This is a genomic window from Actinoplanes xinjiangensis (assembly GCF_003148685.1).
GTDB classification, from domain to species: Bacteria; Actinomycetota; Actinomycetes; order Mycobacteriales; family Micromonosporaceae; genus Actinoplanes; species Actinoplanes xinjiangensis.
In genome coordinates this window covers 1-115,343 of the sequence record NZ_QGGR01000016.1, presented here as the reverse complement: position 1 = coordinate 115,343, position 115,343 = coordinate 1, and the positions used below count along the sequence as shown (strand labels likewise).

Sequence of the window (115,343 nt, the reverse complement as noted above, 5' to 3'; positions counted from 1 at the left end):
TTCCAACGCGAGGCACGGATCAGCAGATTGCCCGCTGCCGGCCTGGCCGGCGCGCCGGTGCTCGGCGCCGTCTTCGCGATCTCCTGGACCCCGTGCATCGGCCCGACGCTCGGCGCGGTCAACATGCTCGCGATCACGACCGGGCAGACCGACCGGGCCGCCGTGCTGGCGCTCGCCTTCAGTCTCGGGCTGGGCCTGCCCTTCATCGCGTTCGGCCTCTTCTACCGCAAGCTGCTCGGCGTCTTCACCGCGATCCGGCGCAACAGCCGCTGGGTGACCCGGACCGGCGGAGTGCTGCTCATCGTGGTCGGGGTGGCCCTGGTCACCGGCGGCTGGGACCACTTCCTGATCTGGCTGCTCACCACCTTCAACTTCGGCCAGGAGACACTGCTGTGACCGTCGTCGAGGACCGGCCCACCACGGCCGGCGCGCCGCCGCCGAAGCGCCCCAACCCGGTCCTGGCCCTGCTGCGCAACTCGTGGCGGCAGCTCACCAGCATGCGGACCGCGTTGATCCTGCTCTTCCTGCTCGCGGTCGCGGCCGTGCCCGGCTCGATCTTCCCGCAGCGCGGCGTGAACCGGGAGAACGTCTCCGAGTACTTCGCGGCCAACCCGAAGCTGGCGCCGATCCTGGACCGGTTCTTCGCCTTCGACGTCTACGCGTCACCCTGGTTCGCGGCGATCTACCTGCTGCTGTTCACCTCGCTGATCGGGTGCGTCGTACCCCGCCTCCGTGATCATTTTCGGGCGCTCACGACCGTACCGCCGGATGCTCCGAAGCGTCTGGAGCGGCTGCCGCACCATGCCGACGGCGGGCGACGGCCGGAGGAACCCGCGGCCGTGGCCGCGGAGATCGCGAAACGACTGCGCCGCAGGCGGTTCCGGACCCGGGTGCGGGAGACGCCGGACGGCTGGACGGTCGCGGCCGAGAAGGGCTATCTGAAGGAGACCGGCAACCTGCTCTTCCACTTCGCCATGCTGGCGGTGCTGGTCGGGGTCGGTTTCGGTCAGTGGTACGGCTGGCACGCGAACCGTCTGCTGATCGCGGGCGAGGATCAGGGCTTCTGCAACGCCGTCACGCAGCACGACGAGTCGGTCCTCGGCCCCCGCGTGGACGCCTCCGACCTGCCGAACTTCTGCCTGTGGATGACCGGTTTCGACTCCACCTTCCAGGAGAACGGCATCCCCCGGTCGTTCCGGGCCAACGTGCGGGTCAGCGAGGACGGCGGCGCCTACCGGGCCACGTCGTTCTCGGTCAACGACCCGCTGCGGCTGTCCGGGGCGAACATCAACCTGATCGGCCAGGGGTACGCCCCGGTGCTGCGTTACACCGACCGGTTCGGCGCGACGCAGGAGAAGGTGGTCGCGTTCCTGCCCACCGACAACATGCTGACCAGCGAGGGCGTCGTCCAGTTCCCGGACGTCAACATCGACCCGGCCACCAACACCCGCGACCCGGAGCTCCAGATGGGATTCGAGGGCGTCTACCTGCCGACCGGCGGCGACGACGGCAGTGCCCTCTCGAAATACCCGGCCGAGGACAACCCGGTGCTCTACCTGGCCGCCTACCGCGGCGACCTGGGCCTGGACTCCGGAAAACCGGGCTCGGTGTACGCGCTGAACCGCGACCAGATCCAGGACGGCGACCTCGAGAAGATCAGCGGCGAGCGGCCCTACGTGCTGCGGCCGGGCGAGAAGTGGACCCTCGACGACGGCACCACGCTCGAGTTCGTCGGCACCCGCCGGTTCGCGACGATCTCCATCCGGTACGACCCGACCCAGTTCCTGATGCTGGTCGGAGCGGTTCTGGGCCTGGCCGGGCTGATGCTCTCGCTCTCCGTGCACCGGCGTAGGGTCTGGTTCCGGGTGGTCCCCGCCGACGGTGGCAGCGCGGTCGAGGCCGGCGGCCTGCCCCGCACCGACTATGCGGGTTTCGGCGATGAGTTCGCGGCGCTCACCCGGCACATCAAGGAAGGGACGCCCTGATGGCGGAGTTGTCCAATCAGCTTATGGCGCTGACCGTGCTGGCCTACCTGGCGGCCATGGTCTGCTACGCCGCGGAGTACGCGTTCGGCCGGAGCAGCCACATCGGCCGGGCCGCCACCCGCGAACTGGTCGGTGCCGGTGGGCCACCGATCAAGCAGCCGGCCCCGGCTCCGGTCGAGAAGAGCCGGTGGGTCGGCCGGTCCGCCGTCGTCCTCAACCTGATCGGTCTGGCCCTGCACCTGGGCACCACCGTCAGCCGGGGGATCGCCGCGGAGCGCATGCCCTGGGGCAACATGTACGAGTACATCCTCTCCGCGACCCTGGTCGGCGCCGCGGTCTGGGCCGGGGTGCTGATCCGTAAGCCCGCGGTCCGCCACCTGGGACTCTTGGTCTCGCTGATCCTCGTGGTGCTGCTCGGCGCGGCGGCCCTGGTCGCCTACACCCCGGTCGGCCCGCTGGTCCCGGCGCTGAACTCGTACTGGTTCATCTTCCACGTCTCGACGATCATCATCTCGTCCGGCATCTTCCTGCTCGGTGCGGTGCCGGCCGCGATGTTCCTGATCAAGGACGGGTGGGACTCCGGTAAGCGCGGCTTCCCGTACACGCTGGGTCGCCGGGTCGGTGACGCCGGCTCGCTGGAGCGGCTCACCTTCCGCCTGCACGCCTTCGCCTTCCCGCTGTTCACGTTCGGCGCGCTGATCGCCGGGCCGCTGTGGGCCGAGGCGTCCTGGGGCCGCTACTGGGGCTGGGACCCGAAGGAGGTGTGGGCGTTCATCTCGTGGATCGTCTACGCCGCCTACCTGCACGCCCGGGCCACCCCCAGCGTGAAGCGGACCACCGCGACCTGGATCGCGATCATCGGTTTCGTGACGATGCTGATGAACCTGTTCGGCGTGAACCTCTTCTTCGAGGGCCTGCACTCGTACGCCTAGTCACCGGCGCAGTCACCGGCGGTCCAGGTGTCGTAGCGGGTCTTCCAGTCCAGGCAGAAGCCACCACGCGAGGGCGCCGCGGTCTCGGTCGCGACGTCCTCGCGCCAGTACCGGACCGGACCGCCGCCGGCCGGCCGTAACTGCACGTTGTCCACGGTCACCGTCGGCACGTCGATCTTGGTCTGCCGGGTGGCGTCGACGTGCACCTCGACGTACTGCTCGATCCGGGCGCTCGGCCCCAGTGGCAGCCGCTGCTGGGTGAGCAGGTTCCACCGGTTGTTCCACCACAGCCAGGCCCGCCAGAGCCCGGTCCGGTCGGTGCTGATGTCCAGCCACACCTGACTGCCGGGGCGGACCGCGTACTGGTCGTAGAACTGCCACCGGTTGGTGTTCGTGTCGAACGTGTAGATGTGCTGGCGGCCGGGAGAGGCCCAGCCGGTCTCCGACCATCCCGCCTCCAGCCAGGCGATCCGCCCGCCACCCAGGTCACGTTTCGCCATGAAGCGGCCGACCACGAAGTCGTAGGTCTGCGGCCGGATCGAGCCGTCCACCACCGAGAACCGGCCGGACACCCCGCCCCACTCGCCGCGTGTCCCGGCGCCGAGGTGGTGATAGCCCGCCGGGGTGAAGGCGATCCTCTCCGACTCCAGGACCGGGCCGCCGACCCGGCAGGCGCGTGGGCTGTCCACGGTGGCCGGGCCGGTCGGGGGGCTGGTCGGGGCCGGTCCGGGCGTGCCGCATGCGGGCAGTCCCGCCGCGGTTCCGGAGATCGCCGGGGCGGCGACCGCGAGAGCCGCGGCCAGACCGGTCGGCAGGCACCATCGGGTCACGTTCCACAGCCTCATGAAAGCCCCAACGGGAGTCCCGGATCTCCAGTGACGGAACCTGGTGCCAGACTGGGGGTATGGCGCCGCGTGGATTCCCCTATGCCGATCTGCAGAGCTTCATCGCCGCCCTGGAGGCCGCGGGTGAGCTGCGCCGGGTCACCGTGCCGGTGGACCCGACCCTGGAGATCAGCGAGATCGTGACGCGGACCGTGCGGGCCGGCGGTCCGGCGCTGCTCTTCGAGCGCCCGACCCGGGGCGACATGCCGCTGCTGATCAACCTGTTCGGCACCGAGAAGCGGATGGCGATGGCCCTCGGCGTGGACCGGCTCGACGAGGTCGGCGAGCGGATCGGCGCGCTGGCCAGGCCGGAGCTGCCGGTGGGCTGGTCCGGCATCCGTGAGGGCATCGCCAAGGTGCTGCAGCTCAAGTCGGTGCCGCCGAAGAAGGTGAAGAACGCCGCCTGCCAGGAGGTCGTGCTCAAGGGCGACCAGGTCGACCTCGGCCTGCTCCCCGGCCTCCAGGTCTGGCCCGGCGACGGCGGCATCTTCCACAACTTCGGGCTCACCCACACCAAGCACCCGGAGACCGGTAAGCGCAACCTCGGCCTCTACCGCCTCCAGCAGCACTCGAAGAACACGCTCGGCATGCACTGGCAGATCCACAAGGACTCGACCGCGCATCACGCGGTGGCGGAGCGGCGGGGCGAGCGACTTCCGGTCGCCGTCGCCATCGGTTGCGACCCCGTGGTGTCGTACGCCGCGAGCGCCCCCCTGCCGGGCGACATCGACGAGTACCTGTTCGCCGGGTTCCTCAAGGGCGAGCGGATCGAGATGGTCGACTGCGTGACCGTCCCGCTCCAGGTCCCGGCCGAGGCGCAGATCGTCCTGGAGGGCTACCTGGAGCCCGGCGAGCGCCACCCGGAGGGCCCGTTCGGCGACCACACCGGCTACTACACCCCGGTCGAGCCGTTCCCGGTGCTGCACATCGAGTGCATGACCATGCGGAAGAAGCCGGTCTACCACTCGATCGTCACGTCGAAGCCTCCGCAGGAGGACCACGGCCTGGGCAAGGCCACCGAGCGGATCTTCCTCCCGCTGGCGAAGATCCTGATCCCGGACATCGTCGACTACGACATGCCGGCCGCCGGTGTCTTCCACAACTGCCTGATCGTGTCGATCCGCAAGCGCTACCCGAAGCACGCACAGAAGGTGATGAGCGCGATCTGGGGCGCCCACCTGCTGTCGCTGGTCAAGCTGATCGTGGTGGTCGACGAGGACTGTGACGTTCACGACTACAACGACGTGGCGTTCCGGGCTTTCGGCAACGTCGACTACGCCCGCGACCTGCTGCTCACCGAGGGCCCGGTGGACCACCTGGACCACTCGTCCTACCAGCAGTTCTGGGGTGGGAAGGCGGGCGTCGACGCCACCCGTAAGCTGCCGACCGAGGGCTACACCCGGGGCTGGCCGGAGGAGATGACCATGTCTCCCGAGGTGGTCAGCCTGGTCGACAAGCGGTGGAAGGAATACGGGCTGTGACAGCCATCGAGGAGAAGCCCGGCAAGGTCAAGGCCTTCCTCCGGCTGGTGATGATCGAGCACTCGATCTTCGCGCTGCCGTTCGCCTACCTGTCGTCGCTGATCGCGATGGCACAGCCGGTCGGTGACGTGAGCACCGACGGCCGGGTCATCCTCGACCTGCCGTCCGGCACGACGGTCAGCTCCGGCGTGCACTGGATGGACCTGCTGCTGGTCACGGTCGCCATGGTGTCCGGCCGGACCTTCGCGATGGCGGCCAACCGGATCCTCGACCGCAGGATCGACGCGCTGAACCCGCGCACCCAGAACCGGGAGCTGGTCACCGGCGCGGTCAGTCTGCGTACCGCCTGGACCGGCGCGGGCATCTCCCTGGTGCTCCTGATCGTCGCGGCCGGCCTGCTCAACCCGCTCTGCCTGCTGCTGTCGCCGCTGGCCGTGATTCCGCTGATCATCTACCCGTACGCGAAGCGGTTCACGAACTTCCCGCACTACGTGCTGGCGCTGGCCCAGGCGGTCGCCCCGGTCGGAGCGTGGCTCGCGGTCACCGGCACGTTCGCCGGTTCCGGCCCGGCCTGGGTGCTCGGCGTCGCGGTGGGCCTGTGGATCGGCGGGTTCGACATCATCTACGCCTGCCAGGACATCGAGGTGGACCGGCGGATCGGCGTGCACTCCACCCCGGCCCGGTTCGGGATCCGGACCGCGCTGCACATCTCCACGGTCACGCACGTGGTGTGTTTCGCGCTCTTCGTGTGGTTCGGTCACCTGGTCGGCCTCGGCCTCTTCTGGTGGATCGGCCTGCTGATCACCGGCGCCGGCCTGGTCTACCAGCACGTCGTGGTGACACCGAAGGATCTCTCCAAGATCAACCGGGCGTTCTTCACGGCGAACGGGTTCATCGCGATCGCCCTCTTCCTCCTCGCGCTCCTCGAGCTGATCGTCGACGGGCGCTTCGGGTCGCTGATGGTCGCCACATTGATGTAACCCGTACCGGCACCGTCTCCGTCTCGGGTAGATCGGTACCTCCGCGCGGCTCGCGGCGGGGTAGCGGCACACTTGACCACATGCGCGAACCCTGGATCGTCGGCGTCTCCGGAGCGTCGGGAACCCCCTATGCCAAGGCGGTTCTGACCGCCCTGATGGACGCCGGCGAGTCCGTCGACCTGGTCGTCTCCCGGGCCGCCCGGCTCACCCTGTTGGACGAGACCGGAGCGACGATCCGGGACGCGCACTGGAAGGACGACGTGGGGGCCTGGCTGGGTCGGGATCTCGGCGATCTGGCCTACTGGCCGGCCGGGGACCTGGCCGCCGGGCCGAGCTCCGGGTCGTACCCGGCGCGCGGCATGGCGGTGGTTCCGGCGAGCACCGCGGCGTGCGCCGGGATCGCTGTCGGGCTGTCGAAGGACCTGCTACAACGAGCGGCCGAAGTGAATCTGAAGGAGCGCCGTAGGACGGTGGTCGTACCCCGGGAAACCCCGGTCACCCGCAGTCACCTGGAACATCTGATCGGATTGCACGACGCCGGTGCCGTGGTGCTGCCGGCCAGCCCCGGATTCTATGGATCCGGGGCCGGCGCGACGGCACAACAACTGATCGACTTCGTGGCCGGAAAGGTGCTGGACGCTTTGGGCGTACCACACACGCTTTTTCGCAGATGGACCGGTGAATTGGGCGAGAGGAACGCTTAGCGCAACCCGTTCGGCGGGCCGAAGCCCGAACCCGGATTGCTCGGACCGTTGTTCCGCGGCTTGTTCGCGGCGTCGTCCTCGCGCATCTCCTCGATCACGCCATCGCCCTCGAGCAATGCGCGAACTTCTGACTCACGGAATCGGCGGTGTCCACCCGGAGTACGGATACTGCCGATGCGCCCGGCGGCGGCCCAACGTGTGACCGTCTTAGGGTCGACGCGGAACAACGCGGCCACCTCGCCCGGTGTCAGCAGACGATCTCCAGTGTCCACAACCCCCTCCTCGGTTTGGTTATCTGGAGCGGCCGTGGTCACGGTGAGTGTCGGCGTGCTCGATCGGGACGTAAAGTCATTAGAGCACCGCCCCTGAACCAAGTCCGTGAAATGCGGAAAAAGCCCCGATTGCGACAGTGGTCATTATCCTGCCGCCCATTCGCCGCTACCGGGCGTGAAGGCGGGAGCGCCACCCGATTAGGGTTTCAAGCATGGACTCCATCGACCTCCGGCTGATCGACCTGCTACGGGAGAACGCACGCTCGTCGTACGCCGAACTAGCCCGCAAGGTCGGGCTCTCGGCCCCCGCCGTACACGAGCGGGTGGGTAAGCTCGAGACCGCCGGGACCATCCGCGGGTACCGGGCCGACGTCGATCACGAGGCGATCGGGCTGGGCGTCACCGCACTCATCGGCATCATCGAGGACTCCGGCGCGGACACCGACGACGTCCTGACCGCGGTCCGGGCCATGCCCGAGGTGGAGAGCTGCTATTTCATGGCCGGTGTCGAGTCCTATCAGCTCACCGTGCGCGTCGGCACGATCGCGGAACTGGAGCAGCTGATCGTGCGAATAAATCGGACACCCGGCGTCGCCTCGACCCGGACCGCGATCGCCCTCTCCACCAAGTGGGAGAACCGTCCGCAGCCCGGCCTGGGCTGAGGCCGGAGATGGACATCACCCGATTCGACCGTTCGGACTGTGTGGCCCGTGACTGGGCCCGCGATGCGATCGCCCTGGTCGAGGCGGACGCCAACCGCTCCGCCGACACGCACCTGCTGCCGTTCCCGCTGCCGGTCTCCTGGGGCATCGACCTCTACCTCAAGGACGAGTCGTCGCATCCCACCGGCTCGCTCAAGCACCGGCTGGCCCGGTCGCTCTTCCTGTACGCGCTCTGCAACGGCTGGATCGGCCCGCAGAGCACCGTCGTCGAGGCGTCCTCCGGGTCGACCGCGGTGAGCGAGGCCTACTTCGCCCGCATGCTCGGCCTGCCGTTCATCGCCGTGATGCCGGCTGCCACGTCGCCGGAGAAGATCTCGCTCATCGAGTTCCAGGGCGGCCGCTGTCACCTCGTCGCCGATGCGACCCAGGCGGTCCCGGAGGCCCGGCGACTCGCCACCGAACTGGGCGGGCACTTCATGGACCAGTTCACCTACGCCGAGCGGGCGACCGACTGGCGTGGCAACAACAACATCGCCGAGTCCATCCACAGCCAGCTCGCCCTGGAGCGGCACCCGGTCCCGGCCTGGATCGTCGTCGGTGCCGGCACCGGCGGCACCAGTGCCACCATCGGCCGCTACGCGAGATACCGGCGGCTCGCCACCAGGGTCTGCGTTGTCGACCCTGAGGGGTCGGCGTTCTGGCAGGCTTACCTGGCCGGTGACTGGACCACCGTGACCGACCGGGGCTCGCGGATCGAAGGGATCGGCCGGCCCCGGGTGGAGCCGTCGTTCCTGCCGTCGGTCGTGGACCGCATGATCCACGTGCCGGACGCCGCGTCGCTCGCCGCCATGCGGGCCGGCTCGGCGACCCTCGGCCGGAGACTCGGCGGGTCGACCGGCACCAACCTGTGGGGCGCTTTCCGGCTGATCGCCGAGATGCGCGCCGCCGGGCGTACCGGATCGGTGGTGACGTTGATCTGTGACGGCGGCGAACGGTATGCCGACACCTACTACTCCGACGAGTGGGTGGCCGCGCAGGGGCTCGAATTGCCCCCTTACTCCCGGGTGATTGAGCGATTCATGGAGGACGGTGACTGGCCGGGCTGACATGCATCGACGGACCGTGATTAGATCCGGCTCGTGGAGGAGGATCATCGATCGGCTGCGGACTGGGTGGCTCGGGCGTTCGGTGCCTTCGGTGTGCTCCTGCTGGCCGTCTCCTCCGTCAGCGTGGTCTTCTGGCCTGAGCCCGACCACTTCAAGCCGGCGACCGCCGCCGTGCCCGACCTGCCCACCCGCCTCGAACTCCAGGTGCGGTCGATCCTCCGGGGCCAGATCGACGCGCTGCTCAGCGGCGACGAGAAGGGCTGGCTGGCGCCGGTCGACACGAAGGCGCGGAGCCGGTACCGGGCCATCTACCGCAACCTGCGCAACCTGGAGGTCAGCCGGGCCGACTACGGCGTCGAGATCCTCGGCCGCAGCACCGAGCGCACGATCAGCGCCCGGGTCATGCTCGGGTACTGCCTCGGCACCGCGACGTGCCCGGCCTGGGCGAACCGGGTCGACGAGGGCGCCCCGAAACTGCTCTACGAACTGACCCTGGCACAGCGCGACGGCGAGTATGTGGTCACCGGGCTCGCCGACGTCGAGGACGGGAACCATCTCCAGCCGACCCCGTGGGAGAACACCGAACTGCGGTTCGTCCGCGGCTCGCGGGTCATCGTCGCCGGCCCGCCCGGCCAGGCGAAGAACCTCAAGCGGGTGCTGGCCGCCGCGGAGAAGGCCGCCGGCATCACCGACCGCTTCACCACCGCGCCGCCGGTGCGCTACCGGATCTACCTCGCCGACGACAGATCATGGAAGCGCTGGTACGGCGGACAACTCTCGACATGGGCCGTCGGCTATCACCTCGCCCTGAACCAGACCGGTAGCGACATCGTCCTCAAGGCCGGTCACGTGCTCGACTCCGATCGCCAGCTGGCCCTCACCGTTCAGCACGAGATGGCGCACGCCGTCACCATGGTCCCGTCCCGGAACCGGGACCCGAACGAGGACCTGTGGCTGATCGAGGGCATCGCCGACTACATCGGGTTCTTCCCTGGCAAGCCGCAGAACACCGAGAGCCGGTACGCGTTGCGGGCCTGGTTCGACGAGCACGGTGCCATCACGTCGATCGTCCGGCCGCAACTCACCGAGAAATCCGACGATCTGGCGGTCAGCACCCTCTACGCCACCGGCCACTACGCGGTCGGCTGCCTGGTCGACCGCTATGGCCGGGCCCGGATGCTCGACTTCGCCAAGCGGGTCCTCCAGGACGGCCAGGACCTCGATCCCGCTGCCCGCGCCTCCTTCGGCAAACCCTTCAGGACGGTCGACAAGGCCTGCGTCAGCTGGATCACACAGCGGGTCTGACCACGGGCCGGAATCGGGATAGAGACCGGTCGAAACGCATGGTTAGATCCTCGGTCATGGATGAGTCGCCGGAGCCTGCACCGTCACCTTCGCCGGCGGCGCCGTTCCCCCCTCCCCCTCCCCCTCCGCCTTCGCCTTCGCCTTCGCCTTCGCCTCCGCAGGAGTCGTCGCCTTCGCCCGCGCCGTCGAAGCCGTCAGGTCTTGTCGCCGGACTGGTCGTTCTGGCGCTGGCCGTGGGTGCCGGCGCGGTGGTCCTCTGGCCGGAGGGGGAGGAGCCGGCCACCGCCACCCCGGCCCCGTCGGCCTCCGCCTCCGCGTCCCCCTCGGCCTCGCCGACGCCGGCGACTCCTCTGGAAAAGGTCGACGCCCTGATCGACGCCCAGGCCCAGGCTCTGATGAAGGGTGACGAGGCGGGCTGGCTCGCCCCGGTCGACCGGAAGCTGCAGACGCGTTACCGGGCGATCTTCCGGAACCTGCGAGGGCTCGACCTCACCGCTGCCGACCTGACCATCGACGGGCAGCCGAAGATGAACGGCGCCACGATGAAGGTCCGCGTCGACCTCAACTACTGCTTCAGCGGCGTCGACTGCCCCGCCCACCGGTCCGACCCGACGGCCGGGGCTCCTGTGATGATCAGCACACTCACCTGGACGCCTCGCAACGGCTCCTACGTGATCACCGGAATGGCCGCCTCCGGCGTCGAGAACTACCTGCAACCCGCCCCCTGGGAGTCGGCCGCTCTGACCATCGCCCAGGGACAACGGGTGATCGTGGCGGGCCCGGGATCGCAGGCGGCGAACGTGCGCCGGGTGCTGCCGCTGGCCGAGAAGGCCGCCGCCGTCGCTGACCGCTACGGCACACAGCTGCACAACGCGCAGAAGAAGTACCGGATCTACCTCGCCGACGACAAGGCATGGAAGACCTGGTACGAAGGCCTGGCCCCGAACTGGTCCGTCGCCTACCACCTACCGCTGAACGGGATCGGCAGTGACATCGTCGTGAAGGCGAGTAAGGCGATGTCCGGAAGCGACCGTGAGATTACCGAGATCGTCCAGCACGAGATGGGTCACGCCGTCACCCTGAACGACACCCGCAACTGGGACTCCGAAGACGATCTGTGGCTGATCGAGGGCGTCGCCGAGTACATCGGCTACCAGCCCAGCAAGCCGCAGAACAGCTACAGCCGTGACGCGCTCCGCTACGTCCAGTCCCGTCGGGGCGCCGTCAAGACGATCGCGTTGCCGAAGCTCACCGCGAAGTCCGACGACCTCACCGTCACCCGGCTCTACGCCACCGGGCATTTCGGGGTCGGCTGCATCGCCGAGAAGTTCGGCGAGGAGAAGATGTTCAACTTCGTCGCGCTGGTGCTGCGGGAGGGCCTGGAACTCGACGTCGCCTCCCAGGTCGCTCTCGGCCCACCGTTCAAGACCGTCGACAAGTCCTGCGTCAGCTGGATCAAGAAGCGACTGTGACCCGCCGGGCCAGTCCCGGCCGGTCCGTCACGAAGCCCTCGTCGTCACAGGTCAGGTCGACGCTGCTGGTCTCGTCGGCGACCCGCACCTGATCATGGGCCAGTGGCGTCCAGATCTGGTCCACCTGCACCACCTCCAGGCTGGGCACGAGTACCCACGCCACGCTCAGCCGGTGCGACACGCCCACCTCCGACCCGAGCAGGCCGAGCCGGCGAATCGGCAGGGTGGCGAACAGCGCCGACCCGCTCAGGCCGACGTCGAACGCGCCGTACAGCAGATCCGGATCGTCGCATCCGGGTAGACCCGCCCGTGCATGACCGTTTCTGGTCAGCTCAGCATCAAGATCACCCTGTTCAGAACCGGTCACTCGCCAGCGGCCAGCCGCCAACTCCAGCCGCACACCACGCGCCCAGCCGGCGCCCTCGGCCCGCACATCCAGCCGGGCGGTCGCCCAGTCCGGCCCGGTCCGCACCTCGTAATGGCAGGTGAACGGGACCGGGGCGGCGGCCAGCAGAGTGCCCTGCGCATACAGCCCGTCGCGCGGCTCCAGCAGGGCATGCTCGGCGCCCGGAACGTCACTGCGCTCCCAGAAAACCGCGATCGGCAACGGCATGCCGGTAACCTACCCGATTTTTATATTTTGTACGCCGTACTGAAGGCACCCTGACCACCCCGCGACGCAGGCGACACTTCCGCCCACCAGCGCGCCTCCCGGGCGGAGGCGGTCGGTCACCGCGCATTCTCCCCGGGGGGCGGCTCATTCCCTCGGAAAAGGCCGAAGCCCCGGTCGCAAGAACGCGACCGGGGCTTCGGAGTGGTTGATCAGTAGCTGCGAGCCGGGCGAGGGGTGCCGAAACGGCCGCCGCCCGGGCCCTCGCGGCGGTCACCGCGGTGGCTGTCGGTGCGGGGACCCTCGCGACGGGCAGCCGCCGGACGGTCACCGAAACGGTCACCAGCCGGGCGGTCGCCGAACGTGCGCTGCGGACGGTCGGCGGCCGGGCGGTCACCGAACGAACGCTGCGGACGGTCACCGAAAGAACGCTGCGGACGGTCACCCGACGGACGGTCGCCGTAGGGCCGGTCCGAACGCTGCCGGTCGCCGAAGCTACGGTCGCCGCCGGCCGGGCGGTCGCCGAAGCTACGGTCACGGTCACCGACCGGGCGGTCCGAGCGGGGCCGGTCACCGAACGAACGGTCGCCGCCGGCGGCCGGCCGGTCGCCGTAGGAACGCTGCGGGCGGTCCCCGAAGGTCCGCTCGTTGCGGTCGCCGAACGAACGCTGCGGGCGGTCGCCGTAGGAGCGCTGCGGGCGGTCGCCGCGGGGACGGTCGCCGAAGCGGCCACGCGAACCACCGGAACGCTCACGACGGGGCTCCGGCTCCTCGACCACCGGGATGCCGCTGGGCTCACGGGCACCGGTGATCTCAGCCAGCTTGTCGTCGCCCACACGGACGCGGGTCTCGGCGGGATTGACCCCGGCCTTCGACATCATCGCCTGGGTGGTGCGGCGCTGCTTCGGCAGAACCAGCGTGACGACCGCGCCGGACTCGCCGGCCCGGGCGGTGCGGCCGGCCCGGTGCAGGTAGTCCTTCGGGTCCTTCGGCGGGTCCACGTGCACGACCAGCGAGATGCCGTCGACGTGGATGCCACGGGCCGCCACGTCCGTCGCGACCAGGACGTTCGCCCGGCCTTCCTTGAACTCGGCAAGCGTACGGGTACGGACCCGCTGGGTCTTGCCACCGTGCAGGGCACCGGCCCGGACACCGACCGCCGCGAGCTGCTCGACCAGCCGGTCCACGCCCATCTGGGTGCGGGCGAAGACGATGGTCTTACCGGTCCGGTTCGCGATCCACGAGGTGATCGGGAACTTGTCGGCCGGCGGGATCAGCAGCAGGTGGTGCTCCATGGTGGACACGCTGGCCTCGGCCGGGGCGGTCGAGTGCGTGACCGGGTCGTGCATGAACCGCTTGACCAGCGCGTCGACGTCACCGTCGAGAGTCGCCGAGAAGAGCAGACGCTGCGCGTGCTCCGGAGTCTTCGCCAGCAGATCGGTGACCTCGGGCAGGAAGCCCATGTCAGCCATCTGGTCGGCCTCGTCCAGAACGGTCACTTCGATGTCGTCGAGCTTGCAGGCGCCCCGCTCGATCAGGTCGGCGAGCCGGCCCGGCGTGGCGACGATCACCTCGACGCCGCGGCGCAGCGCGTCCATCTGACGGTCGTACGGGACCCCGCCGACCGCGGTCTTCAGGAACACGCCGACCGACCGGCCCACCGGCATCAGCGAGTCGGCGACCTGCATCGCCAGCTCCCGGGTCGGGACCAGGATCAGGGCCTTCGGGTAGTGCGGGCGGGCCCGGCCGCTCTTCGCGACGCGGGTCAGCACCGGCAGACCGAACGCCAGGGTCTTGCCCGAGCCGGTCTGGCCACGGCCCAGGACATCCCGGCCGGCCAGCGCGTCCGGCACGGTCGCGGCCTGGATCTCGAACGGGGTGGTGATGCCCTCACGGGTCAGAACACGCACGATCTCGACCGGCAGGCCAAGGTCGGCGAAAGTCATGGTGGGGGCCTCCTCGGCCTCCACAGCCTCCGGAGCGACCTCGACGGTCTCCGGGGCGGCCTCGGTGGCCTCGACGGCCTCCGGGGTGGTCTCGGCGATCTCGGCGGCCTCAGGGGTGGCCGGGGTCTCGCTCTCGGTGCTGTTGTCGAAGACGGACGGGAACGTGCTGGGATCAGCGAAAGTGGTCAAGAGAACCTCTCTACGGGGGCGCATGCTCGCGAATGGCCCGCCGCGGTCACTGGAGACCGCCCGCTGAAATGCCCGCAAGAACGCCCGTGGCGTGCACCGGGTGGGCACGCCGCGTCAATAACTACCATCAGTGTACGGGTGAACGTCTGAACCGCCGCCCGCATTCCGGCCGGGTAGTGGGCATGCTCACCCTGAAGCGCAACCGCTCCAGCTTAAGTGCTGGCGGCCCAAGCGCCAAAACGACCGGGCCACGCACACTGTCGGACCTGCGTCAGTTGGTCATTTTCCGGTCAGATTTCCCACGAAATCCGTGAACGCGTCACCGGCTGTGAACACGAACACAAGGCTCACCGTCACCAGCAGGCCGAGCACGGCGAGCATGGCGATGACCACTTTCAGGTTGCTGCGGCGCTGGTCCACCGGCGCGTCGTGCCACCCCTGAGCCAGGATGTGGCCGGTCAGCGAACCCGAGTTCTCCACCGGATCGGAGACCGGCATCGTCATGTCGATCGCCGGATAGCCGCCGGTGCTGTACACCGTGCCCTGACCCTGACCCCGCTGCTGCGGCACACCGCCGGCGACCGGGCTGATCGGGGTGGTCGGAGGATTGCCGTACTGGGCGGGCTGCGGTGTCACGGCAGAGACCGGCTGTGTCATCTCGATGTTCTCCGGCGACGACGGGAAGCCCCGGTACGACGTCCCCCGGGGGACGCTCGGCGGAGCCGGTGGCAGGCCTGCCGAGGCGGCGGTGGGCGGCAGGGTGTAGCTGGGCAGACCGTTACCGATCATCGGAGCCGGAGGAACCGGGCCGGGCGGTACCGGTCCTGGGCCGGGCGGGATCGGGCTGGGTCCGGGACCCGGCGGGACGGGGCTGGGTCCGGGCCCTGGCGGGACGGGGCTGGGTCCGGGGCCTGGCGGGATCGGGCTAGGGCCTGGGCCGGGCGGGATCGGGCTGGGACCCGGGCCTGGGCCGGGAGCCGGTGGGATCGGGCTCGGCGGTACCGGCTTGGGCGGAATCGGGCCCGGGGGCACGGGTGTCGGCGGGGTCGGGCCCGGTGGCACCGGGCTCGGCGTGGGTGTCGGCACCGGGGGGACCGGGCCGGGCTTGGGCGCCGGTGGGGTCGGCTTCGGGGCCGGCGTGGGCGTCGGCAACGGTGTCGGCGGTTTGTCCGGTTCCGGCTCGGCCGGTTTCGGGGGTGCCGGCACCGGCTGCGGCTTGGCCGGCGAGGGGTCGGCCGGGTCCTTCGGGTCCGATTCCTTCTGCGGCTCGACGGTCTTCGGCTCGGTGGGCTTAGGTTCGGTCAGCTTCGGCTCGGTCGGCTTCGGCTCGGTCGAGCCCGACTCGGCCGGCTTGGGCTCGTGTGACGCCGGCGGGTCTTTCGGCTTGAGGTCCGCGGCCTTCGCATCTGCCGATTTCGGAGCCGCAAGCTGGGAATCAACCGTTTCGCCGGCTTTGGCCTGGTGTCGCACGGCAGCTGAGTCTTCGACGTCGGCGCTCGCGGGTCCGGCTGTGCTCTTCGCATCGGCGACCGACGCCGAGCCGGTTGGTCGCGGAGTCGATCCGTAGACCGTCGGCTGGGCCGCCGCACGGGCTGAGGCGGGCACCTCGTCGGCGGTCGGGTGAACCACCCCCGGCACGGAGACCCGGGCGGCACCGGACCCCGGCACCGCCGAGACCGGCCGCGCCGACGACTTGGCCGCCGACGGCGAGCCGGAGTTGCTGCCGAAAGCGGGCGTGCTGGATGCGGGTGATGCGGTGGCGGACTTGGGCGCGGGTGATGCCGTCGCGGGCCCGTTGGAGGCAGGTGCGACGGACGTCGGCGCGACGGACGCAGATGCCCGGGCGACGGGCGCGGCGGAGGCCGGGGTCACGGTTCCGGGCGCGGCGGAGGTCGGCTTTGCAGTCCCGGGCGTTGCGGAGGTCGGCTTTGCGGTTCCGGGCGTTGCGGAGGTCGGGGTCGCGGATCCGGGCGCGGCGGAGGCCGAGGTTTCCGACCCGGAAGCGACAGAGGTCGAGGCTGCCGATCCGGGCGCGCTGGCGGTTGGGGCTGCCGAAACGGGTGCCCCGATAACAGGGGCGGCCGAAACCTGGGCGGAGGCGCTGACCCGAGACGCCGGCGGTGTGGACACCGGAACCGCCGCGGATACCGTCACCGCCGGAGCCGCGGCCACCGGAACGGCTGCGGACGCAGGGGAGTCCGAGGCAGCGGAGTTCGGGATGGCGGAAACGGACGCGACGGGATCAGAGCCGGGGGCAGCCGTAGCCGTAGCGGCATCTGCAGCCGGAGCTGCTGCGGTCGAAGCGGAATCCCGAGCGCCGGGAGCAGCGTCGGCGGAGTCGCCGTCTGCGGAGAACGCGGAACCCGGAGCAGCCACGGAAGCGGCGGACAGTTCTGCGGAGTCCGGAATGGCTGTGGGCGTGGACGCCGAACCCGTAGCTGGTGCGGTGGAGTCGTCGCCCGCGGAATCCGGAGCAGCCGTCGAGGGTGCGGACGGGCTCACGGAGTCCAAGGAATCAGGCGCAGCGGATCCCGGAGCGGCGGAGTCAGCGACCGAGGGCGCCGCGGATACCGGAGCGTCGGCGGGCGCGGAGTCCGAGACGGTGGACGGGGCTGCGGATGCCGGAGCGGCGGAGTCAACAACCGAGTTGGCTGCGGACCCGGAAGCGTCGGCGGGCGCGGAGTCCGAGACGGGGGACGTGCCCGCAGATGCCGGAGCGGCGGAGTCGGTGGTTTCCGGGCCCGGAGGCGGAGACGGCCGCGGCGTAGAGGCAGGCTTCGGATCACCGGCCGGAGAGGCCCACAACGCGCCCGGTGCGGGCGGCGGCGGAGGAGCGTACTCCTCGGTGTCGTTCGCGGGCGGCCGGGCGGCGGACAGCGTTCCGATCTCGCCGTCCTTGGTCGCCTGCTGCTCGTCCATGGGTCCTCCAGACCACCGCTGCCGACGATGTCTCGGACGTCGGGCGCTGACCATAACCGTGCCACATCAGCCGGTGTGAACACACCCGGCGTCAGCGTCACTCGCCCGGCTATGACGGTCCGATGGCCGACTGGTCGTTTCGGGCCGTTGTGCCGGGCCCTCTCTGCCTGCTTACCGGATTAGTCGTCACCGGAACCGGCGCTGGACGAGGCGGACCTCGACGCCGATTCCGACGATGATGCCGAGCCGGACGTGGCGGCCTGTGAGGCGGTCACCGCCGCCGATCCCGTGCTGCTTCCGACGGACGAACTCGGGGTGTTCGTCGTGGGGGTCGGTGAGGACTCCTGCTTCGTCGGAGTGGGCAGCACCGACGGTGTCGTGCTCGTCGACGGCGTGGGAGAGGACGACGGTGAGGTCGAGGTCGAGGGTGACGTCGACGTGGGCGGCGAGGACGACGAGGTGCTGGGCTTCGGCGAGCCGCCGGTGCCGGGCTTGGTCGACGAGCTGGGGCTGGGGCTGGCCGGCGGCTTGGAGGTGGCGCTCGTGCCGGGGGTGGGCGACTTGGTGGGGGTGACCGGCTCGTCCGGGTCGGGGTTGCCGAGGTCGGGCGTCTCGGTCTCGCCCTCGATCGAGCCGTAGATCCGGGTGGCGGCGAAGAGGCGGGTCCAGCGGACCGGCGCGAGCCGCACGTTGAGGCCGCTACGCGGGGCCTCGACCATCATGCCCTCACCCGCATACATGGCGACGTGGTGAATGCCCGTCCAGCTGCTGGAGGAGCTGAAGAAGAGCAGATCGCCGGGGAGCAGCGAGTAGCGGGAGACCTGCCGCTCGCGGGTCTGGTAATACTGGTCGCGGGACACCCGGTTGAGCTGGAAGCCGACCGAGCGGTAGGCCGCCCACATCAGGCCGGAGCAGTCGTACTGATCCGGGCCCTCCTCGGACCACACATACGGGTCGCCGCGCTGGGCGAGCGCGAACTGGAGGGCCTGGACGGCCCGCGGGTCGGCGCCGCGGCCGGCGTCGGCGCCGGAGAGATACTCCTGGCCGAGCTGCTGGTCGGCTGCGCTCGCCCGGCTCTCGGCGGCGCTGATCTCGGCGCGGTTGTCATTCTCCAGCTTGGTCTGGGCGGCCTGCTTCTTGGTGAGGTTGGCGTTGAGCTGGGTCCACTGGGCGGCGAGCGCCGCATACCGGGTGTTGGTGGTGACCTGGTCGGTGGACGCGGCCCGGGCTGCCTCCTCGGCGGCGATCAGGCGGCGCGCGGCGGCTTCGTAGGACGACGTGGCGTCACCCCGCTGCATGCGGGACAGCGCGTCGAGCTCGGCCCAGTTGGAGTCGAGCGCGCCGGGCGGCATGGCGGCTGCCTGGTGCATGGCGGCGGCCGCGGAATCCTCGGCCAGGGTGCGGGCCTGGACCAGCGCCTGCTGGGTCTCGGTGACGCGGGCCGTCGCGGCGGTGAGCTGCGTCTGGGCGAGGTCACGGTCCTGGCCGACGCGGATCAGCTGGTCACCGAGGGTGGCGATCTCGGCGCGGCCCTTCTCCACCTTCTGGAGGATGGGGCTCGCGGGGACGCCGGGGGTGATCAGCGACGGCGTGGTCGGGGCGGGCGTGGTGGCCGGTGCGCCGGGCAGGACGAGGTTGCCGACAGCGACCGGCTGGGAGCCGGCGTCGGGCACGGAGGTGGCTGTCCCCGGGGCGGTGGCCGGGTCGGCCATCGCCGGGATCGGCTGCAACAGTGCTGCGATCGCGGCGGCCACGGCTGCCGAACAGACGAACGGGCGCAGACGAGGTAGCACGAAACGCATGCGATGCGTTGTGCCTCGCCGCACTGCCTTGGCCATGAGCTCCCCGTCCGCGACGGTTACGACCGTCGCTTGTCGTCCCTAAAGGTTCATACCGCAAGGGCCGTACCGGTGTCGATCGAATGAAGGTGAAAGCACGCTGAGAATTTTTCAGATGAGCGGTGCCGCAGGTCGTCGGTGGGGCGCGACGTACCCTCGTGCACATGGATGCGGGGTTGAAGCGGGAGCTGGAAGCAAAGGTCTACGCGGGTGAGCGTCTGTCCCGTGAGGACGGTGTCGCGCTCTACGCGAGTGACGACCTGGCCTGGCTCGGCCGACTGGCACATCACCGGCGGACCGTGATGAACGGTGACCGGGTGATGTTCAACGTCAACCGCCATCTCAACCTGACGAACGTCTGCTCCGCCAGCTGCGCGTACTGCTCCTTTCAGCGCAAACCGGGGGAGAAGGACGCCTACACGATGCGCATCGACGAGGCCGTCGCCAAGGCCAAGGAGATGGAGGACGAGCACCTCACCGAGTTGCACATCGTCAACGGCCTGCACCCGAGCCTGCCCTGGCGGTATTACCCCAAGGTGCTGCGGGAGCTGAAGGCGGCGCTGCCCAACGTGAAGCTCAAGTGCTTCACCGCGACCGAGGTGCAGTGGTTCGAGAAGATCAGCGGCCTGTCGGCGAGCGAGATCCTCGACGAGCTGATGGACGCCGGGCTGGAGTCGCTGACCGGCGGCGGGGCCGAGATCTTCGACTGGGAGGTCCGGCAGCACATCGTCGACCACGCCTGCCACTGGGAGGACTGGTCCCGCATCCACCGGCTGGCGCACGAGAAGGGCATGAAGACCCCCGCGACCATGCTGTACGGCCACATCGAGGAGCCGCGGCACCGGGTCGACCACGTGCTGCGGCTGCGTGAGCTCCAGGACGAGACCGGCGGTTTCGCGGTCTTCATCCCGCTGCGCTATCAGCACGACTTCCACGACTCACAGGACGGCAAGGTCCGTAACCGGATCCAGGAGCGCACCACGATGGCGGCGCCGGCCGAGTCGCTGAAGACGTTCGCGGTGTCCCGCCTGCTGTTCGACAACGTGCCGCACGTCAAGTGTTTCTGGGTGATGCACGGCCTGTCGGTGGCCCAGCTCTCCCTGAACTTCGGCGCCGACGACCTGGACGGCTCGGTGGTGGAGTACAAGATCACCCACGACGCCGACTCGTACGGCACGCCGAACACCATGCATCGTGACGATCTTCTGCACCTGATCTGGGACGCCGGTTTCCAGCCGGTGGAGCGGGACACTCGTTATCAGGTGGTGCGGGAGTACGACTCGGCCCCGTCGCTGGCCGAGCGCCGCAGTGAGCCCCAGAAGATCTGGGCCTGAGCGGGGGGATGATGTGCCGATGACCCAGCAGAAAGACGCCGGCGGCCGGCTGATCACGATCGGTGACCTGCTGGGCTCCGCGTTCGCCGGGCTGGCTGTCGGCACCGCGGTCCTGCTGGTCTTCGAGACGGTGATGGCGCTGACCGGCCTCGGCGAGTTCGGCGGGTCCAACGGATGGCTCGTGATCATTCTCCCCGTCTGGCTGTTCGTCGAGGAGTTCCGGGGCGAGGGCTTCGGCCCGAACCGGATCATGGTGGGTGCATTGGCCGCCGGGTTCGGGGTGGCGACCGGTATGACGGTGGCCGGTCTGGTGGCCGAGGTCGCTCCGCCCTTGGTCAGCGGCGGCGCCGGCGCGGTGACCGGTACGGTCGTGTATTGCCTGGTCTGGTTCTACGGCCTCCGGTGGCTCGGTCACCGGTCGGGCTGAGGGAGATAACGCATGAAGCCCGCCGTCAAGTACGCGCTCGGCCGCCTCGGCCTGTTTCTGGTCGTCTTCGCGGTGCTGATCCCGACGACCCCGCTGAACATCCTGGTCAAGGCGATGGTGGCCCTCGTCGCCGCGTCCGGCCTGTCGCTGATCCTGCTGCGTGGCTGGCGGGACCAGTCGGCGGAGCAGCTCGGTGAGATCGCCGCCCGTCGTGCGGCGGAGAAGGAGCGGCTGCGTTCGGCGCTGGCCGGTGACGAGGTGGCGGCCGCCGAGGGCGACCGGGTCACCGCCGCCGACATCGTGGAGCACGCGAAGCGCACCGGCGCCTGATCCCGGCGTCCATCGACGCCGGGCTCTTGACAACGCGTAAGTCGATATATGTAGAGTTTCGGCCATGCCGAGGACACCGCATACCTCGCCGCAGACCCTGCGGCTTTTCGAGGCGCTGATGAAGGACCCGACGACCTGGCGTTACGGATATGACCTGAGCCGGGAGACCGGCCTGGCGTCCGGGACGCTCTATCCGATCCTGATGCGCCTCACCGAGCAATCGCTCCTGGAGGCCGTCTGGGAGCCGTCCGACCAGCCCGGCCGCCCGCCGCGGCACACCTACCGGCTCACCGGTGACGGGGTGGCCCTGGCCAAGGTGCGCCTGTCCGAAGCGGTGGCGAAGGCGGACCGCCGCCCCACCGCGGTCAAGATCGTGAGGCCGGCATGAAGAGACTCGCCCACCGGGTGCTGACGGTCGCCGTGCGGGGCCGCCGAGAACGGGGAGGCCCGTGGGGTGAGGCGGTCCTGGCCGAGTTCGACCAGACGGCCGGGACCGCGGCGGCGCTGCGGTGGGCGGCGGGCGGCCTGCGCGTGGTGATCGCCGAGAGGTATGCCCACCGCCCCACCGCCTACCGGATCGCGATCGCCGGGCTGGCCGTGCTGCTGGCAGCCCCGTTCCTGGTCACCGTCAAGTACGTGCCGAGCGGCAGCATGGAACCGACGATGACCGTCGCGAGCAGCCATCTCGTCGACAAGGTCGGTTTTCGGCTGACCGGTCTGGATTACGGGGACGTCGTCATCCATCCGCTGCCCGACCATCCGGAGCAGGAGACCGAGCGCCGGGTCCTCGGGTTCGCCGGCGACCGCCTCGACTGCCGGGCCGGGCGGTTGTTTCGCAACGACGAGGCCGTCGACGAGCCCTATCTGCGGTCGGGCATGGTGACCGACTGTGAGCCGGTCACGGTACCGGACGGGACGCTCTACACGCTCGGTGACAGCCGGGACGTGGCGAACGATTCGCGGTTCTCCGGCTTCGTGTCGGCGGAAACGGTCACCGGCCGCGTCGTCCTGTTGGGCTGAGACGACGGGCCTGGCCGAAAAAGGACACTGCGGGCGGGGCGGACACGATTCGCACCGATGGCGGTTCCCGGCACGCCGTGGGTTAGCGTTTCAGGGACCGCACCGCAGCGAAGCCGGTGAGAAACCGGCGCTGTCCCGCAACTGTGATCCCTCTTCGGAGGTCTAGCCAGGTCGCCTGGGTGTCGGTCGCGATTCAGCGCTCTCGGGGAGGGGCGCCTCGCGGGCGGCGGCCAACGGCGGCCCCTGTCGGCGAAGCACCACACGCCCGGCCGACAGGAGGACCCATGAAACGCCTGATCACTGCCGCCACCGCGGCCTCCGCACTGCTCCTCGCGGGTTGCGGGAGTGGCGAACCCGCACCCACCGTCACCCCGGCTGCCTCCAGCGCCGCCGCGGCGTACCCCGTCACGGTCGGCACGGTGACCCTGACGGCGCGCCCGGAGAAGATCGTCTCGCTGAGCCCGACGGCCACCGAGATGCTCTTCGCGATCGGCGCCGGGCCCCAGGTCATCGCGGTCGACGACCAGTCCACCTACCCGGCCGAGGCGCCGAAGACCGATCTCTCCGGCTTCAAGCCGAACGTCGAGGCGATCGTGGCCAAGGACCCGGACCTCGTGGTGGTGTACGGCGACGCCGACGGCATCGTGGCGCAGCTCGGCAAGCTCGCCATCCCGGTCCTCGTGTCGCCGGCGGCGGCCACGCTCGACGGCACCTTCACCGAGATCACCGAGCTGGGCACGCTCACCGGCCACCGTGACGAGGCGACGGCACTGAACACGAAGATGGCGGCCGAGATCGACACGATCGTCAAATCGGTCCCGGCCCGGAGCAGGCCGCTCTCCTACTACTACGAGCTGAGCCCGGACCTCTACTCGGCGACATCCAAGACCTTCATCGGTTCGATCTTCGACCGGTTCGGCATGACCAACGTGGCCGACGCCGCCGACCCGGACGGCAAGCTCGGCGGTTACCCGAAGCTGTCCCAGGAGTCGCTGGTCAAGGCGAACCCGGACACGATCTTCCTGGCCGACACCAAGTGCTGCCAGCAGACCCCGGAGACGGTACGGGCGCGGGCCGGCTGGTCCTCGATGACCGCGGTCACGAAGGGACAGATCTACGCCCTCGACGACGACATCGCGTCGCGCTGGGGACCCCGTACCGTCGAACTGGTCGAAGCGGTCGCCGACGCGGTGGCCAAGGTTCCCGCGTGACCGTGCGCCGGCCTGCCGGGCTGCGCCCGGCGTGGCTGGCGGCGGGCGTTGTCGCGGTGCTGATCGCGACGATCCTCGGCCTTGCGTTCGGCTCGGTCCCGCTGCCGCCCGGCGGCGTCGCGGTGGAGATGCTCAACCTCCTTCCGGGGGTACGGCTGACCAGCGGCCTGTCCGAACGTGAGGTCGCCATCCTGACCCAGCTGAGGTTGCCGCGCGTGGTCCTCGGCCTGCTGGTCGGTGCCCTGCTGGCGCTGGCCGGCGCCGCCTACCAGGGCGCGTTCCGCAATCCACTGGCCGACCCGCACCTGCTGGGGGTGGCGTCCGGTGCCGGGCTCGGGGTGACCGCGGTGATCGTTCTCGGGGCGTCGGGATCCGAGGGCGGCCTGACCGGCCTGCCGATCGGGGTGCCGGCCGCCGCGTTCGCCGGTGCGGTCGGCGCGGTGGCCCTGACCTGGCTGCTCGGCGCGGCCGGCGGACGGGACCGCTCGCCGGCCACGCTGATTCTGGCCGGGGTCGCCGTCTCGGCCTTCCTGTCGGCGGCACAGACCTACCTGTTGCAGCGGCATCTGGAGTCGGTGCGGGACGTCTTCTCCTGGATGCTCGGGCGGCTGTCCACGGCCGGCTGGCACGACGTGCTCGTGGTCCTTCCGTACGCGGTGGTGACCTGCGCGATCGTCCTGTCCCAGCGCCGGGAGCTGGACGTCCTGACCGTCGGCGACGCCGAGGCGAAGAGTCTGGGCCTGCATCCGCAGCGCAGCCGGTACCTGCTGATCGTGGCGGCGTCGCTGGGCACCGCCGCCGCGGTCAGTGTGTCCGGGCTGATCGGTTTCGTCGGGATCATCGTGCCGCACACGCTGCGCCTGCTGGCCGGGCCGGGGAACCGGGCGCTGCTGCCGCTGTCGGTGCTGTTCGGGGCGGCGTTCCTGGCGCTCACCGACCTGCTGGCCCGCACCGCCGGCGGCGACGCGGAGATCCCGATCGGCGTGGTCACGGCGTTCCTGGGCGCGCCGTTCTTCGTCCTGGTGCTGCGCACGAGCCGGACGGCCCCGGAATGAGCACCGCGGACGAATCGGGCGGCGCGGCATGAGTGCGATCGAGGTCGAGAAGCTGACCGTGCGCCTGGACGGGACACTCATCGTCGACGGTGTGGACCTGGACGTCGCCGAGGGCGAGTGGGTGACGGTGATCGGGCCGAACGGAGCCGGGAAGTCGACGGCACTGCGGGCGATCGGCGGACTGCTGCCGTTCGGCGGGACGATCCGGTGGCACGGACGGGTGGTCGCCGGGATGCACCGGCGGGAACGGGCCAAAGCGGTGGCCATGGTTCTTCAGGCGCCGGTGGTGCCGCCCGGTATGCGCGTGTTCGACTATGTGCTGCTGGGGCGTACCCCGTACATCCCGCCTCTGGGTCGCGAAAGCGCCGCGGATCTGGCGGCGGCCGACGAGGCTCTCGTCGCGCTGGACCTCGTGCCGTTCGCCGGACGCCGCCTGGACACGCTCTCCGGCGGTGAGAAGCAGCGGGTCTTCCTGGCTCGCGCGCTGGCGCAGGGCGCCGGCATCCTGCTGCTCGACGAGCCGACCAGTGCTCTCGACATCGGGCACCAGCAGGAGGTCCTGGAGTTGGTCGACCGGTTGCGGGCGGAGCGCGGTCTGACCGTCCTCGCCACCATGCACGACCTTTCGACCGCCGGGGAGTACGCCGACCGGATCGTCCTGTTGTCGGCCGGCCGCGTCGTCGCCGCCGGTACGCCCTCGGCCGTGCTCACCGAGGCGAATCTGGCCGAGCATTACCGGGTGAAGGTCCGGATCATCCCCGGGGATCACGGTCCGCTCGTCGTCGCCGTCCGCACCGGACCATAAGTGACCACAGTGGTCCCCGGTGCGGCAGCGGGCGGGCGCACTTGAGCATTCCGGGGGCGCGAACCGAACGGCAACCGAGTGGCGACCGGTCTGCACTCCGCGGGTCCGGGATCCGCCCGAACTGAGGGGCATGACCGACGCGCTGGTAGTTGAGATCGCCCTGCAGGCCATGACCGTCGCCGCGAAGATGGCGGCGCCGGTCCTGCTCACCGCCCTCGCGGTCGGCTTCGCCATCTCCCTGTTCCAGTCGGTCACCCAGATCCAGGAGGCCACGCTCTCCTTCGTGCCGAAGGCGGTGGCGATCGGCGCGGCGCTGCTGCTCACCGGCAACTGGATGCTCCGCGAGATGATGACCTTCACGAACGAGCTGTTCGAGAAGCTGCCGGCGATGCTCGGCTGACGTTCCACCCGTGTCCGGCTGACGTTCCACCCGAAAAAGGCCGCCCGTCCGGGCGGCCTTTTCGCGTTCGACGGCTGTCATCGCCGATTGTTGAGGATGGCGAACGTTCCGCCCTGTGGGTCGGTGAGGATCGCATATCGCCCGACCGAGATGGTCGTCGGCGGATGCACGATCCGGCCGCCCAGGTGGTGCGCGTGCTCGGCGGCGGCATCACAGTTGCCGACCGCGAAGTAGACCAGCCAGTGCGGCGGCAGATCGTCCGGGAACCCGCTGCCCACCATCAGCTGCATACCGGCGACCGGTGCGCGCTCCCGGTCGCAGATCACGTAGGGCAGGCCGCTGACATGCGCCTCCCGGAACGTCCAGCCGAACACCGAGCCGTAGAACGCCATCGCGCCCTCCAGGTCCCGGGTGTTCAACTCGTTCCAGGTGAGGGCACCCGGGACGTCGAAGACCTCGGCCCCGCGCATCGTCCCCGGCTCCCAGACGCTGAACGGCGCCCCGGCCGGGTCCAGGAACGCCGCCATCCGCCCCTGATCCATCACGTCGAACGGCGGCACCAGCACCTTGCCCTGCGCGGCCTCCACCCGGGCGGCCACCACGTCGGCGTCGGCGGCCGCGATGTAGCTGCTCCAGGCGGTCGGCTGCTCCTGCCCCAGAAGCGGCCCGGCTCCGGCGACCGGCAGGCCGTTCAGCAGGAACGTGGTGTATCCGCCGAACTCGTCGCCGGAGATCTGGGCGGTCCAACCGAACAACTCCGTATAGAACCGGATCGCGTCATCGAGGTCGGAGGTGGCCAGGTCGACCCAGTTGGGCGCGCCCGGTGACGGTACGGTCATGCTGCGGATCGTCGCATTTCCATGCCGCCCACCGGATCGAACTGTCGGCTAGCCGAATCGGCGACCCTCGTCACGACGATGCGCCCAGACGGCCAGCGCCCCGAACAGAACGGTCCATCCGGCCAGGGCCAGAGTCGCCGTGGGATCGAACGGAAAGTCGGTGACCGTCGTCCACATCAGGCGGACCGCGCCGCCGGTCGGCAGGAACGGGGCGAGATCCTCGATGAACCCGGGTGCGCCGCCCGGCGGAGTGAGCAGCCCACCGCCGAACGCCAGCGGCAGGAACAGGATCTGCGCCACCACCAGCGCGGCCTTCTGCGGCAGCGCGTAGCCGATGGAGAGGCCCATCAGGATGAACGGGACCGCGATCGCGGCGCACACCGGGACGGCGGCCAAGAAGGCGAGCGGGCTCAGGGTGGCCTCGGTGAACAGCGCGGCGATCAGCACCACCGGAGCCAGCGAGACGACCATCATCAGCAGGCCGGTCAGGATCCGGCCGAGGAACCGGGGCGTCGCGCCGGCGGCCAGGGTCCGCACGAACGGATCCCACGGCTGCGCGCGATCCTCCGAGACGCCGATCCCGTACTGGAAGAGGTTGGTGTTCATGATCGCGAAGGTGATCATCGAGGCGGTCGCGTAGGTGGCCCCGACCGGATCGTCGCCGGCGAACGGCACCACGAACGCCAGCATCGACGCGGCCGGCCAGAACGCGCTGCCCACCACCGCGATCGGAATGCGGAAGAGTTCGAGGGTCTGGAACTTGGCGTGGGTCAGGACAAGGCTCGTCACTTCTGATCCTTTCCGGTCAGCACGAGAAATGCCTCTTCCAGTGAGGTGGGCCGGACCTCCAAGTCGCGGAACGGCACGTTCCGCTTGACCAGCTCGCGAACCATGCGATCCGCGTCGGGCGTCAGGAGATGCATGCGATCACCCGTCTGCTCCACGGCCATCAGCCCTTCAAGGTCAAAACCAGTCAGGGGTACGGGTGAAGTAAGGCTGACCCGGCTCACCTTGATCAGCCCGCGCACCGCCGCGACACTGTCGTCGGCCAGCACCCGCCCCTCGGCGATCACCACCACCCGCTCCGCCAGTGCCTCGATCTCCTCCAGGTAGTGGCTGGTCAGCACCACCGTCCCGCCGTCGGCGTGGAACGACCGCACCGCCTCCCACAGATCCCGTCGCGCCTCCACGTCGAGACCCGTCGTCGGCTCGTCGAGGAAGACGATCTCCGGCCGGCCGGCGAACGCGAGAGCCACCGCGAGACGGCGCTTCTGCCCACCGGAGAGACCACCGGTCTGCCGCCGAACCAGGTCGTTCAGGCCGAACCGGTCCAGCAGCTCGGCCTTCGGCAGGGGATTCGGGAAGTGTGCGCGTACAAAATCGACGACCTCGCCGACGCGAAGCGAGGCGGGCAGACCCGTCTCCTGCGGTGTGGCGCCCAGCGTGCGCCGGTTGCGCGGATCCCGCGGATCCCCGCCGCACAGCTCCACCCGGCCCGCGGTCGGCCGGCGGCCACCGGTGAAGAGACTGACCAGAGTGCTCTTGCCGGCCCCGTTCGGGCCCAGCAGGCCGACCAGCTCGCCGGCCCGGACCTCCAGATCGACCCGGTCGAGCGCGAGCGTCGACCCGAAACTCTTGGTGACACCCTCCGCACGGGCGTGGATCATGGTGGACTTTCCGGCCGCGACTTCCGCCGTCCGCTCGGTCATGACTGGTCCTCTCCCGGATCGATCAGGGTGCGCAGGGCGGTGACGTACTCCTCGAAGGCGAACCGTCCGCGCTGAGTCAGGTGCACGAGCGTGGCCGGGGTGCGGCCGCGGTGGGTCTTGGTGACCTCGACATACCCGGCCTCCTCGAGCTTGCGGAGGTGCACGGAGAGGTTGCCGGCGGTCATCCGCAGGATCTCCTGCAGCCGGGGGAACGTGATCCGGTCGCCACCGGGCAACTGGGACAGGGCGACCACCACCCGCAGTCGCGCCTGCGCGTGGATCACCGGATCCAGATCCGGCAGGGCGCCGTTGGGCCCGGCCGCCGGCGCCGGATCACCGGTGGGGCCGCCGGTCGACCGCGGGTCGTCGCCGGGACCGGCCCCCGACTGTGCATTGTTGTCGGGGCTGGTCGCCGACAACGCGTCGTTGTCAGGGTTGGTCGTCGACGGTGTGTCGTTGTCGGGGCTGGTTGTCGACGGTGTGTCGTTGTCGGGGCTGGTTGCCGGCGGTGCGTTGTTGTGGGGGCTGGCCGTCGACGGTGCATCGTTGTCGGGCCTTGTCATCGGCGGTGCATCCAGCCGATCAGGCCGGCGACCAGTAGGCCGCCGCCGCCCGCGACCGCCACCACGAGAGCGTGCCAGCCCGGCCCCCACAGGACGCCGATCACGTTGACCACGCTGATCCAGGCGCCCAGCACGAACATGTCGCGCGCGTCCCAGATCGCGCTGCCGGCCATGTAGAGCACGCCGACCAGGGCCACCATGCCGCCGCCCCAGAGCAGACCGAGCATCTCGTCCGGCAACTGCTCGCCGACCCGGCCGAAGATGACCGCCAGACTCGTGAAACCGGCCGACCAGGAGATGCCGTATGCCGCGCCCTGCCGGCTCGACGGCCCGGAGATGTGCCGGCTCGCGCGGGCACCGACGATGCCGGTGAAGACGCCCGCGGTGATCAGCAGGCCGGTCAGGGTGATCAGCGGCAGCCACTCCGGCATGTCCACGAGGGTCTTGCCGTCGGGCCCGAACCGCAGGAACGACAGGCCGAAACTGATCAGCCACGTGACGCCCCACGGCCAATACATGAGCCGGGGATCCGGGGTGACGTGGCGGATGGTGTTGACCCGCTCCCGCTCGATCAGGCGAAGAGCCTCACCGGGATCCTCGAAGGTCGATTCGTCGTCCGTCGATGTCATGGCTCGACTTTACAACGCAAAGTCAAAGAACTTTGTGCCACAAAGTTGACTAGGGTGTCGGCATGGGTGCATTGATCTTGCGGGCGGCGTCCCTTGAGGAGCTTCCGGCGGTGCTGGGGTTCTGGCAGCTCGCAGCCGAGAACGAGAGCCGGCCGCCGGACACCTCCGATGCGGTGGCTGCGATGTTCCGCCGCGACCCGGAAGCGCTGATCCTGGCCGTCGACGGGGCCGAGATCGTCGGAACGATCATCGCGGGCTGGGACGGCTGGCGATGCCACCTCTACCGGCTGGCGGTCGCACCGTGGCGTCGTCGGGAGGGCATCGGCGGGCTGCTGATCGCGGCGGCCGAGGAGCGGTTCCGGTCGTTCGGCGGCACCCGCGTGGACGCCATGGTCCTCGACGAGAACCCGGCCGCCCACGGCATCTGGGCCGCCCACGGTTACCGCCGCCAGCCCGACTGGTCCCGCTGGGTGAAGCCCCTACCGCGCTAACCCGGCTGGCTCCCACCGCTGTCTCATGGGTTGTGAGACAGCGGTGGGAGCCAGCCCGAAAGGCCTGGCTGGTTCTCACCGTCGTCTCGCGACTCCTAAGACAGCGGTGGGGCCCAGCCGGAAGGGGCTGGCTGGTTCTCAGCGTCGTCTCGCGGTGCGTGAGGCAGCGGTGGGGGCCCAGCCCGAAGGGGCTGGCTGGTTCTCACCGTCGTCTCGCGGCCCGTGAGACAGCGGTGGGGCCCAGCCCGAAGGGGGTGGCTGGTTCTCACCGTCGTCTCGCGACTCGTGAGGCAGCGGTGGGGGCCAGCCCGAAGGGGCTGGCTGGGCCTTGGCGTTGTCTCGCCGGGCGTGAGGCAGCGGTGGGGGCCAGCTGGACGGTCTTAAGATCGATCGTTATGGGGGCTCGTGAACTGCTGCGCGGTCTGGCCCACAACCCGGCGCTGCCGTCCACACTGGTCGACCGGCTGATCGCTCAGGCTGACGATGATCTGGCCGACGAACTGGCGCAACGGCCCGATCTGGACCGCGACCAGATTCGGGCGCTGGTGCACCGGTCCGAGTCGGCGCTTCTCGGGCTGGCCTGGGCGGGACGTCTCGATCCCGCGGACGTCGACCCGGTCCGGTGGCCGGAGGCGGCCCTCGCCCTGCTCGACCAGGGGCGTGGCCGCGCCGAGTGGGCGGAACTGCTCGCCGGGGACCCGGACCCGAAGCAGCGGGAACGGCTGGCGGCCTGCCCCGGCCTGCCGACGGCGGTGAGCGCCCGGCTCGCCGAGGACCCGGATCCGCGTGTCGTCGCCGAGCTGGCGATCTTCACCGCCGACCGCCACCTGCTGACCCGGCTGGCCGGGCACCCGCACGCCGAGGTCCGAGCCGGGGTCGCCGGAAATCCGGCCGCGCCACCGGAGGTCCTGGCCGGGCTCGTCACGGTCCTGGCCGGGCTGGTCGGGGCCGACCGGCGTGGGGAGGATGCCCCGCTCCCGGAGACGTGCGACGTCTGTGTGCGGGAGCCGATTCCGTTCGTGCACGACTCCGGGTGCCCGCGGCGAGACTGCGAGCTGCCACCCGGAGCGGCCCGCGACGGCACCCACGAATCGGTTATCCACAGCCTGCTGGCTCGGGCTGTGGATAACTTGGCGACCCCGGTTGTGGTGGCCGCTGAGCTGGTCGGACACGCGTCGGCGTACGTGCGCCGGCCGCTCGCCGCCCGGCCCGATCTGCCCGTCGAGGCGGCCGTGCGTCTCGCCGACGACCCGAATCCGGGAGTGCGCGCCGACCTGGCCGAGAACCCGGCCGTGCCGGAGGACGTGCTGCGCCGGCTGGCCGCGGACGAGAACCGGGAGGTGCGGCGACGCGTGATCCGCAACCCGAACGTCCCCCTCGACCTGCTCACCCGTACGACCGGAGGCGACCTCCTCCCGCGGATTGCCGCGGCGACGCCGGACGAGATCCGGCAGCTGGCCGGGAGCCCCGACCCACAGCTGCGGATGCCGGCGGCCGAACGCCGGGATCTGCCGCCGGAGATCCGGGACCGGCTGGCCGCGGACCAGGACGCCAAGGTCGCCAAGGCGGTCGCACCGCATCCCGGCATCACCGAGGATCTGCTGCGGACCATGGTGTCCGGCCACGGCGTGCAGGTGCTCGCGCGGGTCGCCGCCAACCCCGACGCCTCGCCGGCGCTGCTCCTCGACCTGGCCCGGCACGTGCCGCCGGCGCAGCGGGTGTTCCGGGAGATCGTCACCCGTACGGACGCGCCGGCCGGCGCCCTCGAACTCTGCCTCACCGACGGCCGGGCCCGGTTGATCGCCGCCGCCCACCCGTCGCTGCCGGTGAACCGGATCGTCGCGCTCCTCGGTGACGCCGACGGGCGGGTGGTGACGGCGGCCGCCACCAACCCGTCGTTGCCGTTGTCCGAAATGGAATGGATTATCGGCCCAGTGCCTTGAGCGCGGCCACCGCCTGGCCCAGATGGTCGTCGCCGAACGGCCGCAGGACCACCGTGTCCGCGCCGCCGTCGGTGAGAGTCCGGACGCCGGCGGGCACGTCCGACGCCGGGCCGATCAGGGCGAACACCTCGTCGACCGGTACGCCCAGGAAGCCGGCCTGACCGGTGAGCGCCGTCCCGCGGATCGCCGTGGCCCGCTCCGGATCGTCCTCGACGTGCAGGAACGCGAAGGAGATGATCTCGTGTTCGTCGCTCGCCCCGCCGCGGCGGATGTGCCCGATGGCGTCCTGGATCTGTGCCGGCTGAAGGCCCTCGACCAGGATCGTGCCGTCGGCGACCCGGCCGGACAGTTCCAGCGACCGCGGCCGGACCACGCCGGTGACGATCGGCGGCACCACCTCGGGCGGGTGCACCAGCTTGATGTTCTCCAGATGCACCTCGCGGCCGTCCAGGTTCACCGTCTCGCCGTTGAGCAGGCCGCGGATCGCCACGATGCTCTCCTCCAGCAGCGACAGCGGCGACTTCGGCGCATTGCCGATCCGGCGCATCCAGTCGCCCACGCCGTGACCGATTCCGGCCACGATGCGGCCGGGGTGGATCCGGGCCAGCGTGGCGATCTCCATGGCGTACACCGCCGGGTTGCGGAACGGCGCCGGGGCGATCCCGAGGCCGACCCGCAGCCGGGTGGTGGCGGCCAGGGCCAGCGCGGCGGCACTGACGCCACCGTTCCAGCCGAGGTCCTCCACCACCCACAGGTCGTCGGCGCCGGCCGCCTCGAGGGCGGCCGCGAACTCCGGGAGCTCCTCGGGGGCGCGGTTACAGTCGAACATCACTCCGATTCGCGACATCACGCGAGAGTAAGCGCCTCCGGCAGCGGCTTCGAGTGCAATACCGAAAGGCGGGTGACCGCCCGGGTGAGCACCACGTAGAGGCGGTTCAGGCCCTTAGGCTCGGCGGCCACGATGTCGGCGGGCTCGTGCACGATGACGTGGTCGTACTCCAGGCCCTTGACGATCGTGGCCGGCACCACCAGGACCCGCGCCGGGTTGTCGACGTCGTCGGGCGTCGCGTGCTCGATGCCGGCGGCGTCGAGACGGGCCCGGAGCCGCTCGACCGCGGTGTCCGCCGCGATCACCGCCACCGAACCCTCGTGCGCGCACGCGGCGGTCACCTCGGCCATCGTCCGCGCGTCCAGGTCGGCGGCCTCCGGCACGCCGATGACGCTGAGCTCACCGTCACGGCGCAACGACACCGCCTCCGGCACGTTCACCCCGAGCGCCGGCAGCAGGCGGTTGGCCAGGGTCACAACAGCCTCCGGTACGCGGAACCCGACCGTCAGCGGCACCACCGAGGCGTCCGGTTTGCCGAGATGACGCAGGATGTCCCGCCAGTCGGTCGTGGCCCACGGGGCGGTGCCCTGCGCCAGGTCACCGAGCAGCGTGATCGACCCGTGCTCGCTGCGCCGGGCGATGGCACGAGCCTGCATGGGGGACAGGTCCTGCGCCTCATCCACCACGACGTGCCCGAAACTGATCTCCCGCTCCAGCAGTCCCGCCGCCTCGTCGAGCAGTACCAGGTCGGCCGCACTGAACCGCGCCGACTTCACCGTCTTCGGCGGTTTCACCCAGCGGATCGCCTCCCGCTCCTGCTCGGTGAACACGTCACCGGCCAGTTCCGGCTCGGTCAGCAGCGCCACCACCAGCGACTCCGGGGTCACCGCCGGCCAGGCCGCGTCCAGGAACTCCGTCACCGGCGCGATTCTGCTCATTCTGCGCAGCCACGGCTCGTTCGGGGAGTTCCCGGTCCGGTACTCCGACTGGCGTTGGAGCAGGCCCACCACCCGGGCCCGGACGCGCTCGCGGCCCACCGCGTACGGCAGGCCCTCGCGGCGTGCCTCGTCGACGATCCGCCGGAGCGGCTCGACATCGATCCGCCAGCGGTAGGAACCGTCCGAAACCATGATCGGGACGGTGGGCGCGGTGATCCGGTTCCACAGAGTGCGGTGGAGCGCCTCTGCCATCCGTACATCATGTTTGAGAGCCGTGGCGGTGGCCGAATCGCCTGCCTTGACCGGCGCCCGGCCGACCAGCTCGTCCAGCGTGGACTGGAGCACCTCGACCTCGCCGAGAGTCGGCAGCACCGCCGAGATGTAGGAGAGGAACGCCGTGTTCGGGCCGACGATCAGCACCTTCGACTTGCGTAGCCGCTCCCGGTGCAGATAGAGCAGGTAGGCGGCCCGGTGCAGACCGACCGCCGTCTTACCGGTGCCCGGCGCGCCCTGCACGCAGATCGAGTCGGCCAGGTCGGCCCGGACCAGCTCGTCCTGCTCCGGCTGGATCGTCGCGACGATGTCGCGCATCGGCCCGACGCGCGGCCGCTCGATCTCGGCGGTCAGGATGCGACTGGTGGTGCCCAGTTCCTCCCCGCGGTCCAGATGCTCGTCCTCGAAGCTGGTCAGCTCGCCTTTGACGAACCCGAACCGGCGGCGTGTCGCCACCCCCTGCGGGTCGCGCACGCTGGCCCGGTAGAACGACCGCGACAGCGGCGCACGCCAGTCCAGCACCATCGGCTCCCCGGCGTCGTCGGTGACGTGCCGGCGCCCGATGTGGAACCGTTCGGCCTCGATCGCCAGCTTGCCGAAGAACAGCGGGGTGTCCGGGTCGTCGGCCAGTTCCTTGACCCGGCGGGCCATGTGCCGGCCGAGCTGCTCGGCGGTGTAGGAGTCACCGGCGACCTTGTCGCCGGTGGAGAAGAGTGCCTGGGCCCGATCCCGCATCCGGCGTAACGCGGCCCGGGACTCGGTGAGATGGGTACGTTCGGCGGCGAGTTCGGTGTCGAGCTGGTCAGTGGCTGTCACAGGTCGTCCTCGAAGGTTGAACGAGCTGCTCGCGTATCCGAAAGGACGGGTGGCCGCCCTCGGCGCGGGGACGTCCGGTGCGGTGCATGCTCACCCCGGCCGTCAAGCGGCCCTAAACGGTACGCGAACGACCGCCGCTGTCCACCGATTTCGGGGACGACCGGTTGGTGGCCGCCCTCGCCTGCCTGCCGCTGGTGCGATTTCAGCCACGCGCGGCCCCGGCGACCAGCATGCGGGACGAGATCGGGGATAACGTCGCAGCATGAGCGACAGCGTCCGTCGGCCCCGGGTCGGGCATATCCAGTTCCTCAACTGCCTGCCCATCTACTGGGGGCTGATGCGTTCCGGCGCTCTGCTCGACGTCGATCTGCACAAGGACACGCCGGAGCGGCTCAGTGCCGGCCTCGTCGCCGGTGATCTCGACATCGGGCCGATCACCCTGGTCGAGTATCTGCGGCATGCCGACGAGCTGCTTCTGCTGCCCGATCTGGCGGTCGGCAGCGACGGCCCGGTGCTGTCGGTCAACCTGATCTCCACCCGCCCGCCGGCCGAGCTGGACGGGCGGCCGGTGGCGCTGGGTTCCACGTCGCGGACCGGTGTCATGTTGGCGCAGATGCTGCTCTCCGAGAGGTATGGCGCGGAGCCCGAGTATTTCCGCTGCCCACCCGACCTGTCCCAGATGCTCATGGAGGCTGACGCCGGTGTGCTGATCGGCGACCCGGCGCTGCGGGCGATGTATGAGGCGCCCGGCAACGGCCTGCTGGTGATCGATCTGGCCGAGGCGTGGAAGGAGTGGACCGGCCTGCCCATGGTCTTCGCGGTCTGGGCGGTGCGCAGGGATTTCGCGGCTGCGCATCCGGGGCTGGTCAAGGGTGTCCACGACGCCTTCCAGCGGTCCCGTGACCTGTGCCTGGGCGAGCTGGACGCGGTGGCGGAGTCGGCGGCCCGGTGGGAGCCGTTCGACGCGGCGACGCTTGCCAACTATTTCCGGGCGCTCGACTTCTCGCTGGGGGAGCGGCAGATCGCCGGGGTGCGGGAGTTCGCCCGGCGCGCGGCCAATCGTGGTGAGGTGCCGGCCCTGCCCGCGGACGGCCCGGAATTCGCCGACGTTTGATCTCGGGTGACCGGCGGCTTTAGGATCCGCGGACTCGCCGGCCGAACACCTCGGGCCGGCTCGGGAACCGAAGTCGGTGACGATGCTGTTGCGCGCCCGTTATGCCCTGGTCGGGGCGGTCTCCGTACTGGCCGTCGGCAGCCTTGCCCTGCCCGCGCGGGCTGCCGAAGGGCCGGGGGAGTTCGCCTACGTCGGCATTCTCACCCCGGAGACGGTGACCGTCGTCAACGGCCAGACGAAGACGGTCAAGGTCGACGTCTACAACGTCGGTGACGGGGCGGTCGAGGACGTACGGCTCACGTTCGGCAGCGACGCGAGGCCGATCAGCGCGGACCTGGGATTCACCGCGCCGGCGGGCTGTGCCGCGAACGTCTGTGACATCGGTGACCTGAAGCCGGGGCAGCGCCGCAGCGTGCGGTTTACGGTGAAGCCGGCCGCGGCGGGGGCGGCGGATCCGGCCCGGACCGTCGCGCTGGCCACGTCGATCGGGGGGCAGCCCAGTGACCAGGCGTCGGTCACCGTGGTGGGTACCGACAAGGGTGGTGCCGACCTGGAGGTCGACGACATCGCCGACCTGGAGCTGCGCCCGGGTGGTTCGGCCGACGTGCCGGTCGCGATCCGCAACAGCGGCAACCGGGACGTCCCGGCGCTCGGCCTGGTGGTGATGGCTCCGCTCGGGGTCGACCCGGCGCTGGACTACCGCAACTGCGAGCAGGACGCGGAGATCGGCGGTTTCGTCTGCGTCTTCAACGACCCGCTGGTCGCCGGCGGTGTCTTCACGCTGCCGGAGAGCACGCCCCTGCGGGTGCGGGTCCCGGCCGGTGCGGCCGGGCCGTTCGACTACCCGGTCTTCGTGGCGGCGGTCGGTCTCACCGACGGGTACGTGTTCGACTTCGCGAAACGGACCGCCGGCGCGGCCGGCAGGGAACTGAAGCTGGAGGGCGTCGCGAGTCTGTCGGCCAAGGAACCGGAGGCCGCCGAGGACCTCAACGAAAACGACAACTTCGCCGAGTTCGCGGTGTCCGTGCCCCGGACCCTCGCCGACGGCACGGCGGTCGGCGGCGTCTTCAAGGGTGCCGTCGGCGACACCGCCACGGTGCAGGTCGGCGTGCACAACCTCGGCCCGTCCGCGACCATCCCGCTGTCGCTGACCTCGGTGCAGTACGCGCACGTCAAGCTGCCCACCGGGGTCGTGCTGACCGAGGCCGACCGACGGTGCCTGCCGGGCACCTCGCTCGACGACATCGACGAGTCGGCGGATCTGTCCGGGGTGACCGACCTGGTCTGCATCGTCCTGGACAGCGTGCCCGACAACGGCCGCCACCTGTTCGCCCTGACCGCCGAGATCCAGGAGGGCACGGGTTACCGGGCCGGATCCGTGCGGATCGACGGCAGTGTGCAGGACACGAAGAGCGGCAACGACAGGGCGGCCCTGACGGTCGAGTCGACCGCCGGCGGTGCGGGCGGCGGCCTGCCGATCACCGGCGCCCCGGCCGGCCTGCTCGCCGGTGGGGGCGCCGCCCTGCTGGCGGTGGGCCTGATCGCCTTCCGGCTGGCCCGCCGCCGCAGGATCGTCACGGTCGCCGAGTAGCTCCGGTCATCCGTTCAGCACGGTGTCGAGCGCGGCCACATCGGCCGCGCTCAGCCGCCAGGCGCCGGCCGCCGCGTTCGCCTGGACCTGCTCGGCCGTGGTGGCACCGGCGATCACGCTGGTCACGCCCGGCTGGGCGGCGAGACCGGCGACGGCCACCTCCAGCAGACTGCGGTCACGTTCGGCACCGAAGGCGGTCAGCGCCTCGATGGTGTCCCAGTCGGCCCGGGCCAGCCAGGACGCATACCGCTCGTTCGCCATCCGGGTGCCGGCGGGCGGCTGCTCGCCCCGCCGGTACTTACCGGTGAGCAGCCCGGATTCGAGCGGGAAGAACGGCAGCAGCCCGAGCCCGAACCGCTCACACGCCGGAATGACCTCGGTCTCGACACTCCGCTCGAGCAGGCTGTACTGGTTCTGCGCGCTGATGAACCGGGTCAGGCTGCCGCTGCGGGCGACCCAGTCGGCGTCGGCGATCTGCCAGCCGGAGAAGTTGGAGTTGCCGAGGTAGCGGACCTTGCCGGAGCGGACCAGGTCGTCGAGCGCGGTCAGGGTCTCGTCGATCGGGGTGGCCGGGTCGGGGGTGTGCATCTGGTAGAGGTCGATGTGGTCGGTCTCCAGCCGGCGCAGGGAGGCCTCGACCGCCCGCACGATGTAGCGCCGCGAGCCGCGGGCTCCGAAGTCACGCCCGTTGAGGCCCTCCATGTCCATGCCGAACTTGGTGGCCAGCACTACCTCGTCACGGCGGCCCTTGAGGGCGGCGCCGAGCAGTTGCTCGGACGATCCGTGCGGTGTGCCGTAGATGTCAGCGGTGTCGAACAGGTTGATCCCGGTGTCGAGGGCCGCGTCGACGACCTCACGGGTGCCGTCGAGGTCGAGCTTGCGCCCGAAGTTGTTGCAGCCGATCCCGACCACGGACACCACCAGGCCCGAGTCGCCGAGTCGGCGGTAGGTCATCTCGCTCATGATCCACTCCAACGTAGCTAGTTGTCGATGAACACGCCTGGTAACGTGACGTAACGCTGCGTCCATCGTGGACTTACCCACGATCGGTCCATGGTGGACGCAGCCCTTCGCTTCCCGACGGGTCACTCTTCCGTCGAAGGCAGGGCCAGGTCACGGTAATGCGGCCGGAGCACATCGGTGAGCGGCACGTGCCGCACCTTCACCGGCGGCGCGTCGAGGGCCCGCAGCAGCAGCTCCGGCGGGGTGATGCCGCGTGCCGGCCGCTCCCGGAGCCGGCCCAGACTGATCGCCGGCGACCAGAAATCGGCCAGCCGGGCGTCCAGCGGCTCCTCCTCGACCGCCAAGGGGTCGATCACCTCCGACGGCTCGGGGGTGCCGCGCAGCGCGTCGAGCAGTTCGTCGCGGCCACGACCGCGCCACGCCAGCACCAGGAACGGGTCGTCGTCGAAGGCCTCGGCCAGTACGTAGAGCACCGCCGACCCGTGTTTGCAGGGCACTCCCCAGTCCGGGCACGAGCAGTCGATGTCCAGCCGTTCGGGGAAGAGCGGCAGCCCCAGCTCGGTGAAGAGGTCGACGATCTCGTGCGGCATCTCGCCGGCCAGCAGGGCGGCCCGGTAGAGGGCCCGGGACGCGAGGGCGTCGATCACGTCCGTCCACCGGGCGTCGTCGTAGGCGGTGACGCGGATCGTCACCTCGTACGGCTTCGGCCGCGACCCCTGGACCCGGGCGAGCACCCGGCCGGGTGCGAGCGCGAAGTCCATCACCTGGCCCTTGCGTGCGTAGGCGCGGCCGCGGGACAGCCGGCCCGCGTCGCAGACCTCCTCCAGCACGTCCACGAAACGACGCGACCACCACTGCTCGCCGATCTTGCCGCGCCGGGAACGGACGGTGAGACCGCCGTCCACCTCGATCGGGCGGCCGTGCTCGAAGAAGGCCATCTCAGCGCACCGCCCCCGGGTCCAGCGAGAACAGCTCGCGCAGCTGGTCGGTGCTCAGGTCGGTGATCCACTCCTCACCGGTGCCGACGACCGAGGAGGCCAGGGCCTTCTTCCGCTCGATCATCACGTCGATCTTCTCCTCCAGCGTCCCGGTGCAGATGAACTTACGGACCTGCACGTCCCGCGACTGCCCGATCCGGAAGGCGCGGTCGGTGGCCTGGTCCTCGACCGCCGGATTCCACCACCGGTCGAAGTGGACGACGTGGTTGGCGGCGGTCAGGTTGAGGCCGGTGCCGGCCGCCTTGAGCGACAGCAGGAAGAGCATCGGCTCGGTGGACGTCTGGAACCGTTCGACCAGTTCGTCGCGGCGTGCCTTGTTGAGACCACCGTGCAGCCAGAGCACCGGGCGGTCGGTGTGCGCGGCCAGGTAGGGCTGTAGCAGTGAGCCCCACTCGGCGTACTGGGTGAAGATCAGGGCCTTGTCGCCGTCGGTGATGATCTCGTCGGCCAGCTCCTCCAGACGGGCCAGCTTGCCGGACCGGCCGGGCAGCCGGGAACCGTCCTTGAGCAGGTGGGCCGGGTGGTTGCAGACCTGCTTGAGTTTCATCATCGCGGCCAGCACGTTGCCACGCCGCTGAATGCCCTCGCTGCTCTCGATCTCGGCCATCATGTCCTCGACCACGGCCTGGTAGAGGGTGGCCTGCTCGGGGGTGAGCGAGCACCACACCTTCATCTCGTTCTTCTCCGGAAGGTCCGAGATGATGCTCTTGTCGGTCTTCAGGCGGCGCAGCACGAACGGCCCGGTGGCCCGTTTCAGGGCGGCGGTGGCGTCCTCGTCCTGCCGGCTCTCGATCGGCTCCTGGAACCGGCGGCGGAACCGTTTGGCCGGCCCCAGCAGCCCCGGATTGCAGAAATCCATGATCGACCACAGCTCGGCGAGATGGTTCTCCACCGGGGTGCCGGTCAGGGCCACCCGGGTGCGCGCCGGAATGGCCCGCACCGCCTGCGACTGCCGTGTCCCGCTGTTCTTGATCGCCTGGGCCTCGTCGCAGACCACCCGGCTCCACGTGACGCCGCGCAGCGTCTCCAGATCACGCAGCGCCGTCCCGTAGGTGGTGATCACCAGATCGGCCCCGGCGACCGCCTCGTCGAACTCCTCACCACGCATCCGGGTGCCGCCGTGGTGCACATAGACGCGCAGCCCCGGCGCGAACCGCGCGGCCTCCTTGAACCAGTTGCTGACCAGCGACATCGGGCAGATCAGCAGCGTCTTCGCGCCCTCGTCGGTGAGCAGCAGCGACAGCGTCTGGGCGGTCTTGCCCAGACCCATGTCGTCAGCGAGGATCCCCCCCAGCCCGAGACGACCGAGAAAGGTCAACCACGACAGACCCCTCTCCTGGTACGGCCGGAGGGCCCCCTGGAATCCGGCCGGTGTGGGCATCGGGCTCAGCCGCTCGGCGGCCTGCCCGGAGAGCAGGTCGCCCAGATCGCCGTCGGCGTCCACCTCCACCAGCGGCAGATCCTCGTCGCCGCCCTCGACCACCCGTTGCAGCAGTTCACCCGCGGTCAGTTCGCCTTCGCGCCGCTGCCCGACGGCCTTGAGTGCCGCCTTCAGCTGCCGGTCGTCGAGCTCCACCCACTGCCCGCGGACCCGGACCATCGGCACCTTGAGCCGGGCCAGCTCGGCCAGCTCCTCGGCGCTCACCACGCTGTCACCGATCACCAGGTCGAGGCGGAAGTCGACCAGCTGCTCCAGGCCGAACCCGGAGTCCGCCGCGGCCCGGCCCGCACTCGTCTTGGACCGGGTGCGGGTGGTCATCTTCAGGCCGACCGCCTTACGCCCGGCCCAAGCCGGCAACTGCACCCCGAACCCGGCGGCCTGGAGCAGCGGGGCGGCCTGGCGCAGGAACTCGTAGGCCTCGCCGGTGTTCAGCGTCATCGCGGCCGGGCGTTGCTCCAGCAGCGCCACGTGCAGCAGCGGGAACAGGCGCACGGCCCGGCCCAGCCCGGCGAGCAGGGTCTCGTCGGGCCGCCGGGGCAGCCCGGGGAACCGTGCGCCCGCCCACAGGTCCTCGGCGGGCAGGTAGAGGGCCGGGTCCTCGGCGGACTGGAGCGCGAACTCCATCGCCCACTCGTCGGTCTCCGGTGCCGGCTCGATCAGCCGGAAACTGACCCGGATCGGTCCGTGCGCCTCGTTGGCGGCCCGCATCCAGTCGTCGAGGGCGCGGCGCAGGTCACGGACGTCGGCGTCGGCGGCACCGGGCAGGGCCGGATCACCGGTGAGCGCGGCCAGCCACCGGTCGGGAAGGGCGGCCTTGGGCCCGGGGCGCTGGCCGACCATGAGCCGGTCCGGCAGGACGGAACGGGCCGCACTGTCGAGCATCCACTCCAGCGCGTCGCGCACCGTACGCCCCAGGGGCTGGCCCTCGCCCGCGGCCCGGACCACCGGCGGCATGCCGGCCGCGAAGTCCCGGAAGGAGGCCGTGTCGCCCCCGGTCAGCACCGGTCGCCAGCGAGCCGCCGGCACCCCGCCCTCGATCACCAGTTGCGGCAGCATCCGGCCGCGCCGGGCGAGGTCGCAGGCGTATCCGGCGAGCAGACTCAGATAGCGCAGCGACGACCCGGCGACCCACGAGCCGTCCGGGGCGGGATCGGCGAGCGCACCGAGGACGGCGAGCGCCCCGTCCCCGGGCACCGTCAGCGCCGGCACCGTCCAGGCGCCGAGCTTGACGCCCCGGGCCGTGGTGTCGAGCCCGGTCTCCGGCGACGGCAGCGGGCCACGACCGGTCCCGGGGAGGGTCAGCTGCACCGACCCGGCGACCGCCCCGGGAAGATCGGGGAGATCCGTGGTGGCGAACGGGTGTGGCCGGGATCTCGCCCGGGACGCCGTGTGCAACGGCAGACCGGGATCCTCGGCCCAGACGATCAGCCCGCGGCCGGGCACCCACCCACCGTGCACGACGAGCACATCCACCCCCTGAACGACGGGTCGAGCCTATCCGCCGACCGGGGCCGCCCCGGTGACCCTCGCCGCTGACGGTTGACGGCCGCTGGACGTACGCTTCAGATCGTGACCGCGAATCCGGAGATCGACAGCATCCTGCAGCGCGGCGCCGACGGCGGGCGGATCACGCCCGAGGAGGCGCTGCTGCTCTACACGCAGGCCCCGTTCCACGCACTGGGCGAGGCGGCCGACGCGGTCCGGCGCAGGCGTCATCCGGACAACATCGTCACCTACCTCATCGACCGGAACATCAACTACACGAACGTCTGCGTGACGGCGTGCAAGTTCTGTGCGTTCTTCCGGGCCCCCAAGCACCAGGAGGGCTGGGCGCACCCGACCGAGGAGATCCTGCGGCGGGCCGGCGAGGCGGTCGAGCTCGGCGCCACCCAGGTGATGCTCCAGGGTGGCCACCACCCCGACTTCGGCGTGGCGTATTACGAGAATCTCTTCTCCTCGGTCAAGCAGGCGTTCCCCCAGCTGGCGATCCACTCGATCGGCCCGAGCGAGATCCTGCACATGGCCAAGGTCGACGGTGTCTCCATCGAGGAGGCGGTGCTGCGGATCAAGGCGGCCGGGCTGGACTCGATCGCCGGCGCCGGCGCCGAGATGCTGCCGGAGCGTCCCCGCAAGGCGATCGCCCCGCTCAAGGAGAGCGGCGCCCGCTGGCTGGAGGTCATGACGATCGCGCACCGGCACGGTCTGTCCTCGACCGCGACCATGATGATGGGCACCGGCGAGACCAACGCGGAGCGCATCGAGCACATCCGCATGATCCGTGACGTGCAGGACCTGGCCGTGGCGAACGGCTACCAGGACGTGCCGGTCGAGCAGTCCCACGAGGTGGGTGGCTTCCGGGCGTTCATCCCGTGGACGTACCAGCCGGAGAACAACCATCTGAAGGGCCGTACCCAGGCCACCACCATGGAGTATCTGCGGTTCATCGCGGTCTCCCGGCTGTTCTTCGACAACGTGTCGCACCTGCAGGCGTCCTGGCTCACCACCGGTAAGGACATCGGCCAGCTCTCGCTGCACATGGGTGTCGACGACCTGGGCTCGATCATGCTGGAGGAGAACGTGATCTCCTCGGCCGGCGCGAAGCACCGGTCCAACCTCCAGGAGCTGATCTCCATGATCCGCACCGCGGACCGCATCCCGGCCTGGCGCGACACCTGGTACAGGCATCTCGCCGTGCATCACACCCCCGCCGACGACCCGACCGACGACCGGGTGGTCTCGCACTTCTCCTCGATCGCCCTGCCCGGCGGCGGCGCGCGTAAACAGCTCCCGCTGGTCGAGGCTTCCTGAGCTAAACCAGTCCCTTCGGGGGGTGGCGGTCGTCCGTTCGGCCAGGTTCGGGTCGTCGGACCGGTGATGCCGGGTTGCTCCTTCGTAACGAGCCCGCCGGTTGGCTGTACCGGGTCCTTTCCGCTGGTTACGTTGCCTCTTGTAAGGCACCGGTAACACTCATACGTCGCCTGCCGCGGTCAGCGTCGGTGACGAGCAGTCGGACCCGACCGATGGCGGTCGTATATATAACGCACAAGGCACGGGCGGGATGGGCAACCATCCCGCCCGTTCTGTTATCTGGCAGGCTTGCCTCGTGACGCGCGCAGATCTGGACAAGCAACCGCACGAGGTCGCCGAGATGTTCGACGGCGTGGCCGGTCGGTACGACCTCACCAACACCGTGATCTCGTTCGGCCAGGATCGTGGCTGGCGCCGGGCCACTCGGGCCGCTCTCGGGTTGCGGCCGGGGGAGCGGGTGCTGGACGTGGGCGCCGGGACCGGCGTCTCGACCGAGGAGTTGAGCCGGTCGGGAGCGTTCGCGGTGGGAGCGGACATCTCGGTGGGCATGCTGCGGGCCGGCCGCCGGGTGCGGGCGGAGGTGCCGCTGCTGGCCGGCGACGCGCTGCGGCTGCCGTTCGCGGACGGCGTCTTCGACGCGGTGACGATCTCCTTCGCGCTGCGTAACGTGGTGGACACCGGCGCCGCGTTGCGCGAGTTCGCCCGAGTGACCCGTCCGGGCGGTCGTCTGGTGGTGTGCGAGTTCAGCCACCCGGTCAACGGGGCCTTCCGGACCGTCTACCTGCAATACCTGATGCGTTCCCTGCCGGCGGTGGCGCGTGCGGTGGCGAGCAACCCGGAGGCGTATGTCTATCTCGCCGAGTCGATTCGCGCCTGGCCGGACCAGCAGGGCCTGGCGGCCCGGATCGCCGGGGCCGGCCCGTGGGACCGGGTGGGCTGGCGGAATCTGACCGGCGGCGTCGTGTCCCTGCACCGGGCCACCCGGGTGGAGGAAAAAACTGGAGTTACCCCAACAAACCGGTGAATGCGCTGCTTTGCTCGGTTTATGACTGATATCGGGCAACTTGATGACACCGACATCGACCTCCCCATCGACGAGGGTGAGGCGGGCGAGCGCCGTGCCACCGAACTGGCCACGCGGTTACGGGCGGTCGCGGCGGAGGACCCCGATCTTGCCCAGGATCTGGTCGAAGGGCTGATCGTGGCACTCGACCGGGCGATGGGCGGAACCATCCGCGAACACCTCGACGGTCCGGCTCTCGGCGTGGCCGAGCGGGTCCTTCAGGTGCCTGAGCAGGGACGTTAGTCCGGTCGGAACAATTAGGTAGACCTAAGCGCAAAGATCTTCGATTGTCGGCCTAGACTCCGATCGAGGCATGCTTGTGAACTAATTCACGAGCGTCCCGGGCGAGACGGAGGTTGGACCGTGAACGACCACGTAGCGAGTGGACCCGTCGCCGATGAGGCGGACGTCATCGTGGTCGGAGCAGGCCCGGGCGGTTCCGCGGCGGCGTACCATCTGGCTCGGCACGGCGTCCGGGTGCTGCTCTTGGAGAAGACCGAGTTCCCCCGCGAGAAGGTCTGCGGCGACGGTCTCACCCCGCGTGCGGTGCGTCAGCTGATCCGGATGGGCATCGACACCTCCGAGAAGGCCGGCTGGCTGCAGAACCGGGGCCTGCGGGTGATCGGCGGCGGCGTCCGGCTCGAACTGGACTGGCCCGAGTTGGCGAGTTTCCCCAACTACGGCCTCGTCCGTACCCGGATGGACTTCGACGACATGCTGGCCCGCCGCGCGGTCGAGGCCGGCGCGCTGCTGCGGACCGGGGTGAACGTCACCGGCCCGGTGCAGAACGACGACGGGTATGTGATCGGCGTCGAGGCCAAGGTCGGCCCGGGCCGGGAGCCGGCGCAGTTCCGCGCGCCGCTGGTGATCACCGCGGACGGCGTCTCCGGCAAGTTCCCGCTGGCGCTGGGCCTGACCAAGCGTGACGACCGGCCGCTCGGTGTGGCGGTCCGGCGGTATTACCACTCGGCCGTGAAGGCCGACGACGACTATCTGGAGTCCTGGCTGGAGCTGCGCAGCGCGCAGGACCCGGCCCGGCTCCTACCCGGGTACGGCTGGATCTTCGGCCTGGGCGACGGCCGGGTGAACGTGGGCCTCGGCATCCTCAACTCCTCCGACGCGTTCGGTAAGACGAACTACCGGCACCTGCTCACCGACTGGCTCGGCAGCACCCCGGCGGAGTGGGGTCTGCGCGACGAGGCCAACGCGGACGGCCCCACCCTGGGTGCGGCGCTGCCGATGGGCTTCAACCGGGTGCCGCACTACACGCGGGGCGTGCTGCTGGTCGGCGACTCCGGCGGCATGGTCAACCCGATGAACGGTGAGGGCATCGCCTACGCGATGGAGTCCGGCGAGATGGCGGCCGAGGTGGCGGTGCAGGCTCTGGCCCGCCCGTTCGGCCCCGAGCGTGAGCGGGCTCTCCAGGCGTACCCCGCCGAGTTGAGTCTCCGGTTCGGTGGTTACTACCGGATCGGCGGGATCTTCGTGAAGCTGATCGGCAATCCTCAGATCATGCGGCTGGCCACCAAGTACGGCATGCCGCAGCCGCTGCTCATGAAGTTCGTCCTCAAGCTCCTGGCCAACCTCACCGACCCCCGGGGTGGCGACGCCATGGACCGCATCATCAACGGTTTGACCAAGGTGGCGCCCTCCGCCTGACCTTAAAATCAGGCAAATCGGGCACCCCGACCAAAGGACAGCACAACCACAGTAACTAGTGTGAAGCGGCTAACAGTCGTACGGGAGTAGAAATGACGATCAACCCTTATGTCCCGATCGTCGGGTTGCTGATTCTAGGCGCCCTGTTCGCGTTGTTCTCGGTGTCCGTCGCCCCCATCGTCGGGCCCAAGCGCTTCAACCGCGCGAAACTCGACGCTTATGAGTGCGGCATCGAGCCGGCGCCACAGCCGATCGGTGGCGGGCGGTTCCCGGTGAAGTTCTACCTGACCGCCATGCTCTTCATCATCTTCGACATCGAGACCATCTTTCTGTACCCGTGGGCCGTCTCCTTCGACATGCTCGGCCTGTTCGGGTTCGTGGAGATGGTCCTGTTCATCCTCACCGTCTTCATCGCCTACGCGTATGTGTGGCGGCGTGGCGGCCTCAACTGGGACTGATGTGACATGGGAATCGAAGAGAAACTCCCGGCAGGCATCCTGCTGACGAGCGTCGAGAAACTGTCCAACTACGCTCGGAAGTCGTCGTTCTGGGGCGCCACGTTCGGCCTCGCCTGCTGCGCCATCGAGATGATGGCCTCCGGTGGTCCGCACTACGACCTCGGTCGCTGGGGGATGGAGGTCTTCCGGGCCTCGCCCCGTCAGGCCGACCTGATGATCGTGGCGGGCCGGGTCAGCCAGAAGATGGCCCCGGTGGTCCGGCAGATCTACGACCAGATGCCCGAGCCGCGATCGGTGATCTCGATGGGTGTCTGTGCGTCGTCCGGTGGGATGTTCAACAACTACGCGATCGTGCAGGGCGTCGACCACATCATCCCGGTGGACATCTACCTTCCGGGTTGCCCGCCGCGACCCGAGATGCTGATCGACGCGATCCTCAAGATGCGCGAAAAGGTCATGGCGCAGCCGCTCGGCCCCAATGGCCGCAAGATGCTCGAAGCTCGGCAGGCCGAGGGCCGAGTTCCGATCGTCGCCCCGGGAGCCATGCCGTCGTCCTACCGCGCGGACAAGGTTCGTCGCGAGGAATGGACCCAGGCCGTTAAAGAGGGACGCGAAGAGCAATTGCGGATCGAGAACTGGATGAAACTCCAGCCGCATTTGCGGGAGGTTCACAAATGAGTATTGAACCCGGAACACAGGGTAGTGTCCCGGCGGGCGCCGAATTGGGTGCCCCGGCACAAACGCCGCCCAGCCCGGATAAGGGCATGTTCGGAGTTCAGGGGACCGGAGACGTCTCCGGCTTCGGTCGCCTGGTCCGCTCCCGACCTGCTGTTTTTGACAGCCCACGGCCGTTCGGCGGGTATTTCGACGACGTCTATGACGCGTTGGAAGAAGCTTATCCGGCTCTCTCCGAAGCTATCGAGAAGGTGGTCGTAGATAGGGCCGAGCTCACACTTCACGTACGTGCCGAGCACATCCTCGAGGTGTGTCAGGTAATGCGGGACGACGCATCGCTGCGGTTCGAGCTCTGCTCTTCGGTCGACGCGGTGGACTATCTCGGGTCCGACGAGCGCCGATTCCATATCGCTTATCAATTGACTTCGATGACCTATCGCCGCCGGGTGCGGCTGGAGGTCGCGGTGGCCGACGGCGTCACCGTCCCGAGTGTCACGCGGGTCTATCCGACCGCCGACTGGCAGGAGCGGGAGGTCTACGACATGTTCGGCGTCGTCTTCGCCGGCCATCCGAACCTGACCCGCATCCTCATGCCGGACGACTGGGAGGGCCACCCCCAGCGCAAGGACTACCCGCTCGGCGGCGTGCCCGTCGAGTACAAGGGCGCCGAGATTCCGCCTCCCGACCAGCGGAGGGTCTACCAGTGACCACATCTGAGTACGCGACCGAGCGCGAGACCACCGAGGGCCGGGTCTTCACGGTCACCGGCGGCGACTGGGACAGCATCACGTCCAGCATCGACCCGCTCAGCAACGAGAAGATCGTCGTCAACATGGGTCCGCAGCACCCGTCGACGCACGGCGTGCTGCGGCTCGTGCTGGAGCTGGAGGGCGAGACGGTCACCGAGTGCCGTCCGGTCGTCGGCTACCTGCACACCGGGATCGAGAAGAACCTCGAGTACCGGAACTGGACCCAGGGCGTCACCTTCGTGACCCGCATGGACTACCTCGCGAACATGTCGAACGAGACGGCGTACTGCCTCGCGGTGGAGAAGCTGCTCGGCGTCACCGATCAGATCACCGAGCGGACCAACACGATCCGCGTCATGTTCATGGAGTTGCAGCGGATCGCCTCGCACCTGGTCTGGCTCGCGACCACGGGCATGGAGCTGGGCGCGATCTCGATGATGCTGTACGGGTTCCGTGAGCGGGAGTACATCCTCGACATCTTCGAGGAGACCTCCGGCCTGCGGATGAACAACGGCTACATCCGCCCCGGCGGCCTCGCGCAGGACGTGCCGGACTCCGCGATCCGCAAGATCCGCGACTTCCTCAAGTACCTGCCGAAGAAGCTCAAGGAATACGAGGACATGCTGTCCGGCCAGATCATCTGGCAGCAGCGGACACAGGGCGTCGCCGTGCTGGACGTGACCGGGTGCCTCGCGCTCGGCATCACCGGCCCGGTGCTCCGCTCGGCCGGCCTGCCGTGGGACCTGCGCAAGACCATGCCGTACTGCGGGTACGAGAGCTACGAGTTCGACGTGCCGACCGCGACGACCGCCGACGTCTGGGGCCGCTACCTGGTCCGGATGGCGGAGATCCGGGAATCGCTGAAGATCGTCGAGCAGGCGCTGGACCGTCTCCGCCCGGGGCCGATCTGGATCGAGGACAAGAAGATCGCCTGGCCGGCGCAGCTCGCGCTCGGCCTCGACGGTCTCGGGAACTCGCTCGAACACGTCGCCAAGATCATGGGTCAGTCGATGGAGTCGCTGATCCACCACTTCAAGCTCGTGACCGAGGGCTTCCGGGTCCCGCCCGGCCAAGTTTATGTCGCAGTCGAGCACCCGCGTGGCGAACTCGGCGTCCACGCGGTCTCCGACGGGGGCACCCATCCGTACCGGGTGCACTACCGCGAGCCGAGCTTCGTGAACCTCCAGGCCATCCCGGCGATGGCCGAGGGCGCCCTGCTGGCCGACGTGATCGCCGGCGGCGCCTCGCTGGATCCCGTGATGGGTGGGTGTGACCGATGACCACGGTGGAATTCTCGCCGGCCGCCGAACCACTGGCGGCGAAACTTCTCGAGCCGGCCAGGGAGATCCTGGCCCGCTACCCGGCCGGCCGGGAGCGCTCCGCGCTGCTGCCGCTGCTGCACCTGGTGCAGACCGAGGAGGGCCATGTCAGCCCCAGCGGGGTGGCGTTCTGTGCCGAGGTGCTCGGCATCAACAAGGCCCAGGTCGGTGCGGTCGCGACCTTCTACACCATGTACAAGCGCCGGCCCACCGGCGAATACCTGGTCAGCGTCTGCACCAACACGCTGTGCAACGTCATGGGCGGCCAGGAGGTGTACGACGGACTCGTCGAGCACCTCGGCGTCGGCCACGACGAGACCACGGCCGACGGCAAGATCACGCTGGAGCACGCCGAGTGCCTCGCGGCCTGCGACTACGCGCCGGTGGTGACGGTCAACTACGACTTCACCGTCGACCAGGCGACCCCGCAGAGCGCGGTCGAGCTGGTGGAGAACCTGCGCCAGGGCCGGGAGCAGACCCCGTCGCGCGGCGCACGGATCTGCTCGCTCAAGGAGATGCAGTACCAGCTGGCCGGCTTCGCCGATCCCCGCGACGGTGCGGTAGCGGACGGGGTGGCCGGAGCGCCGACCCTGCGCGGCGTGCGTCTCGCTCAGGAGCACGGCGTCGCGGTGGCCGGTTTCGACCCGGACAGCCCGATCACCAAGACCAAGCCGGCCCGGGCCGAGGGCGCGCTGCCGCCCCGGACCGACGCGGCCGACAAGCCGGTGGAGAGCAAGCCGTCCGGCAGCCGGATCGCCGCGGTCGCCAAGAAGGCGACCGAGACCGTCAAGGCGGCGGCCGGTGTGGTCGTGGAGAAGGTGGAGGAGCGGCGGCACGCCGGCAGGACCACCGACACCGGTGACCTCAAGGACCCGGAGGTACGCGCCGCCGAGTCCCGCAACCCCACCGCGGACACCCCCGGCGGTGCCGAGGTGGCGAGCCCCGCGCCGACCAACGCCGCGGAGAAGGCCGGCGTCGAGAGCAACGAGACGGCCGGTGACGGCAAGCCGGCCGGGGACTCCACCCGGGGCGAGCAGATCGTCAGCCGGGGCACCGCCGACCAGAAGCCGGCCACCGTCGACCCGAACCCCGGGTGGCAGAACGTCCCGCGCGGCACCGAGGAGGAGAAGTGACCCAGCCACGGCCGGAGGTCCTTCAGAAGCTCACCCCCGTACTGACCAAGCGCTGGCTCTCACCGGACGCCTGGCAGATCGGGGTCTACGAGCGGCTTGACGGCTACCTCGCGCTGCGCAAGGCGCTCGACGTGCACCCGGACGACCTGATCCAGCTGATCAAGGACTCCGGCCTGCGCGGTCGTGGCGGCGCCGGCTTCCCGACCGGTCTGAAGTGGGGGTTCATCCCGCAGGGCGACGGCAAGCCGCACTACCTCGTGATCAACGCGGACGAGGGCGAGCCGGGCACCTGCAAGGACCTGCCGCTGATGACCTACGACCCGCACTCGCTGATCGAGGGCGCGATCATCGCCTCCTACGCGATCCGGGCGAACCGGGCGTTCATCTACATTCGTGGCGAGGCGGTGCACGCCGCGCGGCGGCTGCGCAACGCGGTCCAGGAGGCGTACGCCAAGGGCTACCTCGGCACGAACATCATGGGCTCGGGATTCGACCTCGACCTGGTCGTCCACAGCGGTGCCGGCGCGTACATCTGTGGTGAGGAGACCGCCCTGCTGGACTCGCTCGAAGGGTTCCGTGGGCAGCCCCGTCTGCGCCCGCCGTTCCCGGCGATCGCCGGCCTCTACGCCAGCCCGACCGTGGTCAACAACGTCGGCACCATCGCCAGCGTGCCGTACATCGTGCTGGGCGGCGCCGACTGGTGGAAGAGCATGGGCACGGAGAAGTCGTCCGGCCCGATGATCTACTCGCTGTCCGGCCGGGTGGTCAATCCCGGTCAGTACGAGTGCGGCCTCGGCATCACCCTGCGTGAGCTGATCGAGCTGGCCGGCGGCATGCAGCCGGGCCACAACCTGAAGTTCTGGACGCCGGGCGGCTCGTCGACGCCGATCCTGACCGCCGAGCACATGGACACCCCGATGGACTTCGAGGGTGTCTCGGCGGCCGGATCGATCCTCGGCACCACGGCGATGCAGATCTTCTCGGACCAGGACTGCCCGGTCTACAACACGTGGCGGTGGCTGGAGTTCTACCACCACGAGTCGTGCGGCAAATGCACCCCGTGCCGGGAGGGCAACTACTGGATGGTGCGCACCTACCGGCGCATTCTGGCCGGTCAGGGCACCGTCGCCGACCTGGACACCCTCCAGGACACCGCGGACAACATCTTCGGCCGGTCCTTCTGCGGCCTCGGCGACGGCGCGGCGACGCCCGTCGTTTCGACGCTCAAGTGGTTCCGGGACGACTACCTCGGCTACATCGAGGGCCGCACCGCGCCGCGGCTCTCCGAGAAGTCCCTTGTAGGAGCGCACTGATGACCGATGTAGCCAAGAAGGCCGACCAGGTCACCCTCACCATCGACGGCGTCGAGGTGACGGCCGAGAAGGGTGAACTGGTCATCCGGGTCGCCGAGCGGATGGGTATCGCCATCCCGCGGTTCTGCGACCACCCCCTGCTCGCCCCGGCCGGCGCCTGCCGGCAGTGCCTGGTCGAGGTGGAGGGGCAGCGCAAGCCGATCGCCTCCTGCACCCAGACGGTGGCCGAGGGCATGGTGGTCAAGACCCAGCTCAGCTCGCCGGTCGCCGCGAAGGCGCAGGCCGGCGTCATGGAACTGCTCCTGATCAACCATCCGCTCGACTGCCCCACCTGCGACAAGGGCGGCGAATGCCCGCTGCAGAACCAGGCGATGAGCACCGGCCGGGCGGACTCGCGCTTCAAAGAGCAGAAGCGGGAGTACGAGAAGCCGATCCACATCTCCAGCCAGGTGCTCCTGGACCGCGAGCGCTGCGTGCTCTGCCAGCGCTGCACCCGGTTCTCCGAGGAGATCGCCGGCGACAAGTTCATCGACCTGATGGACCGGTCCTCCGGCGAGCAGATCAACGTCTACCGGGACGACTTCTTCGGGGGTACGGGCACCGGTGACGGGCAGGTCGGCGAGGGCGAGGGCGACGTCGCGTTCAACTCGTACTTCTCCGGCAACACCATCCAGATCTGCCCGGTCGGCGCGCTGACCGGCGAGCAGTACCGGTTCCGGGCCCGCCCGTTCGACCTGGTCTCCTCGCCGAGCGCCTGTGAGCACTGCGCCTCCGGCTGCGCCCAGCGCACCGACCACCGGCGTGGGAAGGTGCTGCGCCGCCTGGCCGGCGACGACCCGGCGGTGAACGAGGAGTGGAACTGCGACAAGGGCCGGTGGGGCTTCCGGTACGCCACGGCCACCGACCGCATCACCACCCCGCTGATCCGCGACGCGAAGACCGGTGAGCTGCGTGAGGCCGCCTGGAGCGAGGCCTTCCTCGCGGCGGCGGAGGGCCTCAAAGCGGCGCGGGAACGTGGCGTGGGGGTCCTGACGGGTGGCCGGCTCACGGTCGAGGACGCGTACGCCTACGCGAAGTTCGCGCGGGCCGTGCTCGGCACCAACGACGTGGACTTCCGGGCCCGGCCGATCCGCGCGACCGGCTCGGGACTCACCGTGGACGAGGAGGCCGAATTCCTGGCCGCCGCCGTCGCCGGGGTCACCGACGTGACCTACGAGCAGGTGGAGAACGCTCCGTCGGTGGTGATCGCCGGACTCGAACCGGAGGAGGAGTCACCGATCCTCTTCCTGCGCCTGCGCAAGGGCCACGTCAAGAAGAGGCTGCGGGTCACGGCGGTCTCGCCGTACCTCTCCCGGGGTCTGGAGAAGCTCGGCGCCGCGCTCGTCGCGGCGGTGCCCGGTGACGAGGCGCGCATCCTCGCGTCCGATCCGGCGGTGGCCGCGGCGCTCGGCACGCCCGGCGCCCTGCTGATCATCGGCGAGCGCCTGGCCACCGTGCCGGGTGCGCTGAGCGCGGCAGCGGCCCTGGCAGCCCGCACCGGTGCGAAGCTCGCGTGGGTGCCCCGCCGGGCCGGTGACCGCGGCGCCATCGACGCCGGCTGTCTGCCGAACCTGCTGCCCGGTGGCCGTCCGGTGACCGACGCCGCGGCCCGCGCCGAACTGGAGCTGGCCTGGAAGACCGGGGCGGGCGTGCTGTCCGGCACTCCGGGCCGGGACACCGACCAGATCATCGCGGCGGCCGCGGACGGCACCCTCGGTGCCCTGCTGGTCAGTGGCGTGGACCCGGCCGACCTGGCCGACCCGACGCTGGCCGAGAACGCGCTGGACACGGTTCCGTTCCTGGTCAGCCTGGAGATTCGGCAGAGCGCGGTGACCCGGCGGGCCGACGTCGTCCTGCCGATCGCGCCGGCCGTGGAGAAGGCCGGCACCTACATGGACTGGGAGGGCCGGCTCCGGTCGTTCGACGCGGTGCTGAAGAGCACCGCGATGACCGACGGTCGCGTCCTCGAGGCGATCGCCGCCCTCCTCGACGTCACCCTGAACACCGGGGACGTCATGGCGATCCGCCGTGATCTGGGCGGCCTGCCCGGCAGCGCGGTGGCCCGCCCGGCCGTGCCCGCCACCCGGGCCGCCGAGGTGGCCCGGCCCGGTGGGCACGAGGCGGTCCTCGCCACCTGGCACCAGCTGATCGACCTGGGTTCGCTGCTCGACGGCGACCAGGTGCTGGCCGGCACCGCCCGGCCGCCGGTGGCCCGGCTCGGCAAGGACCTGGCCGAGTCGCTGGGCCTCGCCGACGGTGACCTGGTCACGGTCGGTACCGACCGGGGCTCGATCACGCTCCCGGCCGCGATCACCGATCTGCCGCCGCGGGTGGTGTGGCTGCCGACGAACTCGCCGGGCTCGACGGTCCGGCGCAGTCTCGGGGTCACCGCCGGCGCGGTGGTCACCCTGACGGCCGGCGTCCCCGGCCCGATCCTCGCCGAGGGAGCGGCCCGATGACTTCGTTGGTGGTGGCGGCGACCGCCGTGGACCCGTCTCTCGAGAACTTCGAGAACGAGGTCTGGTGGATCGTCCTGATCAAGTTGCTGGGCGTCTTCGTCCTGCTCCTGCTCCTGACGCTCTTCACGATCGTCTACGAGCGCAAGGTCGTGGCCCGGATGGCCGTCCGGCCGGGCCCCAACCAGGTCGGCTGGTTCGGCAGTCTCCAGAGCCTGATGGACGGCCTGAAACTGCCGTTCAAGGAGGAGATCATCCCGAAGACCGCCGACAAGGTGGTCTACTTCATCGCCCCGGTGATCTCCGCGACGGTGGCGTTCACCGCCTTCGCGGTCATCCCGTTCGGCGGTGTCGTCAACATGTTCGGGCAGCAGACCCCGCTGCAACTCGCCGACGTGCCGGTCTCGGTACTGGTGCTGCTGGCCTGCTCGTCGATGGCGGTCTACGGCGTGGTGCTGGCCGGCTGGGCGTCCGGTTCGACCTATCCGCTGCTCGGCGGCCTGCGGTCGAGTGCCCAGATGATCTCTTACGAGGTCGCGATGGGGCTGTCGATCGTCGCGGTGTTCATGACCGCCGGCACGATGAGCACCTCGCAGATCGTCAAGGCGCAGGCCTCCGGCAACCCGGTCGAGCTCTTCGGCTTCGAGGTGACCGCGCCCGGCTGGTATGCGGTGCAGCTCCTGCCGAGCTTCATCATCTACCTGATCGCGGCGGTCGGTGAGACGAACCGGGCCCCGTTCGACCTGCCCGAGGCGGAGTCCGAGCTGGTCGGCGGTTTCCACACGGAGTACTCGTCGTTCAAGTTCGCGCTGTTCTTCCTCGCCGAGTACATCAACATGATCACCGTCTCGGCGTTCGCGACCACGCTCTTCCTGGGCGGTTGGCGGGCTCCGGCTCCGATCACCACGTTCTGGGAGGGCGCCAACTCCGGCTACTGGCCGTTGCTCTGGTTCTTCGGCAAGGTGCTGATCCTGCTCTTCGGCTTCATCTGGCTGCGGGCCACGCTGCCCCGGATGCGCTACGACCAGTTCATGCGGTTCGGCTGGAAGGTCCTGATCCCGGTCAACCTGGTGTGGATCCTCGCCCTGGCGTTCTTCAAGGTCGCCCGCAGCGGCGCGATCTCGGACACCGCGCGCTGGGTCACCACCGGTGTGGTCGCGGTGCTCGTCCTGGCCATCGCCTGGGGCTGGCCGTCACCGAAGAAACCGAAGCAGCTCTCCATCGAGGAGGAGCTGCATCAGCGGCCACCGGGGAGTTTCCCGGTCCCGCCGATGGACCTGCTGGTCCCGCCGAGCCCCCGCGCCCGCCGTGCTGTGGCCGAACGCGCCCCGGCCACCGTCCCCGCCTCGGCGGACGGCGACGAGCCTGAAACGAAGGAGGTGTGACGTGGGTACGTTCACCGGTTCCTTCAAAGGGTTCGGCGTGACCTTCGCGCACATGTTCCGCAAAGTGATCACTACCGACTACCCGTTCTCCCCGCCGAAGCCGGCGCCGCGCTACCACGGGCGGCACATCCTCAACCGGCACCCGGACGGCCTGGAGAAGTGCATCGGCTGCGAGTTGTGTGCCTGGGCCTGCCCGGCCGACGCGATCTACGTCGAGGGCGGCGACAACACCGACGAGCAGCGGTTCTCGCCGGGCGAGCGCTACGCGAAGATCTACCAGATCAACTACGCGCGGTGCATCTTCTGCGGTCTGTGCATCGAGGCCTGCCCGACCCGGTCGCTGACCATGAGCAACGAGTACGAGCTGGCCCGCGACAACCGCCAGGACCTGATCTTCACGAAGAAGGAACTCCTGGCCCCGCTCCTGGAGGGCATGGAGCAGCCGCCGCACCCGATGCGCCTGGGTGAGACCGACCGGGACTACTACGTCGGTGCACTCACGAACCCGGGCACGTCGGTCGGCGCCGAGCGGGCGCCGTGGTCGGATGCGGCCACGCACGACGCCTCCGAGCCCGACGAGCACGCCGCCCGGGCGGAGACGGCGGGCACGGTTCGCCGGGAGGGCGCGGCATGAACGCGGTGTCCACCGGCGAGCAGGTCGCCTTCTGGATCCTCGGCTCCCTCGCCGTGATCGGGGCACTCGGCATGGTGCTGGCCCGCAACGCGGTGCACTCCGCGCTCTGGCTGGTCGTCACGATGCTGAACCTCGGGTTCTTCTACGTGATCAACTCGGCGCCGTTCCTCGGCTTCGTGCAGATCATCGTCTACACCGGCGCGATCATGATGCTGTTCCTGTTCGTGCTGATGCTGGTCGGCCGGGACGCGTCGGACTCGCTGATCGAGACTTTGCGGGGCCAGCGGATCGCGGCGATCGTGCTGGGCGTCGCCTTCGCCGCCCTGATCGGCACCGGTCTGGCCCGCGCCCTCGGCTCCACCTTCACGGCCGGCCTGGACAAGGCCAACGCGAACGGCAACGTCGAGGGCCTGGCCTCGCTCCTGTTCACCAAGTACGTCTTCGCCTTCGAGGTCACCTCGGCCCTGCTGATCACGGCCGCGGTCGGCGCCATGGTTCTGGCGCACGTCGAGAAGGCCAAGGAGGACAAGCGTGACCAGGTGACCCGGATGAAGGAACGCTTCCGTCCCGGCAACTACCCGGGCCCGAAGCCCGGCCCCGGCATCTACGCGAACACCATGTCGGTGGCCGCGCCGGCCCGTCTGCCGGACGGCAACGGGGCCGAGCGGAGCATCTCGCCGATCCTCCCGATTCGTGAGTTGAGTCAGGCGGAGGCCGCGCCGAAGGGTACCGAAAAATGAGGGCTGCGAAGTGACTCCTGATTACTACCTGGTGTTGTCGGCCATCCTGTTCACCATCGGCGCTGCCGGGGTGCTGGTCCGCCGCAACGCGATCGTCCTGTTCATGTGCATCGAGTTGATGCTCAACGCCGCGAACCTCGCGCTGATCACCTTCAGCCGGATCAACGGCGGTCTGGACGGCCAGATCATCTCGTTCTTCGTGATGGTCGTCGCCGCTGCCGAGGTCGTGGTCGGCCTCGCCATCATCATGTCGATCTTCCGTACGCGACGCTCGGCGAGTGTCGACGACGCGAACCTCCTGAAGTACTGAAGGGGCATTTCGTGGAACACACATTCGCCCCGGCGACGGGAGTGCTGAGCAACATCTGGTTGCTCGTGGCCGTCCCGCTGGCCAGTGCGACGATCCTGCTGCTGCTCGGCAAGCGGTCCGACCGCTGGGGGCACTGGCTCGGCGTGGCCTCGGTCGCCGCGTCGTTCGTACTCGGGCTGATCTTCTTCGTCAACCTGTCCGGTCTGGACCCGGCCAGGCGATCCGCTGAGCTGAGTCTCTGGGACTTCATCGTGGTCGGCGACCTGAAGGTCGACTTCGGGCTGCTCTTCGACCCACTGGCCGGCGTCTTCGTCCTGCTGATCACCGGTGTCGGCTCCCTGATCCACCTGTACGCGGTGGGCTACATGGAGCACGACCCCGGACGGCGCAAGTTCTTCGCCTACTTCAACCTCTTCGTCTCGGCGATGCTGCTGCTGGTCCTGGGCAACAACTACGTGATGCTGTACTTCGGCTGGGAGGGCGTCGGTCTGGCGTCGTACCTGCTGATCTCGTTCTGGTACACCCGGCCGTCGGCGGCCACCGCCGGCAAGAAGGCGTTCCTGATGAACCGGGTCGGCGACGCCGGCCTGGCGATCGGCATCTTCCTGATGTTCACCGAGCTGGGCAGCACCCAGTACGACGACGTCTTCAACGGCGTCGACTCGATGGCCGCCGGAACCATCCTGGTGATGGGCATCCTGCTGCTGCTGGGTGCCTGCGGTAAGTCGGGTCAGTTCCCGTTGCAGGCCTGGCTCCCGGACGCGATGGAGGGCCCGACCCCGGTCTCCGCGCTCATCCACGCGGCGACCATGGTCACCGCCGGTGTCTACCTGATCGCCCGGTCCAACCCGATCTTCTCGGCGAACACCACGCTGCAGCTGGTCGTGGTCAGCATCGGTGCGATCACCCTGCTGATGGGCTGTCTCATCGGCGCGGCCAAGGACGACATCAAGCGGATCCTGGCCTGGTCGACGGTCTCCCAGATCGGCTACATGTTCCTCGGCGTCGGGCTCGGCGGCGGGGCGTACGCCCTGGCGATCATCCACCTGCTGGCGCACGGCTTCTTCAAGGCGAACATGTTCCTCGGGGCCGGCTCGGTCATGCACGGGATGCACGACCAGGTCGACATCCGGCGGTTCGGTGGCCTGTCGAAGCACATGAAGATCACCTGGTTGACCTTCGGCACCGGCTGGCTCGCCATCATCGGCATCCCGCCGCTGTCCGGTTACTTCTCGAAGGAGCCGATCATCGCGGCCGCCTTCGAGCGCGAGGTCGTCTGGGAGGCCTGGGTCTTCGGCGGCGCGGCGCTGCTCGGCGCCGGCCTGACCGCGTTCTACATGACCCGGCTCTTCGTGCTGACGTTCCACGGTCCGGCCCGCTGGACCGAGGACAACCAGCACCCGCACGAGTCTCCGGCGATCATGACGATCCCGCTGATCCTGCTGGCGGCGGGTTCGATCGGTGCCGGTTACCTGATGAGCACCAGCGTGCCGGACTGGCTGAACCCGGTCTTCGGCACCGCCGCGGCCGAGGGCGAGGCGCACGGTGTGCTCTCGCACGCCGTCATCACGATCCTGTCGCTGCTGGTCACGGTGATCGGTGCCGGCCTGGCCTGGGCGCTGTTCCGCAAGGGCACCGCGCTCGAACCGGAGCCGGCCGGCGTGCTGGTCACCGCGGCCCGGCGCAACCTCTACACCGACGCGTTCAACGAGGCGGTGTTCGAGCGGCCCGGCATCTACCTCACGCGGGCGCTCGTCTTCCTCGACAACAAGGGGATCGACGGTCTGGTCAACGGCATCGCGGCCGGCATCGGCGGTGGGTCCGGCAGGCTGCGCCGGCTACAGACCGGCTTCGTCCGCTCGTACGCGCTGTCGATGCTCACCGGCGCCATGCTCGTGGTCGGCGCCTTCCTCGCGATCCAGCTGGGGTGGTTGGCGTGAAAGACTTCCCGTTCCTTTCCGTCCTCACCCTCCTGCCCCTGGTGGGGGCACTGGTGGTGGCCTTCATTCCGCGCACCAAGGCGGAACTGGCCAAGATGGTGGCACTGGGCTGGTCCGTACTTGTCCTGGTGCTGAGCGTCTTCATGTGGGTCGCCTGGACCGTCAAGGGCGGCGAGCGGTTCCAGTTCCGGGAGTCCTACACGTGGATCCCGGCCTGGGGGGCGAACTTCACCTTCGCCGCCGACGGCATCGCGCTCGTCATGCTGATGCTGATCGCCATCCTGTTCCCGGTCGTCATCCTGGCGTCCTGGAACGACGTCGACCAGAGCACCCGGTCGGCCCCGGCCTACTTCGCGCTGCTGCTGTCCTTCGAGTTCACCATGATCGGCGTGTTCGCCGCGGCGGACATCTTCCTGTTCTACGTGTTCTTCGAGATCATGCTGATCCCGATGTACTTCATCATCGGGTCGTTCGGCAGCGGCCAGAAGCAGTACGCGGCGGTCAAGTTCTTCCTCTACAGCCTGGTCGGCGGCCTCTTCATGCTGGCCTCGGTGGTCGGCCTGTGGGTGCTCGGCGGGAAGACCTTCGACTTCACGGAGCTGGTCAAGGCGACCGCCTCGATCGACCAGAACACCGCGCGGTGGCTGTTCCTCGGCTTCTTCGTGGCGTTCGCGATCAAGGCACCGTTCTTCCCGTTCCACACCTGGCTGCCGGACTCCGGTGGGGCGGCCCCGGCCGGCGCGGCGGCACTGCTGGTCGGCGTGATGGACAAGGTCGGCACGTTCGGCATCCTGCGTTACTGCCTCTCGCTCTTCCCGGAGGCGTCGCGCTGGTTCGCTCCGACCGCCATGGCCCTCGCCGTGATCGGCATCATCTACGCGGCACTGCTCGCGGTCGGCCAGAACGACCTGAAGCGCCTGGTGTCGTACACGTCGATCGCGCACTTCGGTTTCATCGGCATCGGCATCTTCGCCTTCACCACCCAGGCCGGGACCGGTGCGGTGCTCTACATGGTCAACCACGGTCTGGCCACCGGCCTGCTGTTCATCGTGGTCGGCATGTTCGTGGCCCGGCGCGGGTCGTCGCTGGTCAGTGACTTCGGTGGGGTCGGCAAGCTGATGCCGGTGCTGGCGGGGGTGCTGTTCTTCGCCGGTCTCGCCTCCCTGGCGCTGCCCGGCACCGCCCCGTTCGTCAGTGAGTTCCTGGTCCTGATCGGCACGTTCAGCACCAACAAGGGGTACGCCGTGGTGGCCACCCTGGGCATCGTGCTGGCCGCGGCGTACGTGCTGTGGATGATCCAGCGGACCACCCAGGGCACCCTGAACCCGGCCCTCACCGAGGTACCGGCGATGTCGAAGGACATCACCCTCCGCGAGAAGGTGGTCGTCGCGCCGCTGATCGCGCTTCTCCTGGTGCTCGGTTTCTACCCGAAGCCGGTCACCGATGTGATCAACCCGGCGGTCGAGGCGACCATGCTGGACGTCGGTGTGAAGGACCCGGTTCCCACGGTGGAAGCCGGCGGAAAGGTGGGCGGCTGACATGGACCCGTTGAAACTGCCCCCGATCGACTACGGGGCCCTGCTCCCGATGCTGATCCTCTTCGGCGCGGCATGTCTCGGCGTGCTCGTCGAGGTGGCCGTCCCGCGCCGGGCGCGTAACGCGGTCCAGCTGTCGCTGGCGCTGATCGCCGTGGTCGCGGCGCTGGTCGCCGTGGTGCTGGAGCGCGGCACCCGGACCATCACCATCGGCGGCGCGGTCGCGGTGGACGGGCCGACCCTGTTCCTCCAGGGGGCGATCCTGGTGCTCGGCGGGGTCTCGCTGATGCTGATCGGTGAGCGTTCGGTCGAGCGGGGCGGCGCGTTCGTCTCGGAGGCCGCGGTCACCGTCGGCTCGCAGCGGGACATGCAGCAGACGAGCGGCCAGCCGGGTGCCACCGAGGTGTACCCGCTGAGCGTCTTCGCGCTCGGCGGCATGCTCCTCTTCGTGGCGGCCAACGACCTGCTCACCATGTTCGTGGCGCTGGAGGTCTTCTCGCTGCCGCTCTACCTGCTGTGCGCGCTGGCCCGTCGCCGGCGGCTGCTCAGCCAGGAGGCGGCGCTCAAGTACTTCCTGCTCGGCTCGTACGCCTCGGCGTTCTTCCTGTTCGGGGTGGCCTTCATCTACGGCTTCGCGGGCGGGATCCAGCTTGGCGAGGTGCACGAGGCGGTCGCCAACCCGCAGCGCAGCGAGGTGCTGCTCTACGTGGGTCTGGGCATGGTCGCGATCGGTCTGCTGTTCAAGGCCGCGCTCGCGCCGTTCCACGTGTGGACCCCGGACGTCTATCAGGGCGCGCCCACGCCGGTCACCGCGTTCATGGCGGCCTGCACCAAGGTCGCCGCCTTCGGGGCCCTGCTGCGGGTGCTCTACGTGGCGTTCGAGGGGGTGCGCTGGGACTTCCAGCCGGTCCTCGGCGGTATCGCGGTGCTCACCATGTTCATCGGTGCGGTCCTGGCGGTCACCCAGACCGACCTCAAGCGCCTGCTGGCCTACTCGTCGATCGCGAACGCCGGATACCTCATGGTGGGTGTCCTCGCGCTCAACGACGAGGGCCTCAGCAGCACGATGTTCTACCTCGTGGCGTACGGGTTCTCGGTGCTCGCCGCGTTCGCGATCATCAGCCTGGTGCGCGACCCCGACGGTGAGGCGACCCACCTGTCCAAGTGGGCCGGTATCGGCCGGAAGAGCCCGCTGCTCGCCGGCGTCTTCACCTTCATCCTGCTCGCCTTCGCCGGCATCCCGCTGACCAGTGGCTTCACCAGTAAGTTCGCGGTCTTCGGGGCGGCCGTCGAGGGTGGGCAGACCTGGCTGGTGATCTTCGGCGTGATCACGAGCATGCTGCTGGCGTTCCCGTACCTGCGGGTCGTCGTGCTGATGTGGCTGTCCGAGCCGGGGGAGTCCACCCCGGCGGTCTCCATCCCGGGCTTCCTCACCTCGGCGGTGCTGGCTCTGGGCGTCATCGTGACCGTGGCGCTCGGTGTCGTACCGGCTCCGCTGATCGAGTTGACCAGGGACGCGGCGGAGTTCGTCCGCTGATCCCGATCAGTGCGTGAAGGCCCCGGCGGATGCCGGGGCCTTCGTCGTCTCCGCGCGGCCGGCATCCCACGGGGGGTCCTACCTGGACCGGCTCAGGGGGACTATGACCGATTTCGGTCATATGCGGCCGCTGATCACGTCACCCGCGATGATCCCGCGGACCGACGGCCGGGCGATCCGGTCCGGGTCCGCAACGGGCGCTGACCGCCCGTACCCCGGCTGTCGGATTTTTGATCTTGTCGCGTGCCACCCTGGGACAGAAAGCGGTAGGGCGGTATGGCAAGGTGAATGCGTGGTGAGCACCGGTGATCTGACCCCGCGCGATCTCGCGCTGTCATCGCTGGGCCTCGACGTCGATCCCGCGATGGACGAGTCGGTGTCTGCGACGCTGGCCGCTGTGGAGGTTGCGCTGCGCGGCCATGTGGCCAGCGCCGATCCCCTGGTGGCCGAGGCCGCGCGTCATCTGGCCGACGCCGGTGGCAAGCGGTTCCGGCCGCTGCTCGTCGCCCTCGGGGCGCAGTTCGGCGATCCGGAGTCGCCACAGATCGTCGCCGCGGCGAATGTGGTGGAGCTGACCCACCTGGCCACGCTCTACCACGACGACGTGATGGACGAGGCGCTGGTGCGCCGTGGGGCGCCGAGCGCGAACGCGCGGTGGGGCAACTCGGTGGCCATCCTGGTCGGCGACTACCTCTTCGCTCAGGCCGCCGATCTGGCCGCCACTCTCGGTACCGAGGCGGTCCACCTCCAGGCGCAGACGTTCGCGCGGCTGGTGCACGGGCAGATCGCCGAGACGGTGGGCCCGCGCGGCACCGACCCGATCGAGCACCACCTGCACGTCATCACCGAGAAGACGGCGTCACTGATCGCCACGGCCGCCCGCTTCGGCGGGCTCTTCTCCGGCGCCCGGCCGGAGTTCGTGGAGGCGCTCGCCGGTTACGGCGAGACCATCGGTATCGCGTTCCAGCTCTCCGACGACCTGCTCGACATCACCAGCGAGTCGATCCAGTCCGGCAAGACGCCGGGCACCGATCTCCGCGAGGGTGTCCCGACCCTGCCGATGCTGTATGCGCTGGCCGGTGACGACACCGACGCGTCGGCGGTCCGGCTCCGGGAGCTGCTGTCGGCCGGCCCGATCACCGACGACGGGCTGCACGCCGAGGCGCTGACGCTGCTGCGCGACTCGGCGGCGATGAAACGGGCCCGCGAGACCGTGCGGTCCTACGCCGAGGAGGCGCGGGCCCGGCTGGCGCCACTGCCCACCGGTGAGGCGAAGCGGACGATGGAAGCGCTCTGCGACTTCATCGCCGACCGTACGAGCTGAGTCCTTCACCCCCGTTTGTGTGGGTCAAAGCGGGCATTCCGGAACTTCTCCACTGCGGACAGTTTCCTCGGTTGCACGCGCTGTGTAAATCGACCGTGATCCACTCCTGTTTGGCATTCCGTCCGAGGCCGATTGTTCATATGGTGTAAGTCCCTGGCCTCGGAGGTAGCTGTGCGTGACCCCCTAGCGGAGCCGTCAGATCTCATCCGGAGCGTTTCGCGTGCCCTGCGCGTGCTGGAGTCCGTGGGCCGGGCTCCGCGTGGACTCACCGTGAAACAGATCGCCCGGCGGTGCGAGCTGACCGTCGCGACGACCTACCACCTGGTCCGCACCCTCGCCTACGAGGGCTACGTGATCCGGCGTGAGGACGGGACGTACATCGTCGGGCTCGAGATCGCCGATCGGTACCGTGAGCTGGTCTCCGCCTTCCGCGGCCCGCCCGCCGTCGGTGAGGCGCTGCGCCGGGCCGCCGTCGACAGTGGATACAGCCACTACCTCGGCCGGTTCGTCGGCGGGCGGATAGCGGTCACCGCCTCCGCCGAGGGCGCCCGGTCCCCGTTCCTCGACGACGTGGCGCCCGGTTTCGACGAAGGCGGCCATGCCACCGCCCTCGGCAAGGCGCTGCTCGCCACCCTCACGCCCGACCAGCGCTCGCGCTATCTGCGTGACTACGGGATGCGGGCGTTCACCCCGGCCACCCTCACCACCGGAGAGGCGCTGGAGGCCGATCTGGCCGCCGGCGAGCGACGCGGCATGCAGATCGAGATGGGCCAGTTCCGGCAGGGACTCGCCTCCGCGGCCGTGGTCGTCGTCGCCGATCGGGACATGGAGCGACGGCTCGTCCTGGCCTGCTCGATGCCCGCCGCGGAGATGCTGACCTCGGCACGCGTGGTCCGGGCGAAGCTCACCGCGGCCGCGCGGAACGTGGCCGAAGCACTGTCCGGAGGCGAGTCCGCAACCGCCTGAACGGGCGGTCGCTCTCCGGATCCGGGCCGCCACGTTTTGAGGTGGTGGTTTAACGAATGGTTGAACCTTAGAGCCCGATGCCGCGTACCAGAGACCGGGAGAAGTACCCGGTTGGAGGCGGTAGGAATGCGATGCGAGGACGGGCACGACGACGCCGCCTATGTCCTTGGCGCGCTGTCGCCGATAGAACGGGCCGCCTACGAACGTCACCTGGCGACATGCTCGTTCTGCCGGGAGGCGGTCGCTGATCTGGCCCTCGTGCCGGACATGCTCGACCGGCTCGACGCGGATGAGTTCGCCAAGCTTCTCGACCCCAGCCTGTCGAACCTGTCCCGGCCCGCGCACGCGCCGTCGCTGAGGAAGGTCCGGGCCCGTCCGATCCGGATCGTCAGCTCGATCGCGGCACTCGTGCTGTTCCTGATCCTCGGCGGCGGGCTGACGTACTGGGGACTCAACGCCGGTGAGGCGGCCACTCCGGCACTCGGGCCGTCGCACGCCATGACGAAGGTGGACCCCACCTCCCCGATCGCGGCCACCGTCCGGATCAGCAGCACCGGCGCCGGTAGCCGGGTCGAGATGGAGTGCTCGTACAGCCAGTCGGCCCGGCCCTACACGTTCCGGCTCATCGCGTACGGGCCGGACGAGCAGACCGAGCAGCTCGGGTCGTGGCTGGCTCAGCCGGGCAAGAAGTTCCAGATGCCGGCCGCCACACACTTCACCGAGGGCAGCCTCTCCCGTCTCGAACTGGTCCGCTCCGACGACAAGGTGATGCTCGTCTACGAGCCGCAGAGTTAGACGGTCTCCGAGCCGCTACCGCCCCTTCTCAGGCCGCCACCGCCGCCGCACGGACCCGGGCCGCGGCCCGGGCGTTGCGGATGCCGTCCACGGTGAAGACGAGCAGCGCGAGCCAGACCAGGCCGAACCCGGCGAGCCGGGCCGGCGGCATCGGCTCGTGGTAGACGAGCACACCGACGGCGAGCTGCAGGATCGGCGCCACATATTGCAGGATGCCGAGGCCGGCCAGGGGCACCCGGTTCGTCGCGGCGGCGAACAGCAGCAGCGGGATCGCCGTGAGCACCCCGGCGACCAGCATCAGCACGGTGTGCTGGACCGACACGTGGCCGAACTGCGCCCCGCCGGACAGGTTGAGCCACGTCAGGAACGCCAGCGCCGGGAGCACCAGCACGGCCGACTCGACGAACAGGCCCTCCGCGGGCGGCAGCGACATGCGCTTCTTGATCAGGCCGTAGCAGCCGAACGAGGCGGCGAGCGTCAGAGCGATGTACGGCAGACGACCGTAGTCGACGGCCAGGATCGCCACCGCCAGACCGCCGACACCGACCGCGGCCCACTGCAACGGGCGCAGCCGCTCACCCATCACCGTGACACCGAGCAGCACCACGAGCAGGGGCGTGATGAAGTAGCCGAGCGCCGTCTCCACCACCCGGGACGAATTGACCCCGTAGATGTAGGTGCCCCAGTTGACGCCGATCAGCACGGCCGCCAGGGTGACCCCGCCGAGCAGCCGTGGTGTGCGCACCAGCCGGCCCAGGAACCGCCAGTTGCGCATCACGGTGAGCAGCAGGGCGACGAAGAGGACCGACCACACCACCCGGTGCGCCAGGATCTCCAGCGGCGGCGAGGGGCGCAGGAACTTGAAGTAGATGGGGAAGAAACCCCACATCGCGTACGCCGTGAGGCCGTACACGTATCCACGCCGCTCGTCGCTCATGCCCCCACCGTAAGGGCTGGGGCATGTTTCGGTCCTTGCGATTATGAAGCAGGTCACGAGGCCAATTCGGGCCTACTGGCCTGCCTTTATGTCGATCTCGCCGGGCCCGCTCAGTCGCCGTCCGGAACCAGCATGTTCAGCAGCCAGCTCACGACGCCGACCAGCAGCGCGCCGAGCACCGCCGGAAGGACGCCGTCCACGTGGAAGGCCAGGTCCAGCTTGTCGGCGATCCAGCTGGTGAGCAGCAGGAGCAGGCCGTTGACCAGGACGGCGACCAGGCCCAGGGTGAGGACGTAGAGCCCGCAGCCGATGGTCTTGATGATCGGCCGGAGAACCGCGTTGACCAGGCCGAAGATCACGGCGACGGCGAGCAGCGTGCCCGCCTTGTTGGCGGCGGAGTCGGTGTTCAGCTCGATGCCGTCGATCACCAGAGTCGCGATCCACAGCGATACGGCGGTGATCACCAGCCGAATGAGGATGCCCATGGCCGGGAATGGTGCCATGGCCCGTCCACCAGTGGAAACGACACCCCGCGATCTCTCTGAGATCTATGCCGGAGTTAAGGCTCGACTGCGGCGGGATCCACGCCGCGGGTGAGGCCCGCCCGTGGAGACCTACGCCGTGGTCAGTGCCGGGCTGCGCACCGGCTCGCCGATCAGGCTCTGCTCGATCGGGGTCTGGGCGAACACCGCCCAGCGCACCGCCCGCCGGTTGATCACCGCGACCATGTCGGTGCGCATCCGGGGGAAGTACGAAGCGGTCTCGCCCAGGCCCAGCGTGCCGCCGAGCAGGGTGGCCTCGGCCGGGGTCAGCCGCTGCAGCACCACCAGATCGGCCTCGCCGGCGTGCGCGACGTCCGGAGTCCCGAACTCGTCCCGCACCACCAGGGTGGTCTGCCAGCCCGCGTCCCGGGCCGGCTCCGGGCCGCCGGGGGCCGCACCGGTGTCGAGGACGGTCAGCGTCGGGTGCCGCACCGAACCGGCCGGGGCGTCGAACGGGCGGCCCTGCGGCAGGATCGTGATCGCCTCACCGGGAACGGCCGCGCCCCGTGCGAACGGCTCCCAGGCGTGCGGCCGGGTGGTCCGGACCAGGACCCGCGCCCCGGTCGCCATCGCCCGGAACGCCAGCAGCTGCGCGCCCGGCAGCCCACCCACCAGCAGCGCCCGGGTCGGCTCCGGCCGGAACAGGCGGATCAGCACCGCCGCGCCGGCCTGGTTGCGGCCGATCATCAGACCGGCCGGGCTGATCGGCAGCTCCGGCGCGTCGATCCGCTTGCCGTCCACCGCCTGACCGCCGAGCGGCAGGGTGGCGGCCAGACCCGGCAGCTGAGCACCCTCCAGGCGACGCAGCCGGACCCGGTCGGTGGAGAGCAGGGTGCGCAGGGCCCGGACCGCCGTGTCCAGCGCGGTGACGTCGGGAGCGGCGACCCGGACGAAGAGGCCGGTCGCGGTCATCGACACCGTGGTCGCGGCCGCCGGCAGATGCAGGATCCGGGTGATCAGGTTGCCGGTGAGGTCGGAACCGGAGGCCGGCCGGCACCGGAACGTCGCCTGCACCAGGCCGCCCAGGCGCAGCGACGACCAGCTCTCCCGGGCGCTGTCCGGCCCGCCGCCGGTCTCGGCGTTGGCCAGGTCCGCGATCGCCCGTAGCGCGGCCACCTCACCCAGCGGGCGGGCCAGGGACGGCCCCAGCCGGCGCGTCAGGCGGCGCGTCATGCCGGCCAGGCTCCGGCGCAGCTCGTCGTCGGACCAGCCGCCGGCGCGCGACACCCGCAGCGCCAGCACCGCCCGCAGGTAGCTGAGCGAGCTGCCCTCGGCGAGCGTCCGGTAGGAGCTCTGCGACGGGCCGGTGCCACCCCGGGCGGTCGGAGCCGAGACGGCGCTCAGCACCAGCTGGGCACGCACCCGAGGCTGGTCGCCGACGGCCTGGTCACGGCCGGTGGCGTGCAGCAGGGCGGCGAACGACGGGATCGCGGACGCCTCGTCGGCCGGGTCGCCCAGCTCGATCAGGACGGTGAGCCCGGAGTCGTCGGCGAGGACCGCGGCCGAGGCGCCCGGCAGATCCAGGCCGGTCAGGCGGACCCGGGGCGCCGCGTAGGCCAGCAGAGCGGTGCTGCTGTCGATCGAGGCGGACCGGCGACGACCCGAATAGCGGGCCAGGACACCGAGCCACTGGAACGCCCACCGGCCGCGCAGCCGCAGCCAGGTCAGCGCCAGCAGCCCGGCCGCGACGATCACCGCCGGCACCATGGCCAGGCCGCCGGCCACCAGACCGGCCAGCACCACGGCCACGGCGACCTGGGTGGCGACGATCTGCTCCGGCCGCGCACCGAGCAGGCGACCACCCCGGCGCGGCCGGATCAGGGACTCGGTCATCGGAACCGCGCTCTCGGTGCTCACGAACCGTCCCTCCCCGCCGTCCGGCATCCATTCACCCTTGTGCGCGGCTCATCGTAGGGCAGTTATCCACAGCTCGACTGCCCGACCGAGGGGTTATCCACAGGTTGGTGTCCGGGGCAGACGAGGCTCGTACCGGGCCGCTAACGTCGTCGATGTTGTTTCGCGGCGGGCGGCAGGCCCGATCGTGAGCGGTTAACCTGGTGGCCCACGTCGATGCGACCAGTGGTCCACATCGGATCAATTGCGAAAGGGGTGACGTCCAGATGGCGCAGACTGAGAGCCAGTCCGCACAGATGGCGAGTACCGCCAATGAGTTCGAGCGGATCAACGGTTCGCTCCAGAGCATGCTCAGCACGCTGATGCGGGAGCTGGAGATGCTCGGCGCGGGGTGGAAGGGGCAGGGCGCGGTCGCGTTCGACGGCGTCAAGAATCAGTACGCGAGCGATCTCAAGCGGCTCAACGACGCCCTCGCCGAGACCGCCGCGGGTATCCGCTCGTCCGGTGCCAGTTACGAGCGTTCCGACACCGAGGCCGCGTCCAGCATCGGCCGGACCGGTGGCCAGTTCACCCTGCCGCTCTGACCTACCGGAGGAAGTCATGAACGACGGTCACCTGCTCGTCAATTTCGACTCGCTGAACCAGGCTCGGTTGGACATCGCGAAGGCGGTGAACAAGCTCAACGCCGACCTGGAGTACCTCGAGACCGAGGGTAAGAAGCTGCTGGGGACCTGGTCCGGCACGGCCCAGGAGGCGTATGACCAGCGTCAGCGCACGTGGCAGTCGGCCTCCCAGGATCTGCAGACCATCCTGGCGCAGATCGGGTCGGCGCTGGAGCAGTCGAAGGACGATTACCAGCAGACCGAGCGGGCCGCGACCCAGCGGTTCCAGTGAGCCGGTGACCCGGCCGGGTCGCCCATTCGCGTAAATGGCGTGCCGGTTCCCGCGGTTACCATCGGTTGTTAGGTGCTCACACCGAGCCATTGGTGCATGCCCGCGGGGCCCGGACGGCCCATTTCTGGAGACGTCGTAGGCCCAACCTGACAGTCAGCATGCCGCCGCCCATTGTGATTGTGGCCTGACCTTGTAGGTTATACGCGTTGAGTTGGCTCGTTGACACGCGTGGGGAGAGGTGGACGTGTCCGAGTGGGAACCGGCTACGGACGCCGAGGCTGCGATGCGCGACGCGTTGCGCACCGACGACCAGGAGTCCTACTTCCGCATTCTCGCCGGTGTCGACCTTCTGTTACCGGTTTCCGCTGAGGTCCTGGCCGGCACTGCGCCGATGGGCTGGGGTACCTGGAGCACCGGCGGTCGCACCCACGTGCTGGCGTTCACGTCGAACGCCGCGCTGCAGTCCTGCCTGGCCGACTACACCGGCTCGGCACGGCGCGTGCCGTATTCGGAGTTGGCCAACACCTGGCCCAACCTCGAGTGGTGGCTCGCCGTGAACCCCGGCCTGCCGATCGAGGGTTACCTACCGGCCTGGTTCGTCGCCCAGCTCGCCCGTGGCGACCTGCGGCTGCCCACCCGGGGTCCCGGTCGTGAGGCGCACACCACCTCGAAGATCCAGGAGCTCGGCGCGGCGGCGCTGGCGGCCAGCCGGGTGGGTGGCGAGAGCGCGGTCGGTGGCCCGACCTACGAGCCCGAGCCGGTCGCCGCAGCGGCCGCCCCGTCGGCTGCGGGCGCCCCACCGGCGCCACCGGCCCCGGTCAGTGCTCCGCCGGGGTCTCCGGTCGCTCCCGCGGTGGCCCCGATCCCGCCGGTCGGCAACACGCCGCCGATGGGTCCGGGCGGTCTGCCGGTGCGCACCCCCAGCGGGACCTCACCGAGCGGTCTGCCGGTGCGGAGCCCGTCCTCGCCGGCCACACCCGCCGGATATCAGCCTCCGGTGACGCCCGCCGCCTACGCGTCGCCGATGATTCCCCCGGCCGCACCGGTGGCCCCGCCGGCCCCGGCCGCTCCTCCCGGTCTGCCGGTGCGGGGCGGTGCCGGTTCCGCGATGGCCACTCCGGGCTGGGAGAAACCGGTCATGCCGTTCCGTCCGGACGAGGACCCCCGCGGTCCCCTCCAGGACCTGGGCGCGCCGCTGCCGGTCCGCACCCCGATGGCGAACACGCCGCCGGTGCCCGAGCACGTCACCCCCTACAACCCGACTGAGGCGCTGGTCGACCCGGCCTGGTCCGGGAAGCAGAGCCCGCAGCCGGCCAGTGCGCCGCCCTTCGGTTCCGCGCCGGCGAGCGCACCACCCTCCGGTGGGCACACCGGTACGCCGCCGTTCGGTGCGCCTGCCGGGTCGTCCTCGTTCGGGGCGCCTGCCGGTGCACCTGCCGCTTCGCCGTCGTTCGGTGCGCCGGCGAGTGCGTCGCCGTCCAATGCCCCGCCGCCCAACGCGCCGGCCGGTCCGGTCTCCGCGGGATCCCTGCCCCGCCGGCAGCCCGGCCAGTCCACCGGTGGCGGCCCGATGACGAGCATGGCTGGATTCGTGCCGGCCTCGTCGAATGCCGCCAATGCCGGCAACAGCTCCGGTGGGGGGCCCGCGATCCGCCCGGCCTCCCCGGCGTCCGGCGCTCCCGCGTCGGCACCTCCCGCCTACGGGTCGCCGACCCCGGGTTACAGCGGCCCCGCGTCGCCTGCCTCCGGTGTTCCGGCGTCGCCCGGCCCCGGTTTCGGTGGTCCGGCGTCGTCTGCCCCCGCCTTCGGTGGTCCGGCGCCCGCCTCCGGTTTCGGTGGTCCGGCGTCCACGCCTGGTTTCGGTGGTCCGGCGTCGTCCGCTCCGGCTTCCGGTGGTCCGGGGGCACAGCAGCCGGGCAGCCCGGCCGTGCCTCAGGCGCCCGCCGCACTGCCCGCGGCCGCTTCCGGCACGGGTGGACCCGGTGGCCTTCCGCGACGTCAGGTCACCCCGCCGTCCGAGCGGCCGACCTCGATGGCCGCGGCGGCGCAGGCGCTCGGAGCCCGTACCCCCGCTGCGGAACCGCCCGCATGGGAGCGCCAGACCCCGCCGCCCGCCGCCGACCGTTTCGGGCCGTCCGGTCCGGCGCCGTCGATCGCACCGCGGCCGGAGGCCGAGTCGCCCGCGGCGACGACGATGACGAACCTGCTGCCCCCGGTGATCCCGGGGTCGTCCGGTGCCGACCGGGGGGCCTCCGCCTACCCGTCGTCCGGCCCCGGCTATCCGGCCTCGGCCGCGCCGCAGGCCTATACCCAGCCCACACCCGGTCCCGCCTACGGTCTTCCGCCGCAGGGCAGCCCGGCCTCGGCGTATGCCACGCAGTCGTTCTCCGGTCCGGCCTCCGCGACGCAGGCGCTGCCCGTCGCGTCCGGCGGCTACACCCCGCCCGCGGCCACCAACATGGGTGTCTCCGGGTCGGCGACCGGTTCGCGCGGTCCGTTCGGCACGGATTTCATGCCGGCCAACGAGGTCGAGCGGGAGTTGCAGGACGCCGCGGACACCGGCAACACCGATCTGTTCCTGTCGACGTTGCTGCTGGCGCAGGTGCTGGTGCCGGTCGCCAGCCACTCCCGTCCCGGCAGCGCGCCCGGTGAGTCCGGTTTCGCCTTCCTGCCGGAGGAGGTCGACGGTGAGCGCTATCTGATCGTGTTCACCAGCAAGGACCGGCTCTCCGAGCACTTCGGTGAGCCGACCCGGACGGTCGGGGTCCGCTTCTACGAGTTGATCCGCAACTGGCCGGATCCGGCGTGGTCGTTCGCGGTGAACCCGGGCACCCCGGTCGGCGCCAAATATCCCGGCGCGCAGGTCATCGCCCTGGCCAGCTGGGCCACCGAGGCCGGCCTCGGTGCCGAGCCCGCCGAGGCCCCGGTGACCGAGACGCAGCCCACCCCGGTGCCGGCTCCCCAGCCGGCCAGTGACGAGGCGCAGCAGGCGACCGTCATGCAGAAGACGATCGCCGCCGAGCAGGTCGACTACTACCTCGACCGGGGTTACGACCGGGTGGCCGGTTTCGTGCACCGGGCGTCCGAGGTCGAGCACCTGCGCACTCCCGGCGAGCTGTTCGGTGCCCTCGGGCTCTACTACGATTCGTCGCCGTTCCAGCCGGACGCCAAGGAGGCGTTCGTGCTGCGCTGGCCGGCGTACCGGCCGAGTCTGTACCGGATTCCCTACGGCGGGCAGAACGAGCAGGCTCTGCGGGCCATGGACGGCTGGGTGATCGAGCGCCCGCCGTTCCGGGGCAACGGATTCGCGCCCGGCGAGGGACGTGACGTCATCGCCGAGTTCAAGGTGGACAGTGTCCGCCTGCCGCACGGCGCGCAGCTGTGGCGTATAGACGCGGACGGCAACGAGCGGATGATGGCGATCTTCGACGCGGACGGCCCCCATTGGCGCCGGGTGGGTGAGTAGTGATGCGCGACGGTTATGTGGTCACCTGGCAGGGCCGGGAGTACGACGCGGCCCCCGACGGCGACGATGTCCGGATCTACAGCGCCACCCCGGCCGACGGGTTCGACGAGGCCAAGCCGGGCCGTTACGTCCGCGTCCTGAGACCACACGAGTACGACGAGATGGCTTACGTCCGTACCCTCTGCACCTGGCGCGGTGAGCCGTTCATCGTTCTCGCCGAGGCCGATTCCTGGCTGCGTCTTGAGTACACGGGCGGTCGCGCCCCAGTGGCACGTCAGCTCGGTCTCGAAGAGTTCGACTACGGCGTCTACCAGGGTTGGGCCCCGGCCCACGAGGTTCGCGACCGCTACGAACACCGGATCTGACAACCCCTCTCCGGTACGGCCCACGAGCCGCCCGACAGCATCCACGCGTACCGCGCAGATCCGCCCTGTGGATAACTCTGTGGAAAAGGTGGGGATCCCTGGTGGAAGCGACCCGGTCTCCGGAGATCGTGGCCGGCCCGGGTGGGGGACCGGGCCGGCCTGATCTGGTGGGGGTGGCTCAGCGGACGTGGATGGCGGGCTGGGCGGGGATGGTCATGCCGTCGCCGAGGAAGAAGCTGGGGTGGGGCGGCTGGTTGTAGGCGGTGTTCTGCCAGGCGATCGCCGATCGGTACTGGGAGTCGTGCATCAGGGTCGTGAGGCGGGTGCCGGTCGGGATCGGTGAGCTGTGGATACGCAGGGCCGAGCTGTCGGTCTTGCGCCAGATCACCTCTTCCCGCCAGTCGCCGAGGATGTCGCCGGACAGGGCCGGGGTGGCCTTGCTGCCGTTGTTGGAGCTCACCTCGGCGGCGGTCAGGAGCCGGGTGTCGGAGGCGGTGCCGTACTTACTGATCTTGTTGCTGTCGAGCAGTTCGCGGACCGGGTCGCCGTCCCACCAGACGAGGAAGTTGATGCCGGTGGGTTCGCGTCCGACGACCGTACCCGCGGCGTTGTACAGCCCGGTCTCCGTCGCCGACCAGGACTCGGCGCCGGGGCTGCCGGCGTAGACGTCACCGGCCACGCCGCGGCCGTTGTCACCGTTCGCCGCGGTCCTCCAGAGGATGGTGCCGGTCGCCGCGTCCGCCAGCCAGGAGCTGGGCTTCGACGAGTCCTCGTCGACCTTGAAGACCTCGAGGCCGGGGTTGCTCCGGTCGAAGTCGCCGACGTGCAGGGCGTCGCCGTGGCCGTTGCCGGTGTTCCACAGCCTGGTGCCGTCGTCGTTCAGCGCCATCGAGCCGTAGATGATCTCGTCCTTGCCGTCCGCGTCGACGTCGGCCACGGACAGCTGGTGGTTGCCCTGGCCGGCGTAGGCGCTGTTCCCGGACGTGTTGGTGTCGAACGTCCAGCGTCTGGTGAGCGCGCCGTCCCGGAAGTCCCAGGCGGTGATCACCGAGCGGGTGTAGTAGCCACGGGCCTCGATCAGGGACGGGCGGGTGCCGTCCAGGTAGGCGGTGCCGGCGAGGAAGCGGTCGACCCGGTTGCCGTAACCGTCGCCCCAGCCGCTGACCGTGCCCCGGGCCGGGACGTAGTCGACGGTGGAGAGCGCGGCGCCGGTCTGGCCGCTGAACACGGTCAGGAACTCGGGGCCGGTCAGGACGTAGCCGGAGGAGTTGCGGTAGTCGGCGGTCGAGGAACCGATCACCTTCCCGGTGCCGTCGACCGTACCGTCGGCGGTCTTCATCGCGACCTCGGCCTTGCCGTCGCCGTCGTAGTCGTACACCTGGAATTGGGTGTAATGCGCGCCCGCGCGGATGTTGCGGCCCAGGTCGATGCGCCAGAGACGCGCACCCTGGAGCGTGTAGGCGTCGACGAAGACGTTGCCGGTATAGCCGGACTGCGAGTTGTCCTTCGCGTTCGACGGATCCCATTTCACGACGATCTCGTAGTCGCCGTCACCGTCGACATCACCGACCGACGCGTCGTTCGCCGAGTAGGTGTAGGCGACGCCGTCCGGCGTCGTGCCGCCGGCCGGCACCGACAGCGGAACGTCGAGGAAGCCACCGCCGAAGGTGAGCGAAGCCGGCGAGGCCGCCTGCTCGACCCCGTTGATCAGAACCTTGACGGTGTACGACGCGGAAGCGGCCGCCCCGGCATCGAGGTAGTTCGTCGAACCGGTGATCGGCGAGGAATTGACCCGGGTGCCGCCGCGGTAGAGGTTGAACGACACGGTCGACGGGTCGGTGCCGAGCATCCGCCAGCTGACCAGGTTGCCGCTGCCGGCGCGGACGCTGATCACGCCCCGGTCCAGGTCCTCCATCTGCCGGCCGGTCCCGGTCGTGGCGGCGGTCGCCGGTGTCAGTGCCCACTGCTTGTTGGTGTTGGCGGTGCAGGTCTCCTGGATGATCGCGTTTCCGGCCGCGGTGCCGGCGTCCTTGTCGCTGAGGCACAGTCCCGAGTTGACGTTCCTGATCTGGTACCCGGAGCCGCTGGCGGTGAAGGTGAAGAGCTGGTTCGCCGCCGCGTTGCCGCAGGTGTACTGGATCAGCTGGACGCCGCCGGCCGTGCTCCGGGCGGGGACGTCGACGCATCTGCCGCTGTTGACGTTGACCAGGTGGAACTGTCCGGGCGTTCCCGCGGCGGTGAGCCTGAACTGCTGCCGGGCGGTGCCCGCGGCGCAGCCCGACTGCTGGAGCGCGGCTTTGTCGTCCAGGCTGCCGGCGGTGACGTCCAGGCACATGCCGCTCTTCGCGACCGCGAGGCTGTAGACGCCTCCGGCGGCGGGCACGGCACTGGTGGCGGCGTTCGAGGGAAGGACGAACCAGCCCACGGCGGCGGTGGCGAGCACGCCGGCGGCGCCGAAGACGGCGAGTTCCCGGGTGTGTCTCTTCGACATGGGACCTTTCCGATCTCAAGCCGTGTGCGCCCGCCGCCAGCCGAGCGCAAACGACTACATGGAGTTACGGTCTGGGAGCGGTACCACCGCAACCGACCGTGAGATTAGGGCAGATCGGCGCCCTATTTGATCGATTAATGATCACTTAAGGTGATCATAAGAGGAAGATCAGGCCGGCGTTTTCAGCCAGCGCAGGATCTCGCCGGTGACCACGTCCGGGGTCTCCTGGTGCAGGAAGTGCCCGACCTCGGGCAACAGCCGCCACTCGTACGGTGCGGTCACGTAGCGTCCCGAACCCTGAGCGGTGCGAGGGAGCACGGCCTTGTCCAGCTCACCGTGCAACTGCAACGTCGGCACATTCGACGGGCGCTGCATCAGCTTGACGAACCGGTATCCCTGCAGCCGCAGCGCGCTCCGGGCCACCCAGCGGTAGGCCTCCAGGGCGCAGAACGAGGCCTGCGGAATCTGCATGGCCTCCCGGCAGCGGGCGGCATACGCCGCGAACTCCGGTGTGGCCGCCCAGCGCGGGCTGCTCCACCGGGTCATCAGCTCACCGACCAGGGCCGCGTCGTCGCGGGTCAGCACGTGCTCGAAACGGGGCACCTGGAAGCGCACGACCGTTGCCGAGGCGGCGAACTGCCCCCGCGGATCGGCGAAGAGTGCGGCCCGCAACCGCAACGGATGCGCGGCCCCGAGCACCACGAGCCGGTTGACCAGTTTGGGATGGAAGGAGGCGGCGGCCCAGCCGATCATGCCGCCCGCACCGGCTCCGACCACCGTCGCGGACCGCTCGCCCAGAGCGCGGATCAGGCCGGTGACGTCGGCGGCCATCGTGTAACCGTCGTACCCCCGAGGGGGTTTGTCGCTCGCACCGTAACCGCGCAGGTCGATCGCGGCGGCCCGGAAGCCCGCGTCGGCGACCCGGACCATGATGTCGTTCCAGGCCCACCAGAACTCGGGGAAGCCGTGCAGGAAGAGCACGAGCGGGCCGGTGCCGACCTCGGCGACGTGGAACCGGGAGCCGTTGGCGCCGACGAAACGATGTCTCCACGGCCCCTCGGTCAGCACGCACGACTCGTCCACCCGACCGCCCATGTCGTCAGCCTAGGCGGCGCTGTCACGCATGACGTCGAGCCGTGCTGAAATGGAGCCGCACCGTGATCATTTGATGGTCTCGGCGTCGGTCATGGCCATCAGCGTGCCGGGCCCGCAGTAGATGCGCAGCATCGTGGTCTCGAGCTTCACCTTCACCCGGCTGCCCTGGGCCAGTTCGGTGCCGGCGGTGGAGTAGAGGGCATACCGCTGACCGTCGTCGGCGATCAATCCGTAGCACGGGCCCTTGCCTCCACGCGTGACCATCCCGGCCACCCAGCCGGTGTTCGGCTGCTTGTCGGTGGGCTCCTTGGGTGGCTTGTCGGTCAGCGTGATCGTGGGCAGCGGCTTGCCGGTGGGCGGTGTTGCCGACGGTGCCCCGATGCCCGGCGTGGTGCCCTCCGGGGAGGCCGGTGGCGGCGTGGGGGAGGAGGCGACCGACGGGGCCGGCGCACTGGCGGAGGGGGACGATGCGGGTGAGGCCCCCTCGTTCGCACAGCCGGCGATGATCGCTCCGGCCGCGACGGCCAGGCCGATCCGGATCGTTGCTTGAGTGCGCATGCAGCTCATCCTTCCCGCGTAAGGCGTAGAAGATAGGACGAATCGCGGGGTGACCCGGTTCCGTGAAACGCGGACGGCGCCCGGGTTGCCCCGGGCGCCGCCTGTCGTGCGTGGATCAGTAGACCGCCACCGTCATCGAGGTGCCGAGCTGGCTCAGCACGCCGATCTTGACACCGACCGCGGGGAGCTTGACGCCGTGGTTCGGCAGCTCCTCGTAGAAGTACTTGCCCTTGTCGTTGAAGACCGGGTTGCCCAGCTGCGGCTTGATGACCGACTTGGCGCCGTTGAGGTGCAGCGTCATGCCGTCGGTCGGCCAGAAGCCGAACGGGGCGTCGTACACCTGGACCCGGGACCGCCACGGAACACCGGTCGGGTTCAGGACCGGCTTCGGGTGGGCGTCGATGTACAGGTTGCGGCCCTCACCCGGGTGCTCGTTGGTGTTGTTGTCCACCTGCGAGGTGTCCCAGTACGAGATCAGCAGACCGGTCTGGTAGTTGTAGTGCTCCACCCAGTCCGGCTTGGTGTTCGCCCAACCGAAGTTGTACGGGCCGGTCGCCAGGTACTTGTCGTACGAGGTGTAGCTGCGGTACCCGGCGATGTAGTAGTGCGGGAAGAGCTTGGTGACGGTGGCGCCCACGATCGTGAACCCGCCCAGGGTCCAGGTCGAGGTGCCCTCGGCGCCCTCGGTCGAGACGACCGCGCCGTCGGCGGTGACGGTCAGGTCGTCACCGAAGAAGCCACCCTCCGACACACCACCGTCGGTCACGTAGTGCAGGCGGAAGTCGACCTTCTTGCCCGCGTACGCGTTGAGCGGCACGTTGATGTCGACCCAGGCGCCCGCGGAGGTGCCGCTGATCGCCGGGTTACCCGCGCCGTCCTTGACGAACGGAGCGCCGGCGGCGGTGCCGTCGAGCTTCGTCCAGTTGGCGCCGCCGTCGGTGGAGACCTCGGCGTACAGGTAGTCGTAGTCGGCCTCGATCGCGTACCGGCCCTTGAGCGAGACGCTCGCGGTGGTCTTACCGGTCAGGTCGACCGACTTCGAGAGCGCGACGTTCAGGTCGTCGGCGTTGCCGGAGAAGAACTGCTTGCTGCCGGCGAACGGCGCACCCAGGTCCTGGGTGACCTGCTTGTCCGGCAGGTTCACCACCAGAGCCTGCTTCTTCTTGGTGTTGTACTCCTCGGGACCGAGGTTGACGACCTTCTTGGTACCGGCCTTGACGGACTCGTAGTTCAGCCACCCGAGCTGCAGCTTGTTCCACGCGCCGAGGTCACCCGGACGCGTACCGATGCCCTCGTCGTTCTTGGCGCTGAGACGGCTCTGCGCCATCAGGGTCCAGTACTCGCTGTTGTTGTCGCCCAGACCACTGGTGTCGTAGTCGTCCGGCAGACCGAGGTCGTGGGCGTACTCGTGAACGAAGACGCTCAGGCCGCCGTTCTCGGGCTGGACGGTGTAGTCACCGACCCACAGGTTGCTGCTGCCGACCTTGGCGCCACCGAGCTTGTTGAACGCCGGGCCGCTCACACCGGCGCTGCTGGAGTACGCGTACCAGCGGTGGCTCCAGATCGCGTCCTCACCCTGGGACGGGTCACCGTCGGCCTGGTCGCCGCCGGAGTGGACGATCTGGAAGTGGTCCAGGTAACCGTCGGGCTCGTTGAAGTTACCGTTGCCGTTGTAGTCGTAACGGTCGTACTTGTCGTACTCGGCGAGCGCCGCGTTGATCTCGGCCTCGGTCTTGCCGGAGGCCTTCTGGTCCGCGTACCACTGGTTCACGCCGTCCTTGACCAGCTCCCACACGTTGGTGCAGTTGCTGCTCGCGCAGACGGCGGGGTCGTCGCCGTTGGCGTCGGTCGGGTTGTCGCTGGACCGGCCGTACCGGGCCTCGTTGTAGGGCACCTTCACCCAGTCGGAGACCTGGCCGTCGACGCTGTAACGACCCGAGGACTGCTCCTCGAAGTACGTCTTGACCGACTCGACGTTCTTGCCGGTGCCGAAGTACACCTTCTGGAAGTACTCGGGCGAGTAGTCAGCCTGCCAGATGGTGGAGTTGTCCACCTTGCGGTCCGGAGCCGGAATCGCGTTGTGCAGCGGGCCCTCGAAGGTCGAGGGGCCGGCGAACTGCGTCGTCGTGTCCTTGTCGGGGAACGACGGGTGCCGCTGGTTCCCGAACTCGGTCAGGATGACGAAGATCTTGTCCGTCTTCTCACGCTGGAGTTCGACGTACTGGTTCTTGCCCGGGTGCCCGAAGCCGCCGTTGCCATAGGTCTTGCCCAGGTTGACGACCCGGCTCCCATTCACCGTCTCGACCTTGGCCTTGCCGCTGACCACCTCGGAGACAGCCTGCTCGCGCAGAGCGCGGCGCTTCTCTTCGAGGGGGTTGGGCATGTCATGGTCGTCGAGGTGAGCCGATTCGCTAGCGGGCGCAGCCGGGGCTGAGTCCGAGGGTGGCGCCGCCACGGCCATCATCGGTGCCATGGCACCGACGCTGGACACGACCACGGCGCCGAGCAGTCCTGCGACCACCTTGCGCACTACGTTTACCTCCGCTTTCGCCAGCCGGATCACTGGGTACGGGCGTCCGGCGTGAAACGGTCCCGTCGTTCGGGACTCAGGTGAACGTATGCAAACCAAACGATGTTCGGGGAGTGCCAAGCATATTGATGACCAATGGTTACCCAATATGGTCCGGTCATAGCACGGGGACCGGCAAATACGACAAAAGGCTGGTGACACAGTTCTGTCACCAGCCTTTATTAATTGTCGTCAGTCTTCAGGTTTGGCCGTCTTCAGGCCCGAGGAGATCAGATCCATCACGGTGGAGTCCTGCAGAGTCGTGACGTCGCCGAGCGACCGGTTCTCCGCCACGTCACGCAGCAGCCGCCGCATGATCTTGCCGGACCGGGTCTTCGGCAGCTCGGTGACGAGCATGATCTGACGCGGCTTGGCGATCGGCCCGAGCGTCTTGGCCACGTGGTTACGCAGCTCCTTGATGAGCGCTTCGCCCGCATCGCCCGCGGTGTCCACATTGCCCCGCGGAATGGTGAACGCGACGATCGCCTGCCCGGTCGTCGGGTCGGTCGCGCCGACCACCGCCGCCTCGGCCACCGACGGGTGCGAGACCAGCGCCGACTCCACCTCGGTGGTCGAGATGTTGTGACCGGACACCAGCATCACGTCGTCGACCCGGCCGAGCAGCCAGAGCGAGCCGTCGTCGTCCTTCTTCGCGCCGTCACCGGCGAAGTAGATCCATTCGTCCGACGTGCCGGAATCCGAGCCGGCGCCGAAACGGGACCAGTACGTGTCCAGGAAACGCTTGTCGTCGCCCCAGATCGTGCGCAGCATCGACGGCCACGGGTCACGCAGCACCAGGAAGCCGCCACCGCCGTCCGGCACCGACCGGGCCTGGTCGTCGATCACGTCCGCGGTGATACCGGGCAGAGCGGTCATCGCCGAACCCGGCTTCGCGGCGGTCACACCGGGCAGCGGCGAGATCATGATCGCGCCGGTCTCAGTCTGCCACCAGGTGTCCACGATCGGGGTGCGCTCCCGGCCGACGTGCTCCCGGTACCAGATCCAGGCCTCCGGGTTGATCGGCTCACCAACGCTGCCCAGGACCCGCAGCGACGACAGGTCGTACTTGGCGGGGATGTCGTCGCCCCACTTCATCATGGTGCGGATCAGCGTCGGCGCGGTGTAGAGGATCGACACCTTGTACTTGTCGACGATCTGCCAGAACCGGCCGCGGTCCGGGGTGTCCGGGGTGCCCTCGTACATCACCTGGGTCGCGCCGTTGGAGAGCGGGCCGTACACGATGTACGAGTGCCCGGTCACCCAGCCGATGTCGGCGGTGCACCAGTAGACGTCCGTCTCCGGCTTCAGGTCGAAGACCGCGTGATGCGTGTACGACGTCTGCGTCAGGTAGCCACCGGTGGTGTGCAGGATGCCCTTCGGCTTACCGGTCGTACCCGAGGTGTAGAGGATGAAGAGCGGGTGCTCGGAGTCGAACGGCTGCGCGGTGTGTTCCGGGCTGGCCTGCTCGACCGTCTCGTGCCACCACTTGTCCTTGTCGGTCCAGGCGACGTCCTGGCCGGTCCGGCGGACCACCAGCACGTGCTCGATCCGGTTGGTACGCGCGACCGCCTCGTCCACGGTCGGCTTCAGCGCCGACGGCTTGCCCCGGCGGTAGCCACCGTCGGCGGTGATCACCACCTTGGCGTCGGCGTCGTCGATCCGGGTGGCCAGCGCGTCCACCGAGAAACCGCCGAACACGACGCTGTGGGTCGCCCCGATCCGGGCGCAGGCCAGCATCGCGACCGCGGCCTCCGGGATCATCGGCAGGTAGATCATCACCCGGTCGCCCGCGGTCACGCCGAGGTCGGTGAGGGTGTTGGCCGCCTGGCTGACGAGTTTCAGCAGCTCGGCGTAGGTGACGGTGCGGGTGTCGCCGGGTTCGCCCTCCCAGTGGATGGCGACGCGGTCGCCCAGTCCGGCCTCGACGTGCCGGTCCACACAGTTGTAGGCGAGGTTCAGCTCACCGCCGACGAACCACTTCGCAAACGGGGGGTTCGACCAGTCCAGGATCTGGTCCCACGGCTTGCTCCAGGCCAGACGGCCGGCCTGCTTCGCCCAGAAGGCGAGGCGGTCGGACGCGGCCTCCTCGTAGGCGTCGGCCTTCACGTTGGCGTTCGCCGCAAGGTCGGCGGGCGGCGGGAACTGCCGCGTCTCCGAGGACAAATTCTCCAGTGTCTCGCTCATGAGGGCGGCTCCTCTGCCGTGACCGGGGTCTCTATCACTGCACACTAGTTGCGCCGGTGTGCCCGGCGAAGGTTTGCACGCCAGCCCGCGCTCGGTGGTGTCGTACGCGCGCCGACTGGCGAATCGATGCTCACTACTGCGCGAATCTTGCCAGTTCCGCGCTCGTTTGTGCACCCCGTGTTTCCGCACTTTTACCGGTTACCGTGTTCACGTGGATCCACTTGCCCCGTTGCTCGACCTCGCCGAGGTCGCGCCCGCCTTCGCGAGCGCCCGTGAAGCCGTCGACGCCGCCCACCGACACCGCGCTCTGCGCCGGCACGGCGGCCAGGTCGCCGCGGAGGCCAGCCTCCGGGCCGCGGTCGCCAGCGCGGCTCTCGAAGGCAACACCTACGACCTCGACGAGGTACGCGGCGGAACCGTCACCGACCCGGTCGTGCAGGGCGCCCTCCGGGTCGCCGAGTCACTGCCCGGCCTGGTCGACCTCTGGCCCCGCGCACCCCGCCAGGTGCTCGCCAAACTCCACGTGCTCGCCGCCCGCGGCGTCGTCCACGACCACGACCTCGGGCGCCTGATCAGCGGCGCCGAGCGGATCGACGCGCTCGCCGGCCTCGTCGCCGGTAACGAGACCACCCCGCCGATGCTGCTCGCCGCCGTCGTCCACGCCGAGCTGATCACGCTGCGCCCGTTCGCCGGCCCGGCCGGAGTGGTGGCCCGCGCCGCCGCCCGCCTGACCCTCACCGCCCGCGGCTTCGACCCCCGCGGCCTGGTGATGGTCGAGGTCGGCCACCAGAACCGCGAACCGGAGTACCTCGGATCGGCCGGCGCCTACGCCACTGGCACCCCGGACGGCGTGCGCTCGTGGCTGCGGCACTATGCCGCGGCCGTCACCGTCGGTGCCGAGGAAATCGGCGTCATCGGAGACAGTGTGCTGGCATCCGTCTGAACGGCGGCATACTTTTCTGCGTGGGTTCGCACTGGGTCCGTCCCTATCCGCCAGGTGTCGGCCGCTGGCTCGTGATCATCTGGGAAGCGATTGCGCTCGCTCTGCTCACCTGGGCGTCGATCCGCCAGTTCGATCTGATGGGACACGGCATACGCGCGGTCGCCGTCGTGCTCGCCGCGCTCTGGGTGATCGGCGCCTGGCGGATCATCCAGCACGGGGTGTATGTCAGCAGCGACGGCGTGCTGATCCGCGGTCTGCTGCGGTCCCGCAGCATGCGCTGGCGCGACATCGCCGGCGTGCACCTGCACCAGGCCACCCACCGGGTCGGCCGCTGGGAGCTGCAGCGGGACACGACCGTGCTGATCGAGCGGCACGACGGCGCCACGGTGAACACCGAACTGTGGGCCCAGGGCGTCGACTTCCACGCCCGGCCCAACCTGTTCCGGGCGGTCTACCAGGAGATCCGGAACCGTCATCGGGCCGCGGCGGGCTGAGCGGCAGACGGCCCGGCAAGCTGAGCGTCAGACAGCCCGGGAGCTGAGCTGAGCGGGAGGTTGCCCGGGAGCTGAGCGGCAGACGGCCCGAAAGCCGTGCGGCGGACGGCCCTGGAAACCGAAGAGCCGGCGTCCCTCGCGGGGGCGCCGGCTGTGCGCGTCCGGACCGGGTTATCAAGCGTGCACCTGAGTCGTTGTCGACGGTCCATCACCCCGCGGGGTGGAGGTCCCGTCGCAACGTGCCTGCCGTGGCTGATCGCGCGTGGGTTCCCGGTGGCCGTGCACGGTGCCCGATGTTTCCGGGCCCGCGAGTCATTTCTACGCCGACCATCGCTTGATCGCCAGATTTCCAGCGGAAAAGCGGCCGAAAGGGAAATACTCAGACCAATGAACGACCCGTGTACGGCGGGCTCGCACCGCGTGTCCACGACCCGGGTCGGCCGGCTCTGACCGCGTGTCCATGGCCGGGTCGGCCGGCTGTCACCGCGTTGGGGGCGGCTGGTTCTCACCGCTGTCTCGGAGCGCTTGAGACGGCGGTGGGAACCAGCCGGGACCGGCGGATCAGCCCGGCGGTCGCGTTGCGGTCCGGTGTTGCGGCCGCCTCGCGCGGACAGCCACGGTCGTCCTACTGGCTCGTACCAGAAAGGTTTGCTCAGGCGACCGCGGCGGCGCGGGACCGCCGGTGGCGACCGTAGAGGGCGACGCCGATGGCCACGCCGACGCCGACGCCGAGTGCCGCGGCGACCGGCACCGCCGGGCGGTCGCGCAGGCGCCTCCCGAGCGGTACCGGATGACGGAACTCCAGGATCGGCCAGGAGCGGAGCGCGGCGACCCGGCGCAGGGCGCGATCGGGATTCACCGCGCTCGGGTGGCCGACCGCCTCCAGCAGCGGAAGATCACTGCTGGAATCCGAATAGGCGTAACACTCGGAGAGGTCGTAACCACGCTCCTCGGCCAGCCGCTGGACGCCGGTGACCTTGGCCGGCCCGGCCGAGTAGAACTCCACCGCCCCGCTGTAACGCCCGTCGACGATCGCCATCCGCGTCGCGATCACATCGGTGATGCCGAGCAGCGCGCCGATCGGGCGGACCATCTCGTCACCGGAAGCTGAGACGAGCACCACATCGCGGCCCGCCGCCTGATGCTCGGCGATCAGCGCGGCCGCCTCGGCGTAAACGTAGGGATTGATCAGAGTCCCGAGAGTCTCGGCGACGATCTGCTGCACCTGCTCCACCCGCCAGCCCTTGCACAGGGCGGCCATGTAGTCACGGGTGCGGGCCATCGACTGCTCGTCGGTGCCGCCACCCAGGCGGAACATCAGCTGGGCATAAGCGGTCTTCACCACGTCGCGCCGGCTGATCAGGCCATCCCGATAGAACGGCCGTCCGAAAGCCAGTGCACTGGACTTGGCGATGACGGTCTTGTCGAGGTCGAAAAAGGCGGCGCTGAGCCCCACGGGCCGAAAGTGTAGCCGCACCACGCCGCCGCCCGTTGTCCCGCACGACTGACGCGCCTGCGGTGACAGCCTGTGAAATCGGTCAGAGCGGTAGGAGCCGGGCCAGTTGGCAACATTCGGTACTCGACGTGGACCGTGATCCTGAGGCAAACTTATGTTTGCTACGAGGTGTGTGTTGTTCCCGCTTCACCCAGTTACCGAAGACAACCAGTTACCGAATACCTCGGAATCCAGGCCTCGGTGATCGCGCCCCCCGCGGTCACCGGGTGATTCGGCTCGACCCCCCCGGAGCCGAATCCCAGGACGGCCCCCGTCTCCCCCGACGGGGGTCGTTCCCTTTCAGGCCCCGGTCGCCTGTGACTGCTCGTCGGCCACCTCGATCAGCCCGAAGAAGTCGGAGAGGCCGGTCACCGTCAGCACCCGGCGGAACGTGTCGCTCGGATTGAGCACCCGGAAATCGGCACCCGCCGCGACCGCCGCACGGTAACCCTCGATCAGCGCGCCCAGCCCGGTCGAGTCGATGAACGTGGCATCCCGCAGATCCACCTCGATCGACGGCGGCGACCAGTCGGTCACCGCGTCCCGCAGCCCGCGCGCGACACCGTCCGAGTTCGAGAAATCGATCTCTCCCGACACGGTGACGGTCACCGTGCCGTCATCGGCGAGCGTCGTACGGATCGAGTTCCCCATGCCCACTCCATCGCTGTTACGAGCACACCAACATACCCAATCCCGTCGGGAGCATGCCCGCGCTTAGCAGATCATCCCGGCGGACGGCGGTTGTCCACGGCCCCCCTTCGTCCACAGTCGGACGGCACCGGCGTTTGTCGGGGTCGTACCGGCCCGGCGACGGTAGGCGCCCCAACCCGCCGTCCCCGCTGGAGGTCAGCGATGCCCGCCCCGCGCCGCCCCCTGATCGTGACCGCCGACCCGGACCTGCTCGACGAGTTGCTGCGCCTCGCCGCGGCGTGCGGCGTCGAGGCCGAGGTGTCACCCGACCCGGCTGGCGCCCGCGCCCGCTGGTCCGCGGCTCCACTAGTACTGATCGGCGCGGATCAGGCCGTGCCCTGCCTGCGTGCCCGCCTGCCCCGGCGGAAACGGCTGATCCTGATCGGCTTCGACGGTGTCACCGACCCGGCCTTCAACGTCGCCGACCTGATCGGCGCCGAGAACGTGGCGGTCCTGCCCGACGCCGAACCGTGGATCGTCGACCAGCTCACCGCCGGCGATCGCCCCGAACCCGCGGCCGACGGCCGCACCCTCGCGGTGATCGGCGGCCGCGGTGGTGCCGGGGCCAGCATCCTCGCCGCCGGGCTCGCCACCACCGCGGTGCGATCCGGCTACCGCACCCTGCTGATCGACGCCGATCCGCTCGGCGGCGGCCTCGACCTGGTCCTCGGCTGGGAGCAGGTCGGTGGCCTGCGCTGGCCGGCCCTCGCCGGCTCCGACGGGCGCGTCGACCCGCCCACCCTGCTCGGTGCCCTCCCGCACCGCGGAGATCTGGTGCTGCTCTCGTTCGACCGGGACGAGCTGCCCGGCGTGCCCATCGAGGCCATGGCGGTCGCCCTCGACGCCGCCCGCCGTGGACGTGACGCGATCGTCGCCGACCTGCCCCGGCAACTCGACGACGCGGCGATCCTCGCGCTCCAGGCCGCCGACCGGACCCTGCTCGTCGTCCCGGCGGAACTGCGGGCCACCGCATCGGCCGCCCGGACCGCGGCGACCGTCGCGGCCCACTGCGACGACATCGCCGTCGTCGTGCGCGGCCCGGCGCCCGGCCGGCTCAAGGCCCGCGAGATCGCCCGGGCCCTCGGCCTGCCGCTGGCCGGCACCCTCCGGCCGGAGACGTCGGTCTGCCAGGGCATCGAGCGCGGAACCGCGCCGACCGCCGACGGCAAGGGAGCTCTCGCCGTTCTCTGCCGGCAACTCGTCGACGACCTCATGCGTACGAGCCCGAAAGCGGCCGTGGCATGACGGTCGCCGATCGGGTGCGCAGGCGGTTCGCCTACGACGGGAAGGAGGCGACCCCGGCCGCCGTGGTGAACGCCGTCCGCCAGGAGAACGGGGTGCTCGGCGACATGGCGGTGCTGCGGATCGCCGGCCGGGTCCGGGACGACCTGATCGGCGCCGGGCCACTCGCCCCGCTGCTGGCAGATCCGGAGGTCACCGACGTACTCGTCAATGATCTTCAGGTCTGGGCCGACCGGGGCTCGGGGCTGGAACGCTCGTCGATCCGGTTCACCGACTCGGCCGAGGTGCGACGGCTCGCCCAGCGGCTCGTCGCGGCGTGCGGGCGGCGGCTCGACGACGGGCAGCCCTACGCCGACGCGCGGCTGCCCGACGGGACGCGCCTGCACGCCGTGCTGCCGCCGGTCGCGACCAACGGGCCGCACCTGTCCCTGCGGACCTTCCGGCAGCGGCCGTTCACCCTCGACGACCTGGTCCGGCACGGGACGGTCCCGGCAGACGCGGCCGCGGTGCTGGTGGCGGTCGTGGCGGCGCGGCTCGCCTACCTGGTCACCGGCGGGACGGGCAGCGGCAAGACGACGCTGCTCGCCACCCTGCTCGGGCTCGTGCCGGCGACCGAGCGGATCGTGCTCGTCGAGGACGCGGCCGAACTCCGGCCGGTGCACCCGCATGTGGTGGCGCTTCAGGCGCGCACCTCCAACGTGGAGGGTGCCGGCGCGATCGGCCTCAGCGACCTGGTCCGCCAGGCGCTGCGGATGCGGCCCGACCGTCTCGTGATCGGCGAATGCCGTGGCGCGGAGATCGTCGACCTGCTCGGCGCCCTCAACACCGGGCACGAGGGAGGGGCCGGCACGCTGCACGCCAACGCACCCGCCGACGTACCGGCCCGGCTCGAGGCGCTCGGCCTGCTCGGCGGACTGCCGCGAGCGGCGCTGCACGCCCAGGTCGTCGCCGCGCTCCAGGTGGTTCTCCAGGTCCGGCGTACGGCAGAGGGCCGTTTCCTGGAATCGATCAGCGTCCTCATCCCCACCGACACGGACCGGCTGGCCACCGTGGTCCCGGCGTGGCGGCGCGACGGCGGCCCCGGACCGGGCGCCCCGATGCTGGCCCGGCTGCTGGCCGACCGCGGCGAGACCGTGCCGGCCGCCCTCCTGCCCCCGGTACGGTCGTCGTGACCTGGTTGCTGGCGGGGCTCCTCATCGCCGGGGCGGTCCTCGTCGCCCGCCCAGCGGAACACGCCCGTGACCGGCTGCCCGGCCGACGGTCCCGGATCGACGTCGGCGCGTTCCGGCGTACCGTCCGCACGGTCCTCGACGGCCCGGCGTGGCAGTCCGTGCTCACCGCGTCCGCGCTGGCCGGCGCACCGGCCGGGCTGTACGGCGGCCCGGTCGCCGGAGTCGTCGCGGCCGTCTACGCAGCCCTGGCCGCGCACGAGTGGCGCCGGCGCTCGGGACGCGTACGGGCCGCCGGGCAGCGGGCCGCCCACCTCGACGATCTCGCGTCCCTCGTCGCGGACCTGCGAGCGGGCATCCCGCCGGCGGCCGTGGCCACGTCACCCACCGCATCCGGACGGATCGGGCGACTCACCGAAGCCGTGTGGCGACTCGCCGAACGTACCGGTGCACCCGCCGCCGATCTGCTCGAACGCATCGAGTCGGACGCCCGGGCCGCCGAGCGTTCGGCCAAGGCGGCCCACGCCCACGCGGCCGGCACCCAGACCACGGCGATCCTGCTCGCCGCCCTGCCGCTGGCCGGGATCGCCCTCGGCCACGCGATCGGCGCGGACCCGACCGGGGTGCTGCTGCACACGCCGCTGGGGGCGGCCTGCGCGACCGCGGCCCTGCTTCTGCAATGTGCGGGGCTGAAGTGGGCACAGCGCCTCACCGAGGGAGCTACCCGATGACCACGAATTGCGGGGTGGCGGCGTTGCTGCGGGCCGGCGGGCCGGTCCGGGTGCCGCTGCGCGAATGCTGCGTGGCCGCTCTCGTCGGGGCGGACGGGGCCGTCATGCGGTGCGCGGCGGCGCCCGCCTCGACCACTGCCTCGGCCCTTACCCGCGGCCCCGGTCCGGCTTCGGCTCCCACTGTTGCTCCCGCGCCGGCTCCGGGTCTTGCTGCCCCCTCTCGTACGGCAGTTGCCGCCCCTTCTCCTGTCGCGGCTGCTGCTGTCCCCTCTCGTGTCGCGGCTTCCGGCCTTGCTGCCGCTTCTTCGCGTGTCGCCGCTTCCGCGGCGGCTCCCGGCCTTGCTGCCGCACCTTCTCGTGTCGCGGCTTCCGGGATCGGTGCCGCTTCTTCTCGTGTCGCGGCTTCTGCGGCGGCTCCCGGCTTTGCCTCGATCCTTGCCGCGGCCTCTGCGGATGACGTCCGTCCGGAATCGGCCCCGCGGCCGCCGATCGAGGCCTCGCGATGAGCGGCATCGTCGTGGCCGTGTGCACGGTGACGGCCGCCGTGCTGTTGATGCTGCCGCGCGGCCGGCTCCGGCTGCCGCGGGCGGCGCAGCGACAACCGTCCCCGGAACGGACCCGCCTGCTTCTGTCGGTGCTGGCCGGACTCGCCGTCGCGGGCCTCATCGGCACCGGTTGGGGCCTCGCCGCAGGGGTGGCCGCCGGCGTCGGCACCGACCGGTTCCTGCGCGGACGCGAACCCGCCGAGGTTCGCCGCGAGCGCCAGGAGGCCCACGCCGACCTGTCGCTCGGAGCCGACCTGCTCGCCGCCGCACTCCGTGGCGGAACCGCGGTGGACCGGTCGATCGGCGCCGTTGCGGAGGCGATCGGCGGACCACTCGGCGACCGGCTCCAGCGCACCGCCCGGTCGCTGCGGCTCGGCGCCGAACCGGGCGAGGCGTGGGCCCACCTGACCGGTGTGCCGCAGGCCGAGCGGCTGATCGTGGCAGCCGTCCGATCCAGCGCCAGCGGCGGCGCACTGGCCGGAGCGCTGGAACGACTCGCCGGTGACCTGCGTGCCGACCGTGCGGTGGCGATCGAGGCCGCCGCCCAGCGGGCCGGTGTTCTGATCGTGCTGCCGCTCGGATTGTGCTTCCTGCCCGCGTTCCTGCTCACCGGCCTGATGCCCACCGTCATCGCCATCCTCGGCGACGTCCTGTGACCCGCTGGCTCCAATCCGGCATTCCCTGCCCGCCACCCGACACGGGGTCGCCCTGACGCGGCTCGTTGTGATGCGACCGCCGTATCGCGGCTCCGACCAGGCGGTCGCTGTGACGCGCGCGACCGCGCGACCGTGACCGCGCGACCGCGACCGCGACCGCGACCGCGACCGCGACCGCGACCACGGTCACGCGGCTACGGCCACGGCCCTGCCACGCGACCGCCGTGATGCGGCCTGCCTCGTCGCGGTCGTGATGTGAGACCTCGCCGCCCACTGGCGGCGTGTTGTGAAAGCCGGTGCGCCGCACCGGCAAGAAACAAGGAGGCCCTGTGTACAAACTCATCGCCCGCTACCGGCGGCTCCAGGCGGAAGCCGTGGACGCCGGGATGAGCACCGCCGAGTACGCCATCGGCACGCTCGCCGCAGTCGCCTTCGCCGGTGTCCTGCTCAAGGTCCTGACGAGCGGTTCCGTGCAAGCGGCGCTCAGCGGGGTCATCGGCCGGGCGCTGAAGTGAGACGGCGCCGGCAACCCGGCCGCGACCGGGGATCGTTCACCGCTGAACTCGCGGCCGGGCTGCCGGCGCTCATGCTGCTTCTGGGCTTCGGCATCACCGCGGTGTCCGCGATGGCGGCGAAGATGCAGTGCCTCGACGCGGCCCGGGAGGCGGCTCTCGCTGAAGCCCGCGGCGGGGACCCCGGCACAGCGGCCGCCGGACTGGCTCCGGAGGGGGCGAGCGTACGCGTCGGCGGCACCGCGGAAAGCGTGATCGCCGAGGTGTCCGCGCCGATCCGGATGTTCGGCGTCGACCTGCCGGGGGCGATCGTGAGCGGCGACGCGACGGCCGCCCGCGAACCGGAGGGGGTGGCCGTTCCGTGAAGCCGCCCGCGAACCGGACGGGGTGGCCGCCCCGTGGAACCGCTCCAGCCGGAAGGGACAGCCGTTCCGTGAAGCGGCTCCGGGACGACCGCGGTGCGGCGTCGATCTTCGTTCTCGCTGTCGGCCTCGTCCTGATCGGGGTGGCACTCACTCTCGTGACCGTCGGCGCGGCCCGCGTCGCACGGCATCAGGCCAGGGTGGCGGCCGACTTCGGTGCACTGGCCGGCGGCCCGCACGCCATCGAGGGCCAGGCAGCGGCGTGCGCGGTGGCCTCGCGATTCGTCGAGGCCAATCACGCCCGGATGTTGGAGTGCGCCGTCGACGGCCTGGAGATCGTGGTCCGTGCCGAGGTCGTTCTCCTGGTCTACCCGGCCAGTGCCGAGGCCGCCTCCAGAGCCGGCCCGGTCACGGCCGTCCCGGGTGTGCTTCCGGCGACCGGATGACGTCAGCGGGACGCGTCCTGAAACGCGGACCCATCAGACGACGTCGAGGAAGGCAGCGGCGACGGTGACTGCGGCGAGGATGCCGACGGCGACGAGGGCCGGCGCGGCGACGGGCTGACCCCGGTCCGCCGCTCCTGAAACCCTTCGCTGTGCCCGGTACGGACGGCCGGAGGTCCCGCCGCGGTGACCGCCGCGTCAGGGACGGCCTCGGCGGCCTCCGTGGCCGAGGTCCGCCGGACGTCCGCGATCGCCCGCCCCAGCACCGTGCGCAGCCATCGGCTGAGCGGCCGCTCAGCGAACCGGTGCACGAGCCAGGCGAGCCCCAGGACGACAGCGATCGCCCCGAGCAGCAGCGCCCACGCCGGCACCGACGTCCGCTCGTGGGCGTGCCGGATCAGGCCGTACCCGACGCGCTGGTGCAGCAGGTAGAAGGGATAGGTGAGGGCGCCCGCGGTGGTGAGCCACGACCAGCGGATCCGGTCGGTCCAGCCGAGCGCGATCACCAGGACCAGCAGGTAGCACAGGGTCACGATGGCGATGCCCGGCCAGGTCGGCACCTCGAAGCCGGGATTGATGCCGGCCACCCGTTGTTCGACCCGGTTGATGCTGACCAGCCAGGAGAAGCCGATGACGGCGAGGAGCAGCGGTGACCGGCCGAACCGGTGAATGAGGAACATCGCGATCCCGGCGATGAAATACGGCGCGTATTCCGGGATGGCGACGATATTGATCATTTTGCTGTCGAGGGTCGGCCCGATCACAGAAACGATCATCCAGACGACACAGAAAATCACCGTCCGGCGGTACGTCAGGCCGAACGCCACGAGCGCCGCGAACAGTAGATAGAACCGTAGTTCGACGAAGAGCGTCCAGTAGACGGTGTCGACCGCGGGAATGCCGAGCGGTTCCTGAAGCATGGTCAGGTTGGCCGCGATCTCCCGCAGTTGTGGGGTCCCGCTGACCGGCACACCACCGGCCACCGGCAGGATCGCGACCACCGTGACGGTGATCAGGATGCACACCCAGTAGGCCGGGTAGAGCCGGCTCACCCGGGACACGAAGAACTCGCCGAGGCTGCGCCGCCAGCTGCTCATACCGATGACGAAGCCGCTGACCAGGAAGAACAGCTCCACGCCGAGGAATCCGTAGGCGGCGACGGGGGCGAGGTCGGGCAGATATCGGGTGGGTGGGCTCTGGCCGTCGAGGCGCCAGGAGACGCTGAGGTGGAACACCGCGACGGCCAGCGCCGCGAACAGGCGGAGGCCGTCGAGGGCCGCAAGGCGAGGGCTGGTGTCTGCTCGGTCTCGATTCATCGGGAACGCAGGCTACCGCTTCCGTCATTAAAGATCGTCAGCGCCGGGGCGGAATGTGATTCTCGTCGAGAGTGGTAGCCGATAAACGCCGGTAAATGATCAAAGGGCCGCGAGCACGATGTCCAGGACTTTCACGGCGTCCTCTTTGTTCAGAGGATTGTTTCCGTTTCCGCACTTGGGTGACTGCACGCAGGAGGGGCAGCCGGATTCGCACCCGCACGAGGAGATCGCCTCGCGGGTGGCCCTCAGCCACTCGGCCGCCGTCGCGTAGGCGCGCTCGGCGAATCCCGCGCCGCCGGGATGCCCGTCGTAGACGAAGACCGTCGGTGCCTCGGTGTCGGCGTGGTTGGCCGTGGACAGCCCGCCGATGTCCCACCGATCGCAGGTGGCGATCAGCGGCAACAGGCCGATCCCGGCGTGCTCGGCGGCGTGCAGGGCGCCCGGGAACTCGCCCGGCTCCACCCCGCCCGCGGCCAGCGCCTGCGGCGACACGGTGAACCAGACCGCGACCGTACGCAGCTCCCGCACCGGCAGGTCGAGCGGCCGGGTGTCGATGACCTCACCGCTGCCGATGCGCCGCCGTTGGTAGGAGACGACCTGGTTGGTCACGTCGACGTCGCCGAGGAACAGCCCGACCGGACCGGCGTCCACATACGACCGGACGTTCACCACCGACAGGTTCGTCACGTCCCGGGCGTGCGTGGTCCAGTCCGGTTCCTCCTGGTGCACCAGCGCGATGGCGTCTTCCAGGTCGAGGTCGTCGACCACGAACGTGACGCCCTGGTGCAGGTAGACCGCCCCCGGATGCAGCATGGCGTGCGACGACCCGTGGTCGACGGTGCCGAGCAGGCGCCCGGTGGCCGCCTCGACGACCGACACCGGAGCCCCGCCGGTGCCGCGCAGGTCGACCTCGGGCCGGCCGCGGTGCGTCCAGTACCAGCCGGACGGCCGGCGCCGCAGCAGGCCCTCAGCGGCGAGTTGCTCGACGATCGCATGCCCGTCGAACAGTTCCAGGTCGGCGTCGGTGAGCGGCGCCTCGGAGGCGGCGCAGCACAGTTGTGGCCCGAGCACGTACGGGTTTCCCGGGTCCAGCACGGTCGCCTCGACCGGCCGCCCGAACACCGCCTCCGGATGGTGCACCAGGTACGTGTCGAGCGGATCGTCGCGGGCCACCAGGACCGCGAGCGCCTCGTCACCGGACCGTCCGGCGCGCCCGGCCTGCTGCCAGAGCGATGCCCGGGTGCCCGGATAGCCGCAGATCAGCACGGCGTCGAGCCCGGTCAGGTCGACACCGAGTTCGAGCGCGTTGGTGGACGCCAGCCCGAGCAGTTCCCCGGAGAGCAGCGCCCGCTCGATGGCCCGCCGGTCCTCCCGCAGGTAGCCGCCCCGGTAGGCGGCGACCCGGTCACCGAGTCCGGGCACCGCCTCGTTGAGCGACTGGCGGGCGGTCGAGGCGATCACCTCGGCCCCGCGCCGGGACCGCACGAACGCGATCGTCCGGGTGCCGGCGATCACGGAATCGGTGAGCAGGTCGGCGGTTTCGCGCAGGGCTGATCGACGGATCGGCTGCCCGGCCTCGGTGTCGTCGAGCGCGGACGGGCCGGAGGACGGCGGCAGGAGCGGCGGTTCCCACAGAGCGAACGTCACGGCTCCTCGCGGTGACGCATCAGAAGTGATCTCTGTCACCGGAACCCCGGTCAGCCGGGACGCCGAACCGGCCGGATCCCCGGACGTCGCGGACGCCAGGATGAACGTGGGCGACGCCCCGTACCGCGCGGTGACCCGCCGGAGCCGTCGCAGGACATGCGCCACGTGCGAGCCGAAGACGCCCCGATAGGTGTGGCATTCGTCGATCACCACATACCGCAGCCTGCGCAGGAAGACTCCCCAGCGCCCGTGGCCGGGCAGCATGCTGTGGTGCAGCATGTCCGGATTGGTCAGCACGAAACGGGAGTGCTGCCGGATCCACTCGCGCTCCTCGCGGGGGGTGTCACCGTCGTACGTGGCCGGCCGCACCCCGTCCATGCCGAGCCGGGTCAGGCCCCGCAGCTGGTCGGCGGCGAGTGCCTTGGTGGGTGACAGATAGAGCACTGTCGCCCTAGGGTCCGTGGCGAGCGCGTTCAGCGCCGGCAGCTGGTACGCGAGGGACTTGCCCGATGCGGTACCGGTGGCCAGCACGACGTGTGTGCCCTCCCAGGCCAGGGTGGCCGCGGCGGCCTGGTGCTCCCACGGGACGCCGATCCCCTGCGCGACGAACGCGTCGCGTACCGCGGGTTCGGTCCATGCGGGCCACGGCGCCGTGCGGCCCTCGCGGGCGGGCACTCGCTCGATGTGTGTGACCGGGGACACTGCCGTCCCACTACCGCGGGCCCGCAGCCGGTGCAGCAGCTCAGCGGGCCCGAAAGCGGTTGAGGTCACGCATTGCACTGTGACACCGGTATGCCCCGAACCTCAAACGGGTAGGACGGTGGGTGCCACGCGTCGCCCCCTTCCCGTCGGTGGTTAGATTTCGCGGGGGGAGAGATCAGGGAGGAGGACCGATGGAGCTGTCACTCACGACCCGGACCGTCGCCGGGCACACCGTGCTCGAGGTCGGCGGTGAGGTTGACGTTTACACCGCCCCCCGGCTGCGCGAGCGCCTCATCGAGCTGGTGGATGCGGGTGCGCGTGACGTGGTCGTCGATCTGGAGCGGGTCGACTTCCTCGACTCCACCGGGCTCGGCGTGCTGGTCGGCGCGCTCAAGCGGCTGCGGACGGCACACGGCACCTTCGGCCTGGTCTGCGCCAAGGAGCCACTTCTCAAGATTTTCCGGATCACCGCGCTGGATCAGGTCTTCCCGATCTTCCCGACGGTCGAGGCGGCGACGGAGCGCGACGGCAGCGGTTCCGCTTCGTGATGGCTACCGTCCGACTCTCCTTCTCACCGGCCCCGGTGCACGTGCGTACCGCCCGGCTCGTCGGCGTCGCCGTCGCACGCCGCGCCGGGGTCGCGGAGGAGTTGCTCGACGAGGTTCGGCTCGCCATCGGTGAGGCCTGTACCCGGGCGGTCACCCTGCACCGGCAGTACGGTCTGACCGACCTCGTCACCGTCGAGATGTCCGACTCGGACTCGTACACCGTCCGTGTGATCGACCACGCGCCGATCGAGGCCAGCGTGGGCCTGGCGAAACTGCCGCCGGACGAGTTGGCCGACGAGTCGCTGACCGACGACGCGCTCACCACCGGCGTCGGTTTCGCGCTGCTCGCCGGTTTCGTCGACGATCTGCAGGTGCGCCCGGTGGAGGACGGTCCGGGCACCGAGGTCCGGATGATCTGGCCGGTCGCCCGCCGCTGACGCGGCAGACTTCGAGACACACCACGAGTGGGGGACGGCATATCGCCGCGCCCACTATGGGCGATATTTCCGCAAATTACCCGCTAAGTCAGGCGAGAATCCAGACACTGACGCGTACCCGTGTACCCGAGATCGACTCCGGACTAACACAGTGGCGTTCATCGCCGCGACACGGCTGGTGCGACATGTGACGACCGACACGTAAGCCCTATACAGTACGCGAGTTGTCAGCTACTTACCGGCCTCGCGTCCGCAGGTCTGGTCGGTCGTTCCCCACTCCTCGGGGAATGCGCCCGGGAGGTCTCGTCCGCCCCCGGACGCCATCGGTGTACAGGAGGACATTGATGTCCGGGAGATCGGTAACCCTTGCCGCCGAGAGTGGCGGTGTGTCGCTCAGCGGCTCGAACGTCACCTTCGTCGTCGTCGCGCTGGTGTTCGCCCTCGTGGCGCTCGGTTTCGCCGCCGCGTTCGTCCAATCCGTGCTGCGGAACGCCCGCGGCACACCGAAGATGCAGGAGATCGCGGGCGCCGTGCAGGAGGGCGCCTCGGCCTACCTGTTCCGGCAGTTCAAGACCCTCGCCATCTTCGTCGTCATCGCGGTCGTCCTGCTGTTCCTCCTACCCGTGCACGAGACCGACAACGAGACCTGGGTCAAGATCGGCCGCTCGCTGTTCTTCATCGTCGGCGCGGTGTTCAGCTCGTTCATCGGTGGTGCCGGCATGGCGCTGGCCACCCGGGCCAACCTGCGGGTCGCGGCCGCGGCCGGCGAGCAGGGCGGCCGGGAGAAGGCGATGGGCATCGCCTTCAAGACCGGTGGCGTGGTCGGGTTCCTCACCGTCGGCCTCGGCCTGTTCGGTGGCGCCCTGGTCGTGCTGATCTTCCGCGGTGACGCGCCGACCGTCCTGGAGGGATTCGGTTTCGGCGCCGCGCTGCTGGCCATGTTCATGCGGGTCGGCGGCGGCATCTTCACCAAGGCCGCGGACGTCGGCGCGGACCTGGTCGGCAAGGTCGAGCAGGGCATCCCGGAGGACGACCCGCGGAACGCGGCGACCATCGCCGACAACGTGGGCGACAACGTCGGTGACTGTGCCGGCATGGCCGCCGACCTGTTCGAGTCCTACGCCGTGACCCTGGTGGCCGCGCTGATCCTGGGCTCGGCCGCGTTCGGCCAGGACGGCCTGATCTTCCCGCTGATCGTCTCGACGATCGGTGTGCTGATCGCGATCGTCGGTGTCTTCATCACCCGGCTGCGGGCCAGCGACCGTAACGGTCTCACCGCGATCAACCGGGCGTTCTACATCTCCGCCGCGCTCTCCGCGATCGCGGTGGCCGTGGTCAGCTTCCTCTACCTGCCGAACAGCTTCGCCGGGTTCGGTGACACCGGCATCGCCGCGGACATCCTGAACAGCGGCCAGAACCCGCAGTGGGTCGCGGTCGGCGCGGTCGTCATCGGCATCGTGCTGGCCGCCGCCATCCAGGCGCTGACCGGCTACTTCACCGAGACCAACCGCCGTCCGGTACGGGACATCGGCCAGTCGTCGCAGACCGGCGCGGCCACCGTCATCCTGGCCGGCATCAGTGTCGGCCTGGAGTCGGCGGTCTACTCGGCCCTGCTGCTCGGCGCCGGCGTCTTCGGTGCCTTCCTGCTCGGCGGCTCGTCGCTGACCCTGTCGCTGTTCGCGGTGGCACTGGCCGGTACCGGTCTGCTGACCACGGTCGGCGTCATCGTGGCGATGGACACGTTCGGCCCGATCTCGGACAACGCGCAGGGCATCGCCGAGATGTCCGGCGACGTGGACGAGCGGGGCGCGCAGATCCTCACCGAGCTGGACGCGGTCGGCAACACCACCAAGGCGATCACCAAGGGCATCGCGATCGCGACCGCGGTGCTGGCCGCCACGGCGCTGTTCGGGTCGTACACCAACAGCCTGGCCAGCGCGCTGACCGAGGCCGGGGTGACCGACGTCGGCAACGTGATCCTGGCGCAGCTGAACATCTCCAACCCGCGCAGCCTGGTCGGCCTGCTGATCGGCGCGGCGGTGGTGTTCCTCTTCTCCGGCCTGGCGATCAACGCGGTCTCCCGGTCGGCCGGCGCGGTCGTGATGGAGGTCCGGCGCCAGTTCCGGGAGTTCCCCGGGATCATGGACGGCACGCAGCGCCCGGAGTACGGCCGGGTGGTCGACATCTGCACCCGGGACGCGCAGCGGGAGCTGCTCACTCCCGGTCTGCTGGCGGTCCTGGCACCGATCGCGGTGGGCTTCGGCCTGGGCCCGGGCGCACTCGCGGCCTACCTGGCCGGCGCGATCGGCACCGGCACGCTGATGGCGGTCTTCCTGTCCAACTCCGGCGGCGCGTGGGACAACGCGAAGAAGCTGGTGGAGGACGGGGCGCACGGTGGCAAGGGCTCCGAGGCGCACGCCGCCACGGTCATCGGTGACACCGTCGGTGACCCGTTCAAGGACACCGCGGGCCCGGCGATCAACCCGCTGCTCAAGGTGATGAACCTGGTCTCGCTGCTGATCGCCCCGGCAGTGGTGGCCTGGAGCTACGGCACCACCGCGAACACCGGCCTGCGGATCGGCGTCGCGGTCCTCGCGGTGGCGATCATCACCGCGGCCGTGGTGTGGAGCAAGCGCAAGCCGATCGCGCTCGGCGACGACAGCACGTCGGCGTCGGCGTCCGGCGCGGCCGACACCGCCCGGGCGGTCCAGGACGCCCGCACCACCGAGGCGTCCCGGATCAAGGACAACGTCTGAGGTAGACACACCGGAACAGCGGTGGACACGCCGGAAAGGCACCCGGGGGACCGGGTGCCTTTCCCTTTGCTCCGATCGAGGCGTGTGGAGTGTCCTACCGGAGCCGTACCCTGCTTCCATGCGCGCGGTCCGACCGATCTCCCTTGTTCTGCTCCTGGTGCTCGCCGCACCGCTGGCCGCCTGTTCGGGTCAGCCCGGCGCGCACGCCTGGGCCGCGGTGGTCTGCACCACGCTGAGTCCGTGGCGCAGCGAGATCGACACCCTGACCAGCCGCACCCAGCAGCAGATGACCGCAGAGACCACACCGGGCCAGGCGAAAGAGAATCTGGCCCGGCTCTTCGACGGTGCCGCGACGGCGAGCGAGACGGCACGGGAGGGCGTGGAGGAGGCGGGTGTCCCCGACGTGACGAACGGGAAGGCCATCGCGGACGGCTTCCTGGCCTCGCTGGCCGGGATCCGGGACGCCTACGGCCACGCGCGCACCGGCATCGAGGCACTCTCCACGGCGCCACCGCAGAATTTCTACACCGAGGTCGGCAAGGTGGTCGCCCAGCTCACCACCGACTACGAGCGCAGCAGCCTGGACACGACGAAGCTGGAGTCGGTCGAGCTGAGACAGGCCTTCGACTCCCTGCCCGAATGCCAGTGACGCGATGACCGAGACCGGCTGGCCGCTGATCCCGCGCGAGGTCCTTCCCCCACCGGTGCCGGTGGCGAAGCGGACCTCCCCGCGTGGTGTGCCCGGCCCGCCGGGTGGCCGCCAGCTGTCGATGTTCGGCGCCGAGACGATCGAGCCCTCACCCGCCGATCTGGCCGGCCTGCTGGCCGGTCCCGGCCGTCTGGGCCGGATGGGCGGCACGGCCCGCGTCTCGGTCCGGGTGGATGCGGCCTGGCGGGTGCATGTCCTGGTCAGCGAGCTGGTCGCCCGCGGCCTCACGGCCACGTGGGAGCCGATGGAAGACCCCGAGGGGGTACGCCCGGACGACCTCGCCGCCACGAAAGAGGCGATCGTCACGCCGGAACACCCGTCGACGGGGGAGGAGCCGGGCCACCCGGACCCGTCCGCCGATCCCGGCCCAACCGAGGGCGACCCGGCCGACGACGAGGCGGTGGACCCCGAGCCGGCGGACGAGCCCGATCCGGAGCCGCCGCGCCCGGTCTTCGAAGTGCGTACGGCGTACTCCCGACGGTTGAACGGTCTCGCCCGTGCCTGGCCGGACGCCTCCGCGCAGCTGTTTCTCTCCGGCCCGCGGTTGCGGTTGTGGGTGGCCGCCGCCGGCGGCCCGCGCCCCGGTGGGTGGGTGCTCGGCCTGGACCCGGGCAAGGACCGCCACGCCGTGGACGCCGCGCTGGTCCGGGCCGGTCTGGCGGGCCGGGTGTCGGAAGACGGACGGCGGTACCTGATCTCCGGTGCGCGGCGGCTGCGCCGGCTCGCTGAACTGGTCGGGGAACGCCCTCCAGCAGCACCGGAGGAATTCTGGCCGGGCGGTGTGGTCGCGTGATCTTCCGGGATTGTGTCCGACATAACAGTGTCTTCCCGGTGTACGGTGTCGCGGTCAGACGCATGCGGTGGCCGGACCGTTACCATCCGACTGCGGGGCTCCCCGGGAATGCAGTCTTGTCCGGCGCGTTACGTTGAACGTCTGTGCTCCGCCGGGCGGAGCGGGGAGTGCTGAGGGCCAAATAAGGAGTGCCGTGCCGAGTGAAACCAGGACGACCCGTCTGGTCATCGTCGAGTCCCCGTCGAAGGCCAAGACGATCGCCGGTTACCTGGGCCCCGACTATCTCGTCGAGGCCTCCGTCGGCCATATCCGCGATCTGCCGCGTAACGCCGACGAGGTCCCCGAGGAGTTCAAGGGCCAGCCGTGGGCGCGGCTCGGTGTCGACGTCGACAACGGCTTCCACGCGCTGTATGTGATCTCCGAGAGCCGTAAGCAGCAGGTCGCCAAGCTGAAGCGGCTGGCCAAGGAGGTCGACGAGATCTTCCTCGCCACCGATGAGGACCGCGAGGGCGAGGCCATCGCGTGGCACCTGATCGAGACGATCAAGCCCAAGGTCCCGTTCAAGCGGATGGTCTTCCACGAGATCACCAAGCCGGCCATCCAGGCCGCGGTGGCCAACCCGCGTGACATCGACCGCTCGCTGGTCGATGCCCAGGAGGCGCGCCGCATCCTGGACCGGCTGTACGGCTACGAGGTCAGCCCGGTCCTGTGGAAGAAGGTCATGCGTGGCCTGTCGGCGGGCCGCGTGCAGTCCGTCGCCACCCGCATCGTCGTCGAGCGTGAGCGCCAGCGGATGGCGTTCCGCTCCGCGGAGTACTGGGACATCCAGGCCCAGCTGGCCGTCCAGGGGCAGGTCGAGGGCCCGCGCACCTTCAGCGCCACGCTGATCGCGCTGGACGGCGACCGGATCGCCACCGGTAAGGACTTCGAACCCACCACCGGCAGGCTCAAGCCGGGGTCGAGCGTGGTCCAGCTGGACGGAGACGGCGCCCGCGGGCTGGCCGCCCGTCTGGAGGGCCGCCCGTTCGCCGTCACCCGGGTCGAGGAGAAGCCGTACCGCCGTCGGCCGTACGCGCCGTTCATCACCTCCACGCTCCAGCAGGAGGCGGCCCGCAAGATGCGGTACTCCTCGCAGCAGACGATGCGCACCGCGCAGAGCCTGTACGAGAAGGGCTACATCACCTACATGCGTACGGACTCGGTGAACCTCTCCGAGACCGCGCTGGCCGCCGCACGCCGCCAGATCGCCGAGCTGTACGGCGCGAACAACGTCCCGCCGCAGCCGCGCAAGTACACGACCAAGGCCAAGGGTGCCCAGGAGGCACACGAGGCGATCCGCCCGGCCGGCGACAACTTCCGTACTCCGGGTGAGGTCGCCAACGAGCTGAGCGGTGACGAGTTCCGGCTGTACGAGCTGATCTGGCGCCGGACCATCGCCTCGCAGATGACCGACGCCGTCGGTAACTCGATCAGCGTGCGGATCCGCGCGACCACCGCCGCGAACGAGGAGGCCGACTTCGCCGCCTCCGGCAAGACGATCACCGACCCGGGCTTCCTGCGGGCCTACGTGGAGTCCTCGGACGACGAGAACGCCGAGGCCGAGGACGCCGAGCGGCGCCTGCCGAACCTGGTCAAGGACCAGCCGCTGGCCGCCGACCAGCTGAACGCGGCCGGCCACCACACCACGCCGCCGGCCCGGTACACCGAGGCGTCGCTGGTCAAGGCGCTGGAGGAGCTCGGCATCGGCCGCCCCTCCACGTACTCCTCGATCATGCAGACGATCCAGGACCGCGGTTACGTGGAGAAGCGTGGCCAGGCGATGATCCCGTCGTTCCTGGCCTTCGCGGTGATCGGCCTGCTCGAAGGGCACTACCCACGGCTTGTCGACTACAACTTCACCGCCGCGATGGAGGGTCAGCTCGACGACATCGCGGCCGGCGAAGGCACCCAGCTCGCCTTTCTCACCGCCTTCTACTTCGGCAGTGACGAGGGCGAGGAGGTGGCCCGGTCCGGTGGGCTGAAGAAGATGGTCACCGAGAACCTCAGCGCCATCGACGCCCGCGAGGTCAACTCGATCCCGCTCTTCGTTGACGAGGAGAACCGGCAGGTCGTCGTCCGGGTCGGCAAGTTCGGCCCGTACCTGCAGCGCAGGGTCGTCGACGGCGGCGAGGACGCACCCGAGGACAAGGCGTCGCTTCCGGAGGGCGTGGCACCCGACGAGCTGACCCCGGAACGGGTCGCGGAGCTGTTCCTGGCCGGCAACGGCGACCGGACCCTCGGCGACGATCCGGCCACCGGTGACGAGGTCGTGGTCAAGTCCGGGCGCTTCGGGCCGTACGTGCAGGCCGGCGAGCGCAAGTCGTCGCTGTTCAAGAGCCAGTCGCCGCAGACGCTCACCCTGGAGCAGGCGCTCGATCTGCTGAAACTGCCCCGGACCGTCGGCAAGGACCCCGAGGGCAACGAGATCGTGGCCCGTAACGGCAAGTACGGGCCGTACATCTCCCGGGAGAAGGATTCGCGCTCGCTGGGCAGCGAGGACCAGCTGCTCACGATCACCCTGGAGGAGGCGCTGGCTCTGCTGGCGCAGCCGAAGACCCGCCAGGCCCGGGCCGCGAAGCCGCCGCTGCGTGAGCTCGGCATCGACCCGGTCAGCGAGAAGCCGCTGGTGATCAAGGAGGGCCGGTTCGGGGCCTACGTCACCGACGGCGAATTCAACGCGACGCTGCGCCGTGACCAGAAGCCGGAGGAGATCACTCTGGCCGAGGGGGTCCAGATGATCGCGGACAAGCGCGCCAAGGGTCCGGTGGCGAAGAAGACCGCCGCCAAGAAGGCGCCGGCCAAGAAGGCTCCCGCGAAGGCCGCCGCCGAGGACGGGGCGACCCCGGCCAAGAAGGCACCGGCCAAGCGGGCCACCGCCGCGAAGAAGACGACCGCGGCCAAGACGACGACGGCGGCCAAGAAGGCGGCCCCCGCGAAGCGGGCCGCCCCGCGCAAGGCCGCCACCGCGGCCGAGTAACGGTCCGCCGTCGGTCTCCTCGGCTGGCTCTCACCGCTGTCTCAACCTCGTTGAGACAGCGGTGACGACCAGCCGGGGTCGTGACCTTCAGCTGCCGAGGACGCGGTCCAGATAGTCGTTGGTGAAGACCCGGTTCGGGTCGAGGCGGTCCCGCACGGCCAGGAAGTCGTCGAATCGGGGGTACGCCGTCCGCAGCGACCCGGCATCCCGGTAGTGCAGCTTGCCCCAGTGCGGTCGGCCGCCCAGCGCCGTGCAGACCTCCTCGACGGCCCGGAAGTACGGTTCGTACGGTGCGCCGATGTACTGGTGCACGGCGATGTAGGCGGACTCGCGGCCGTACCCGTGCGACAGCCAGATGTCGTCCGGCCCGGTGAACCGCACCTCGACCGGGAACTGCACCTTGAACGGGAGCCGGTCGAAGATCCTCGCGAGCGCGTCCAGAACCTCGGGTAGGGCGGCGCGCGGTACCTCGTACTCCATCTCGGTGAATTTGACCTTGCGCGATGAGCAGAAGACCTCGTCGGACCGGCCGGTGTAGGTCCGGGCGCTGAGCGCGCGGGCCGAGATCGCGCTGATCGCCGGAACCGTCGCCGGGATGCGCCGTCCCAGCGCGCAGACGCCCTGCCAGACGGTGTTGGAGAGGAATTCGTCGTCGAGCCAGCCGCGGAACCGGGACAGCGGCTGATCGTTATCGGTCACCTTGCGGTTCCGTTTGAGCTGCGCCCGATCGGTGTACGGGTACCAGAAGAACTCGACGTGGTCGTTCTCCGGGATCCACTCGTCGATCCCGGCCAGGATGTCGGCGAGCCGCATCGGCCGCTCGTCGGCGAGCAGGGTGAACGCGGGCACGCAGCGTAGCGTCACCTCGACGATCACGCCGAGCGCGCCGAGCCCGACCCGGACGGCCGGGAACTCGGGCGAGCCGGCGCTGTACCGCTCGACTGTGCCGGTCGCGGTCACCATGGTCACCGCCTCCACGCAGGAGGCCAGCGTGGAGTACGCGATGCCGGTGCCGTGGGTGCCGGTGGAGATCGCCCCGGCGATGGTCTGCGCGTCGATGTCACCGAGATTGGGCATGGCCAGCCCGTGCTCGGCGAGGATCGCGTTCAGTGTGGACAGTGTCATTCCGGCCTGGACGGTGACGAGCGCGCCGTCCACGGAGACCAGGCCGGCCAGCCGGTGCACGAACATCCGCTGGTCGTCGGCGACCGCGATGGCGGTGAAGGAGTGCCCGCTGCCCACGACTTTGATCCGCCGGCCACTTTCCGCGGCCTGCTTCACTCGGGTGGCGACCTCGTCGATGCCGCCGGGGGACAGCACCTCGGCGATCGACTCCTGATTGCGTCCCCAGTTGGTCCACCGACGGGCGTTAACGGGTGTAGTCATTCCGGCCTTTGTCCTCCGTCCGAGCGGACACCGTCACCCGGCGTCCCGTCGATGCGCCTCGCTCGTTGATCCGAGTAACGTTCTTCTTAATACTGCTGAGAGGGAGTGGCGACGCGTGTCGACACCAACCGTCAGCACCGGACCGCTGAGGCGGGTTCCGGTGCAGGGCAGAAGCGTTGCCCGGGTGCAGCGCATGCTCGACGCATGCGCTGAGCTGGTGGACGAGGTCGGTTATGAGGGGTTGACCACGACGCTGCTCGCCGAGCGCGCCGAGGTCGCCATCGGCTCGGTCTACCAGTTCTTCCCGGACAAGCGGGCCATCGTCCAGGCGCTTGCACTGCGCAATATGGACGCCTATCTGCAAAGCCTGTCCGATCGTTTCGCCAGCGAGACCTTCACCCATTGGTGGGACGCGGTCGATGCGGCGATCGATGCGTACATTCACATGCACCGCAGCGTGCCGGGGTTCCGGACGCTGCATTTCGGCGACGTCGTCGACCTGCATCTGCTGGACTCCGACCGGGACAACAACGCGGTCATCGCCGAGCGCCTGGCCGAGCTGCTGATCGAGCAGTTCAAGCTGTCCGACCGGGGCCGGCTGCGGTTCGCGCTCCAGATCTCGGTCGAGGCCGCGGACGCTCTGATCAAGCTGGCGTTCCGCCGGGACACCGGTGGTGACGACGCGGTCCTGACCGAGTCGAAGGCGCTGATAAGAGAGTATCTGCACCGTCACGTGTCGGCCTGAGACTCGGTCACCCGAGAAAGGCACGGCCTTCTCCCCGGTAGGTGAGGGCCGGCGCGCTCGTCTCGCCGTCGACCAGCTGCAGCTCGTTGACGTGCTCGCACAGCTCGCCGGCCTTGGCATGCCGGAACCACACCCGGTCGCCGGGGCGCAGCCGCCCCGCGGCCTCGCCCAGCAGCGGCGTCTGCACCTCGCCGGCGCCCTCGTCGGCCTTGAACCGCAACCCCTCGGGCAGCCACGGGACGGGCAGGCGGGACGCCTCGGGAGCGCCGGAGGCGATCCAGCCGCCGCCCAGCACCGTGGCGATCCGCGGGGCCGGGCGGCGCACCACGGACAGCGCGAAGAACGCCGCCGGGGTGGGCCGCCAGCTGCGGTAGGAGTCGAACAGGCTGGGGCCGTAGAGCCCGGAGCCCGCGGTCACCTCGGTGACGGCCGGATCGGCGCTGGTGGCGGAGACGCTGCCGGTGCCACCACCGTTCACGAATTCCAGGTCGGCGTGTTCGCGGACCGCGCGTACCGCCGCGGCCCGCCGCGTCAGCAGCTCGGGGAAGGCGCGGCTCTGCATCAGGCGGATGGCCCGGCCGCGCAGCGCCCGACCGGGCGGGTCGTCGCCGACCCCGGCGATGTGCGCCTCGTAACACATCACTCCGACCAGCCGGAATCCTTCACGTTCGGCAATCTTGCGGGCCAGAGCGCCCGCTTGCGCGGCCGAATGGACCGGGGACCGGCGGACACCGATGTGCAGCGGCCCGCCCGGGCGCCAGGAAGCATCAAGATCAATACACAGGCGTACGGCCGGACGGGCGCCGGGCGCGGCCACCTGATCTACCACGTCCAGATGTGACGGGTGGTCCACCATGAGGGTGATCGCCGCGGCCAGCTCCGGGTGTGTGGTCAGCTCCCGCAGGCCGGCGCGATCCACCGTGGGGTATGCCACCAGCACGTCGCTGGTGACGCCGGAGCGCACCAGCCAGACCGCCTCGGGAAGGGTGTAGGCCATCACACCGTGCCAGCCGGGGCGGCTCAGGACCCGCTCCAGCAGGCTCCGGCAGCGCACCGATTTGCTCGCCACCCGGATCGGTTTTCCACCCGCGCGCACGGTCAGGCGCTCCGCGTTGTCGTCGAAGGCGGCCAGATCCACCACGGCGAGCGGGGTCTCCAGGTGGCCGGTGATCTTGTCGAGTCTCTGGCGCAGGGTGTCGCGGTCAGTGAGCACGCGAGCACGGTATCCCGTGATCCGGGTAACACGAAAGACATTCATCTCTGCTCCACCCGATCGTGGTTGCCCCCAACCCGTGGGAGTGGCCGGTTACAGTGCTCCGAGCACTGACCACGGGAGGTAGGGCCATCAACACGGACACGCAGCAGGACCCGGGGCCCGTCGACCTGAACGGTCTGGCGGCCCTCCGCTCGGTTCTGCGTCTGCGCGGTTTCCGCCGGCTGTGGCTGGTGCTGTCCGCCGCCTCCTTCGGCGACTGGATCGGCCTGCTCGCCACCGGCCTCTTCGCCTCGGCCCAGTTCGAGAACACGGCGGCCCAGGGCGCGGCGTTCGGCGGCACCATCGCCGTGCGCCTGTTGCCGGCCCTGCTGCTCGGCCCGGTCGCCGGCGTCTTCGCGGACCGGTTCGACCGGCGCTACACCATGGTCACGATCGACCTGATGCGCTTCGTCATCTACGGCTCGATTCCCCTCGCCCCGCTGCTCGGCGCCTCCCCGACGCAGACCGTGGCCTGGGCGACCATCGCCACCCTCATCGGCGAGACGATCACGTTGATCTGGATCCCGGCCAAGGAGGCCGCGGTTCCCAACCTGATCCCGAAATCCCAGATCGAGATCTCCAACCAGCTCACGCTGATCACCACGTACGGGATCACGCCGATCTTCGCCGCGCTGACGCTCGCCGGGCTCACCGCCGGTCTCCAGCAGTCCGGCGCCTCGCTGCCGGACTGGGCCCAGCCGGTGCAGATCGCCCTCTACATCAACGCGTTCGCCCGGCTCGCCACCGCGATCGTGGTCTTCTTCGGCATCCGTGAGATCGGCGGCAAGAGCCCCGAGCGGGAGAAGGCCGCCGAGCAGAGCATGACCCGCCAGTTCCTGGAGGGGTGGAAGTTCATCGGCACCACTCCACTGGTCCGGGGCCTGGTGCTCGGCATCTTCGGCGCCTTCGCGGCCGGCGGCGTGGTGATCGGGGCCGCGCGTACCTTCGCCTACTCCCTGGGTGCCGGCGAGGCCGCGTTCTCGCTCCTCTTCGGCTTCATCTTCATGGGCCTGGCGCTCGGCATCGGCCTGGGCCCGATGATCGTCAAGGACCTGTCCCGCCGGCGCTGGTTCGGCATGAGCATCGTGCTGGCCAGTGGCTCGGTGATGTTCCTCGGTCTCGCGTTCCACCTGTCCCTCGCCCTGCTCGGCGCCCTGATGGTCGGCGCGGGCGCGGGCATGGCCTTCCTGGCCGGCACCACCATGCTCTACGGCGAGATCGAGGACGCCATCCGTGGCCGGGTCTTCGCCGTCGTGCAGATCGGCGTCCGGACCGTCCTGCTGCTGGCCATCACGCTCGCCGGGATCCTGGTCGGGCTCGGCAGTTCCCGCCGCATCGAGTTCGGCGCCTTCCACATCGACATCTCCTCCACCCGGGTGCTGCTGCTGGTGGCCGGTGCCGTCGGCATCTGGGTCGGTATCGGCGCCTTCCGGCAGATGGATGACAAGAAGGGCGTTCCGGTAATCGCCGACCTGCTCGGCTCCCTGCGCGGACGTCCGCTCTCCCCGCCCGAGGAGTTCACCCGCTCCGGGCTCTTCGTGGTCTTCGAGGGCGGTGAGGGCGCCGGCAAGTCGACCCAGGTCACCCGCCTCGCCGACACACTCAAGGCGGAGGGGCGCGACGTGGTCGTCACCCGCGAGCCGGGCGCGACCGGCATCGGGTCCCGGATCCGGGGGCTGGTGCTCGACCGGGACAAGACCGAGGCACCGTCCGCGCGGGCCGAGGCGCTGCTCTACGCCGCCGACCGGGCGCACCACGTCGCCACCGTGGTCCGGCCTGCCCTGGCCCGCGGTGCCGTGGTGATCAGCGACCGGTATGTCGACTCCTCGCTGGCCTATCAGGGCGCCGGGCGTACCCTGCCGGTCCAGGAGGTCTCCTGGCTGTCCGCCTGGGCGACCGGGGGCCTCAAGCCCGACCTGGTCGTCCTGCTCGACGTCGATCCCGGCGTCGGGCTGAACCGGGTGGACGCCCGGGGCGAGGGTGCCGACCGGCTGGAGAGCGAGTCCCGGGCCTTCCACGATCGGGTCCGGTATGCGTTCCTCGACCTGGCCGCCTCCGACCCCAAGCGCTACCTGGTGCTCGACGCCTCCCGGCCGGCTGACGAGATCGCCGGTGCGGTCGTCGAGCGGCTGTCAGGGCTGCTGGAACCCGTCTAGCCGTACCGCTGCCGCCATCGCGGCCATCCCGGCGTCGTTGGGATGCAGGTGGTCGCCGCTGTCGTAGGCGGCGGCCAGACGCTGCGGGTCGGCCGCGTCCCGGACCGCGGCGTCGAAATCGATCACTTCGTCGTACTCGCCCGAGGTCCGGATCCAGCGGTTCAGGGCGGACCGCTTGCGCTCGTTCTCCGGGGTGTAGAAGCCGAGTGTGTCGCCCTTGAACGGCAGGATCGTCGCGCCATATGTACGCAGGCCGGCCTGCCGGGCCCGCGCGATCAGCTGCCGGTGCCCGCTGATCAGGTCATCGGCCCCGACCACCTCGCTCGGCGGGGCGACAGTGCCCGGATGACCGAGATCGTTCACGCCGAGCAGCACCACCAGATGCGTGGCGCCGGGCTGGGCCAGCACATCCCGGTCGAAGCGGCGCAGGGCGCTCTGCGCGAAGTACGCCGCGAACGTCTCGGCCGGGTCACCGGCGGGCGGATTCGGATCATGCAGCAGCCGGTTGCCGGAGACCCCCACGTTCGCCACGCCACGGTCGATGCGCGCCTTCCGGAAGCGGGCAGCCAGCAGATCCGGCCACCGGTGGTTGGCGTTCGTCTCGCTGTTGGCCCCGTTGGTGATCGAGTCGCCGAGCGTGACGACCGCGCCCGCACCGCCGTGCACGCTCACCCCGGACAGGAACAGGTACTGCGTGATCGTGCTGGACGCGGTGATCCGGGTGGCACCGGTGACGTTGCCGGCGGCGATCGCGTTCTCCTGGAACGCGAAGGCGGCCAGCGTGGTGACCGGGGTGCGGTCCGGCAGCCAGATGCTGATCACCAGGTCGGCACCGGCCCGGACGGAGAGGCTCACCGGGTCGCTGACCAGCGGTGCCCCGGCCGGGACGGTGGCCGATCGCTGCCCGCCGAAGGTGACCCGCCGGTCGGTTCCGGGCCGTGCGTCGGTGTCGGCTCCCGTACCGGACCGGATCGCCACGTGCACCTCGCCGACATGCAGCGGGGTGGTGGCGAACTCGTTGGTCAGCCGGATCCGGAGCCGGTCGCCGCCGAGGCTGGTGTGCACCACCTGCCGTACCGTCTGGTCCGCCAGCTCCAGTGGCGTGCCGGGCGGGATCGTGGTCGGCGCGGCCGCCCACGTCGCGGTCCAGCCGTCGGCGCGACCGCGCGCCTGGGCCGGTGCGGGAAGGGGCGGCGGCGGCGATCGCCGTGCCGGAGGCCAGAGCCAGTATCTCGCGTCGAGTCGACATGTTCACTCCGAAACTTTCGGAAACCGGGCAGTCGAGTGCCCGTAACGTAAATCGACGTTCTTCCCCAGTCAACCATTGACCGGCGTCGGTGTCTGTGCCTAGCGTGTCGCCCTGACACCGAAACATCACCGAAACTTTCGGGAGGGTTGGATGGCTACCCGACGTAACGTCCTGGCCGTCGTGGCGCTGGCGCTGGCCACCGCCGTGAGCAGCACCGCACCGGCTGTCGCCGGCGCGAACTCCGATTCCCTGCGATCAGCGGCCCGAGGCAGCGGCGTGCGCATCGGCACCGCCGTCGACATGTCCGCGCTCGCCTCCGATGCCGACTACCGGACGATCGTGGCCACCGAGTTCGACTCGGTGACCGCCGAGAACGTGATGAAGTGGGAGGCCGTCGAGCCGGAACAGGGCCGCTACGACTGGGCCGCCGCCGACCGCCTCGTCGACTTCGCCCGCGCCAACGGGCAGGTCGTCCGCGGTCACACCCTCGTCTGGCACAACCAGAACCCGTCCTGGCTCACCGAGGACGCCTTCACCCCGGCCCAGCTCCGGCAGATCCTGCGCAACCACATCAAGACCCAGGTCCGCCACTTCAAGGGCCGGGTCTACCAGTGGGACGTGGTGAACGAGGTCTACAACGACGACGGAACGCTGCGCGACACGATCTGGCTGCGCGCCCTCGGCCCCGGCTACATCGCCGACGCGTTCCGGTGGGCGCACGAGGCCGACCCCAAGGCCAAGCTCTACCTCAACGACTACAACAACGAGGGCGTCAACGCGAAGAGCGACGCCTACTACGCCCTCACCAAGCAGTTGCGGTCACAGGGCGTGCCGATTCACGGGTACGGCATGCAGGGTCACCTGGGCGTCCAGTACGGCTTCCCCGGCAGCGTCTTCGACAACGTGCGGCGCTTCGACGCGCTCGGCGTGCAGACCGCCTTCACCGAGGTGGACGTCCGCATGATCCTGCCCGTCGACGCGACGAAGGAGCAGGCACAGGCGTACGGGTTCAGCACGCTGCTCCAGGCCTGCCTGCTCGCCCGGCACTGCGTGTCCTACACCGTCTGGGGCTTCACCGACCGGTACTCGTGGGTGCCCGGAGTGTTCGAGGGGCAGGGCTCGGCCACCCCGTACACCGAGGATCTCCAGCGCAAGCCCGCCTATCAGGCCCTGCGGAACACCTTCCTGCTCGCCCGCCACTGAGACCGCGTCGCGGTCGTGCCGGCCCGTCCGCCGGCACGACCGCGACGCCCGCACGTGGTCTGAGCCGGATCAGCCCTTCCAGAGAGTCACCATCATCGCCTCCAGGGCGACCTGCGGCTTCACGTTCTTGTCGATCGCATCACGGCAGGCGAGCACCGCCTCCATGCGGCGCAGCGTGCTCTCCGGCGACCACTTCTCCGCAGCCGCCGACGACACCGCCTGAAGATCACCGTGCACCACCGGCACCGGTGCCCGCATCGAGGTGACCAGCACGTCCCGGTAGAAACCGATCAGATCCTGCAACGCCCGGTCCAGCGCGTCCCGTTGGGCCCGGGTCGCCCGCAGCTTCTGGTTACGCTCCAGCTCCTTCAATTGACCGGCCGCGCCCCGCATCGCGCCCGTGGCGCCCCGGCCGGTGCCGCCCGCACCCAGCGCACGCTCCAGTGCCGTCCGCTCCGCCACATCGAGCTCGGCCACCGCACTCGCCGCCTCCAGCTTCGTCGCGGCCTCCAATTTCGCCGCCACGTCGAAACAGGCACCGATGCTGGTCAGCCGGCGGGGAACGGAGAGCACCTCCGCCCGGCGGTCACGGGCCTCCGGGTCGCCGGCCAGCTGCCGGGCCCGCTCCACGTCACCCTGCGAAGCCGCCGCCGCCCAGCCCGCCTGCTCCGGGGCGACATCGAACCGCTGCACCAGGAAGTCGGCCACCGCGGCCGACGGCGGCTGCCGCAACGACACCAGACGGCACCGGGAGCGAATCGTCACCAGGATGTCGTCCGGATGCACCGACGGCGTGCAGAGCAGGAACACCGTCCGCGGGGCCGGCTCCTCGATCGCCTTGAGCAGTGCGTTGCTGGCCCGCTCGTGCAGCCGGTCGGCCGCCTCGATGATCACCACCTGCCAGCGGCCGCCGGTCGGCGCGCTGGCCGACCGCAGCACCACCGACCGCGTCTCCTCGGTCTTGATGGTCAGGCCCTCGGTCGTCACCACCCGCACATCGGCGTGGGTGCCGGCCAGCGTGGTGTGGCAGCCGTGGCACTCACCGCAGCCGGCACCGTCACGCTGACACTGCAGCGCCGCGGCGAACACCCGCGCCGCGACCGTCCGCCGCGAACCCGGTGGGCCGGTGAAGATCCAGGCGTGGGTCATGCCGCCACCGCCCGGCTCGCCGGCCACCACCCGGGCGGCGGCCGCGGCGGCCCGGCGCAGGACCTCGACCGGCTCGTCCTGGCCCACCAGCTCGGAGAAGACGTCATGGGGAGTCACCCGACGATGGTATTGCGGACCCCCGACAGAAAACCCTGCCGGCATGTGTCGATCACGCATCGTAGTGCCCATCGTGGCATTCTGTCACGCTGTGTGGTGTTGTCCGAAGTTATCCACAGAGGACGTACTCGCCGTAGCGGGACGGCGACCGGAGCGGGTACGGTCTCAACCCGGAACGCGACGGCGACATGACGCGCGGTGAGGAGCCATGGATGGCCCGCGAGATCGACGAGGCGTGGATCGACGAGGCAATCGATCGATACCGGCACATCGAGGACCTGCGTGCCGACTTCGACAAGGCAGTCGCCGCCCACACCGTGTCGGTGCACTCTCCGGACCAGTCCATCGAGGTGGTCGTGACCGCCGCGGGGGACATCGTGGACGTTCGCGTGCACGGTTCTCTGCACCATCGTCAGCCGGCCGAGTTCGCCCGTGAGATTCGAACCGTGGTGACCAGCGCGGCAAAGGCCGCACGCTGGGCCCGGGAGAAACTGCACGGTGAGGTGTTCGGATCGTTCCGCACCCTGGAGGAGCACTGAAGTGGACCGACTCGCCGACCAGATCGACCATGCCGCCGCGGCGCTGGCCATCATGGACAGTCGGGTGCCAGAGCTGCTGCCAGGCGCCGCCGACTTCGCCGCCGACGACGCCGGCCGGCCCGGCCGCATCGGGCGTGCCCTCTATGCCGGCTGGTCCGCGGTGCTGGCCGCCCGCGCCCGGGAGGCCGCCGACGCCTCCTCCAAGCTCACCGAGATGGCCCGATCCGTCCGCGCCGGTGCCGGCGACTACGCCGAGACCGACGACCTGGTCCGGCGCCGCTTCCAGCGGGGGCACTCATGATCCATTCGCCCACCGCCTGGCGAGGCTGCCGATGAGCGCCTGCCGCCGGGCCCCCGCCGCCTCCCGCCCCGCCGCGGCCTGCCACCGTGCTCACGTCTGCCGCCCCGCCGCCGTCTGCCGCCCTGCTCCCGTCTGCCGCTCTGCGGCCGTGTGCCGCTCTGCCGCTGTCTGCCGCCCCGTCGTTGCCTGTCGCCCCGCCCTCGTCTGCCGCTCTGCAGCCGTGTGCCGTTCTGCCGCTGCCTGTCGCCCCGCCCTCACCGGCCGCTCTGCCGCTGTCTGTCGCCCCGTCCGTGCTTCCCGCTCTGCCGCTGCCTGTCGCCCCGCCCTCGCCGGCCGGCGGGCCACCGATGGGGGCTCGCCGCACGCTCGCCGCCACTCGGCAGGCCACGCGCCGGCTCGTCGGCGGGGTCGCTGATGGACCGGCTCGACGAAGCACTGACGGTTGCCGGCCCGCTGCTCGAGCGGGTCGACGAAGTGCTCTCCAGATTCGGTGCCCCCGGCGGGCACGACATCTGGCGCGAGCTGCGGCGAGTGCGCCTGCTGCCCGGTGACGCGGCCCGATCGGTGGCCGCCCTGCATCCCGCGGCGATCCGCGATGCGGCGCCCGAGTTGCGTGCCGACGCCCGGGCCTATGCGGACCTGGCTGACGCGCTGCCACTCGCCGGTGGCTGGACCGGTGAGGCTGCCGACGCCTACGAGAAGGCACGTCGCAGCGCCGCCGAACACCTCAACGGCGGCCCCGGCAGTCTCGGTCACCGAATGTCGGCGACGGCTGACCTGGCTGATTCGCTCGCCAACTGGATGCTGCGCACCCGGGCCGACCTGGCCGCCGTCCTGGCCGAGGTGATGGTCTCGGCCGAGGCCGTCCTCCTCACCACCGGTGAACACCCATCATCGGACGAGGCCGCCGCAGCCGCCGCGATCGGTACCCGCGTGCTGCGCACCGCCGCCGACGGTTACGACGAGGCCGAGGACCTGCTGGCCCGTTCCGCTGACCTACAGACGCCCATGTTCGTCTGATCCGTCCTGCTCCACGTTCCGCCGGCCGATAGCTGTTCCGTGGCCTGTTTTTTGGCGGCTGTCCGCGGATCGCCGGTCCGTCGCTGTTCGGGGGCCATCGGGCCAGCCGTTTCCTTGGTTAGCCGTGAGGTTCCACCCCGGGATCGGACACCAGGGTTTTATGCCGCGAGGGCGATGGCTGGACGGTAGCAGACACGGGTCTCACGCGGGGTGCGCAGGC

Annotated in this window: 102 protein-coding genes and 1 riboswitch (1 of these 103 running past the window's edge); of the genes, 70 read left to right on the top strand and 32 right to left on the bottom strand. The window is 70.1% G+C overall.

Going from position 1 to position 115,343, the window contains the following annotated elements:
- The 3 genes in view from BC793_RS31110 to ccsB are tightly spaced (each overlapping or abutting the next) and all read left to right on the top strand, a layout consistent with a single transcriptional unit that may run on beyond the window.
- A protein-coding gene (locus BC793_RS31110) for a cytochrome c biogenesis CcdA family protein (RefSeq protein WP_109598995.1) crosses the window boundary here: on the top strand, positions 1–396 show its 3' end. The gene continues 396 nt to the left of window position 1, outside the view; only the last 396 of its 792 coding nucleotides appear in the window; the start codon falls outside the window, past its left edge; its stop codon occupies positions 394–396.
- Complete coding sequence (gene resB, locus BC793_RS31105; RefSeq protein WP_373871260.1) at positions 393–1,985, top strand: cytochrome c biogenesis protein ResB; 1,593 nt, start codon at positions 393–395, stop codon at positions 1,983–1,985. The genes BC793_RS31110 and resB overlap by 4 nt, the downstream gene beginning before the upstream one ends.
- Positions 1,985–2,917: a c-type cytochrome biogenesis protein CcsB gene (gene ccsB / locus BC793_RS31100; protein WP_109598993.1), complete on the top strand. Its 933-nt coding sequence runs from the start codon at positions 1,985–1,987 to the stop codon at positions 2,915–2,917. Before resB ends, ccsB begins: the two co-directional genes overlap by 1 nt.
- On the opposite strand, the gene BC793_RS31095 is transcribed toward ccsB, so the two are convergent.
- Positions 2,914–3,762, bottom strand: coding sequence for a hypothetical protein (locus tag BC793_RS31095; protein ID WP_239170381.1), 849 nt, complete (start codon positions 3,760–3,762; stop codon positions 2,914–2,916). The two genes, ccsB and BC793_RS31095, sit on opposite strands and share 4 nt — an antisense overlap.
- A gap of 59 nt (positions 3,763–3,821) precedes the next feature.
- On the opposite strand from BC793_RS31095, the gene BC793_RS31090 reads away from it, so the two are divergent.
- From BC793_RS31090 to BC793_RS31080, 3 genes are all read left to right on the top strand, one after another.
- Positions 3,822–5,282, top strand: a complete 1,461-nt coding sequence (locus BC793_RS31090; RefSeq protein ID WP_109598991.1) for a menaquinone biosynthesis decarboxylase — start codon at positions 3,822–3,824, stop codon at positions 5,280–5,282.
- Positions 5,283–5,332: 50 nt separating this feature from the next.
- Entirely contained in the window at positions 5,333–6,262 is a 930-nt protein-coding gene (gene mqnP, locus BC793_RS31085) for a menaquinone biosynthesis prenyltransferase MqnP (protein ID WP_239170389.1), read from the top strand.
- A gap of 80 nt (positions 6,263–6,342) precedes the next feature.
- Positions 6,343–6,966 (top strand): UbiX family flavin prenyltransferase, encoded by a 624-nt coding sequence (locus BC793_RS31080; RefSeq protein ID WP_109598989.1) that lies wholly within the window; start codon positions 6,343–6,345, stop codon positions 6,964–6,966.
- On the opposite strand, the gene BC793_RS31075 is transcribed toward BC793_RS31080, so the two are convergent.
- Positions 6,963–7,238 carry a BldC family transcriptional regulator gene (locus BC793_RS31075; RefSeq protein ID WP_093620031.1) on the bottom strand — a complete coding sequence of 92 codons (276 nt, stop codon included), beginning with the start codon at positions 7,236–7,238 and terminating at the stop codon, positions 6,963–6,965. The genes BC793_RS31080 and BC793_RS31075 overlap by 4 nt on opposite strands.
- Positions 7,239–7,450: 212 nt before the next feature.
- On the opposite strand from BC793_RS31075, the gene BC793_RS31070 reads away from it, so the two are divergent.
- From BC793_RS31070 to BC793_RS49810, 4 genes are all read left to right on the top strand, one after another.
- Entirely contained in the window at positions 7,451–7,900 is a 450-nt protein-coding gene (locus tag BC793_RS31070; RefSeq protein ID WP_109598987.1) for an Lrp/AsnC family transcriptional regulator, read from the top strand.
- A 14-nt stretch (positions 7,901–7,914) separates the two neighbouring features.
- Complete coding sequence (gene cds1, locus BC793_RS31065; protein WP_373871263.1) at positions 7,915–9,006, top strand: L-cysteine desulfhydrase Cds1; 1,092 nt, start codon at positions 7,915–7,917, stop codon at positions 9,004–9,006.
- A gap of 33 nt (positions 9,007–9,039) precedes the next feature.
- On the top strand, positions 9,040–10,311 hold the full coding sequence (locus tag BC793_RS31060) for a gluzincin family metallopeptidase (RefSeq protein WP_146246506.1): 1,272 nt from the start codon (positions 9,040–9,042) through the stop codon (positions 10,309–10,311).
- A gap of 248 nt (positions 10,312–10,559) precedes the next feature.
- A complete protein-coding gene (locus tag BC793_RS49810; RefSeq protein ID WP_158319412.1) occupies positions 10,560–11,783 on the top strand; it encodes a gluzincin family metallopeptidase in 1,224 nt (407 codons plus the stop codon).
- On the opposite strand, the gene BC793_RS31050 is transcribed toward BC793_RS49810, so the two are convergent.
- From BC793_RS31050 to BC793_RS49060, 3 genes are all read right to left on the bottom strand, one after another.
- The gene (locus BC793_RS31050) at positions 11,767–12,396 is read right to left on the bottom strand and encodes a putative glycolipid-binding domain-containing protein (protein ID WP_109598981.1); all 630 of its coding nucleotides are present in this window, start codon (positions 12,394–12,396) and stop codon (positions 11,767–11,769) included. The genes BC793_RS49810 and BC793_RS31050 overlap by 17 nt on opposite strands.
- 209 nt (positions 12,397–12,605) lie before the next feature.
- A complete protein-coding gene (locus tag BC793_RS31045; protein ID WP_373871261.1) occupies positions 12,606–14,528 on the bottom strand; it encodes a DEAD/DEAH box helicase in 1,923 nt (640 codons plus the stop codon).
- A gap of 279 nt (positions 14,529–14,807) precedes the next feature.
- Positions 14,808–15,317, bottom strand: coding sequence for a hypothetical protein (locus tag BC793_RS49060; protein WP_146246505.1), 510 nt, complete (start codon positions 15,315–15,317; stop codon positions 14,808–14,810).
- Between the two features lie 904 nt (positions 15,318–16,221).
- Here BC793_RS49060 and BC793_RS49055 point away from each other — a divergent pair.
- Positions 16,222–17,526: a hypothetical protein gene (locus BC793_RS49055; RefSeq protein ID WP_146246504.1), complete on the top strand. Its 1,305-nt coding sequence runs from the start codon at positions 16,222–16,224 to the stop codon at positions 17,524–17,526.
- A gap of 100 nt (positions 17,527–17,626) precedes the next feature.
- On the opposite strand, the gene BC793_RS31035 is transcribed toward BC793_RS49055, so the two are convergent.
- The gene (locus BC793_RS31035) at positions 17,627–19,249 is read right to left on the bottom strand and encodes a C40 family peptidase (protein ID WP_239170382.1); all 1,623 of its coding nucleotides are present in this window, start codon (positions 19,247–19,249) and stop codon (positions 17,627–17,629) included.
- 200 nt (positions 19,250–19,449) lie between these two features.
- Between BC793_RS31035 and mqnE the strand changes: the two genes are divergently transcribed.
- From mqnE to fliQ, 9 genes are all read left to right on the top strand, one after another.
- Positions 19,450–20,619, top strand: coding sequence for an aminofutalosine synthase MqnE (mqnE, locus tag BC793_RS31030; protein WP_109598977.1), 1,170 nt, complete (start codon positions 19,450–19,452; stop codon positions 20,617–20,619).
- Between the two features lie 19 nt (positions 20,620–20,638).
- On the top strand, positions 20,639–21,046 hold the full coding sequence (locus BC793_RS31025; RefSeq protein ID WP_109598975.1) for a hypothetical protein: 408 nt from the start codon (positions 20,639–20,641) through the stop codon (positions 21,044–21,046).
- Positions 21,047–21,058: 12 nt separating this feature from the next.
- Complete coding sequence (locus BC793_RS31020) at positions 21,059–21,376, top strand: DUF4229 domain-containing protein (RefSeq protein WP_109598973.1); 318 nt, start codon at positions 21,059–21,061, stop codon at positions 21,374–21,376.
- A 64-nt stretch (positions 21,377–21,440) separates the two neighbouring features.
- Entirely contained in the window at positions 21,441–21,764 is a 324-nt protein-coding gene (locus BC793_RS31015) for a PadR family transcriptional regulator (protein WP_109598971.1), read from the top strand.
- On the top strand, positions 21,761–22,396 hold the full coding sequence (gene lepB / locus BC793_RS31010) for a signal peptidase I (RefSeq protein ID WP_109598969.1): 636 nt from the start codon (positions 21,761–21,763) through the stop codon (positions 22,394–22,396). Before BC793_RS31015 ends, lepB begins: the two co-directional genes overlap by 4 nt.
- A gap of 112 nt (positions 22,397–22,508) precedes the next feature.
- Positions 22,509–22,567, top strand: a riboswitch (cobalamin riboswitch).
- A gap of 113 nt (positions 22,568–22,680) precedes the next feature.
- On the top strand, positions 22,681–23,607 hold the full coding sequence (locus BC793_RS31005; RefSeq protein ID WP_109598967.1) for an ABC transporter substrate-binding protein: 927 nt from the start codon (positions 22,681–22,683) through the stop codon (positions 23,605–23,607).
- Positions 23,604–24,662, top strand: a complete 1,059-nt coding sequence (locus tag BC793_RS31000; RefSeq protein ID WP_239170383.1) for a FecCD family ABC transporter permease — start codon at positions 23,604–23,606, stop codon at positions 24,660–24,662. The genes BC793_RS31005 and BC793_RS31000 overlap by 4 nt, the downstream gene beginning before the upstream one ends.
- 28 nt (positions 24,663–24,690) lie before the next feature.
- Positions 24,691–25,467 carry an ABC transporter ATP-binding protein gene (locus BC793_RS30995; RefSeq protein WP_109598965.1) on the top strand — a complete coding sequence of 259 codons (777 nt, stop codon included), beginning with the start codon at positions 24,691–24,693 and terminating at the stop codon, positions 25,465–25,467.
- 130 nt (positions 25,468–25,597) lie between these two features.
- The gene (gene fliQ / locus BC793_RS30990; protein WP_109598963.1) at positions 25,598–25,867 is read left to right on the top strand and encodes a flagellar biosynthesis protein FliQ; all 270 of its coding nucleotides are present in this window, start codon (positions 25,598–25,600) and stop codon (positions 25,865–25,867) included.
- 77 nt (positions 25,868–25,944) lie between these two features.
- Here the strand turns inward: fliQ and BC793_RS30985 are convergent, their stop codons facing one another.
- The 5 genes from BC793_RS30985 to BC793_RS30965 are packed head-to-tail and all read right to left on the bottom strand — an operon-like array spanning position 25,945 to position 29,607.
- Entirely contained in the window at positions 25,945–26,706 is a 762-nt protein-coding gene (locus BC793_RS30985) for a VOC family protein (RefSeq protein WP_109598961.1), read from the bottom strand.
- Positions 26,707–26,754: 48 nt separating this feature from the next.
- Entirely contained in the window at positions 26,755–27,495 is a 741-nt protein-coding gene (locus BC793_RS30980; protein WP_109598959.1) for an ABC transporter, read from the bottom strand.
- The gene (locus BC793_RS30975; RefSeq protein ID WP_109599111.1) at positions 27,492–28,373 is read right to left on the bottom strand and encodes an ABC transporter ATP-binding protein; all 882 of its coding nucleotides are present in this window, start codon (positions 28,371–28,373) and stop codon (positions 27,492–27,494) included. The genes BC793_RS30980 and BC793_RS30975 overlap by 4 nt, the downstream gene beginning before the upstream one ends.
- Before the next feature lie 38 nt (positions 28,374–28,411).
- Positions 28,412–28,978 carry a winged helix-turn-helix domain-containing protein gene (locus BC793_RS30970; protein ID WP_109598957.1) on the bottom strand — a complete coding sequence of 189 codons (567 nt, stop codon included), beginning with the start codon at positions 28,976–28,978 and terminating at the stop codon, positions 28,412–28,414.
- Positions 28,975–29,607, bottom strand: a complete 633-nt coding sequence (locus BC793_RS30965; RefSeq protein ID WP_109598955.1) for a transporter — start codon at positions 29,605–29,607, stop codon at positions 28,975–28,977. Before BC793_RS30965 ends, BC793_RS30970 begins: the two co-directional genes overlap by 4 nt.
- 62 nt (positions 29,608–29,669) lie before the next feature.
- Here BC793_RS30965 and BC793_RS30960 point away from each other — a divergent pair, with 62 nt between their 5' ends.
- On the top strand, positions 29,670–30,098 hold the full coding sequence (locus tag BC793_RS30960) for a GNAT family N-acetyltransferase (RefSeq protein WP_109598952.1): 429 nt from the start codon (positions 29,670–29,672) through the stop codon (positions 30,096–30,098).
- Positions 30,099–30,493: 395 nt separating this feature from the next.
- Complete coding sequence (locus BC793_RS30955) at positions 30,494–32,041, top strand: DarP family protein (RefSeq protein WP_109598950.1); 1,548 nt, start codon at positions 30,494–30,496, stop codon at positions 32,039–32,041.
- Here the strand turns inward: BC793_RS30955 and BC793_RS30950 are convergent.
- Together BC793_RS30950 and BC793_RS30945 are read right to left on the bottom strand one after the other, a co-directional pair.
- Positions 32,022–32,888, bottom strand: a complete 867-nt coding sequence (locus tag BC793_RS30950) for an LLM class flavin-dependent oxidoreductase (RefSeq protein ID WP_109598948.1) — start codon at positions 32,886–32,888, stop codon at positions 32,022–32,024. The genes BC793_RS30955 and BC793_RS30950 overlap by 20 nt on opposite strands.
- Positions 32,888–34,897 carry a HelD family protein gene (locus BC793_RS30945; RefSeq protein ID WP_109598946.1) on the bottom strand — a complete coding sequence of 670 codons (2,010 nt, stop codon included), beginning with the start codon at positions 34,895–34,897 and terminating at the stop codon, positions 32,888–32,890. Before BC793_RS30945 ends, BC793_RS30950 begins: the two co-directional genes overlap by 1 nt.
- Positions 34,898–35,159: 262 nt before the next feature.
- Here BC793_RS30945 and BC793_RS30940 point away from each other — a divergent pair, with 262 nt between their 5' ends.
- Together BC793_RS30940 and BC793_RS30935 are read left to right on the top strand one after the other, a co-directional pair.
- Positions 35,160–36,011, top strand: coding sequence for a menaquinone biosynthetic enzyme MqnA/MqnD family protein (locus BC793_RS30940; RefSeq protein ID WP_109598944.1), 852 nt, complete (start codon positions 35,160–35,162; stop codon positions 36,009–36,011).
- 76 nt (positions 36,012–36,087) lie between these two features.
- A complete protein-coding gene (locus tag BC793_RS30935) occupies positions 36,088–37,602 on the top strand; it encodes a COG1361 family protein (RefSeq protein WP_146246503.1) in 1,515 nt (504 codons plus the stop codon).
- 6 nt (positions 37,603–37,608) lie between these two features.
- Here BC793_RS30935 and BC793_RS30930 read toward each other — a convergent pair whose 3' ends face one another.
- The 3 genes from BC793_RS30930 to BC793_RS30920 all read right to left on the bottom strand — a co-directional run bounded on the left by BC793_RS30930 (position 37,609) and on the right by BC793_RS30920 (position 42,471).
- On the bottom strand, positions 37,609–38,565 hold the full coding sequence (locus BC793_RS30930) for an aldo/keto reductase (protein WP_203896408.1): 957 nt from the start codon (positions 38,563–38,565) through the stop codon (positions 37,609–37,611).
- A gap of 122 nt (positions 38,566–38,687) precedes the next feature.
- On the bottom strand, positions 38,688–39,503 hold the full coding sequence (locus BC793_RS30925; RefSeq protein WP_109598940.1) for an SWIM zinc finger family protein: 816 nt from the start codon (positions 39,501–39,503) through the stop codon (positions 38,688–38,690).
- 1 nt (position 39,504) lies between these two features.
- A complete protein-coding gene (locus BC793_RS30920) occupies positions 39,505–42,471 on the bottom strand; it encodes a DEAD/DEAH box helicase (protein ID WP_109598938.1) in 2,967 nt (988 codons plus the stop codon).
- 102 nt (positions 42,472–42,573) lie between these two features.
- On the opposite strand from BC793_RS30920, the gene mqnC reads away from it, so the two are divergent.
- The 21 genes from mqnC (at position 42,574) to BC793_RS30815 (ending at position 65,842) form a co-directional block, all read left to right on the top strand.
- A complete protein-coding gene (gene mqnC / locus BC793_RS30915; protein WP_109598936.1) occupies positions 42,574–43,812 on the top strand; it encodes a cyclic dehypoxanthinyl futalosine synthase in 1,239 nt (412 codons plus the stop codon).
- 295 nt (positions 43,813–44,107) lie between these two features.
- Positions 44,108–44,836, top strand: a complete 729-nt coding sequence (locus BC793_RS30910) for a demethylmenaquinone methyltransferase (protein ID WP_275416265.1) — start codon at positions 44,108–44,110, stop codon at positions 44,834–44,836.
- A gap of 21 nt (positions 44,837–44,857) precedes the next feature.
- A complete protein-coding gene (locus BC793_RS30905) occupies positions 44,858–45,118 on the top strand; it encodes a hypothetical protein (protein WP_109599107.1) in 261 nt (86 codons plus the stop codon).
- A 120-nt stretch (positions 45,119–45,238) separates the two neighbouring features.
- Positions 45,239–46,534, top strand: a complete 1,296-nt coding sequence (locus BC793_RS30900) for a geranylgeranyl reductase family protein (protein WP_109598932.1) — start codon at positions 45,239–45,241, stop codon at positions 46,532–46,534.
- 92 nt (positions 46,535–46,626) lie between these two features.
- A complete protein-coding gene (locus tag BC793_RS30895; protein ID WP_203896409.1) occupies positions 46,627–46,992 on the top strand; it encodes an NADH-quinone oxidoreductase subunit A in 366 nt (121 codons plus the stop codon).
- A gap of 6 nt (positions 46,993–46,998) precedes the next feature.
- Complete coding sequence (locus BC793_RS30890; RefSeq protein ID WP_109598930.1) at positions 46,999–47,670, top strand: NuoB/complex I 20 kDa subunit family protein; 672 nt, start codon at positions 46,999–47,001, stop codon at positions 47,668–47,670.
- On the top strand, positions 47,667–48,374 hold the full coding sequence (locus tag BC793_RS30885; RefSeq protein WP_109598928.1) for an NADH-quinone oxidoreductase subunit C: 708 nt from the start codon (positions 47,667–47,669) through the stop codon (positions 48,372–48,374). The genes BC793_RS30890 and BC793_RS30885 overlap by 4 nt, the downstream gene beginning before the upstream one ends.
- A complete protein-coding gene (locus BC793_RS30880; RefSeq protein WP_109598926.1) occupies positions 48,371–49,696 on the top strand; it encodes an NADH-quinone oxidoreductase subunit D in 1,326 nt (441 codons plus the stop codon). Before BC793_RS30885 ends, BC793_RS30880 begins: the two co-directional genes overlap by 4 nt.
- Positions 49,693–50,868 carry an NADH-quinone oxidoreductase subunit NuoE gene (nuoE, locus tag BC793_RS30875; RefSeq protein WP_109598924.1) on the top strand — a complete coding sequence of 392 codons (1,176 nt, stop codon included), beginning with the start codon at positions 49,693–49,695 and terminating at the stop codon, positions 50,866–50,868. Before BC793_RS30880 ends, nuoE begins: the two co-directional genes overlap by 4 nt.
- Positions 50,865–52,181, top strand: coding sequence for an NADH-quinone oxidoreductase subunit NuoF (gene nuoF, locus BC793_RS30870; protein WP_109598922.1), 1,317 nt, complete (start codon positions 50,865–50,867; stop codon positions 52,179–52,181). The genes nuoE and nuoF overlap by 4 nt, the downstream gene beginning before the upstream one ends.
- Entirely contained in the window at positions 52,181–54,679 is a 2,499-nt protein-coding gene (locus BC793_RS30865; RefSeq protein WP_109598920.1) for an NADH-quinone oxidoreductase subunit G, read from the top strand. The genes nuoF and BC793_RS30865 overlap by 1 nt, the downstream gene beginning before the upstream one ends.
- A gap of 11 nt (positions 54,680–54,690) precedes the next feature.
- On the top strand, positions 54,691–56,061 hold the full coding sequence (gene nuoH, locus BC793_RS30860; protein ID WP_203896412.1) for an NADH-quinone oxidoreductase subunit NuoH: 1,371 nt from the start codon (positions 54,691–54,693) through the stop codon (positions 56,059–56,061).
- A gap of 1 nt (position 56,062) precedes the next feature.
- Positions 56,063–56,695: an NADH-quinone oxidoreductase subunit NuoI gene (gene nuoI, locus BC793_RS30855; protein ID WP_239170385.1), complete on the top strand. Its 633-nt coding sequence runs from the start codon at positions 56,063–56,065 to the stop codon at positions 56,693–56,695.
- Entirely contained in the window at positions 56,692–57,435 is a 744-nt protein-coding gene (locus BC793_RS30850) for an NADH-quinone oxidoreductase subunit J (RefSeq protein ID WP_109598916.1), read from the top strand. The genes nuoI and BC793_RS30850 overlap by 4 nt, the downstream gene beginning before the upstream one ends.
- A gap of 10 nt (positions 57,436–57,445) precedes the next feature.
- Positions 57,446–57,745: an NADH-quinone oxidoreductase subunit NuoK gene (gene nuoK / locus BC793_RS30845; RefSeq protein ID WP_093620071.1), complete on the top strand. Its 300-nt coding sequence runs from the start codon at positions 57,446–57,448 to the stop codon at positions 57,743–57,745.
- Positions 57,746–57,756: 11 nt separating this feature from the next.
- Positions 57,757–59,685: an NADH-quinone oxidoreductase subunit L gene (gene nuoL / locus BC793_RS30840; protein WP_109598914.1), complete on the top strand. Its 1,929-nt coding sequence runs from the start codon at positions 57,757–57,759 to the stop codon at positions 59,683–59,685.
- Positions 59,682–61,223: an NADH-quinone oxidoreductase subunit M gene (locus tag BC793_RS30835; protein ID WP_109598912.1), complete on the top strand. Its 1,542-nt coding sequence runs from the start codon at positions 59,682–59,684 to the stop codon at positions 61,221–61,223. The genes nuoL and BC793_RS30835 overlap by 4 nt, the downstream gene beginning before the upstream one ends.
- Position 61,224: 1 nt before the next feature.
- Entirely contained in the window at positions 61,225–62,757 is a 1,533-nt protein-coding gene (nuoN, locus tag BC793_RS30830) for an NADH-quinone oxidoreductase subunit NuoN (protein WP_109598910.1), read from the top strand.
- Between the two features lie 364 nt (positions 62,758–63,121).
- Positions 63,122–64,081: a polyprenyl synthetase family protein gene (locus tag BC793_RS30825; RefSeq protein WP_239170391.1), complete on the top strand. Its 960-nt coding sequence runs from the start codon at positions 63,122–63,124 to the stop codon at positions 64,079–64,081.
- Positions 64,082–64,252: 171 nt separating this feature from the next.
- Positions 64,253–65,047, top strand: coding sequence for an IclR family transcriptional regulator (locus tag BC793_RS30820; protein WP_109598908.1), 795 nt, complete (start codon positions 64,253–64,255; stop codon positions 65,045–65,047).
- A gap of 111 nt (positions 65,048–65,158) precedes the next feature.
- A complete protein-coding gene (locus BC793_RS30815; RefSeq protein WP_249037395.1) occupies positions 65,159–65,842 on the top strand; it encodes an anti-sigma factor family protein in 684 nt (227 codons plus the stop codon).
- A gap of 28 nt (positions 65,843–65,870) precedes the next feature.
- Here BC793_RS30815 and rarD read toward each other — a convergent pair whose 3' ends face one another.
- The 3 genes from rarD to BC793_RS30800 all read right to left on the bottom strand — a co-directional run bounded on the left by rarD (position 65,871) and on the right by BC793_RS30800 (position 69,178).
- Positions 65,871–66,779 (bottom strand): EamA family transporter RarD, encoded by a 909-nt coding sequence (gene rarD, locus BC793_RS30810; RefSeq protein WP_109598904.1) that lies wholly within the window; start codon positions 66,777–66,779, stop codon positions 65,871–65,873.
- 110 nt (positions 66,780–66,889) lie between these two features.
- On the bottom strand, positions 66,890–67,264 hold the full coding sequence (locus BC793_RS30805; protein WP_109598902.1) for a phage holin family protein: 375 nt from the start codon (positions 67,262–67,264) through the stop codon (positions 66,890–66,892).
- Positions 67,265–67,393: 129 nt separating this feature from the next.
- Positions 67,394–69,178, bottom strand: a complete 1,785-nt coding sequence (locus BC793_RS30800) for a type VII secretion protein EccE (protein WP_146246502.1) — start codon at positions 69,176–69,178, stop codon at positions 67,394–67,396.
- Between the two features lie 263 nt (positions 69,179–69,441).
- On the opposite strand from BC793_RS30800, the gene BC793_RS30795 reads away from it, so the two are divergent.
- From BC793_RS30795 to BC793_RS30775, 4 genes are all read left to right on the top strand, one after another.
- The gene (locus tag BC793_RS30795) at positions 69,442–69,759 is read left to right on the top strand and encodes a WXG100 family type VII secretion target (protein WP_109598898.1); all 318 of its coding nucleotides are present in this window, start codon (positions 69,442–69,444) and stop codon (positions 69,757–69,759) included.
- 16 nt (positions 69,760–69,775) lie between these two features.
- Positions 69,776–70,069 carry a WXG100 family type VII secretion target gene (locus BC793_RS30790; RefSeq protein WP_109598896.1) on the top strand — a complete coding sequence of 98 codons (294 nt, stop codon included), beginning with the start codon at positions 69,776–69,778 and terminating at the stop codon, positions 70,067–70,069.
- A 244-nt stretch (positions 70,070–70,313) separates the two neighbouring features.
- Entirely contained in the window at positions 70,314–73,535 is a 3,222-nt protein-coding gene (locus BC793_RS50725) for an SseB family protein (RefSeq protein WP_239170386.1), read from the top strand.
- Complete coding sequence (locus BC793_RS30775) at positions 73,535–73,900, top strand: hypothetical protein (protein ID WP_109598894.1); 366 nt, start codon at positions 73,535–73,537, stop codon at positions 73,898–73,900. The genes BC793_RS50725 and BC793_RS30775 overlap by 1 nt, the downstream gene beginning before the upstream one ends.
- A 178-nt stretch (positions 73,901–74,078) precedes the next feature.
- On the opposite strand, the gene BC793_RS30770 is transcribed toward BC793_RS30775, so the two are convergent.
- From BC793_RS30770 to acs, 5 genes are all read right to left on the bottom strand, one after another.
- Positions 74,079–76,391 (bottom strand): rhamnogalacturonan lyase family protein, encoded by a 2,313-nt coding sequence (locus tag BC793_RS30770; RefSeq protein ID WP_109598892.1) that lies wholly within the window; start codon positions 76,389–76,391, stop codon positions 74,079–74,081.
- A gap of 168 nt (positions 76,392–76,559) precedes the next feature.
- Positions 76,560–77,486: an alpha/beta fold hydrolase gene (locus BC793_RS30765; protein WP_109598890.1), complete on the bottom strand. Its 927-nt coding sequence runs from the start codon at positions 77,484–77,486 to the stop codon at positions 76,560–76,562.
- A gap of 66 nt (positions 77,487–77,552) precedes the next feature.
- Positions 77,553–78,044, bottom strand: coding sequence for a hypothetical protein (locus tag BC793_RS30760; protein ID WP_109599097.1), 492 nt, complete (start codon positions 78,042–78,044; stop codon positions 77,553–77,555).
- Positions 78,045–78,159: 115 nt separating this feature from the next.
- A complete protein-coding gene (locus tag BC793_RS30755; RefSeq protein ID WP_109599095.1) occupies positions 78,160–80,517 on the bottom strand; it encodes an immune inhibitor A domain-containing protein in 2,358 nt (785 codons plus the stop codon).
- 288 nt (positions 80,518–80,805) lie between these two features.
- Positions 80,806–82,797, bottom strand: a complete 1,992-nt coding sequence (gene acs / locus BC793_RS30750; protein WP_109598888.1) for an acetate--CoA ligase — start codon at positions 82,795–82,797, stop codon at positions 80,806–80,808.
- Between the two features lie 211 nt (positions 82,798–83,008).
- Between acs and BC793_RS30745 the strand changes: the two genes are divergently transcribed.
- Entirely contained in the window at positions 83,009–83,740 is a 732-nt protein-coding gene (locus BC793_RS30745; RefSeq protein ID WP_239170387.1) for a Fic family protein, read from the top strand.
- A 20-nt stretch (positions 83,741–83,760) separates the two neighbouring features.
- Positions 83,761–84,234, top strand: a complete 474-nt coding sequence (locus BC793_RS30740; RefSeq protein WP_109598884.1) for a PH domain-containing protein — start codon at positions 83,761–83,763, stop codon at positions 84,232–84,234.
- A 652-nt stretch (positions 84,235–84,886) separates the two neighbouring features.
- On the opposite strand, the gene BC793_RS30735 is transcribed toward BC793_RS30740, so the two are convergent.
- Both BC793_RS30735 and BC793_RS30730 read right to left on the bottom strand, forming a co-directional pair.
- On the bottom strand, positions 84,887–85,690 hold the full coding sequence (locus tag BC793_RS30735; protein WP_109598882.1) for an HAD family hydrolase: 804 nt from the start codon (positions 85,688–85,690) through the stop codon (positions 84,887–84,889).
- Between the two features lie 339 nt (positions 85,691–86,029).
- Positions 86,030–86,380: an STAS domain-containing protein gene (locus tag BC793_RS30730; RefSeq protein WP_109598880.1), complete on the bottom strand. Its 351-nt coding sequence runs from the start codon at positions 86,378–86,380 to the stop codon at positions 86,030–86,032.
- A gap of 228 nt (positions 86,381–86,608) precedes the next feature.
- Between BC793_RS30730 and ssd the strand changes: the two genes are divergently transcribed.
- The 7 genes from ssd to BC793_RS30695 all read left to right on the top strand — a co-directional run bounded on the left by ssd (position 86,609) and on the right by BC793_RS30695 (position 92,082).
- On the top strand, positions 86,609–87,664 hold the full coding sequence (ssd, locus tag BC793_RS30725) for a septum site-determining protein Ssd (RefSeq protein ID WP_203896414.1): 1,056 nt from the start codon (positions 86,609–86,611) through the stop codon (positions 87,662–87,664).
- Positions 87,661–88,833, top strand: a complete 1,173-nt coding sequence (locus BC793_RS30720) for a TadA family conjugal transfer-associated ATPase (RefSeq protein WP_109598876.1) — start codon at positions 87,661–87,663, stop codon at positions 88,831–88,833. Before ssd ends, BC793_RS30720 begins: the two co-directional genes overlap by 4 nt.
- Positions 88,830–89,561, top strand: a complete 732-nt coding sequence (locus BC793_RS30715; RefSeq protein WP_239170388.1) for a hypothetical protein — start codon at positions 88,830–88,832, stop codon at positions 89,559–89,561. Before BC793_RS30720 ends, BC793_RS30715 begins: the two co-directional genes overlap by 4 nt.
- Positions 89,562–90,063: 502 nt before the next feature.
- Positions 90,064–90,762, top strand: a complete 699-nt coding sequence (locus BC793_RS30710; protein WP_109598874.1) for a type II secretion system F family protein — start codon at positions 90,064–90,066, stop codon at positions 90,760–90,762.
- Positions 90,763–91,148: 386 nt separating this feature from the next.
- Positions 91,149–91,277: a DUF4244 domain-containing protein gene (locus BC793_RS30705; protein ID WP_239170393.1), complete on the top strand. Its 129-nt coding sequence runs from the start codon at positions 91,149–91,151 to the stop codon at positions 91,275–91,277.
- The gene (locus tag BC793_RS30700; protein WP_109598870.1) at positions 91,274–91,639 is read left to right on the top strand and encodes a TadE family type IV pilus minor pilin; all 366 of its coding nucleotides are present in this window, start codon (positions 91,274–91,276) and stop codon (positions 91,637–91,639) included. Before BC793_RS30705 ends, BC793_RS30700 begins: the two co-directional genes overlap by 4 nt.
- A gap of 68 nt (positions 91,640–91,707) precedes the next feature.
- Positions 91,708–92,082 carry an Rv3654c family TadE-like protein gene (locus BC793_RS30695; protein WP_109598868.1) on the top strand — a complete coding sequence of 125 codons (375 nt, stop codon included), beginning with the start codon at positions 91,708–91,710 and terminating at the stop codon, positions 92,080–92,082.
- Positions 92,083–92,084: 2 nt separating this feature from the next.
- Here the strand turns inward: BC793_RS30695 and BC793_RS30690 are convergent, their stop codons facing one another.
- Both BC793_RS30690 and BC793_RS30685 read right to left on the bottom strand, forming a co-directional pair.
- Positions 92,085–93,395, bottom strand: a complete 1,311-nt coding sequence (locus BC793_RS30690) for an acyltransferase family protein (protein WP_109598867.1) — start codon at positions 93,393–93,395, stop codon at positions 92,085–92,087.
- 99 nt (positions 93,396–93,494) lie between these two features.
- A complete protein-coding gene (locus BC793_RS30685; RefSeq protein ID WP_109598865.1) occupies positions 93,495–95,822 on the bottom strand; it encodes a DEAD/DEAH box helicase in 2,328 nt (775 codons plus the stop codon).
- Positions 95,823–95,935: 113 nt separating this feature from the next.
- Here BC793_RS30685 and BC793_RS30680 point away from each other — a divergent pair, with 113 nt between their 5' ends.
- The 6 genes from BC793_RS30680 to topA all read left to right on the top strand — a co-directional run bounded on the left by BC793_RS30680 (position 95,936) and on the right by topA (position 104,003).
- Positions 95,936–96,292 carry an STAS domain-containing protein gene (locus BC793_RS30680; RefSeq protein ID WP_109598863.1) on the top strand — a complete coding sequence of 119 codons (357 nt, stop codon included), beginning with the start codon at positions 95,936–95,938 and terminating at the stop codon, positions 96,290–96,292.
- Positions 96,289–96,729 (top strand): ATP-binding protein, encoded by a 441-nt coding sequence (locus BC793_RS30675; protein ID WP_109598861.1) that lies wholly within the window; start codon positions 96,289–96,291, stop codon positions 96,727–96,729. The genes BC793_RS30680 and BC793_RS30675 overlap by 4 nt, the downstream gene beginning before the upstream one ends.
- Positions 96,730–97,073: 344 nt before the next feature.
- Positions 97,074–99,485 carry a sodium-translocating pyrophosphatase gene (locus BC793_RS30670; protein WP_109598859.1) on the top strand — a complete coding sequence of 804 codons (2,412 nt, stop codon included), beginning with the start codon at positions 97,074–97,076 and terminating at the stop codon, positions 99,483–99,485.
- 118 nt (positions 99,486–99,603) lie between these two features.
- The gene (locus BC793_RS30665) at positions 99,604–100,134 is read left to right on the top strand and encodes a hypothetical protein (protein ID WP_109598857.1); all 531 of its coding nucleotides are present in this window, start codon (positions 99,604–99,606) and stop codon (positions 100,132–100,134) included.
- A gap of 4 nt (positions 100,135–100,138) precedes the next feature.
- On the top strand, positions 100,139–100,987 hold the full coding sequence (locus tag BC793_RS30660; protein WP_373871262.1) for a hypothetical protein: 849 nt from the start codon (positions 100,139–100,141) through the stop codon (positions 100,985–100,987).
- A 193-nt stretch (positions 100,988–101,180) separates the two neighbouring features.
- Positions 101,181–104,003: a type I DNA topoisomerase gene (gene topA, locus BC793_RS30655; protein WP_109598855.1), complete on the top strand. Its 2,823-nt coding sequence runs from the start codon at positions 101,181–101,183 to the stop codon at positions 104,001–104,003.
- A gap of 87 nt (positions 104,004–104,090) precedes the next feature.
- On the opposite strand, the gene BC793_RS30650 is transcribed toward topA, so the two are convergent.
- Entirely contained in the window at positions 104,091–105,389 is a 1,299-nt protein-coding gene (locus BC793_RS30650) for a D-arabinono-1,4-lactone oxidase (RefSeq protein ID WP_109598853.1), read from the bottom strand.
- A 115-nt stretch (positions 105,390–105,504) separates the two neighbouring features.
- Between BC793_RS30650 and BC793_RS30645 the strand changes: the two genes are divergently transcribed.
- Entirely contained in the window at positions 105,505–106,134 is a 630-nt protein-coding gene (locus BC793_RS30645) for a TetR/AcrR family transcriptional regulator (protein ID WP_109598851.1), read from the top strand.
- A gap of 7 nt (positions 106,135–106,141) precedes the next feature.
- Here the strand turns inward: BC793_RS30645 and BC793_RS30640 are convergent, their stop codons facing one another.
- Positions 106,142–107,392 carry an amino acid deaminase/aldolase gene (locus BC793_RS30640; protein ID WP_203896410.1) on the bottom strand — a complete coding sequence of 417 codons (1,251 nt, stop codon included), beginning with the start codon at positions 107,390–107,392 and terminating at the stop codon, positions 106,142–106,144.
- 161 nt (positions 107,393–107,553) lie between these two features.
- Here BC793_RS30640 and tmk point away from each other — a divergent pair, with 161 nt between their 5' ends.
- On the top strand, positions 107,554–109,545 hold the full coding sequence (gene tmk / locus BC793_RS30635) for a dTMP kinase (protein ID WP_203896415.1): 1,992 nt from the start codon (positions 107,554–107,556) through the stop codon (positions 109,543–109,545).
- Here tmk and BC793_RS30630 read toward each other — a convergent pair.
- Entirely contained in the window at positions 109,522–110,613 is a 1,092-nt protein-coding gene (locus BC793_RS30630; RefSeq protein ID WP_203896411.1) for an SGNH/GDSL hydrolase family protein, read from the bottom strand. The genes tmk and BC793_RS30630 overlap by 24 nt on opposite strands.
- 331 nt (positions 110,614–110,944) lie before the next feature.
- Between BC793_RS30630 and BC793_RS30625 the strand changes: the two genes are divergently transcribed.
- Positions 110,945–111,997 (top strand): endo-1,4-beta-xylanase, encoded by a 1,053-nt coding sequence (locus BC793_RS30625; RefSeq protein WP_109598845.1) that lies wholly within the window; start codon positions 110,945–110,947, stop codon positions 111,995–111,997.
- Between the two features lie 69 nt (positions 111,998–112,066).
- On the opposite strand, the gene BC793_RS30620 is transcribed toward BC793_RS30625, so the two are convergent.
- Entirely contained in the window at positions 112,067–113,263 is a 1,197-nt protein-coding gene (locus BC793_RS30620) for a DNA polymerase III subunit delta' (protein ID WP_239170394.1), read from the bottom strand.
- Positions 113,264–113,475: 212 nt separating this feature from the next.
- Here BC793_RS30620 and BC793_RS30615 point away from each other — a divergent pair, with 212 nt between their 5' ends.
- From BC793_RS30615 to BC793_RS30605, 3 genes are all read left to right on the top strand, one after another.
- The gene (locus BC793_RS30615) at positions 113,476–113,802 is read left to right on the top strand and encodes a hypothetical protein (protein WP_109599088.1); all 327 of its coding nucleotides are present in this window, start codon (positions 113,476–113,478) and stop codon (positions 113,800–113,802) included.
- A 1-nt stretch (position 113,803) separates the two neighbouring features.
- Positions 113,804–114,103, top strand: coding sequence for a hypothetical protein (locus BC793_RS30610; RefSeq protein WP_109598842.1), 300 nt, complete (start codon positions 113,804–113,806; stop codon positions 114,101–114,103).
- A 414-nt stretch (positions 114,104–114,517) separates the two neighbouring features.
- Positions 114,518–115,123 carry a hypothetical protein gene (locus BC793_RS30605; protein ID WP_109598840.1) on the top strand — a complete coding sequence of 202 codons (606 nt, stop codon included), beginning with the start codon at positions 114,518–114,520 and terminating at the stop codon, positions 115,121–115,123.
- Positions 115,124–115,343: the final 220 nt, after the last annotated feature.

Excerpts from the sequence above, each read along its gene's own strand:
- ccsB (WP_109598993.1), top strand. The coding sequence starts at position 1,985 with ATGGCGGAGTTGTCCAATCAGCTTATGGCGCTGACCGTGCTGGCCTAC.
- BC793_RS31095 (WP_239170381.1), bottom strand. The coding sequence starts at position 3,762 with ATGAGGCTGTGGAACGTGACCCGATGGTGCCTGCCGACCGGTCTGGCC.
- BC793_RS31090 (WP_109598991.1), top strand. The coding sequence starts at position 3,822 with ATGGCGCCGCGTGGATTCCCCTATGCCGATCTGCAGAGCTTCATCGCC.
- mqnP (WP_239170389.1), top strand. The coding sequence starts at position 5,333 with ATGATCGAGCACTCGATCTTCGCGCTGCCGTTCGCCTACCTGTCGTCG.
- BC793_RS31080 (WP_109598989.1), top strand. The coding sequence starts at position 6,343 with ATGCGCGAACCCTGGATCGTCGGCGTCTCCGGAGCGTCGGGAACCCCC.
- BC793_RS31070 (WP_109598987.1), top strand. The coding sequence starts at position 7,451 with ATGGACTCCATCGACCTCCGGCTGATCGACCTGCTACGGGAGAACGCA.
- BC793_RS31050 (WP_109598981.1), bottom strand. The coding sequence starts at position 12,396 with ATGCCGTTGCCGATCGCGGTTTTCTGGGAGCGCAGTGACGTTCCGGGC.
- BC793_RS49060 (WP_146246505.1), bottom strand. The coding sequence starts at position 15,317 with ATGATCGGTAACGGTCTGCCCAGCTACACCCTGCCGCCCACCGCCGCC.
- BC793_RS31035 (WP_239170382.1), bottom strand. The coding sequence starts at position 19,249 with ATGCGTTTCGTGCTACCTCGTCTGCGCCCGTTCGTCTGTTCGGCAGCC.
- mqnE (WP_109598977.1), top strand. The coding sequence starts at position 19,450 with ATGGATGCGGGGTTGAAGCGGGAGCTGGAAGCAAAGGTCTACGCGGGT.
- BC793_RS31025 (WP_109598975.1), top strand. The coding sequence starts at position 20,639 with ATGACCCAGCAGAAAGACGCCGGCGGCCGGCTGATCACGATCGGTGAC.
- BC793_RS31020 (WP_109598973.1), top strand. The coding sequence starts at position 21,059 with ATGAAGCCCGCCGTCAAGTACGCGCTCGGCCGCCTCGGCCTGTTTCTG.
- BC793_RS31015 (WP_109598971.1), top strand. The coding sequence starts at position 21,441 with ATGCCGAGGACACCGCATACCTCGCCGCAGACCCTGCGGCTTTTCGAG.
- lepB (WP_109598969.1), top strand. The coding sequence starts at position 21,761 with ATGAAGAGACTCGCCCACCGGGTGCTGACGGTCGCCGTGCGGGGCCGC.
- BC793_RS31005 (WP_109598967.1), top strand. The coding sequence starts at position 22,681 with ATGAAACGCCTGATCACTGCCGCCACCGCGGCCTCCGCACTGCTCCTC.
- BC793_RS30995 (WP_109598965.1), top strand. The coding sequence starts at position 24,691 with ATGAGTGCGATCGAGGTCGAGAAGCTGACCGTGCGCCTGGACGGGACA.
- fliQ (WP_109598963.1), top strand. The coding sequence starts at position 25,598 with ATGACCGACGCGCTGGTAGTTGAGATCGCCCTGCAGGCCATGACCGTC.
- BC793_RS30985 (WP_109598961.1), bottom strand. The coding sequence starts at position 26,706 with ATGACCGTACCGTCACCGGGCGCGCCCAACTGGGTCGACCTGGCCACC.
- BC793_RS30975 (WP_109599111.1), bottom strand. The coding sequence starts at position 28,373 with ATGATCCACGCCCGTGCGGAGGGTGTCACCAAGAGTTTCGGGTCGACG.
- BC793_RS30970 (WP_109598957.1), bottom strand. The coding sequence starts at position 28,978 with ATGACAAGGCCCGACAACGATGCACCGTCGACGGCCAGCCCCCACAAC.
- BC793_RS30965 (WP_109598955.1), bottom strand. The coding sequence starts at position 29,607 with ATGACATCGACGGACGACGAATCGACCTTCGAGGATCCCGGTGAGGCT.
- BC793_RS30960 (WP_109598952.1), top strand. The coding sequence starts at position 29,670 with ATGGGTGCATTGATCTTGCGGGCGGCGTCCCTTGAGGAGCTTCCGGCG.
- BC793_RS30955 (WP_109598950.1), top strand. The coding sequence starts at position 30,494 with ATGGGGGCTCGTGAACTGCTGCGCGGTCTGGCCCACAACCCGGCGCTG.
- BC793_RS30950 (WP_109598948.1), bottom strand. The coding sequence starts at position 32,888 with ATGTCGCGAATCGGAGTGATGTTCGACTGTAACCGCGCCCCCGAGGAG.
- BC793_RS30940 (WP_109598944.1), top strand. The coding sequence starts at position 35,160 with ATGAGCGACAGCGTCCGTCGGCCCCGGGTCGGGCATATCCAGTTCCTC.
- BC793_RS30930 (WP_203896408.1), bottom strand. The coding sequence starts at position 38,565 with ATGAGCGAGATGACCTACCGCCGACTCGGCGACTCGGGCCTGGTGGTG.
- BC793_RS30925 (WP_109598940.1), bottom strand. The coding sequence starts at position 39,503 with ATGGCCTTCTTCGAGCACGGCCGCCCGATCGAGGTGGACGGCGGTCTC.
- BC793_RS30905 (WP_109599107.1), top strand. The coding sequence starts at position 44,858 with ATGACTGATATCGGGCAACTTGATGACACCGACATCGACCTCCCCATC.
- BC793_RS30895 (WP_203896409.1), top strand. The coding sequence starts at position 46,627 with ATGACGATCAACCCTTATGTCCCGATCGTCGGGTTGCTGATTCTAGGC.
- BC793_RS30890 (WP_109598930.1), top strand. The coding sequence starts at position 46,999 with ATGGGAATCGAAGAGAAACTCCCGGCAGGCATCCTGCTGACGAGCGTC.
- BC793_RS30885 (WP_109598928.1), top strand. The coding sequence starts at position 47,667 with ATGAGTATTGAACCCGGAACACAGGGTAGTGTCCCGGCGGGCGCCGAA.
- nuoE (WP_109598924.1), top strand. The coding sequence starts at position 49,693 with ATGACCACGGTGGAATTCTCGCCGGCCGCCGAACCACTGGCGGCGAAA.
- BC793_RS30865 (WP_109598920.1), top strand. The coding sequence starts at position 52,181 with ATGACCGATGTAGCCAAGAAGGCCGACCAGGTCACCCTCACCATCGAC.
- BC793_RS30850 (WP_109598916.1), top strand. The coding sequence starts at position 56,692 with ATGAACGCGGTGTCCACCGGCGAGCAGGTCGCCTTCTGGATCCTCGGC.
- nuoN (WP_109598910.1), top strand. The coding sequence starts at position 61,225 with ATGGACCCGTTGAAACTGCCCCCGATCGACTACGGGGCCCTGCTCCCG.
- BC793_RS30825 (WP_239170391.1), top strand. The coding sequence starts at position 63,122 with ATGGACGAGTCGGTGTCTGCGACGCTGGCCGCTGTGGAGGTTGCGCTG.
- rarD (WP_109598904.1), bottom strand. The coding sequence starts at position 66,779 with ATGAGCGACGAGCGGCGTGGATACGTGTACGGCCTCACGGCGTACGCG.
- BC793_RS30805 (WP_109598902.1), bottom strand. The coding sequence starts at position 67,264 with ATGGGCATCCTCATTCGGCTGGTGATCACCGCCGTATCGCTGTGGATC.
- BC793_RS30795 (WP_109598898.1), top strand. The coding sequence starts at position 69,442 with ATGGCGCAGACTGAGAGCCAGTCCGCACAGATGGCGAGTACCGCCAAT.
- BC793_RS30790 (WP_109598896.1), top strand. The coding sequence starts at position 69,776 with ATGAACGACGGTCACCTGCTCGTCAATTTCGACTCGCTGAACCAGGCT.
- BC793_RS30770 (WP_109598892.1), bottom strand. The coding sequence starts at position 76,391 with ATGTCGAAGAGACACACCCGGGAACTCGCCGTCTTCGGCGCCGCCGGC.
- BC793_RS30765 (WP_109598890.1), bottom strand. The coding sequence starts at position 77,486 with ATGGGCGGTCGGGTGGACGAGTCGTGCGTGCTGACCGAGGGGCCGTGG.
- BC793_RS30760 (WP_109599097.1), bottom strand. The coding sequence starts at position 78,044 with ATGCGCACTCAAGCAACGATCCGGATCGGCCTGGCCGTCGCGGCCGGA.
- BC793_RS30755 (WP_109599095.1), bottom strand. The coding sequence starts at position 80,517 with ATGGCACCGATGATGGCCGTGGCGGCGCCACCCTCGGACTCAGCCCCG.
- acs (WP_109598888.1), bottom strand. The coding sequence starts at position 82,797 with ATGAGCGAGACACTGGAGAATTTGTCCTCGGAGACGCGGCAGTTCCCG.
- BC793_RS30730 (WP_109598880.1), bottom strand. The coding sequence starts at position 86,380 with ATGGGGAACTCGATCCGTACGACGCTCGCCGATGACGGCACGGTGACC.
- BC793_RS30720 (WP_109598876.1), top strand. The coding sequence starts at position 87,661 with ATGACGGTCGCCGATCGGGTGCGCAGGCGGTTCGCCTACGACGGGAAG.
- BC793_RS30710 (WP_109598874.1), top strand. The coding sequence starts at position 90,064 with ATGAGCGGCATCGTCGTGGCCGTGTGCACGGTGACGGCCGCCGTGCTG.
- BC793_RS30705 (WP_239170393.1), top strand. The coding sequence starts at position 91,149 with ATGAGCACCGCCGAGTACGCCATCGGCACGCTCGCCGCAGTCGCCTTC.
- BC793_RS30690 (WP_109598867.1), bottom strand. The coding sequence starts at position 93,395 with ATGAATCGAGACCGAGCAGACACCAGCCCTCGCCTTGCGGCCCTCGAC.
- BC793_RS30680 (WP_109598863.1), top strand. The coding sequence starts at position 95,936 with ATGGAGCTGTCACTCACGACCCGGACCGTCGCCGGGCACACCGTGCTC.
- BC793_RS30670 (WP_109598859.1), top strand. The coding sequence starts at position 97,074 with ATGTCCGGGAGATCGGTAACCCTTGCCGCCGAGAGTGGCGGTGTGTCG.
- BC793_RS30665 (WP_109598857.1), top strand. The coding sequence starts at position 99,604 with ATGCGCGCGGTCCGACCGATCTCCCTTGTTCTGCTCCTGGTGCTCGCC.
- BC793_RS30660 (WP_373871262.1), top strand. The coding sequence starts at position 100,139 with ATGACCGAGACCGGCTGGCCGCTGATCCCGCGCGAGGTCCTTCCCCCA.
- BC793_RS30650 (WP_109598853.1), bottom strand. The coding sequence starts at position 105,389 with ATGACTACACCCGTTAACGCCCGTCGGTGGACCAACTGGGGACGCAAT.
- BC793_RS30640 (WP_203896410.1), bottom strand. The coding sequence starts at position 107,392 with ATGAATGTCTTTCGTGTTACCCGGATCACGGGATACCGTGCTCGCGTG.
- BC793_RS30625 (WP_109598845.1), top strand. The coding sequence starts at position 110,945 with ATGGCTACCCGACGTAACGTCCTGGCCGTCGTGGCGCTGGCGCTGGCC.
- BC793_RS30615 (WP_109599088.1), top strand. The coding sequence starts at position 113,476 with ATGGCCCGCGAGATCGACGAGGCGTGGATCGACGAGGCAATCGATCGA.
- BC793_RS30605 (WP_109598840.1), top strand. The coding sequence starts at position 114,518 with ATGGACCGGCTCGACGAAGCACTGACGGTTGCCGGCCCGCTGCTCGAG.